Consider the following 115343-nt stretch of genomic DNA (forward strand, 5'->3'; position numbering starts at 1 on the left):
GCCGTCTCGGTGGCGGTGTGTTGCCAGCCGTCGCGCTCGTACAGCGCGACGGCCGGCGACCGGCGGTCGTCGACGACCTCCAGGATCAGCTCGATCCGGTGCTCGGTCGCCCACCGCCGCGCCTGTGCGAGCAGGGCGATGCCGACCCGGTGCCGGCGGAAGGCGGGCGCGACGAAGAGCCGGGACACCTCCGCGCGCTCCTGGTCGTCGCCGGTGGCCGGGACCTGATGCAGGGCGAGATGCCCGACCAGCCCGGCGTCGTCGGCCTCGGCGACCCACGCGTGCCGCAGCCCCGGCGGTGACAACCAGCGGTACGGCTCGACCGGCCAGTTGAGCGGGTAGCTGTCCGAGCGGTGCACCTCGGCGAGCATCTCGACACATGCCGGCAGGTCGCTGCCGTCGCGGTCGCGTACCGTCAGTTGCTCCATTGGCCCATTCTCGCGCCCGATGATCCCGGCGCAGGTGGCGCAGACGGGGTCGGGATGGCGCGGTTGGTGGCAGGCCTACCAGCCCTGTTGCCGGTCGCTCTTACTCCCAGCGGAAGAGCAGACCCGCCACCACGGCGCCCACCACGACCGTGCCGCCGAGAGCGAGCAGGTGGGCGACCTCGACGGCGGTGCCGGCCGAGGCGGCGGAGAGGGCCTCGACGGCGGCGCCGAAGGGCAGCCAGCCGCCGATCTCGGCGAGCGGCTCGGGCAGCGCGTCCCGGCCGCCGAACATCCCGCCGAGGGCGCCGACGGCGAAGAAGATGACCAGACCGATGGCGACGGCCGAGTTCGGGGTGGGCGCGACCGCGGCGACGATCATGCCGGTGGCGTACATCGCCGCCATCGTCAGGCCGAGCACGCCGAGCGCGGTCGCGGCGTGGGCGGGCGGGTTGGCGCCGAACACGACGAACGCGACGGTGAGCGCCCCCGCGATGCCGATGATCGTCTGGAGCAGACCGACGATCGCCTGCGCGGCGAGGACCATGGCCGGTGACGCGGGAGTGACCGCGAGCCGGCGCAGGATGCCGCTGCGCCGGTAGTAGGCGAGGAAACTCGGCATGTTGATGATGCCGATCATGGCGATGACCATGGTGAGCACGATCGGCAGGACGAACACGTCCAGTGCCGTACGCCCGTTCACGACGACCTGGTCGGTCGCCGAGGAGGCGCTGGTCAGCAGGATCAGCAGCGGCAGGCCCAACGGGACGATCAGCCCGGCGGTGTCCCGCATGACCATCTTCGCCTCACAGCCGACGAGGATGAGCAGGGAGCGCAGCCCGGGGCGGTGCGTCGCGACCAGGGTGCTCATGCCGTCACCTCCAGGTCCTTGCCGGTCAACGCGACGAACGCGTCGTCGAGGTTCGCCGCGCCCGTGCGCGCAACGAGACCCGCGGGGGTGTCGAGCGCGAGGACCCGGCCGGCGTCGATCACGGCGACCCGGTCACAGAGCCGTTCGACCTCCTCCATCGCGTGACTGACCAGCAGGATGGTCACCCCGTCGGCCCGCAGCCGCTCGATCGTGCCCCACATGCGCCGTCGGGCCGCCGGATCCAGGCCGGTGGTCAGCTCGTCGAGGATCACCACGCGCGGCCGACCGGCCAGCGCCAGGGCGATCGAGAGTCGCTGCTTCTGACCGCCGGAGAGCTTCTCGAAGATGGTCCGCCGCTGCTCGGCCAGGTCGACCAGGTCCAGCAGTTCGTCGGTGGGCCGGGGCGCGGGGTAGAAGCTGCGGTACAGCTCGACCAGCTCCGTGACGCGCAGGGCATGGTGCAGGTAGGCGTTCTGAAGCTGTACGCCGAGCACCTGCCGGAGCCGGGCCCGGTCGCGGCGGGGATCGAGGCCGAGCACGCGGATCCGCCCCCGGTCGGGACCGCGCAGCCCGGCGATCATCTCGACGGTGGTCGTCTTCCCGGCACCGTTGGTGCCGAGGATGCCCATCGTCTCGCCGCTGTCGACCCGCAGGCTCACATCGACGACCGCCTGGGTGCGGCCGTAACGCTTGGCGAGGTTCTCGGCGAGGATGGCCGGCTCGGAACTGGTCATACCCGAACGCTACGGCCGACGCCGGGACGAATCCTGTGCCGGAAGTAACCACCTTCGGCCATGACTTCCGGCACGGGTGACCGGGGCGGTGACCGGCCTACAGTGGGGATCATGCGACGTGTCGGCACGGAGGAGTGGTCGGGCCTCGCCATGCTCGTGGTGGCGGTCGCGGTCGCCGTGCCCGGCCTGTTCGGCGTCGCCGAGCTGGTGATTCCGCAGAGTTTGTGGATCGCCCTCTTCGTTCTCTTCCTCTGCGCCCTGCTCGCCTCGGTGGCCGCGCCCGCGTCGGGCCGGTCGCGCCACGTGGTGTTCGGCGTGGCGGTCGTCGCCGCCTGGGCGCTCGTGCTCTCCGCGCGTCACCTGGGGCTCCTGCCGGTCCTGCTGGTCTTCACCGCCGCGGTGAGCGTCTACCTGGTCCCGCTCTACGCGGGCCTGGTCGTGGTCGGCCTGAACACGGCGGTGATCACCCTCGTCGCGCTGCCGGCCACGTCCGCGCCCGTGGAGTTGGCCCTGACCGTGGGCTTCTACCTGCTCATCCAGTTGGCCTCGCTGCTCAGCTCGATCACCCTGCTGCGGGAACAGCGGATGCGCCGCGAACTCGCCGCGGCGCACGTCGAACTGACGGCGGCCGGCTTCCGGCTTGAGGAATCGGCCCGTACCGAGGAGCGGCTGCGGATCTCCCGGGAACTGCATGACCTGATCGGTCACCAGCTGACCGTGCTGACCCTCGAACTGGAGACTGCCCGGCACCTCGACGGTGCGGCGGCGCGGCGGCACGTGGAGCGCGCCGACCGGGTCGCCCGGGAACTCCTCGGCGACGTGCGCAGCACGGTGGGGCAGCTGAGAACCGAGACTCCCGATCTCGAACAGGCGCTCCGCCGGATGGCTCGTGACCTGCCGGGCCTCGACGTGTCGATCGAGGTCTCGCCCGGGGTGCGGGTGGACGAGGAACGTGGCGCGGCCTTCGTCCGCGCGACGCAGGAGATCATCACGAACACGATCCGGCACGCCGAAGCGCGTGAGCTGCGGATCTCGGTCACCGGTGACGACGGCGGCACCGTCCTCGACGCGCGTGACGATGGACGCGGCGCACGGGACCCGGTGTTCGGCAACGGGCTGCGCGGCCTCCGCGAACGATTCCAGGCCCTCGGCGGCGACCTGGCCGTCGAGGGCGAGGGCGGATTCCGGGTGACCGCCCGGGTGCCGGCGGCATGACCCGCGTGGTGGTCGTCGACGACCAGACCCTCATCCGGCAGGGCATCCGGGGGCTGCTCGAGGTCGCCGACATCGACGTGGTCGGTGAGGCCGCCGACGGCCGGGCCGCGCTCGACGTCATCGCGCGGACCGCACCGGACGTGATCCTGCTCGACCTGCGGATGCCCCGCTTCGACGGCATCTGGACGATCGAGCAACTGCGGGCCGCCGAGATCGACATCCCGGTGCTGGTGCTCACCACCTTCGACGACGACGCACTGGTGTTGGGCGCGCTCCGCGCGGGCGCCCGTGGCTACCTGCTCAAGGACGTGACGCTGGCCCAGCTCACCCGGGCCATCCACACGCTCGCCGAGGGCGGCACGCTGATCGCCCCGTCGATCACCGACCGGATGCTGCGGGCGATCCGCTCCGGACCCTCGCCGGCCGGGCCGGACGCGCCCGCCGTGCCGAGCCTCACCGAACGCGAGCAGGAGGTGCTGCGGCTGGTCGCGCACGGCTACAGCAACCGCGAGATCGCCGGAATCCTCTTCCTCGCCGAGGGCACCGTCAAGAACCACGTCTCCACGATCCTCACCAAGCTCGGTGCCCGGGACCGGACGAACGCCGTGCTCCGCGCCCTGCACGAGGGCATCCTGGAGTAGCCCACCGGCGGCGGTCTTCCGGGCTGGCCGGTCGAAGGAGCAGCCCACCGACGGCCCGCTGCTGGCCGGCCGGTCGAACCGGACGCGCTCAGCCGGCCAGGGTGGCGTAGCGGCCGTTGCGGTTCAGCAGGCTGTCGTGGTCGCCGGCCTCGACGACCCGGCCGTGGTCGAGCACCACGATCTGGTCGGCGGCCCGGACCGTGGCGAGCCGGTGGGCGATGGTGATCGTGGTACGCCCCTCGGCGAGCACCTCGAACGCCCGTTGTACGGCCCGTTCGGTCTCGGTGTCCAGCGCGCTGGTGGCCTCGTCGAGCACCAGGATGCGTGGGTCCCGCAGCAGCGTACGGGCGATGGCCAGGCGCTGTTTCTCGCCGCCGGAGAATCGGTGGCCGCGAGAGCCGACCAGGGTGTCGTACCCGTCGGGCAGACCGGCGATCAGGTCGTGGATCTGGGCGGCGCGGGCGGCCTGCTCGATCTCGACGTCCGTGGCGTCCGGGCGGGCGTAGCGCAGGTTCTCCCGAACCGTGTTGTGCAGCAGGTACGTCTCCTGGCTGACCACGCCGACGATCGCGGTCAGGTCGGCCAGGCGCAGGCCACGCAGGTCGACGCCGTCGATGGTGACCTGGCCTGCGGTCGGGTCGTACAGCCGGCTGATCAGTCCGGCGAGGGTGCTCTTGCCGGAGCCGGTCTCGCCCACCACGGCCAGGCTGGAGCCGGCGGGCACGTCGAGGGTGATGCCGGCGAGCGCGGCGGTGTCGCTGCCCGGATAGGTGAAGGTGACGTCGGTCAGCCGCAGGTGTCCGCGTACCCCGGCGGGGTCGAGGTGGACCGGTTCGGTGGGGTCGGCCACGTCCACCGGCAGGTCCAGGTACTCGAAGATCCGGGCGAACAGCGCCAGCGACGCGGCGAGCGAGACGCCGACGTTGAGCAGCCCCATCAGCGGCCGGAACAGGCCGCCCTGGAGGGTGGTGAAGGCGACCAGGGTGCCGATGCTCAGGGTGCCGGCGGTGCCGGGCAGGCCGGCGGCGAGGTAGATGACCGCCGGTACGGCGGCGAAGATGATGCTCATCGAGGCCATCCGCCAGCGACCGGCCACCTCGCTACGCAACTCCAGGTCGACAAGTCGGGCCGAGGAGGCGGTGAACCGGTCGATGAGCGCCGGCCCGGTACCGAGGGTCTTGGCCAACTGCACCCCACTTATCGACAGCCCTTCCTCGACCGTGACGTTGAGGTCGGCGAGTTCACGCTGGCGTTGCGCGGTGATCTCGCGGCGCATCCGGGCGACCCGGCGGGTCAGCCAGATCGCCGGTGGCAGCACGACCAGCGAGACCAGGGAGAGTTGCCAGGAGAGCGCCACCATGGCGACCGCGGTCGCGACCACGGTGGTGAGGTTGGCCGCGACGGCGGTGGCGGTGGAGGTGACCACCGACTGCATGCCACCGATGTCGTTGGTGATCCTTGACTGCACCTCGCCGGTGCGGGTGCGGGTGAAGAAGCCGAGTGACTGCCGCTGAAGGTGACTGAAGACGTCGGTACGCAGCCGGTGCATGACCTGCTGACCGACCCGGGTGGAGAGCCAGGTCTGCACCACGCCGAGGACGGCGGTCACGGCGGCCACCGCGACCATGCCGAGGACCAGCCAGACCAGCAGGGTCACGTCGCCTTCCGGCAGGGCCCGGTCGATCACCGTACGCAGCAGGAACGGCGTGGCCATCGCGATGACCGAGGAGACCACGATGATCGTGGTGACGGCGGCCAGCGCGGGCCGGTGGGGGCTGAAGAGGCGGCCGATACGACGCAGCGACACCTGGCGGGCCTGCGCCTTCTCCTCGGCGCTGAGGGTGCGGTGACCGCGGTCGCGGCCGGAGGGGATCGGTTCCAAGGGGAACCACCTTTCGCCGGAAACAATGTTGAGGTTACCTCATCATGAGGTAACAACCGCATTCCGTGTTACCGTATTCCGGTGACCGAGCCCACCACCGGCAGCGCTGACGACGAGAGCCTGGCGGAGACGTTCTGGGCGGTGGCGTCACGGCTGCGCCGGCAGATCCGCGAGTCCCTCGCGCCCTGGGCGGTCACCCCGAGCCAGTCCCGGGCGCTCGGCGTGCTGGTCCGGCACGGCGAGGTGCGCCCCGGCGTGCTCGCCGAGCAACTGCGCATCGCGCCCCGCTCGGCCACCGAGGTCATCGACGATCTCCAGGCCCGTGGGCTGGTCACGCGCCGACCCGATCCGGCCGACCGGCGGGCCACCCTGGTCGCGCTCACCGAGCAGGGGCACCGGGTCAGCGCCGACATCCGGGCGGCGCGCCGGGCCGAGGCGGACCGCTTCTTCGGTCACCTCGACGACGCCGACCGGGCCGAGTTGACCCGCATCCTGCGTACCCTGCGCGCCTGATCTGCGTGGGAGAACGCGGACGCCTCCCGGCCGCTGGCCACGCAGGGTTGCCGTCGATGGCAGCGCCGCCGCAACCGGCAAATCACCCGAGCCGGGAGGGCGCTGTCGGCTTATGCTGTGGCCGTGGCACGCTTCGCGGTTTCACTCCGTTCCGTCCTTCGACGTGAGCGAACCTTGGCTCGCCTGCGAGCCGTCCTCGACCGCCTGAGCTGACCACCTGCGGCGACCGGCGGATCGATCCGCCTGGTCTTCGTGGTCGTCGATCGATCCGCTCTCCGCGCATCCCCCGGAAGATCCACCGCGTGTGCGCGTGGATCGGAGCGAGATTGGCGTACCTTCATGGATCTTGAGAAGTTGCTTGCCGACCGGCTGGCGCAGGCGTTCTCGGCGGTGGCCGGCGGACCGGTCGACCCGGTCGTGCGGCGGTCGCAGCACGCGGATTACCAGTCCGACGCGGCGCTGTCCCTGGCCCGCCGGCTCGGCCGTCCACCACGGGACATCGCCACCGAGGTCGTCGATCGGGCGCAGTTGGCGGACCTGTGTTCGGCGGTGGCGGTGTCCGGTCCGGGCTTCATCAACCTGACCGTCGCCGACCCGGCGCTCGACACGCTGCTGTCGACGATGGCCGCCGACCACCGGCTCGGCGTCGCGCCAAGCGCCGCGCCGGAGACGGTGATCGTGGACTACTCGGCGCCGAACGTGGCAAAGGAGATGCATGTCGGTCACCTCCGGTCGACAGTCATCGGCGACGCCACCGTCCGGCTGCTCACCTGGCGCGGGCACCGGGTGATCAAGGCCAATCACCTGGGGGACTGGGGCACCCCGTTCGGGATGCTCATCGAGCATCTGCTCGACCTGGGCGAGTCGGCGGCGGCCCACGAGTTGTCCGTCGGTGACCTGGACTCGTTCTACAAGGCGGCTCGGGTCAAGTTCGACGCCGAGGACGAGTTCAAGGAGCGGGCCAGGCTCCGGGTGGTCGCCCTGCAAGGCGGCGACGAGTTGACGCTGCGGTTGTGGCGGCTGCTGGTCGCCGAGTCGGAGAAGTACTTCCTCACCGTCTACGACCAGCTCGGGGTGCTGCTCACCGGGGAGGACTTCTACGGCGAGAGCTACTACAACGACATGCTCGCCCCGGTGACCGACGAGTTGGACCGGCTCGGATTGCTGCGCGACAGCGGCGACGCGGCCTGCGTCTTCCCGGACGGGTTCACCGGCCGCGACGGGCAGCCGCTGCCGATCATCGTGCGCAAACGCGACGGCGGGTACGGCTACGGCGCCACCGACCTCGCCGCGATCCGCCACCGCACCCAGAATCTCGGTGCCACCCGGCTGCTCTACGTCGTCGGCCTGCCGCAACGCCAGCACTTCGAGATGGTGTACGCGGTGGCCCGGCAGGCCGGTTGGCTGCGCCCACCGGCGACGGCCGAACACGTCGGCTTCGGCTCCATCCTCGGCGCGGACGGCAAGATGCTGCGCAGCCGGGCCGGCGGCTCGATCAAACTCGTCGAACTGCTCGACGAGGCCGTGACCAGGGCCGCCGAACTGGCCCGGCAGAAGAACCCCGAGCTGCCCGACGCGGCCATCGCCGAGGTCGCCCGCGCGGTCGGCATCGGCGCCATCAAGTACGCCGACCTGTCCACCGACCGGGTCAAGGACTACGTCTTCGACTGGCAGCGGATGCTCTCCCTCGACGGCAACACCGCCCCGTACCTGCAATACGCCCACGCCCGGATCCGGTCCATCTTCCGGCGCGCCGGCATCGACGAGTTCGCCGCCGGCCCGATCGTGATCGGGCACCCGGCCGAACACGCCCTCGCCCTCGAACTGGCCAACTTCGGCACCGTCGTCACCGGCGTCGAACGCACCCTGGAGTTCCACCGCCTCGCCGGCTACCTGCACACCCTCGCCGCCACCTTCAGCGGCTTCTACGAACACTGCCCGGTGCTGCGCGCCGAGGGCGAGGTACGCGACAGCCGGCTGGCCCTGTGCGACCTCACCGCCCGGGTCCTGCGCCGGGGGCTCTACCTGCTCGGCATCGCCACCCCGGACCGGATGTAGCAGTCGAGCGTCGGGGAACCACAGCGAGGAGCGGGCCCGGCCGCCGCCACGCCGGTCGGCGTGGCGGCGGGTGGCAGACTCGTCGGGGTGAACGAGGTGGCCGCGTCGCCGGTGGACGGCGAGTTGGAGAGTGTCAGTCTGGTGGACCTCGCGGTTTCCCGGCTGACCCGGGAGATCCTCAGCGGCAAGAGTGATCCGGGTGAACGCCTGGTGGAGGAGCAGCTCACCCGACGGCTCGGGATCAGCCGGGCACCCCTGCGGGAGGCACTGCGGTTGTTGGCCCAGCAGGGGTTGGTCGAGCACATTCCCCGGCGCGGGGTCCGGGTCGCCACCCTCTCCGACCGGGACGTGCGGGAGCTGTACGAGCTGCGTGACGTGCTGGAACGGTTCGCGGTGCGGACAGCGGTCCCGGTCCGGCGGGAGAGCGACCTCGTCGGGCTGCGGGCGGCGCTGGACCAGATGCGGGAGGCGACCCGGGCCGGTGACCGGCTGGCCGTCGCCGAGTCACACCGGACGTTCCACGTCGCGCTTGTGGGGCTCGCCGGCAATCGGCAGCTCTCCGCGGTGTACGACTCGATCCTGATGAAGTTGCAGCTCTACATGGCGATAAACCTGCGGCGCGAGGCGGAGACGGCGCAGCCGCTGGACGGGGTGTACCGGCACGAGCGGCTCTTCGAGGCCGTCGCCGGGGGAGACCCGGAGGCGGTCCTGGCCGTGCTCTCCGGGCACGGGGCGCGCTCCTACCTCGGGTAGGACCGATGCCGGTCCGCGCGGCCGGGTGGTGCCCGGCCGCGCGTCATCGCGCCGTTACATTTCGCGCGTCTGCATGTAACCGCACTGTCGACAATCGACTGTATGCCAGAACGGATCGGATCGGTCTCCGAGCTGCGGTCGGCGTACCTCCATGCCGGACTGACCCCCGTCGAGCTGGTCGAACGCGTCCTGGCCGGGCTGGCCGGCCGGGACGGGGGACCGGTCTGGATCAGCACCCTGTCGGCCGAGCACCTGCGCGCCCGGGCCGAGTCGCTGACCCGCGAGGGCGATCCGGTCACGCTGCCGCTGTACGGCATCCCGTTCGCGGTCAAGGACAACATCGACGTCGCCGGGCTGGTCACCACGGCCGGCTGCCCGGAGTTCGGATACCGGGCCGTGGAGGACGCGCCAGTGGTACGCCGGCTGCTCGACGCCGGTGCGCTGCTCGTCGGCAAGACCAACCTGGACCAGTTCGCCACCGGGCTGACCGGTGCCCGTTCGCCGTACGGCAGCTGCGAGAGCGTCTTCGGCGGCGGCCTCATCTCCGGCGGTTCCAGCTCCGGCTCGGCGGTGGCGGTCGCCGCCGGCCAGGTCTGCTTCGCCCTGGGTACGGACACCGCCGGCTCCGGTCGGGTGCCGGCGGCGCTGAACGGGATCGTCGGGCTGAAACCCACCCGGGGCCTGCTCAGCACGGCCGGGGTGGTGCCGGCCTGCCGCTCGTTGGACTGCGTCTCGGTCTTCGCCACCGATGTCGCCGGTGCGCTGGCGGTGCTGCACACCGCCCGTGGCATCTCGGCGGCCGATCCCTGGGGGCGGTCGCTGCCCGCGGAGCGGGTGGTGGCCCGCATGCCGGGGACGCTACGCCTCGGCGTACCCCGGGCAGAAGACCTCGAATTCTTCGGCGATGCCGGGCAGGCGGTCCGGTTCGCCGCCGGGGTCCAGCGGCTGCGTGCGCTGGTCGCGCGGACCCGTCAGGTGCCGCTGGCCGCCTTCACCGAGGCGGGCGACCTGCTCTACCAGGGACCCTGGGTGGCCGAGCGGCTCACCGGGCTGGACGGCTTCCTCCGGGCACATCCCGAGGCGGTCCTGCCGGTCACCCGGGCCGTGCTGGAGACCGGGCGGCGCTACGACGCGATCGACGCCTTCCGGGGCTGGCACCGGCTGCGCGAGCTGCGGGCCCGGGTCGACCAGCTGTGGCAGGAGATCGATGTGCTGGTGGTGCCCACCGTCGGCACCACCTTCACGCTCGACGAGATCGCCGAGGATCCGATCGGGCGCAACGCGATGCTCGGCCGCTACACCCAGTTCGCGAACCTGCTCGACCTGGCCGCGGTGACCGTGCCGAACGGGTTCACCGCCGCCGGCCGCCCGGCGAGCCTGACCCTTGTCGGCCCGGCCTGCACCGACACCACCCTGGCCCGGCTCGCCGCCGCTTTCGGCGGCGAACCCACTGCCGTCAGCACCGAGCCCACGGTTGTCGGCGCCGGACCCACGGTTGTCGGCGCCGGACCCACGGTTGTCGGCACCGAGCCCGCTGCCGTCGGCAGCGCATTCGTCGAGGACGGGGAGCAACCGCTCGCCGCCGCACAGCTGACCCCGGGAGGAGAGCGAGGATGGGCCGGATCGGGCCGGTAACGGCCAACCCCTATTCCTGGCCGTACGACGGCGCGGCCGACACCGCGCGTACCGCCCTGCTCTGCATCGACTGGCAGACCGACTTCTGCGGGCCGGGCGGCTACGTCGACGCGATGGGCTACGACATCGGGCTGACCCGGGCCGGCCTGCCGGCCACCGCCCGGCTGCTGGACCACGCCCGATCGCTCGGCATGCTTGTCGTGCACACCCGCGAGGGGCACGATCGGGACCTGTCCGACCTGCCGGCGAACAAACGCTGGCGCTCGGCCCGCATCGGTGCCGAGATCGGCGCGGCCGGCCCGTGCGGTCGGATCCTGGTCAAGGGCGAACCCGGCTGGGAGATCGTGCCCGAGGTGGCCCCGATACCCGGCGAGGTGGTCATCGACAAGCCGGGCAAGGGTGCCTTCTACGCCACCAACCTCGACCTGGTGCTGCGTACCCGGGGCATCACCCACCTGATCCTCACCGGCATCACCACCGACGTCTGCGTCCACACCACCATGCGGGAGGCGAACGACCGGGGCTACGAGTGCCTCATCCTCTCCGACTGCACCGGCGCCACCGACAAGGGCAACCACGAGGCGGCGCTGCACATGGTGACCATGCAGGGCGGCGTCTTCGGCTGCGTCGCCACCTCCGAGGACGTCATCGCCGCCATCAGTTGAGTGAGGTGCGCATGTTGACCATCGCCGCCGCGCGGCCTTCCCCGTACACCTTCGATCCCTCGACCACGGCGCTGCTCGTCATCGACATGCAGCGCGACTTCCTGGAACCCGGTGGTTTCGGCGAGAGCCTGGGCAACGACGTGAGTCAGTTGCGGCGGACCATCGCGCCCCTGACGGCGCTGCTGGCCGGCGCCCGCGCGGCGGGTCTGACCGTCGTGCACACCCGCGAGGGGCACCTGCCCGACCTCTCCGACTGCCCGCCGGCCAAGCTCAACCGGGGCGCACCGAGCACGCGCATCGGTGATCCCGGACCCAAGGGGCGGATTCTGATCCGGGGCGAGTACGGCCACGACATCGTCGACGAACTCGCGCCGCTGCCCGGCGAGCCGGTCATCGACAAGCCGGGCAAGGGCGCCTTCCACGCCACCGGACTGGCCGGGCTGCTCGCCGAACGGAAGATTCACAGCCTGCTGATCACCGGGGTCACCACCGAGGTGTGCGTGCACACCACCGTCCGGGAGGCCAACGACCGCGGGTACGAGTGCCTCGTGCTCGCCGACTGCGTCGGCTCCTACTTTCCCGAGTTCCACCGGGTCGGGCTCGACATGATCGCCGCCCAGGGCGGGATCTTCGGATGGGTCGCCGACTCGACGGACGTGCTCGCCGTGCTGCCCACCACCCCCGTCTTGCAACCCTCCTCCTGACCGGGAGCAGCCATGGTCTCCACCAGATCCACCGCCGCCGGGCCCGCGTACTGGGTGCGCGGCGACACCAACGCGTTCTTCGGGTTCGGCGTCAACGTCCTGGTCAACGTGCTCACCCTGACCGGGCTCTGTGTCTTCGTGGTGAACCTGCCGGAGCGGGAGGTGTTCGGCACGATCCTGCCGGCGCTCGGCATCGCCCTGGTCGCCGGCAACATCTACTACACGTATCTGGCCCGACGGCTGGCCCGCCGGGAGCAGCGCAGCGACGTGACCGCCCTGCCGTACGGGCCGAGCGTGCCGCACATGTTCATCGTCATCTTCGTCATCATGCTGCCGATCTTCCTGCGTACCGGCGACCCGATCCGGGCCTGGGAGGCGGGGCTGGCGTGGGCCTTCATCATCGGCGTGATCGTGTTGATCGGCGCGTTCGTCGGCCCGTACATCCGCCGGTACACACCCCGGGCGGCGCTGCTCGGCACCCTTGCCGGCATCTCCATCACCTTCATCTCGATGAACCCGGCCGGTCAGATGTGGCGGCTCGCCTGGATCGCCCTACCGGTCTTCGCACTGCTGCTGATCGGCCTGCTCACCGACGTCAAGCTGCCGTTCAACTTCCCGATCGGGCTGGCCGCCCTGCTGCTCGGCACCGCGATCGGCTGGCTCGGCGGAGCGATGTCGGTGCCGGACGTCACGGCGGCGGCGCGGGACATCGCGTTCGCCTTCCCCAGCCTCCAACTCGACCTGCTCTGGCGCGGCCTGACCGACATGGCGCCGCTGCTGGCCACCGCCATCCCGCTGGGCGTCTACAACTTCACCGAGGCGATGACCAACGTGGAGAGCGCGGCCACCGCCGGGGACAGCTACAACCTGCGCAGCGTACTGCTCGCCGACGGCGCCGGTGCGGTGATCGGCTCGGCGCTCGGCTCACCGTTCCCGCCGGCGGTCTACGTCGGTCATCCGGGTTGGAAGGCGGCCGGCGGGCGGAGCGGCTACTCGATGGCGACCGGGATCGTCATCGCGCTGCTCTGCTTTCTCGGCATGTTCTCCCTGCTCGGCGCGATCTTCCCGACCGCGGCGATCGTGCCGATCCTGCTCTACATCGGTCTCCTGATCGGCGCGCAGGCCTTCCAGGCCACGCCCCGGGCGCACGCCGCGGCGGTGGTGGCGGCGCTGATTCCCAACATCGCGGCCTGGGCGACCGGGCAGATGAACAACGCCCTGGCAGCGGCGGGCACCACTGCGGCCCAGGTCGGCGACGAGGCCCTGGCCGGTGCCGGGGTGGTCTACGACGGCCTGCGCATCCTCGGTGAGGGCGCCATCCTCGCCGGCCTGGTGCTCGGCGCGATCGTCGCCTTCATCATCGACAAACGCTTCGTCCAGGCGGCGATCTTCGCCGCTTCCGGCGCGGTACTGGCCTTCATCGGTCTGATCCACGGCGAGGAGGTCCGGTGGAACGCCAACGGGCAGGTCGCGCTCGGCTACCTCTTCGTGGCGGTGATCTGCGCGATCTTCGCGCTCGGCAAGTATCCGCCCCGGGTCCCCGAGCCCGCGGAAATCGAGCTGGACCGCCGGCACGGCGGTACCGCGCCGGCTCCGGCTGACGACACCGAGCCGGCCGATGGCACCGGGTCGGTCCGTGCCGCCGATCGGGGGCCCGTCTCCGCATGACAAGCATGGAGATCGACCGCCCCGACGTGGTGGCCGAGGTGACGGCGGCTTTCGCCGCCTACGAACAGGCACTTGTCGACGGCGACCCGGACCGGATCTGCGGATTCTTCTGGGACTCCGGCCGGACCGTACGCTTCGGCATCGCCGACCATCAGTACGGCCTCGACGAGCAGCACAAGTGGCGCGCCGCGCAACCTCCGCTGCCACCCGGCCGCCGGCTGGTCGATCCCCTGGTCACCACCTTCGGCCCGGACGTCGCGGTGGTCACCACCCGATTCGGGTACGCCGGCACCGCCGCCACCGGCCGGCAGACCCAGACCTGGGTACGCCTTCCGGCCGGCTGGCGCATCGTCACCGCCCACGTCTCCACGCCGCTGCCACCGACTCCTCCCGTTGACCATGAGGTTGACGGCAGTCTGGAGATCAACGACTGCCGCCAACCTCATGATCAACGCTCAGGGGTGGGGCGGGCTAGAAGGTGAGGGCCGGTTTGCCGCCGACTACGGGCAGGCGTAGTTGGCTGTGGTGCGGGGCGACCCGCAGCTCGGTGCCGCCCAGCGGCAGCAGGGTGTGTGCCTGGTCGGTGGAGAAGACCACCACGCCGATCCGGTGACCGGCCGGGAAGACGTAGTCCTTCGGCTCCAAGGTCCACCGGAAGTCGTACAGCTTGCCCTGCTTGATCGGCTGGGTGCGGGCGGCGCTGGTGCGGTTCTGCGGGTCCATCCAGCCCCGGGTCACCACGGTCGGCGTGCCGGTCGGCCCGTAGTCGACGAGATATGCGGTCAGGTTTGCGCCCGGCTTGTTGTCGATCGCCATGCGCAGCCGCATCTCCGGACGCCCGGCGAAGCGGACCTCGTCGGTCAGCGCGGGGGAGCGGTAGAGGAGTCGGTGCGCACTGGCCGTGTCGGGACCAGCGACCAGGGTGGTCGGCGCGATGGTCCGACCCTCGTCGACGAAGCGCTGCTCCACCTTGGTCTTCGGTGATTTGCGCGAGGTGAGCGTACCGGGGGCGGTGGCGTCGGTGGCGGCAAAGTGCAGCGCGACCGCACGGGCGGCCGGATCGGGCCAGTTGCGGTAGGTGGTGTAGACCCGGTCCTCCCGCTGCACGACTGCGGTCGGCTCGTCCATGATGCCGTTGCGGACATTCCACAGCCAGTAGTCGAACCAGCGGTTCTCGGTCTGCTTCCAGGTCCAGGTGCGGCCGTCGGGCAGGGTCACCGACGCGGTGTTGCCGGGGCTGCTGTGCCCGCCCTGGTGCAGCCAGAGCTTGCGCGGCACGTTTCGCTTGGCCAGCGCGTCCCACCAGCCGGCGAAGTGCTCGGTGCGGACGTTCCAGTCGTTGAGGCCGTGCACCACCAGGACGCTGGCCTTGACCTTCTTGGCGTCGAGGTAGTCGCGGTCCTGCCAGAACTTGGCATAGTCGCCGGTGACCCGGTCCTGCCGTGCGGTCAGCTCGGCGATCTCGTCCGCGCAGGCACCCTCGGCGCGGGCCCGGCCGGCGGTGTACTGGGCCAGGATGTCGGCATCCTCGCCCTGGTATCCGCCCGGCGCGACGACCAGGCCGTTGGCCCGGTAGTAGTCGTACCAGCTGCTGATCGCGGCGACCGGCACGATGGTCCGCAGCCCGTCGACGCCGGTGGTGGCCACCTGGTTGGGCAGCGTGCCGTTGTAGGAGACGCCGGTCATGCCGACCGCGCCGGTGGTCCAGTCGGCGGTCACCGGAGCACCGGTCGCGTCGTATCCCTTCGCCCGGCCGTTGAGCCAGTCGATGACCGCCTTGGTGCCGAGGGTCTCGGCCTGGTCGCCGCTGGTCGGGCAGCCGTCCGAGTCGCCGGTGCCGACGGACTGGCCGAGCACCACCGCGTAGCCGCGGGGCACGTAGTAGTCGTCCAACTGGCCGGGCAGGTTGGCCTTCGCCACCGCGCGCTGGGCCTCGACCTCGCCGGCCCGGGCCCCGGACCGGCCGGTCAGGCCGTTCTGTGGCAGATCGTCCACCAGCACACTCGGGTACGGCACGTCACCCCAGGTGCCCTTGCGGTACGGGCTGTGCTCGAAGATGACCGGCACCTTGAAGCCATGGGTGGCGGTCTCCCGGGGGCGGGCGATGTCGATCGCCACCCGGTCGCGCCGGCCGTCGTGATCGGTGTCCACCGGGGTCTCCACATAGACCCGTTCCTCGATCGCGTCGGCGAGCGAGAACACCGGCTGGGTCATGCCGTCGCTGACCACGATGCCCGGTGGCGGCGTGGCCCCGGCGGGCGTGCTCCGGGCTGCCGCCGGTGCGCTACTGAGCGCCAGCGCGCCGGCCACGCCGACAGCTAGTAGGGCCAGATGGGGAGTTCGACGCACGCGCGTCTCCCTTCGCTCGGCTGGTGGCCGGAGTCGACCAGGAGTGGATGAGGATCGATGATCCACATGCTAACGCCTCACCCCGGCCACACCGCCGCGTCGAGCCCACGGATCATCCGACCACGATCCGACCCGGCCGGTCAGCCCATCGACTTGGCGCCGTCGATGGTCTCGCGGATGATGTCGGCGTGGCCGGCGTGCTGCGACGTCTCGGCGATGATGTGCAGCAGCACCCGGCGGGCGGACCAGCGGGCGCCGGGCTCGAACCAGGGTGCCTCGGGCAGCGGCTGGCTGACGTCCAGGTCCGGAAGCGTACGCACCAGGTCGTCGGTGTGCTTGGCGACCTCGTCGTACGCGGCGAACACGCTGGCCAGGGTCTCGCCCGGCAGCATCTGGAACGCGTTGGCGTACTCCTCGATGGCGGCCGGGTCGGTCCCGCTGATCCCGCTGCCGTCCAGGATGAAGCGGGTCCAGTTCCGCTCGCCCTGCGTGACGTGTTTGATCAACCCGCCGATGCACAGCTCGCTCGCGGTGCTGCGCTGGCCGGCCTGCTCGTCGGTGAGGTCACGGGCGGTGTGGCGGAGAAAATAACGATGCATCTGGAGCGTGTCCAGCAGGTCAGCGCGCTCGGGCGACAGCGTTGCCTCGGCCATGACGGCCCCCTTATCGTCGGCGTTGCCCGGACGCTATCGACTGCCACCGACATTCCACTGCGGCGAACGTGCCTGCCCGAGTGCCGCCGTCAGCCGCCGCGACAACGGTGCTGAGTGTCAGCTTCCGCTGGCCAGCGCGTCGCGCATCCGGTTGATCTCGACGTTCTGCTCCACCACGACGCTGCTGGCCATCTCGTTGATGATGGGGTCGCTGCCGAGCGTGAGCGCTTCGTTGGCCATGGTGATCGCGCCCTGGTGGTGGTCGGTCATCATGGCGACGAACATCCGGTCGAACTCGGCACCTCGTGCGGCGGTGAGCCGGTTCAGCGCCTCGGCCGACTGCATGCCGGACATGGTGTGCTTGTGGTCGCCACCGGACTCGCGGTTGAGGCCCCGCTCGGCCAGCCAGTTCTCCAGGAACTTGATCTCCGGTTCCTGGGCCGCCAGGATCCGCTCCGCGATGCTCTTGAGCTGAGGACTCCCGGCACGGTCGGCCGCCAGTCGGGCCATCACCAGGGCCTGTTCGTGGTGCGGAATCATCATCGCGACGAAGCGGACGTCCGCGTTGTTGTGCGGCTGACGCGGCAGGGCCGACATCTCGTTCGCGGCGGCGGTCTTCGCCGGCTCACCGGGGCGGCCGGGCATCAGCACCGGTGCGGTGGAGTCCGGCAGGCCGGGCAGCTCGATCGAGGCCGACGGGCTGGCCGTCGCCGCCGGCTGCGCTCCGCCGTCCGGCAGCCAGAACAGCGCTGCGGCGCCCACCGCCAGCACCGCCAGCACGGCCAGCTCGATCAGCACGATCGGCCGTGACTGACGGAGAACGTTCCGGATCGGTACACCTAGCACTACTGCCTCCCGCCCTGGTGCCGAGGTTGGCCGGGATCGTAACGCGGACCGGGGATGTGACAGCAGGGATCGGCGGCGGCGAAAAGATGTCATTGGTCGTTCCTGCGGTTATTCGTGTTCCCGGTGTTGCCTAATCGTGATCGAGGCCCTGCGGTGTGTGTGACTCAAATCACAATAGAGTTAAGGTCGCCCAGGTTAGGGTCCCGCTACCCCCGTTCCATCCACAACGAAGGGTGTTCTACATGTCCCAACCGAAGCCACGTGGGCGACGAAGGCTGGTCCTCGGCCTAGCCGCCACCGGCGCCCTTCTCCTCAGCTCCGTCGCGGCAGCACCGGCGAGTGCCGCCGCGAACGAGATCCCGGGCGTTGACGAGATCGTCAGCAGCCCCAATCTCACCCAGATCGCCAACGTCCCGAAGTCCGGCGCGTTCGCCACCGAGGCGTCCTACAACAGTGACCTGGCGTTCCAGGGCAACTACGTGTTCTCGGGCAACTACAACGGCTTCACCGTGTACGACGTCAGCTCCCCGGCGTCGCCGCAGGTGGTCAGTCAGGTCGTCTGTCCGGGTGGACAGGGTGACCCGTCGGTCTTCGGCAACCTGCTCTTCCTCGCGGTCGACGCGCCCCGTAGCGACGACTCGTGCAACAGCGCCGCTGGCTCGGTGTCGAACGCGGCGCACTGGGAGGGCGTGCGGATCTTCGACATCAGCGACAAGGCCAACCCGCAGTACATCAAGTCGGTTCGCACCGACTGCGGGTCGCACACCCTGACGCTGGCGCCGAGCAAGGACGGCAAGGACGTCTACGTCTACGTCCAGTCGTACGGCCCGCCGTCCAACGGCAGTGGGGCGTACTGCAAGCCGCCGCACGACAAGATCTCCATCATCAAGACGCCGCTGGCCAACCCGACCAGCTCCGCCGTGGTCGCCACCCCGGTTCTCTTCCCGGACGGCGGCTTCACCAACACCAGCGGTTGCCACGACATCACCGTCTACCCGGAGCTGGACCTCGCGGCCGGCGCCTGCATGGGTGACGGGGTGCTGATGGACATCTCGGACCGGGAGAACCCGGTCATCCTGAGCCAGGTCCGGGACACGAACTTCGCGTTCTGGCACTCGGCCACGTTCAACAACGCCGGCACCAAGGTGCTCTTCACCGACGAACTCGGTGGCGGCAGCGGCGCCATCTGCACCGCCAACTACCGGACCAACCAGGGCGCGAACGCGATCTACGACATCGTGGGCTCGGGTGCCAACCGGCAGCTGGTCTTCAAGAGCTACTTCAAGATTCCGCGGCTGAACAGCCCTCGGGAGAACTGCGTGGCCCACAACGGCTCGCTGATCCCGGCGATGGGCCGCGACATCATGGTGCAGGCGTGGTACCAGGGCGGCATTTCGGTGATCGACTTCACCGACTCGGCCAACCCGGTCGAGCTCGCCTACTGGGAGCGGGGCCCGCTCTCGGACACCCGGTCCATCCTCGGTGGATCCTGGTCGACGTACTGGCACAACGGGTACATCTACTCGAACGACATCCAGAAGGGGCTGGACGTCCTGAAGCTGGACGACCCGCGTACCAACAACGCGCGGGCGATCGCCTTCGAGGAGCTGAACGTCCAGACGCAGCCCAGCTACCCGGCCTGCACCACCGTCCTGCGCGGTCGGCAGAACGGTAGCCTGACCATCAAGTCCGGCATCACCTGCTTCGACGGGGTGAGCCAGAACGGCGCCATCAAGGTCAACCCGGGCGCCGGTCTGATCGTCTTCAACTCGAACCTGAACGGTTCGGTGAGCGCGGTCGGCGCCTCGGTGGTGTCGATCGTGGAGAGCACGGTGAACGGTTCGGTGAACGCTCCCGGCGCCACCATCCGGGACAGCAAGGTCAACGGATCGGTGCGGACGAGCTGATCCGTACCCCCGCCTGATCGCACCGAAAGCTCCGGCCCGGCGGCTCTCCGCCGGGCCGGAGCCCGTTGTACGGCGAACGGTCGCTCAGCCCCGGCACAGCGGTACGTCGGGCTCGACGACGGTACGGTTGACGATGTCCGCGTTGACGAAGTTCGCTTCCTTCGGGATCTTCACCCCCAGCGTGTGCTCGATGGCCTTGGTCAACGGTCCGGAGATGCTGATGCCCTCACCGGCCCGTACGGTCAGCACCAGCGTGGATCCCCGGCACTTGACCGCCGGTCCGGCCAGCGGCAGGCCCACCCGACCGGCCGCCGAACCGTTGGTCAACCCCAGCGAGGCGACCACGCCGACGAAGGGACCCGCGCCCGCCACCGGCAGCCCGAGCATCAGTCCGAAGCGGAACTCCGCAGCCACCACGATCGCCTCGACGCCGATCGACACGCCGCGCAGTGACTGCATGATGCTCTTCTGCACCGAGAACGTGGGCGTGAGCACCGAACCCTCGTAGCCGATCGGCCCGTCGAGACCCCACCGGCCGGTCGCCGAGATGTTGCCGTTCTTGGCGGTGAACGCCGTCTGGACCAGGAACTTGAACGTCTGCTTGAGGGTCGCCGGGAAGCCACCGATGATGATCGGCTGCGTCACCTCGATCGGGAACTCGATCCTCGCCTTCTTGTTGTCGCTCAAACCGCCCTGTGCACCAGCGGCGATGGTGACGGCGAGGCCGTGCACCCCGTCGACCCGGAACCGGGGCTGCGGAATCACCCCGTTGGTCACCTTCAGTTCGCCCGATACCCGGAGGTTCTTGACCAGCAACTGAATGTCGAAGTCGACCTTGAGCCCGGACGCCGCCGTCGTGTGCCCGGCCGTCAGGCCCAGCTTCGAGTGGTCCTTGTAGGCGGTGACGTCCCAGTCACCGACCTTCCGCTCGACCCGGTCGGTCGCGCCCTCGGCACCGGGGGCACGGGCCGGTCCGAGGGCGATCGGCGGTACGGCGATCCGAAGCGCGGACCGGTCGGCCCCCTCTCCATCGGCCCCCACCGGGTTGCCGAGCCTGACCGGGTTGCCGAGGCCGACCGCGCTGCCGAGGCCGATCGCGCTACCGAGCCCGATCGCGCTGCCGGGCCTGACCGCGCTGCCGGGCCTGATCGCGCTGCCGGGCCTGATCGCGCTGCCGGGCCTGACCGGGTTGCCTAGGCCGATTGCGTTGCGACCCAGGCCGATCGCGTTCCTGCCCAGCCCGGTCGCCTCCGCCGCGTCCGGCAGCACCGGTGTCGCGGGGGCGGCCTCCTCGACCACCTCACCGAGCAGGTCGGGAAGCGGCTCGAACGCCTGCGCCGTCAGGTCGAGTGGCTGGTCGAAGGTTATCTGCGCATCCCGCACCACGTCGTGCAGACGTACCGGAGCCAGGGTCACCGCTCGATCGCCGCCGGACTTCTCGACCCGCACCACCCGGCCGAGCGCCTCGCTGGTGACAAACATGATCTTGCCTGGCTGCACCTCGTCCACGCCTGCGGCATCGCCGTCGATGACGTACGTGAAGCCGTCCTCGCGCACCGAGCGGATGGCCCCGCCGCCGCCCTCGACGAGGACCACGTCCGGTTGGTAGACCACGGAGTCGTCCGGCTTCGGCGCGTACCCGTACCGGTGGTCGTCGGCCCCGGCACCAGGCGGGGCGACCTTGCTGCACCCGGCGGTCAGTACGACCAGGCAGGTCAGGGCTATGCCGCCACCGACCCAGCGGCGCACGACGGCCGCGCCGACGCGGCCAGCACCGGGCCGGGGCGGGAAGGGATCTCTGGACATGCCTCGACGCTAGATCGCATTCAGCGTCGGCGAATCCGGCGTTTCCCCACGCAAGGCCGATCCGGCGTGGGTTTCACCGTCCGCGGCCAGGGCATTTCGAACCCGGGGTGACGGTCTCGTCCCCGTCCCACGTCACCGGGAGGTAACCGATGCCGGCAGGATCCAGCCCCAAGCGGGAACGGCAGTACGAACACATCAAGGCGAGTGCCAAGAAGCGTGGCGTCAGCAACAGCCGAGCCGAGGAGATCGCCGCCCGTACGGTGAACAAGGAGCGGGCCCGTTCCGGCGAGGCACGTACCGCGAGCCGGTCCTCGCTGCGCGACGTCTCCTCCGGGCACCGGGGCGGCAAGCGGTCATCCAGCGGTGCCCAGGGGCGTACCAAGGAACAGCTGTACAACGAGGCGAAGAAGCGCAATATCAAGGGCCGATCGTCGATGTCGAAGGCCGAGTTGGAGAAGGCGCTGTCGCGCTGACCGGGCGCTCCGCACGGCGGCCCAGGCGTTCCCGGGTCGCCGGCCGGCGCGTGCCGGTGGGATGCCCGCCGGCACGGTGATGTCCCACCCGGCCACTAGCCTGACGGCATGCAACAGGCTGTGTCCCGTGGGAGCCGCGATGGCTGACGCCGACGACGTCCGTCGCCTGGCTCTGGCGCTGCCCCACGTGGTGGAGATCGACAGCGACGGCTTCGACTTCCGGGTCGCCGACAAGGGCTTCGTCTGGTCCTATCCCGAACGCCAGCCCGGCCGGCCGCGGGTCATCCGCACCGACATCGCGGTGCTGTATGTCGGCGACGAGGCCGAGAAGCAGGCGCTGCTGCTGGGCGAGCCGGACACGTTCTTCACCACGCCCGGCTACGACGGGCTGCCTCTGGTCATGCTGCGGCTCGCGCAGGTGGACGTCGACCGGCTTGAAGAGTTGGTGACGGACGCCTGGCGGATGCGGGTTCCCGAGTCCATCGTCGGCCGGTGACCGGGCTCGCACCGTTCGGTGCCCGGGAGCCGGTCCGGTAGCACATCGCGCAGGTGAGCCGGGCTGGCCGAAGATCACCCTTCGCGATCTTGCGGGCGTGGGTGTGGCATGGTGGCGGGATGGTACCGCCGGAGGACAGCAAGGCCCGACCGCTGCCCGAGCCGGTCCGGGTCGGCCTGCGGGTTCTGCGCGGCTACCGGCCGACCATAGCCCGGCTACGGACGCTGGTCCGCAGCATGGTGACGTCCTTCGTGGTGCTCAGCGCGACGTTCTGGTTGCTGCCCGGAGTCACCACCACCAGCCTGGTCGGGCTGTTGTGGCTGGTCGTCCTGGTCAGCGCGGTCGGTGCGGTGCTGCGCCCGCTGCTGTTGGCGCTGGCCACCGCGCTCGGCGGGCTCGGTGCCCTGACCATCGGGGTGGGCGTACAGGCCGTGGTCATGTACGTGGCGCTGCGGCTGGCTCCCGAGGCACAGGTGGCCGGGTTCGGCGTCGCGTTCGCCGCCGCCTGGCTCGCCGTGGCGCTGGCCGCGATCGTCAACTGGCTCGCCGATGCCGGCACCGACGACACCTTCGTCAGCGAGACCCTGCGGCTGATGAGTCGGGTCCGGCGCGCCACGGGTCGCCGCCGACGCCCGCTGCGGCGGGCCCGCCGCAGCGGCGACCCGACGACGGTCGACCCGCCGAGAGGTGACCCGGCGGCCGGGCCGACGCCCGACGGATTGCTGATCATCCAGCTCGACGGCGTTGCCACGCCGGTCGTGCAGTGGGCGGTGCGCGCCGGCAACCTGCCCACCATCGGCCGGTGGCTGCGATCCGGCACCCATCGGATGACCCGTTGGCACACCGGACTGCCGGCCACCACCCCGGCCGCCCAGGCGGGACTGCTGCACGGCGAGACCCGTCAGGTGCCGGCCTACCGCTGGTACGAGAAGGCCACCGACGGTGGTGGCGGCGGCCGGCTCGTGGTGAGCAGTCGGCCCCGCGACGCCGCCGAGGTCGAACGGCGCATCTCCACCGGAGCGGGGCTGCTGCGCGACGGCGGAGTCAGCATCAGTACGGCCTTCTCCGGTGACGCCCCCACCAACCTGCTCACGGTCAGCCGGGCCGGGCTTCCCGGGCGCTCCACGCCGGGCTACGCGGCCTTCATGACCAGCCCGTACGGCTTCGCCCGTACCGTGGTGCTCGGCGCCGGGCTGGTGCTCCGCGAACTGCACGAGGCCCGGCGTCGGCGGGTGCGCGGGGTCCAACCCCGGGCCGATCGTGGCGGTACCTACCTGGCCCTGCGCCCGCTGGCCAGCCTGCTCAACGACCTGAGCGTGTCGCTCATCGCCGAGCAGATGGCCCGTGGCGCACCGGTGATCTTCTGTGACTTCGTCGACTACGACGAGGTGGCGCACCACGCCGGGCCGGCGCGCCCGGAGGCGATGGCCGCGCTGGAAGCGCTCGACCACACCCTCGGCATCCTGCAACGGCTGGCCGCCGAGGCAACACGGCGCTACCACCTCGTGGTGCTCAGTGACCACGGGCAGAGCCAGGGCGCCACGTTCCGCCAACGGTACGGCGAGTCGCTTGCCCAACTGGTCGACCGGCTGGTCGTACCGCAGGTCGCCGTACCCGAAGGTGCTCCGGACGGCCGGGACGAGGCGTGGGGTCGGGTCGACGCGCTGCTCACCGAGGTGGCCGGTCAGCACGGGGTGACCGCCGTGGCGACCCGGGTGAGCTCCGGCCTGGTGCGCAGCCAGGCCGGTGCCCGGTCGCGGGCGGAGCGGGACCGCAAGGTTGGCGTCCGGTGGCCGGTGGAGCGGGAGCGGAAGGCTGGCGTCCAGCCACCGGCCGAGCCGGACCGGGAGGGTGGCGTGCAGTCGCCGGTGGGCCGGGACGGGGAGGTTGGCGTCCGGTCGTCGGTGGGCCGGGATGGGGAGGTTGGCGTCCGGTCGTCGGTTGAGCGGGAGCGGAAGGTTGGCGTCCGGTCACCGGCCGAGCCGGACCGGGAGGCGCCGGTGGGCCGGGCCGAACCGGAGACCGTGGTGGTGGCCTCCGGAAACCTGGCGATGATCTACTTCACCCGGCATCCGGGGCGGCTCACCCGGCAGCGGGTGGAGGCCGTTGCCCCGGGGCTGATCGACGGGCTGGCGGGGCATCCCGGCATCGGGCTGGTCGTGGTCGACTCGGACGACGGTCCGGTGGCGATCGGCTCCGGCGGCAGTCACCGGCTGCGCGATGGGCAGGTCGACGGCGTCGACCCGCTGGTGCCGTACGGGCCGCGGGCCCGGCGCGACCTGCTGTGCCACCAGGAGATGGCGCACGTCGGCGATCTGGTGCTGATCAGCGCGGTGGACCCCGGCCTGGAGGAGGTGAGTGCCTTCGAGGAACTGATCGGCAGTCACGGCGGACTTGGCGGCTGGCAGAACGACGCGCTGCTCATCCATCCCGCCGAATTGCCGCAGCAGGGCGAACTCGTCGGCCCGGAAGCCGTACACCGGCAGTTGCTCGACTGGTTGCGCCGGCTGGGCCTACGCCGGCCAGACGGTGACCCGATGGCCGGTGGCCCGGTGGCGGGTGGTGCGGTGGCGGGTGGTGCGGTGGCGGGTGGTGCGGCGGCCGGGCGGGCGGAGCCGGGTGCCGGTACCCGTGAACGTCCGGGGCCGGGCGAGCGTCCCAGCACGGTCACGCCGGTGGATGAGCCGGCACCGGCCGGCGTCGTCCCAGCCAGTTCAACCCCTGGCTGATCAACACCACCAGCAGGACGGCGGCCACCACGCTCTGCCAGGGCTCCGGGAAAACGGCCCGGCCGAGCACCCCGATCGCGGCGTAGACGGCCGACCAGAGCAGGCTGGCCGGCAGGTTGACGACGGCGAAGCGCTGCCAGGTGAGCCCGGCCACCGCCGCGGCCAACAGCACCGGCAACCGGCCGCCCGGGATGAGCCGGGACACCAGGAACACCGAGATCGGCCCCTCGCGTACCCGTGCCGAGACCCGGTCGAGCCGATGCGGCTCGCGCAGCCAGCGCAACCGTCGGGCGACCCGCTCCCCACCCCAGCCGAGCACCAGATAGACCACCAGGTCACCGAGGTACGCGCCGAGGGCCCCGGCGAGCACGACCAGGAGCACGGTGGCCGGGTCCTGGTGGGCGGCGAGGGCGGCGGCTCCGCTCACCGCCGCGCCGGTCGGCACCACCGGGGCGACCGCGCCGACCAGCACCACCAGGGCGAGCCACGCCAGCGCGCCGAGCGTCGCCGTCACGGCGCCGTCGTGCAGGACGCGCCCGGGCGCAGCACACGCACCCGGGTGCCGGGGGAGATCAGCCCGGCCTGCCGGGCGAAGTCGTCACCCGGTTGAAAGAACCGGTCCGGTCGGATGCGGTCACAACCGACCGGCCAGAACGTGCCGTAGTGGATGGGCACCGCGCAACTGGCTGCGGCGCGTCGGACCGCCTCGGCCGCCCCGGCCGGATCGAGGTGACCGGGACCAAGGGTCGGGCCCCAACCGCCAACCGGAATCAGCGCCAGGTCGACGGGCCCGAGCTTGGTCATCTCGTCGAAGAGAGCGGTGTCCCCGGCGAACCAGGTGCGGGCCGCGCCGTCGATCAGGTAACCGATGGCGGGCGCCTCGTGCCGGGACCACGGCCCGCGGCCGGCCGGGTGGGCGGCGGGCACCGCCGTGACGGTGACCGGGCCCACCGTGGTCCGGTCGCCGGGTGCCAACTCCGTGCACCGGCCCGCGACCTCGCCGAGCGCCCGACGGATCAGCCGGGCAGCGCCTGCCGGCACCACAAGCGTGGTGTCCGCGGGCAGCCGGCGCAGCGATGCGAAATCCAGGTGGTCGGCGTGCAGGTGGGAAATGAGCACCGCGTCCGGAGCGGCGGCGAGGCGTGGCGTGGGCCCGCGCCGTCGCCGGAGGTGGGCCAGCCGGTCACGCAGCAGCGGGTCGGTAAGCAGCCGGGTGCCGGAATCTTCGATCCACACGGTGCTGTGACCGTGCCAGGTCACGTCGATCACACTGCCACCCAAACTGCCGCTGCCACACCTGCCACCGTATCCGGCGGGCCCGACCATGATCCGCCGAGGTCACCTGCTGCGCCGACGCCCGAGGACGACCGCGCCGAGGCGTACGCCGAGGGCGACCGCGCTGGTGTGCGCCCCTGGCGACCGCGCCGAGGTACATGCCGATGGTGACCGCGCCGGTGTGCGCCGCTGGCGATCGCGCCGAGGGTGAGCGGTGATCAGCAGCCGGCGCGGGGTACGTCGCAGCCGACGAGCAGGCGGTGTTAAAAAGGGGCCCTTCCTCTACCGCAGGCGTTAGGAAGGGGCCCTTCCTTTCACCCGGGCGATGAGGGTTTTAGGGGCGACGGCCAGGTAGCCGTCCTGGAGGATCTCGGCGAGTTCGGTCTCGTCGATGCCGGTGTCGAGGCGTACGCCGACCCAGCCGCGATGGCCCACGTAGGGCGGGCGGAAGTAGGTCTCCGGGTTGGCGGCGATCAGTTCGACGGCCGAGCCGGGCGGTGCGGCGCACCAGAGGTGGGGAAAGTCGTCCTGGTGGTGCCCGTCGGGCCAGACGTACGCGAAGGACTTCTTGTCTCGGACGAACCAGGCCGGGGTGCCGTGACTCAGGCGCTCGCTGACCTCGGGCAGGCCCAGGCACACCCGGCGGATCGTGGCCACCGTGTCGGTCATCGCCTCACCGTACGGCATGCCGTTGTCGGTCCGACGCGCCACGCGCGGAACGGCTTGTCTTGACATGCAAATTTCTCGATGGAAGCGTGTGTTCTCCGTGGGTCGCATCGATGCGGCCCACGCGATCTACGGGTGACCTGGACGGCAGCGACGGCGATACCGGCAGCAACCGGTTTCGGCACCGAGTACCTGTGGGAGCGACGGTATGAGTCTCATCGGAATCCGCAACCGGATCATGTTGCTCGGCACGCTCCGGGACGCGGGCGGTCGTCTGGTCGGCGGGCTCGCGCTGCTCCAGGTGATCGGCAATCTCGGTCCGGCGGTGACCGCGGCGGCGGTCGCGTTGCTGGTGAGTCGGGTGTCCGCTGCGGACGGCCCGGCCGGTTTGCTGAGCGCGGTGCAAGTACCGCTGGTGATCTTCGGGCTGGCGCTGGTCGCGGCCCACGTCATGGAGGCGGTGACGGAACCGCTGACCTACCTGGCCATCTCGCGGATCAACGGGCGGCACCGGGCGCGGATCATCCGGCTCACCTCCCGTGGCTCCACCGTCGGCGGGCTGGAGAGCCCCGAGGTGCAGCGGTTGATCTACGAGGCGAAGGCCGACCCGGACAACTGGACCCAACGTACGCCGGGCGACGGGGCGGTCTCCCAGTTGAACCTGATCGCCGCCGTGATCGGACTGGCCGGCTCGTGCATCGTGCTGGCCCGCTTCGCCTGGTGGCTGATCCCGCTGGTGGCGATCCCGGCGCTGGTCTACCGGATCATGGACCGGAACCGCCTCGTCGGCTGGTACGAGAAGTGGCAGGAGAACATGGACGAGGGGCGCCGTGCCGAGAAGTGGCAGGCGGCCGTCGTCTCACCGAGCGAGGGCAAGGACACCCGGATCTTCGGCTTCGGCAACTGGGTGGTCGACCGGCTGCAACTGCACATCCGCCGGATGTACGTGCCGGTGTGGAAGGCCGGCGAGCGTTACATCCTTCAACAGTGGAGCAAGTTCCCGCTGGTCGCGGTGCCGCTGGCGATCGCGTTCGGCGCGGTCGCGTACAGCGCGGGACAGGGGCTGACCTCGATCGCGGTGGCCACCGCGGTGTTCAGCGCCGGCTGGGGGATCTACCAGGTCTTCGCGCACAACGACGCCCGCGACCCGGTGGGCGCGATCGCCTGCCTGCGGGCGTACGCGGAACTGGAACGGCTGCTCGACGCGGAGACGGAGCCGGCCGCCCCGGTGGAGAAGGCGGAACTGCCGGCCACCGGTGGGCCGCCGATGGTGCGCTTCGAGAATGTGTCGTTCACCTATCCGCGTACCGAGCGACGCATCCTCGATCAGATCGACCTGGAGATACGCCCTGGTGAACTGCTGGGTGTGGTCGGCCTGAACGGTGCCGGCAAGACCACCCTGATCAAGCTGCTGGCCGGGCTGTACCACCCGACCGGGGGTCGGATCACCGTGGACGGGATCGATCTCGCCCGGCTCGACGTCACCGCGTGGCGTACCCGGCTGTCGATCGTGTTCCAGGACTTCATCCACTACGAACTCTCCGTCGCCGACAACGTCATGCTGGGGCACGCCAGCGCGCCACGCAGCCAGGAGGCGCTGGCCAACGCGGCCACCAGCGCCGGGCTGGGCGGCGTGCTCGACGACCTGCCGGCCCGCTGGGACACGCCGCTGTCCCGGTCCCGCACCGGCGGGGTGGACCTCTCCGGCGGGCAGTGGCAGCAGGTCGCCCTGGCCCGCGCCCTTTACGGGATGCAGACCGGTGCCGACATCCTGGTCCTCGACGAGCCCACCGCCCACCTCGACGTCCGCACCGAGTTCGGGGTCTTCGACCGGCTCATCGCCGAGCGCGGCGACGCAAGCGTCATCCTCATCTCGCACCGGCTCTCCACCGTCCGGCGAGCCGACCGCATCGTGATGCTGGACGGCGGCCGGGTTGCCGAGTCCGGCACCCACGAGGAGTTGATGGCGTTCGGCGGCGCGTACGCCCGGATGTTCAAGATCCAAGCCGAGCGGTTCCAGCAGGGCTATGACGACCGGATCGAGGAAGGCGAACTGCTGTGATTCGATACATCAAGCTCTGGATCGAGCTGCTCGGCGTCTCGTGGCGGCGGTTCCCCGGCCAGACCGGGGCGATGTTCCTGGTCAAGCTGCTGGCCGCCGGTGCGGTGTCGGCGACCGCCGTCGCCCTGAAGCACGCGACCGACTCGGCGTTGCAGGGTGACGCCCAGGGTGCGCTTGTCGCCGCGGCCATCGCCGCGTTGACCTACGGGCTGGTCGGCTACCTCGAAGGGGTCGACACGTACCTGCACTTCCTGCTGGTGGAGAAGGTCGCCCTGATCGACCTCCAGATGGAGATCGACCGGAGCATCGCCACCATGGAGGGGCTCGACCATCTGGAGCGGACGGACTACCTCGACCGGGTCACGGTGGTGCGCAACGCACCGTGGGGCATCATGTTCGGGCTCTGGGTCGCGGTCGACACGGTCTTCAACATCCTGCAACTGGTCATCATGCTCGCCGTGCTCGGCTCGGTCAGCCCCTGGCTGATGCTGTTGCTGCTCTTCGCGGGGGTGCCGCTCTGGTTCGAGCGGCGCGGCCTGACGCTTGTCAACGACGCCGAGACCGAGACCGCCGAGCTGTTCCGGGTGCAGCGCCACCTTTTCGACCTGGCCACCGACGCGGCGACCAGCAAGGAGGTACGGGTCGCCGGCGCGGGCGAGGAGTGCACCCGGATCCAGTCCCGGGCCTGGGACGAGATGGTCGAGGGACGCTACCGGGCCCGGGTCCGCTCCGCGTTCTGGCAGGTCACCGGCTGGATCATCTTCACCGCCGGCTTCACCGGCGGCATCGGGCTCGTGGTCTACCAGGCCGCCAACGGCACCGGCACGATCGGCGACATCATCCTGACCATCACGGTGGCGGTGAACCTGCGCGCGGCGGTGCAGAACACGGTGGCGCGTACGGCGGAGACGGCCGGGGCCGGCATGCTGATCGACCCGTTCCTCTGGCTGCGCGACTACACGGCAGCCGACCGGGCCCGCGCCAAGGGCGTGCTGCCGCCGCCGGAGACGCTGCGCGAGGGGCTGCGGCTCGACCACGTCAGCTACACCTACCCGGGCACCACCTCGCCGGCTCTGGACGACGTGACGGTCTCCTTCCCGGCCGGTTCCGTGGTCGCCATCGTCGGCGAGTACGGGTCGGGCAAGACGACGCTTGTCAAGCTGCTCAGCAAGTTCTACCTGCCGGACCAGGGCCAGATCTCGGTCGACGGCACCCCGTTGGTGGACATCAACACCGAGGCGTGGCGGGCCCGGTCCAGCGCCGCGTTCCAGGACTTCGGCCGGTTCCAGACGGTCTTCGCCGAAACGGTGGGTCTCGGCGACCTGGACCGGATCGAGGACCGCGAGCGGATCAGTTGGGCGCTCGCCTTCGCCGACGCGCAGAGCCTGGTCGACCGCCTGCCCGACGGCCTGGACACCCAGCTCGGCCGCTCGCTGGGCGGGGTCGACCTGTCGGAAGGGCAGTGGCAGAAGACCGCCCTCGCCCGCTCCGCGATGCGCGAGGCGCCGCTGCTCTTCATTCTCGACGAACCGACCGCGTCGCTTGATGCGCCGAGCGAGAACGCGATCTTCCGCCGGTACATGCAGCGGGCCCGTGACCTGGCCGCGCGGACCGGTGCGGTCACCGTGGTGGTCTCGCACCGCTTCTCCACCGTGGCGGGTGCCGACCTGATCCTGGTGTTGGACCAGGGCCGGGTGATCGAGTCCGGTACGCACGAGGAGCTTCTCGACGCCGGTGGCCGCTACGCCGAGGTCTACAACATGCAGGCAGCCGCGTCGATGTGAGTGCACCGTTGTGGATCCTGGTCCGAGCAGGCCCTTCCGAGGGCGGTTTCGGACCAGGATCTACTCGGGTGGCGCGACCAGGTGCGCGCCCACCCGGGCCGCCTCGGCGGTGATGCGGTCCTGCCACAGCGGCCAGACGCCGCGCATCCGGGAGGAGACGACGACCAGGTCCAGGCTGTCGTCGGGGCACGGGAGGCGCAGCCCGAGGCCGTGCACCGGAAGGTCGAGCGACCCCCGGACGGCGCGGGCCGCCAGCTCCGGCGCGAAGTCGACCAGGATCGCGGGCGGCAGCTCCGGCGGCACCCGTTCACCGCACCCGATCACGCACACCCGTGGCCGGCCCGGGTCTGCCGCCGACGGGCGTGTCGAGCCGCCGGCCGCCGCTCGGAGCTGCGCCGAGCCGCCGGCCGCTGGCCCTGCCGCGTACGCCGCGTACGTCGCCGCCAGTTCGTCGGCCACGTCGGTGTCGGTGACCTGCGCCCGCCAGGCGGTGAAGGCCGCGAACTCCTCCTCGTAGCGGCGCAGCAGGTTGCGGGCCCGGATGCTCGCGTACAGCTCGACGTCGGGCCCGGGATGCCGGTCGGCGAAGACGATCAGGTTGCCGTTGACGCTGGCCGCCATGGCGCTCAGATCCGGTCGGGACGGCCACTCGATGCCCCACGCCGCGCGGCTCATCACGATGGGGCAGCCGTGCCGGAACAGTCGGTAGCCCAGCTCGATGTCCTCGTAGCCCCAGCCCCGGAACGCCTCGCTGAAGCCGCCCACCGCGCGGAAGTCGGCGGTGCGGACGGAGACGTTGAGGGTCCAGAAGAGGATCCAGGGCGCGGCCAGCCGGGACAGGTCGTAGTCGAGCGCGACGAGTTCGTCGTGGCGCATGTCGAGCCCGCGCGGGCCGTCCCCGATCTTGGCGGCCACCAGCTCCGGCGGTTCGGCGCGCAGCAGCTCCGCCAGCCCTCGGAACGGCCGGAACTTCACCGTGCCGTAGGCGTAGCCGAGCACCGCGACGCCAGGACCACCGGGCCGGACCGGGTGCGCCCGGTGCGCCGCGCGGTGGCTGGCGACCAGCTCCGGTCCGGCGACCATCCCGCAGTCCAGGAAGAGCAGCAGTTCGCTGGCGGCGCTGGCGGCACCGACATTGCGTACCCGGGAGACGCAGTAGCCGTGGGCGGCGATGTCGGCGAGGTCGCGTTCGAGGAACTCGTACCGGATCGTGAGTCGGTCGCCGAACTCGTCGACGACCGCGTCGGTGCCGTCGGTCGATCCGTCGTCGACCACGATCACCTCGAACGTTCCCGTCGGCACGGACTGCCGCGCCAGCGACGTGAGTGTCGCGCGCAACTGGTCGGCCCGGTTGTACGTGGGGATGATGACGGACACCTCGACCGCCACTGCGCCTCCTCGGCCTCGCCAGGGGGAGCCAGCCTAGCATTCGATTGACGACCGTCAGTGCGGATCATATCGTGGCGGGGTGGGAACCCGAGAGGTGCCAGCCTCGGTCGGCCAACGCCTGCTCTGGCTGATGGACCACTACCGGGGCGCCGGTGGCGGGTTGACCGAGCCGCTCGTCTGGCGGCTGCGCGGCCCGCTCGACCTCGCCGCTCTGCGCCGCGGGTTGGACCTGCTCAGCGCCCGGCACGAGGCGCTGCGCACCACGTACGCGCTGCGCCGGTCACGGCTGACCCAGCTGATCCACGAGCCCCGGCCGGTGCGCCTCGAAATCGTCGACCTGCGCGGTGCGGCGGCACCGGAACAGCGGCTCACCGCCGAGGTGGAGGCGGAACTGTCGCGCGGCGTCGACCCGACGCACTGGCCACTGCGGGCCCTGCTCTGGCAGCTCGCCGACGACGATCACCTGCTCTGCGTCAACCTGCACCATCTCGCGGTCGACTACCGGTCCAACCGGATCATCACCGAGGACCTCACCCGCCTCTACAACGCCCAGTTCGGCACCGAGCCCGAGCTGCCCCCGGTACGCCGGCAGTACGCCGACTGGTCGGCCGGGCAGGCGCGGGCGCTGCGCGGGTCCGCGCTGCGGGAACTGACCGGGTACTGGACCGCCACGCTGGACGGTGCGCGGTTCCTGCCGGTACGCCCGGCAGCCGGTGACGCCGGGGTGCGGATGGACGAGCCCCGGGAGGCGCACATCCAGGGGGCGCGGCTGGCCAACCTGCGGGCCGTCGCCCGTGAACGCGGCCTGCCGATGCTGCCGGTGGCCCTCGCCGTCTTCTTCGCCTCGGTGCACCGGCTCACCGGGATGACCGACCTGACCATCGGCACGCTCGTCGATGTGCGGGGTGCGCCCGAGTACGCCGACACCGTCGGCTTCTTCGAGAACCTCGTGCTGGTCCGCGTCCAGGCCGGCGACACGTTCGCCGAGACGGTGCAACGCTGCGGCGTGGCCGTCGCCGGGGCGCTGGCGCACGCGGCGCTGCCGTTCCACATGCTGCCCCCGGCGACCACCGGTGCCGCCCGGGAGGCAGGCGGCGGTCGCGCCGACGACGTCGTGGTCAACCTCATCGACGCCTGGGACGCCCGGCTCGGTCTGGACCGGCTGGACGCGCAGCTGATGCCGTTGGGGTTCGGCCACAGCAGCGGGCGCTTCGGCGTCCGGGTGGTGATGATGGAATATTCCGAAGGGTTGGTGATCTCGGTGACCCATGGCCTGGATGGTCCCGCTCCGTCCTGGGTGGACGGACTGCTACCGGCCATCGAGGAGCTGCTGGCCGAGCCGCTCACCGCTGCGGCGGTGCTGCCGTGACCCAGGTGGGCGAGCCGGCCGACGTACTGACCGGCGTGGTGCCGTTCCCGGCCGAGGCTGCCGCCGCGTACCGGGCGGCCGGCTACTGGACCGGCGAGCCGCTGGGCACCATCCTCGACCGGTGGGTGGCCACCGACCCGGACCGGGTCGCGGTGGTGGCCGGGCCACAACGGATCACCTACGGGCAGCTCGACCGGCGGGCCACCGAGTTCGCCGCCGGCCTCCAGACGCTGGGCCTGCGGGCCGGTGACCGGGCCGTGGTGCAGCTACCCAACCTGCCCGACCTGCTGGTCACGCTGATCGCGATGTTCCGCGTCGGCGTACTGCCGGTTCTCGCCCTGCCGGCTCACCGTCGCAACGAGATCGGCTACCTCTGCGCCCATTCCCAGGCGCGGGCGTACGTCGTGGTGGACGCGGCACCGCGCTTCGACTACCGCGAACTGGCGGCCCAGGTACGCGCGGAGCACCCCACGATCGAACACGTGATCGTCGCCGGGGACCCGGGCGGCTTCCGGTCGATCGACGAGGTGGTCGCGCTCGGTGCCGGACGGCAGGTCGTACCGCCCGAGCAGCCCGTGCCGGTCGCCTTCTTCCTGCTCTCCGGCGGCACCACCGGCCTGCCCAAGTTGATTCCCCGCACCCACGACGACTACCGCTACCAGTTGCGGGAGACCGCCGCCGCGATGGGCTTCGACCAGAGTGGCGTCTACCTGGCCGCGCTGCCGGCCGCGCACAACGCCGCACTCGGCTGTCCGGGGGTGCTCGGCGCGCTGCTGGCCGGTGGTCGGGTGGTGCTCGCGGCCAGCCCCAGCCCGGACGAGGTGGGGCCGCTGATCGCCGCCGAACGGGTCACCCTGACCACGTTGATGCCTTCGTTCCTCACTCTCTGGGCGGACCTTGCCGACCTGTTCGACACCGACCTGTCCGGCCTGACCATCGAGGTCGGCGGTGCCCGGCTCAGCCCAGAGGACGCGCTAAGTGCCGAGCGGGCGCTGGGCGCCACCGTCAGCCGCTGGTTCGGGATGGCCGAGGGCGTGTTGTCCTTCACCCGCGCCGACGACCCGGACGACGTACGGCTCGGCACCGAGGGCCGACCGATGTCGCCGGCCGACGAGATGATGATCGTCTCCGTCGACACCGACCAGCCGCTGCCGTCCGGCGAGACCGGCGCGCTGCTGGTGCGTGGCCCCTGCACGCTGCGCGGCTACTACGACGCGGCCGACTACAACGCCCGCAGCTTCACCACCGACGGCTTCCTGCGCACCGGCGACCTGGCCCGGTTCACCCCGGCCGGACACCTGGTCATCGCCGGCCGGATCAAGGACATCGTCAACCGGGCCGGCGAGAAGGTCCCGGTCGAGGAGGTCGAGGGCTTCCTCGTCCGGCACCCGGCCGTCGCCGACGTCGCCGTCGTCGCGCTGCCCGACCACGCCCTCGGCGAGCGGACCTGCGCTGTCGTCGTACCCCGTGGCCCGGCACCGACCCTGCCCGACCTGCGGACCTTCCTCGCCGCCCACGACCTGGCCGACTACAAGTTCCCCGACCAGATCGTCATCGTCGACGCGCTACCCCGCACCAGCCTCGGCAAGCCCGACAAGGTCACCCTCACCACCCAACTAGCCACCAGTCCCCGTTGATCATGAGGTTGGCGGCACTTTGAAGATCAACAACTGCCGCCAACCTCATGATCAACCAGTTGGGGTGTCGGGGGTGGCGGTGAGGGAGTCGACAAGGGTGGCGTAGCGGGTGGTGAACGCCTGGGCGGAGGCGGGGCCGAACTGGTCGGTGTGGTGGTAGAGCAGGACCCGGGTGCCGCCGTCGACCGGGGCGAGGACGAGTTCCAGCCGGAACCGGCTACCGATCTCCTCGGGCAGGACCAGCTCGAAGTCGATGCCGCCCGCGTGGGCCCGCTGGTGGGGGTCGGGCATCATCTGGAACACCAGGTCGTCCACGCGCCCGCCGGCCGGGGTGAGCGCCGCGGTCGGCAGCAGTTGCAGCGGCAACTCCTGGTGGGCGAAGGCGCCGGACACGGTGGTGTGGGTGCGGGCCACCAGGTCGGCGAAGGTGCCGCGTACCTCGGTGCGCAGCAGCGCCATGGTGGCGAGAAAGCCGACCACGCCCTGCGTCCGCCGGTCCAGCCGGTTCGCGAACAGCGTCGCGACCACCACATCATGTTTGCCGGTGTACGCCGCGAGCTGCGCGTAGTAGACCGCCAGGAAGACCACGAACGGGGTGGTACGCAGCCGCTGCGCGAGCGCGGCGACCCGGGCGGTGATCTCGGCGGAGAGGTCGGCGCTGGCCAGGCCCGGCCGGGCGGCCTCGGGCGGGTCGGCGTCGGGCGCGGCCGGCAGGGTGAGGATGCGTGCCCCGTCGAGCCGCCGCCGCCAGTAGTCGCGTTGCCGGTCGAACCGTTGCCGCTCCGGCCCGCTGCCGCTGGTCCCGGCGGTCTGCCGGTCCACGATGTCCTGGAAGGTGAGGTCGAGCTGCGGCAGCGGGCGGTCCGCGTACAGCTCGCGCAGCTCGGCGTAGAGCACCCCGCAGGACCAGGCGTCGGTGATCAGGTGGTGCAGGTTGAGGCAGAGCACGTGCTCGGTCGCCGAGACGCGCCACAGCACGGCACGCCGGGTCTGCACCGCCGGGTCGAGCGGCCGGGCCAGCTCGGCGGCGAGGGCGGCGGGCAGCGCCTCCGGGCCGGCCAGCGCCACCACCGGCAGGTCGACGCCCTCGGGTTCGCCGACCACCTGGGTCAGTCGGTGGCCGCGCCCGGTGAAGGTGGTACGCAGTGAGTCGTGCCGGGCGACAAGCGCCGCGAGTGCGGCCCGGAGCCGGTCGTGGTCGAGTGGGCCGCTGAGGCGGCAGATCAACGGGCAGCTCAGCGTGGCGCCACGGTGGTGGCCGATCATCCAGAGCAGACGTTGCCCGATCGAGGCGGGCAGCTGCCGGGCGCCAAGGGTCGCCATGGCTCAACCGGCCAGCAGTTCGGCGACGAGGAGGTCCCGATGGTGCGCGGCCGGCTCGTGGGCGTCGGCGATCCAGCGGGCCCGCCGGTAGTGCCGGTTGACCGGCCCGTCCCAGGTGAAGCCGTACGCCCCGTGGGTCTGGATGGCGGCCTCGCCGGCCCGGATCGCGGCGCGCTCGGCGGCGACGACCGCCGCCGACGCGGATGCCGGGCCGGCGTCGTCCGCGTCCAGGGCCCACGCCGCCCGGTAGACCAGCGAACGGGCCAGCTCGATCGAGGCGTACGCGTCGACCAGCCGGTGCGACACCGCCTGGAAGCTGCCGATCGGGCGACCGAACTGGACCCGCTCGCGGGCGTACCCGGCGGCGTCGGTCACCATCGTCTGGGCGATCCCGACCGCCTGGGCCGCGAGCTGCACCCAGGAGTGTTCCCGCGACCGGGCGGCGTCCGGGTAATCCAGGATCCGCTCGGCGGGCGCGTCGGTAAGCGTGTAGCGGGCGTACCCGAATTCGGTGTCGATGCTGGCGGTGACCTCGGCCGGCGTCACCTCGGTGAGTTCGTAGACCCCGGCGGCCGGCCCGTCGTCGATGCTCACCAGCAGCGACGTCATGCCCTCGACGTAGGGCACGCGGTGCGCGGTGCCGCTGACCCGGCCGTCGGTCACGGTCAGCCGGCACCGATCCGGCCGGGCGTGGGTCGTCGGCGCGGTGGGGGACCGACCGGCCCGCCGGTACGCCGGCAGCGCGTACGCCTGGGTGAGCAACACCGCCCCGAACCCGGTGGCGGCGGCGCAGCTCTCGCCGATCAGGGCGGTTTCCAGGGCCGGCAGCTCCGGATCGAACCAGCCGAGCTCGACCAGCTCGGGCCAGCCCGGCGGGGTGCCGGCGGCCACCTTCACCGCGACGTCGCGCAGCGCCTGCTGTTCGGTGGTGAGCGTGAAATCCATGCTGGCCCCGATCCTCGTCACCGGCTGCGGGGCAGGGCGAGGATCCGTTCGGCGACGATGTCGCGCAGGATCTCCGAGCTGCCGCCCTCGATGCTGTTCGCGCGGCTGCGCAGCTGTTCGCGTTCCCAGTGCGACCGCCAGCGCTCGGCGGCCGGGTGGTCGGCGGCGTCCCGGAGCACGTCCAGGGCCAGCCCGGTGAGCCGCTGGTTCGCCTCCGACCAGCGGAGCTTGAGGACTGTGGATTCCGGCCCGGGGGAGTGCCCGTCGCCGAGTGCCCGGATGCTGGTCCAGCGCAGGCCCTGCGCCTCGACGTGCAGCGTGGCGAGCCGGTCGCGGACGACCGGATCACGGTCGAGCCCGGCGTCGCGGATCGTCGCGGCGAGCAGGCGCAGCTGTCGTTCCAACCGGGCGGTCAGGGTGAACCCGAAGGTGCCCCGCTCGTGGGCGAGGGTGGTCATCGCCACCGACCAACCGTTGCCGGCACCGCCGAGCACCCGGGTCGCCGGCACCCGGACCTGGTCGAGGATGATCTCGCCGAAACCGGGCTCGCCGGTGAGTTGACGTTGCGGGCGGACCGTCACCCCCGGGGTCCGCAGGTCGAGCAGGAAGCAGGTGAGCCCCCGGTGTCGGCTGCTGTCCGGCGCGCTGCGGGCGAGCAGCAGGCACTCGTCGGCCACCGTGGCGTACGACGACCAGACCTTCTGCCCGTCGAGGACGAACTCGTCGCCGTCGGGCGTGGCCCGGGTCGCCATCGCGGCGAGATCGGAACCGGCGCCCGGCTCGGAGAAACCCTGGCACATCAGCGTCTCGCCGGTCAGGATCCGGGGCAGGTACGCGTGCTGTTGATCCGGGGTGCCGACCGCGATGAGGGTCGGCCCGACCATGCCGAGACCGATCACGTTCACGTGCTCCCCGGCGCCGGCCCGGGCCGTCTCCTCCAGGTAGATGGCCTGGTAGCCGAGGGTGAGCCCCTGCCCGCCGTGCTCGCGCGGCCAGGTCAACCCGGCGTACCCGGCCTCGTACAGGGCGTGCGCCCACCGCCGCGCGGTGTCGATGTCGGTGGTCTGCGGGACGAGCGGTTCGTTGTCCCGGGCCGGCACGGTCGAGGCCAGCCAGTCGCGCAACCGGTGCCGGAACCGGGCTTCCTCCGGCGTGTCCCGTAGCTGCATGCAGTCTCCACGGTCGTCGTCAGGCGTGATCCAGTCTCGCCAAGAGAACCATGCCAGTCAATGCCGCCGGATGGACGTCGACTTGACAACATCGTTTTACGTCGATGAGATAAGGCGTGGCCGTGCACCTGCATTGGTTTCTGCCGTCCCACAGTGACGGCCGGGCCATCGCCCGGGTCGAGGGGGAGATCGCCCAGGGCAGTGCGCTGGGTGCCCGCCGGGATCCCGACCTCGGCTACCTCACGCAGGTGGCCCAGGCCGCCGATCGGCTCGGCTTCGAGAGCGTGCTGGTGCCGTTCGGGCTGTTCTGCGAGGACCCGTGGCTGGTGACCGCCGCGCTGGCCCAGCAGACCCGGCGGCTCAAGTTCATGATCGCGCTACGGCCGGGGCTGATCTCCCCGACCCTGGTCGCGCAGCTCTGCGCCAGCACCCAACGCCTGACCGGCAACCGGCTGCTACTAAACGTCGTCACCGGCGGCGACAGCGACGAGCAGCGACGCTACGGCGACTGGGCCGATCACGGCAGCCGCTACGAGCGGACCGGCGAGCTGTTGACCATCCTGAACGGCACCTGGGACGGCTGCGCGTTCGACTTCGAGGGGGAGCACTACCGGGTGAAGGCGGCACGGGTGATGCGGCCCAGCCCTCGCCCGGCGGTCTTCGTCGGCGGCTCCTCACCGGCCGCCCAACAGGTGGCCGCCCGACACGCCGACACCTACCTGGCCTGGGGCGAGACGCCCGAGCAACTGCGTGCGCTGGTGGCCGACTTCCGGGCCCGTACGGCGGCGTACGGCCGGACGGTGCCGGTCGGTACGCGGTTCCACGTGATCAGCCGGGACACCGCGGCGGAGGCGTGGGCGGTGGCCGAGCGGATGCTCGCCGGGATGGACCCCGCGATGGTCGCCGCCGCCCAGTCCCGCTTCGCGCTCAGCGAGTCCGAGGGACAGCGCCGGATGGCGGCGTTGCACGCGGCAAACCCGGGCCGGCTGGAGGTGGCACCCAACATCTGGGTCGGCTACAGCCTGCTGCGTCCCGGCGCCGGGGCGGCACTCGTCGGCAGCCACACCGAGGTCGCCGACCGGATCGAGGAGCTGCACGGGCTCGGCATCGACCACCTCATCCTCTCCGGCCAGCCACACCTGGAGGAGGCGTACTGGTTCGGTGAGGGCGTGCTGCCGATCCTCGCCGCCCGGGGCCTGCTGCCGGATGGCTGAGCCGGGCGGTGAGCGGCCGGTGCCGGCGGGTGGTGGGCGGCCGGCGGCGGCGGGTGGTGGGCGGCCGGCGGCGGCGGGTGGTGAGCGGCCGGTGCCGCCGGGTGGTGAGCGGTCCGGAGTGGTCGCCGACATCGAGCGGGTGCAGGAGATCGCCGACTACATCGCGCCGCTGGCGCTGCGGATCGCGTGCACCTACCGGGTGGCCGATTGCCTGATCGGCGGGCCGCGTCCGGTGGCCGAGATCGCCGCCGAGGTCGGGCTGCACGCCGAGACGCTGCGTCGACTGTTGCGGGTGCTGGCGATGCGGGGTGTGTTCACCGAGCCGGCGCCGGGGGTGTTCGCGCTGACCCCGCTGGCCCAACTGCTGCGCGGCGACCATCCGCTGTCGCTGCGCGACGCGTACCCGATGGTGGCGGCCGATCTGCACGCCTGGGCCGGGTTGGAGGAGACCGCCCGCACCGGCACGGCCGCGTTCCCGCGCGAGCACGGCGAGAGCTACTACGCCTACCTGGCCGGTCAGCCGGCGGTCAGCCGGCGGGTGGACGCCTCCGTCGAGGCGCAGAACCGCCTCGTGGTCCGTACCCTGATCCGGGCGTACGACTGGGCGAGCTGCGGCACGATCGTGGACCTCGGCGGCGGCACCGGCCTGTTCCTGGCCGCGCTGCTGGCCCGCTTCTCCCGGCTGCGCGGCATCCTGGTCGACCTGCCGCACGTGGCCGCCGCCGCGCCCCGGGTGCTCGCCGCGCGCGGGGTGTCCGATCGGGTCGTGGTGGTGGCCGGCGACTACTTCGCCACCATCCCGCCTGGCGAGGACACCTACCTGCTCAAGACCGTGCTGCACGACTGGACCGACGAGCACGCAGGGCGGCTGCTGCGAGCCGTCGCCATGGCGATGCGGCCGGACAGTCGGCTGCTGGTGCTGGAGGCGATTCTGCCCGACGGGGACGCCTATCACGTCGGCAAGCTGCTGGACCTGCACTCGCTGGTGCTGACCGGCGCACCCGACCGCTCCCGCGAGCAGCTCATCGAGCTGCTCCACCAGGCCGGCCTGGAGACCGTCTCGGTGACCCAGACCGCCACCCTCGCCGTCCTCGCCGCCCGCCGCGCGGTCTAGCGGAGGAGGATGCCGGGGTCGCCACCGGCGAGGGTGGCACCGACGGCGCGCAGGAAGGAGCGGCCGGCCATCACGTGCTGGGTGGCGGCCTGGATGTCCCGCAGGCGGGCGGAGAGCGGGTGGCTGGTGTGCACCGACGAGCCACCGGCCAACTCGTACGCCCGGCTGGTCGCCTGGGCGGCCAGCGTGACCACGGTGTGTGCGCCGGCCCGCAGGGCCGCCCGGGCCAGCGGGGCCGGCTCCCGGTCTGGGTGCCAGGCGGTGGCGACCTGGTGGGCCAGCAGCGCGCCGGCCGCCTCGCGCCACAGGTAGGCCTCACCGAGCCGGTCCTGGAAGACCGGGTCGTCGGCCAGGCGTACCCGCCCGAACGCCGGTCGCTTGCCGTCGTGGGCGAGCGCGGCGACGTCGGCGAGCGCGGCGCGGGCGATGCCGAGCGCGACCGCCGCCACGAAGAGTCCACCCTGGTCGCGGGCGGGTACCCGGTCCAGCACCGGATCCGGTCCGGCCGGCAGCGCGTCGAAGGAGGTGGTCCGGCTGGTCGGGCAGTCGGTCCGGATCACCCGTACGTCGTGGCTGGCGGTGCCGCGCAGGCCGACGGTGTGCCAGGTGTCGCGTACCTGCACGTCGCCGACGGGCAGCAGGACCAGGCGCAGGCGGGGTACCCCGTCGTCGTCGACGACCGGCCGGCCCCGCTGCACCACGATGCACTGGAGGTAGACCCAGTCGGCGGTGCTGACGCCGCTGAGAAACGGCCAGTCGCCGGTCACCCGCCAGTGCTCGTCGTACGCCTCGGCGCGTCCCTTCGGGGCGACCGCGCCGGCCACCACCACGTCCGGACCGGCCTGGTAGACCTCCGCGCACGCCTGCTCCGGGAAGTAGCGCAGCACCAGGTGGGCCAGGGTGGCCTGGGCCACGAACCAGCCGACCGAGCCGTTGGCGGCGGACACCTCCTCGATCACGTCAAGCGCCTCGGGCACCGTCAGGTCCGCGCCGCCGTACCGCTTCGGGGTGAGCATGCGCAGACAGCCGGCCTCGCGCAGCGCCGTGACCAGCGGCGTCGGCACGGACCGTTCGGCGTCCACGGTGCCGGCCGCCGCGGCGATCCGCGGTGCCAGCAGCCGTACCTGGTCGAGGAGGGACGTCACGGGCACCTCCGGCGCGGCGGTGGCGGCAATTGTTTCCGGACTCTAGACCGCGGCGGCGCGGATGACCATCCATTGATACGGGACTATCGTCGTGCGGGATCGCCCCGGTAGCCTCCGGCCATGCCCACGCTGTGGACAGGTGCGCCGGTCGAGGTGCACATCAGCCCGACCTACGACATCCGGGACGGCCGGGTCGCGGCCCTGTACGAGAGCGCCAAGCTGCGGCAGTGGAACGCCTCGACGGACGTCGACTGGACCGTGCCGGTGCCCTACGGCAGCGCGCTGCCGGACGACTCGCGCTTCGCCATGGCCTCCTTCGGGGCCTCGCCGCTGGCCCGGCGCGGACGCGGCATGTGGGACACCTTCCGGTGGGAGTTGCAGACCTGGCTGGTCAGCCAGTTCCTGCACGGCGAGCAGGCGGCCCTGGTGGTGGCGGCGCGGCTGATCGAGACCGTGCCGGACATCGAGTCGAAGACCTACGCGGCGAGCCAGGCCGCCGACGAGGCCCGGCACGTCGAGGTCTTCTCGCGCTACCTGCGGGAGTACGCGCCGGAGATCTACCCGGTCACCGCGTCGCTGCGGGAGCTGCTCGACGACATCCTCACCGACTCCCGCTGGGACGTCACCGCGCTCGGCATGCAGCTCATCGTGGAGGCCCTGGCGATGGCGGCCTTCCGCCTGGCCGACGGCACGTTCCACGACGACCTGATCAAGCAGATCACCCGGCTGGTCGCCCGGGACGAGGCGCGACACGTGACCTTCGGCGTGCTCACCCTGGACGGCATCTACGCCGACATGACCTCGGCGGAGCGCGCCGACCGCGAGGACATGGTGCTGGAGGCGGCGACGTTGATGCGCCGACGGTTTCTCATCGAGGACATCTGGGAGCGCCTGGAGGTGCCCAGGGACGAGGGCGTGCGGTACGCCAGCACCGATCCGTTGATGGTCACGTACCGGCAGGCGCTGTTCGCCAAGGTCATCTCGGCGCTGCGGCAGGTCGGCCTCTTCACCCCACGGGTACGCGCCGGGTTGGACGGACTGGGACTGCTCGCCTTCGGTCCACATCGGATCAACGGTTCTGGCCATCGATGAGATCCACTGTTAGGGTGTCGAAAGCCGTCTATGCATGGCTGCGGCGCATTCAGCGGGAGGAACTGATGACTGCGGGGCGTCGAATCGTGGAGCGGACTGGATGACCGCGAGCAGCGCGAACCCCGCCGCCGATCCTGCCGACATCGACACTCTTCGCGCCGACATCGCCACCCACCTGGCGATCCCGCCGGAGCAGGTGGGTGATCACGACGACCTGCTCTACCTGGGCCTCGACTCGATCGGCGTGATGCGCCTGGCCAACCGCTGGCGCCGCTACGGCCCGGGGGCGACCTTCGCCGAGCTGATCGAGCGACGCACGCTCGCCGAATGGGCGGCTCTCGTCTTCGACAAGCCGTCCGCGCCGCCCGCGACCCAGTCGCCCGCAACCGCGCCGCCCGCAACCGCGCCGCCCACGGCCGTTCCGACCACGAGTGCGACCGCGCCCGCCCCGGCCACGACCGCGCCGAGTGGCGAGCCGTTCGCGCTCTCCACGATGCAGCACGCGTACTGGGTCGGTCGGGGCGACGGGCAGGTGCTCGGTGGCGTCGGTGCCCACTTCTACAACGAGTTCGACGGCGCCGGGGTGGACCCGGAGCGCCTCGACCGGGCCTGCCGGGCGCTGACCGCACGGCACGCCATGCTGCGGGCCCGGTTCCTCGACGACGGCCGGCAGCAGATCGACCCGGACGGTCGCTGGCCCGGGCTGACCGTGCACGACCTGCGTGCCCTCGACGGCCCGGAACTGGACCAGCGGCTGGCGGAGATCCGCGACCGCATGTCGCACGCGCGGCTGGCGGTCGAGCGCGGTGAGGTGCTGACCCTCGCCCTGTCGCTGCTGCCTGGCGGCGCGTGCCGCATCCACCTGCACATCGAGATGCTCGTCGCCGACGCGGAGAGCTTCCGGATCCTGCTGCGCGACCTCGCCCAGCTCTACCGGCAGGACCAGCCCCTGCCGCCGCTCAACTACGACTACCAGCGGTACCTCACCGACGTCGCGCCCCGGCGGGCAGCCGAACGGGACCGGGTCCGGGACTACTGGCTGGCCCGGCTCGACACGATGCCGGCCGGGCCGCAACTGCCGCTTTCGGAGCACGCCACCGACGGGCCGGCGTCCATGCGGCGCGGTCACTGGATCGACGCCGACGGCTGGCAGACCCTCGGTGGGCACGCCCGGGGGCACGGCCTCACCCTCTCCATCGTGTTCCTGACCGCGTTCGTGGAGGTCCTCGCCGCCTGGAGCGAACAGCCGAACTTCCTGGTGAACATCCCGCTCTACAACCGCGAGGAGGTGCACCCCGAGGTCGGTGACCTGGTCGGCGACTTCACCAACCTGGTGCTGCTGGAGGCGGACGCCACCGAGCCGGCGACATTCGTGCAGCGGGCCCGCGCGGTGCAGGAGCGGCTGCGCGCGGACATCCAGCACGCCGCCTTCACCGGCGTCGACGTGCTGCGCGAGCTGTCCCGGCGGGCCGGCACCCCGGTCCTCGCCCCGGTCGTCTTCACCAGCGCGCTCAGCCTCGGCGAACTCTTCGCCGACGACGTACGGCAGTGCTTCGGGCGTCCCGGCTACACCATGTCGCAGACCCCGCAGGTCTGGCTCGACGTGCAGGTCACCGAGCGTGAGGGCGGCCTCTTCGTCAACTGGGACTCGGCCGAGCGCCAGTTCGCCGACGGGGTGCTGACCGCGATGTTCGCGGCCTACACCGCCCTGCTGGCGCGGCTCACCGACCGGCCGGAGAGCTGGACCGTACCGGTCGACGGGCTGCTTCCGGCGGCCCAACGGGAGGTACGCCACCGGGTCAACGACACGGCGGCTCCGGTGCCGGCGGACCCGATCCACGCGCCGGTCTTCGCGCGGGCGGCAAACGAACCTGACGGCCCCGCGCTGCTCTGGGGCGACGACGGCCGGATGAGCCGGGGCGAACTGACGCACCGGGCCCGGTGCGTCGCGGCGCGACTGGTCGAGCACGGCGTCACCGCCGGTGACCTGGTCGCGGTCTGCCTGCCGAAGGGGCCGGACCAGGTGGTCGCGGTGCTCGGCGTGCTGGCCGCCGGAGCCACCTACGTGCCGGTCGGTCCGGACCAGCCGGCCCGGCGCCGGGACCGCATCCTCACCGACGCCGGGGTACGCGTCGCCGTGGCGGCGACCGGCAGCACGCTCCCGGTGCCGGTGGTCGATCCGGCCGCTGCGGTGGCCGCCGGCCGCCCACTCGACCGGCCGGTCGTCCCGGATCCGGCACAGCCCGCCTACGTCATCTTCACCTCCGGCTCGACCGGCACCCCGAAGGGCGTGGTGGTCAGCCACCGGGCCGCGGCCAACACCATCGAGGCGCTCAACAAGCGGTTCGGCATCGGTCCCGCCGACCGGGTGCTCGCGGTGTCGGCGCTCGACTTCGACCTGTCCGTGTACGACATCTTCGGGTTGCTCGGCGCGGGTGGGGCGGTGGTGCTTGTCGGCGAAACCGAGCGGCGGGCACCCGAGGCGTGGGCGGCACTTGTGCGGCGGCACGGCGTCACGGTCTGGCAGTCCGTGCCCGCCCTGCTGGACATGCTGCTCACCGTGCCGGCCGACCTCGGCGACTCCCCGCGCCTGGCGATCGTCGGCGGCGACTGGGTCGATCCGCGCCTGCCCGAGCGGTTCACCGGCCGCTTCCCGGGTGCCCGGTTCGCCGGTCTCGGCGGCACCACCGAGGCGGCGATCCACTCCACCGTCTGCGAGGTGGCCGTGTCGCCCGGCCACTGGCGCTCGGTGCCGTACGGGGTGCCCCTGCCGAACGTGCGCTGCACGGTGACCGATGTGCGCGGCGACGACCGGCCCGACCTGGTCACCGGTGAGCTGTGGATCGGCGGTGTCTCGCTTGCCGACGGTTACCTCGGTGACCCGGCCCGTACGGCCAGCCGGTTCGTCACCCGGGCCGGCCAGCGCTGGTACCGCACCGGCGACCTGGCCCGCTACTGGCCGGACGGCACCATCGAGGTGCTTGGCCGCACCGACCAGCAGGTGAAGATCCTCGGGCACCGGATCGACCTCGGCGAGGTGGAGGCGGCGCTGCTGGCGCACCCGGAGGTGCGTCTGGCGGTCGCGTGCGTGCTCAGCGGCACCACCACCCGGCTGGCCGCGGCCGTCGCCGCCGACGCGGTGGACCCCGGCGAGCTGCGGGACTTCGTCGCCGATCGGCTCCCGGCGGCGATGGTGCCGGTGAGAATCGAGATCCGGCCGCAGTTGCCGCTGTCGCCGAACGGCAAGCTCGACCGGGCCGCGATCCGGGACCGGATCCTTGCCGAACCGACCGGTGAGCCGGGCCGGGCATCCGGTGTGGCGGCACCGCGCGGGCCCGTCGAGGCGGCGGTCGCCACGGTCTGGTCGACCATCCTCGGCGTACCCGAGGTCGGTCGCGACGACAACTTCTTCCTGCTCGGCGGCGACTCGCTGCTGGCCACCCGGATCATCGCCCGGCTGCCGGCCGCCGGGGTCGTCGGTGCCGGTCTGAGTGACCTGCTGACCCGGCCGACGCTTGCCGAGTTCGCCGCACGGCTGCGCGTGGAGACCGCCGTCGCCGCGCCGGCCGCGCTCACCGCCGACCCGGAACACCGCTTCGACCCCTTCCCGGCGACCGACGTGCAGCGGGCCTACTGGCTGGGACGCGGCGACGAGTTCGCCCTCGGCGGCGTCGGCTCGCACTGGTACTGGGAGTTCGACGGCACCGACGTCGACATCGCGCGGCTGGAGCGGGCGTTCAACACGCTCATCGGCCGCCACGACATGCTGCGGGTGGTGTTCGAGCCGGACGGCCGGCAGCGGGTGCTGCCCACCCTGCCATGGCAGCCGATCACCGTGCATCCGGCGGACACCCCGCTCGCGGCGCTGCGCGCGGCGGCCTCCACCCGCATCCCCGACCCGGCCAGCGCACCACCGGTGCACATCTGGGCCCGCAGCGCCGACGGGCAGACCCGGATCGGCTTCAGTTTCGACTACATCGCGCTTGACGCGTTCAGCATCGTGTCGTTCTTCGGCGAACTCGCCACCCTCTACCGCGATCCGCAGGCCGCGCTGCCGCCGGTGGGCATCACCTTCCGCGACTACGTGACCGGGGTGGCGATCCCCGCCGAGGAACGCCGGGCCGCCGAGGCGTACTGGTCGCAGCGGTTGGACCAGATCCCCGGGCCACCGGAGCTGCCGTTGCGGGTCGACCCGGCGCAACTGGCGGCGCCGGTGTTCCGCCGCCGCTCGGCGCGGATCGCACCCGAGCAGTGGCGCGCGATCACGGCCCAGTGCCGGGCGTCCGGCGTGACCCCGGCCGCGGTGCTGCTCACCGCGTACGCCGAGACGCTCTCCGGGTGGAGCGGCGGCGGGGCCCTTACCGTCAACCTCACCCTGTTCGACAGGCGTGACGTGCATCCCGACATCGACCGGGTGTTCGGCGACTTCACCTCGCTGCTGCTCGTCGCCCACCACCCGGTGGCCGGCGAGGCCCTGCTGGACACCGTGCGGCGGGTGCAGCGGCAGATGTGGGCGGACATGGAGCATCGGGCCGCCTCCGGGATCTGGGTGATGCGGGAACTCGGCCGTCGGGCCGGCCGGGCCATGGCCGGCATGCCTGTGGTGTTCACCAGCGCCCTCGGGCTCTCCGGTGAGCTGACCGGCATGACCTTTCCCTTCGGGGACCTGGTCTGGGGCATCTCCCAGACGCCACAGGTCTGGCTGGACTGTCAGGTGATGGAGCAGGACGGCGGGCTGGCGGTCAACTGGGACGCGGTCGAGGACCTGTTCCCCACCGGCGTGCTGGACGCCATGTTCGCCGCGTACGTCGAACTGATCCACCGGCTCGCCGGGCCGGCCTGGTCGGTGCCGGTGCCGGCGCTGCTGCCGGCGGCGCAGCGGCAGGTGCGGACCGGGGTCAACGCGACCGACGCCGAGCGCGCCGACCGGCCGCTGCACGCCGACTTCTTCGCCACCGCCCAGGCCCACCCGGACCGCCTCGCGCTGCTCGGCCCCGGCCCGGCCGAGAGCGTGACGTACGGTGACCTTGCCGCGCGGGCGATGCGCCTCGCCGGCCGACTCGCCGCCGCCGGCCTGACCCCGGGCGACCCGGTCGCGGTGACCCTGCGTCGGGGCGTCGGCCAGGTGGTGGCCGTGCTCGGCATCCTCGCGGCCGGCGGCGTCTACGTGCCGGTCGGGCTCGCCGCGCCACCGGCCCGCCGCCACGACATCTACCGCGACGCGGGCGTGCGGCTGGTCGTCATCGACGGCGACACCGCCCCCGACGGGCCCGGCGCGGCGACACCCGAGTCCGGCGGCGCGCTGTCCGGCACCGGCGACGGTGCCGAGACGGCCGGCGGCTGGTCCGCCCTGGCGTTGCACGACGACGACACCGGCCCGGACGGGCCGCTTGCCGGTGGCCCGGTGCCGGTCGATCCGGCCGGGCTGGCCTACGTCATCTACACCTCCGGCTCCACCGGCACCCCGAAGGGCGTCGAGATCGAGCATCGGGCCGCCGTCAACACCCTCGACGACCTGGTCACCCGGATCGGCCTCGGCCCCGACGACCGGGTGCTCGCGGTCTCCGCGCTCGACTTCGACCTCTCCGTCTTCGACATCTTCGCGCTGCTCGGAGTGGGCGGCGCGGTGGTGCTGCTGGACGAGGCACGCCGCAGCGAACCCACCGCGTGGCTGCGGGCGGTCGCCGAGCACGGCGTCACGATCTGGAACTCCGTGCCGGCGCTGCTGGACATGGCCCTGGTCACCGCAGCGGCGACCCGGAAACGGCTGGCAAGCGTGCGGGTCGCGCTGGTCTCCGGCGACTGGGTCGGGCTCGACCTGCGCGAACGCTTCACCGCGGCCGGCGGCGGTCGGCTGATCGCGCTCGGCGGGGCCACCGAGGCGGCGATCTGGTCCAACGCCTACGAGGTGACCGGCGTACCGGCCGACTGGCGTTCCATCCCGTACGGCTTCCCGCTGCGTAACCAGCGGTTCCGGGTCGTCGACGAGCGCGGTCGGGACTGCCCGGACTGGGTCGGCGGCGAACTGTGGATCGGCGGCTCCGGTGTGGCCCGTGGCTACCGCAACGACGCGGAGCGGACCGCCCGGCAGTTCGTCAACGTCGACGGGCAACGGTGGTACCGCACCGGCGACCAGGGCCGCTACTGGGCCGACGGCACGTTGGAGTTTCTCGGCCGCCGCGACTCGCAGGTCAAACTCGGCGGGCACCGGCTCGAACTGGGCGAGGTCGAGGTGGCGCTGCGTACGCATCCCGGTGTCGCCGCCGCGCTCGCCGCGGTCACCGGCCAGGGCGCGGCCCGCCAACTGGTCGCCGGGATCGTCGCGGAACCCACCGCCGCCCCGGTCGACGTCGACGCGGTCGTCGTGGCCGCGGCGCGCCGACTGCCCGAGTACGCGGTCCCGGCGCGGGTCGTACTCCTCGACGCGCTGCCGCTGACCGGCAACGGCAAGGTGGACCGGGTCCGCCTCGCCGAGCTGGTCCAGCCTCCCGAGACGGCACCGGACGACGGGCCGGCCACCGCGCTGGAGAAGGAGCTGGCCGGGCTCTGGGAGCGGCTGCTGGACGTGCGCGGCGTCGGCCGGGACACGAACTTCTTCGCCATCGGCGGCGACAGCATCACCGCCACCCGTCTCGTGGCCGAGCTGCACCGCCGCTTCGGCGTGGAGATCGCGCTGCGCCGCCTGATGGACGCCGCCACGGTCGCGCGGCTCGCCGCCGTCGTCGCGGAGCAGTACGACGAGGCCGACATCGAGGACGGCGTGCTGTGACCACGGCAGGCGCCCGGCGCCGGAAGGGATGCGGATGAGCGACGCGCGGACGCTGCTGGCCGACCTCGAGGCGCTCGGCATGCACTTCTGGGAGGAGCAGGGCCAACTGCGCTTCCGTGGCCCCCGGGGGGTGCTGACCGACGAACGCCGGGCCCTGCTCACCGCCCACAAGCCGGCCATCCTGGAGTTGCTCGCCGGACCCCCGACCGGCATCGACGCGGACCCGCAGACCCGGCACGATCCCTTCCCGCTGACCGACGTGCAGAGCGCCTACCTGCTGGGACGTGGCGAGGCGTTCGCCTTCGGCGGGGTCGGCTGCCACGGGTACGGCGAGATCTGCTTCGCCGAGCTGGAGCCGGACCGGCTGGAGACCGCGGTGAACGAGCTGATCGCCCGGCACGACATGCTGCGCGCGGTCGTCGCCGACGACGGTACGCAGCGGGTGCAGGCGGCGGTGCCGCACTACCCGGTCCCGGTGACCGATCTGCGGGAGGCGACCGGCGAGCAGGCCGAGGCGGCCCTGGCCGGTATCCGGGCCACCCTCGACCACCGGGTGTACCGGCCCGGCCAGTGGCCGCTGTTCGGCCTGGCGCTGACCCGTACGCCCACCGGTGACGTGCTGCACCTCTCGATCGACTTCCTGATCTGTGACTTCGCCAGCATCCAGGTGCTGCTGTCGGACCTCTGGCAGCTCTACGTGGGCAAGCGGCTGCCCGAGCTGCCGTACACGTTCCGCGACTACCTGCGGCACGACCGGGCGCAGACCGACCCGGCCACCCGCACCCGGGACCGGGACTACTGGCTGGGGCGGATCGACGAGCTGCCGCCGGCCCCGGAGTTGCCGCGCGTGTCGGCCGGCGACGGCGTACCGCGTTTCCGCCGCTGGGACACGGTGCTCGACCGGGCCGAGACGGCCGCCTTGCGGGCCGCCGCCGGAGCTGCGGGAATCAGCGTGTCGACGGCGGTGCTTGCCGCGTACACCGAGGTCGTCGGGGCGTGGAGCCGGCAGCCACGGTTCAGCGTCACGGTGACGCTGCTCGACCGCAAGCCGTACGACCCGCAGGTCGCCCGGCTGGTCGGCGACTTCACCTCGGTCAGCCTGCTCGGGGTGGACACCGGCGACACCGAGGTCAGCTTCGCCGAGCGGGCGGTACGTCTCCAGGGGGCGCTCTGGGCGGACCTGGCCCACCGGACGTTCAGCGGCATCGAGGTGATCCGGGAACTCGGGCGTCGGCGCGGTGCGGCCGGCGCGCTGATGCCGATCGTCTTCACCAGCGCGATCGGGCTCGGCGACCAGGCCGACGCGCTCGGCGGTGAGCTGCGGGCCGGGGTGAGCCAGACGCCGCAGGTCTGGATCGACTGCCAGAACATCGAGCGCGACGGTTGTCTGGCCACCAACTGGGACGTACGGGAGGGTGTCTTCCCGGAGGGCCTGGTCGACGACATGTTCGCCGCGTACGTCGCGTTGCTGCGGGCGCTGGCGGCCGATGCCGGTGCGCAGGCGGCCGGCTCGGCGTGGTCCGCGCGTACCCCGGTCGGGCTGCCGCCGGCCCAGGCGGCGGTACGGGCCCAGGTCAACGACACCGCCGGTCGGCTACCCGAGGCTCGGCTCACCGACGGATTCGTGGCGCAGGCCCGGCGCGACCCGCAGCGTCCCGCCGTGTTCGCCGGCGGCCGGTCGTACTCGTACGGCGAACTGCTCGACCGGTCCCACCGGGTCGCCGCCGAGCTGCGCCGCCGGGGCCTGGCCACCGGCGACCTGGTGGCGGTCGTCCTGGACCGGGGGATCGACCAGCTGGCCGGGGTGCTCGGCACGCTCCTCGCCGGTGGTGCCTACCTGCCGATCGACACCGGGCAGCCGCAGCCACGTCGGGACGCCATCCTCGCCGACGCGGACGTGCGCTGGGTGCTGTCCGACGGGTCGGTGCCGGGCTCCGTGGCCGTCGGCGGGCTGCCGGCGGCCGGGCCGGTCACCGTCGCGCCGCCGGTCGCCCCGGATGACGTCGCGTACGTCATCTACACCTCCGGCTCCACCGGTTCGCCGAAGGGCGTGGTGGTCAGCCACCGGGCCGCGTGGAACACCATCGACGACATCAACGAGCGGTACGCCGTCACCGAGCACGATCGGGTGCTCGCGCTCGCCAGCCTCGGCTTCGACCTCTCCGTCTACGACATCTTCGGGCTGCTCGCGGTGGGCGGCGCGCTGGTGGTACCCGACCCGGAGCGGCACAACGACCCGTCCCACTGGGCGCAGCTCTGCGTCGAGCACCGGGTGACGGTCTGGAACTCGGTCCCGGCCCAGCTGCACATGCTCGCGCAGTACCTGCGGTTGCCCGGCGCGCTGCTGCCGGCGCTGCGTCTGGCGCTGCTCTCCGGCGACTGGATCCCGGTCAACCTGCCGGACGAGGTGCGTGACCGGATTCCCGGCCTGCGGGTGGTCGGGCTGGGCGGTGCCACCGAGGCCGCCATCTGGTCGATCGCCCACCCCGACGCCGCCGCCCCGCCGGGCTGGCCGAGCATCCCGTACGGCACTCCGCTGCGTAACCAGACCTTCCACGTGCTCGATCCGGGGTACCGGGACCGGCCGGACTGGGTGACCGGTGAGCTGTTCATCGGCGGTGCCGGGTTGGCCGAGGGCTACCTGGGCGATGCGGAGCGCACCACGGCCCGCTTCGTGCGTCGGCCGGGCACCGGCGAGCGGCTCTACCGCACCGGTGACCTCGGCCGGTACCGGCCGGGCGGGCTGATCGAGTTTCTCGGTCGCGAGGACCAGCAGGTGAAGATCCGTGGCCACCGGATCGAGCTGGCCGAGATCGAGAGCGTGCTTGCCGACCATCCGGCCGTGGGCGCGGCGGTCGTGGTGCCGGTCGGCGAACCGCCGCTGGGCCGGCGCCTGGTCGCCGTGGTCGAGCCGGCGACGACGGCGCAGGCCACCGAGGTCGACGTGGCCGCCGCGGTCGGGCCGGCCATCGAGGCGGCGGACGCGGTGCTGACCGACGTGGACCAGGCCGGCTACCTACGCTACGCCCGGGCGCTCGACGCCGCCGCGCTCGGCGCGATGCTTGACACGCTGCGCGCCGCCGGCCTGTTCCGGGTGGTCGGGCAGGCGCACGAGCTGGCCGAGGTGCTCACCGAACTGCGTGCCGTACCGCGCCACGCCCGGCTGGTCCGGCGCTGGCTTGCCGCGTTGACCGAGGGCGGCATCCTGACCGAGGCCACGCTGACCGAGGGCGGCATCCTGACCGAGACCGTGGGCAGCGCAGGCGGCGGTCCCGCCGGGCCCGCGATGAATGGCGGCGGGCTGGTGGCGGCACCCCGGGCCTGGGCACTTGCCGCACCGCAGCCCGAGGGGCTCACCGCGAGCCGCTGGGCCGAGGTGGACCGCCTGGTGCCGGCCGGCGAGGCACGGCTGGCGGCGTACTTCCGGGCCAGCAACGACCTGCTGCCGCAGCTGCTGCGCGGCGAGGCGGATCCACTGGCACTGCTCTTTCCCGGTGGCCGCGCGGACGTGGCGGCGAACCTGTACGAGGAGGCGCTGTTCAACCGCTGGGTCAACCGCGCCGCCGGCCGGATCGTGGCCGCGCTCGCCGACCAGCACCCCGACCGTCCACTGCGGATTCTGGAGGTCGGTGCGGGAGCTGGCGGCACCACCGCCGCCGTGCTCGCCGCGCTCGGCGACCGGCCGGTGGACTACCTCTACACCGACCTGTCCGGGTACTTCCTCGGGTTGGGCCGGCAGCGGTTCGCCGACCGCGCCGGCCTACGGTTCGCGGTGCTCGACCTGGACGCCGACGACCCGGCCGGCTGGCCGCCGGGCCGCTACGACGTGGTGCTCGCCGGTGACGTGCTGCACGCCAGTACCGACGCCGCCCGCGCCACCGGTCGGCTGCGGGAACTGCTCGCACCCGGTGGGCAGTTGGTCTTCCTGGAGATGACCCGGGAGCACTACCAGATCATGACGTCGTTGGAGTTCCTGGTCCGGCTGGACGAGGCGGCTGGTGACTTCACCGACGTGCGCCGGGACAGCACCGCCACCTTCCTCACCCAGCGGCAGTGGTCCGAGGTGGTCACCGCGCTCGGCGGCACCGTCCGGGCCGTGCTGCCGCAGACCGACACGCTCCTGTACGAGCTGGGCATGCACCTGTTCGTCGCGGACTTCCCGGACGGGCGTGCCCAGGTCGACCCGGCCGAGCTGACCGCGCACCTGTCCGCGCGGCTGCCCGGCTACATGGTGCCGGCCGACATCGTGCTCACCGACCGCATCCCGCTCGGTGCCACCGGCAAGGTCGACCGGGCCGCGCTGGCCCGCAGCCACGCCCGCCTCGGTCGGCCGGATCCGGCGGCCCCGCCGCAATCCGCCGGCGCTGCGGACGAGTCGACCGGGGAGGCGGATCCGATCGCCGCGCTCTGGGCCGAGGTGCTGGAGGTCGCACACGTCGGCCCGGACGACGACTTCTTCACCCTGGGCGGCGACTCGCTGCGCGCGGCGCAGCTCGTCGGCCGGATGATCGAGACCGTTCCCGAGCTGGGGTCGGCGTTCTTCGACGAGCTGTTGCAGCTGATGATGGAGTCGCGCACGATCCGCGCGTTCCGGGCCGGCCTGGACGGGACCCGGTCCGCCGATCCGCCACCACCCGGCCCGGCCGTCACGGCACCGCCGGCCGGGCCGGTCCTGATCGGCGGAGACCCGGCTGGCGCGAGCGCGTACGCCCTGGTGCCGGCCGAGGGCGGTCCGGACGAGGCGCTCGTGGCTCGGCTGGGTCGCGATGGTGCGGTGTACGCGCTGGCCCCGGCCGCCGGCCCACCCGGGTACGCGGAGCAGGCCGCCGCCATCACGGGGCGGCTGAACCTGGTGGGGGTCGGCGCGGGCGCGGTCGACGCGGTGCAGGCCGCCCGGATGGTCCTGGAGAACGCGGTCACCGCCGACCGGTTCGACCGGCTGATCCTGGTCGACCCGGAGGTGGCCGACGGTACCCCGATCGACCTCTACAGCGGTGACCTGACGGTGCTCTGCGCCGAGTCGGCGGCGCAGCGGCAGCGTACCTTCTGGGAGGGCGTCTGCCTCGGCGACGTGGACGTCCTCGACCACCCCGCGCCGGCAGCACGATGATCGGCGTGCTCGGCGCCGGTGGCGCGGTCGGCCGGGTGGTCACCGCGCGGCTCGCCACGGCCGGGCATCCGGTACGGGCCGGTGCCCGCAAACCCGCCGAGCTGCCACCGGCACCGCCGGGCGGGTCGCCGGTCGACCGGGTGCCGGTCGACATCGACGATCCGGCGACCCTGCACCGGTTCTGCGACGGCTGTGCGGTGGTGGTGAACTGCGCCGGCCCGGCGGTGCGGATCGGGGCCCGGGTGGCGGCTGCCGCGACCGCGACCGGCGCGGACTACGTCGACGCGGCCGGCGATGCCGCGCTTGCGGAGGCGGTCGGTGAGGTCTGCGGCGACCGGCGCGCGGTGCTCTCGGCCGGGCTCAGCCCGGGCCTGTCCGAGCTGCTGCCCCGGTATCTCGCCGGCTGCCTGCCGGCGCCGCCGCACCGGCTGACCGGCTGGCACGCCAGCCGGGACCGGTTCGCCCCGCCGCCGCGGTCGACTATCTCGCCGCGACCGCCGGGGACTTCGGCGTGGCCGGTGGCGCGTGGCGCGACGGCGCGGTGGTCGCCGCCGAGGCCGCTCCGGTCACCACCGCCCGGGTCCCGTTCGTCCCCGATCCGGTGACCCTCTTCGCGTACCTGCCGGCGGCGGCGCTGCGGATCGCCCGCGACCTGGAGCTGACGGCGCTGGACTGGTTCAACGGCTTCGCCGGGGAGCACGTGGTGCGGGCGCTGACGGCCGGCGGCGACCCCGACGGCGCGGTGGACCGGCTGCGCCGGGCCGCCGAGCTGGACCTGTTCGGCGGCGAGGCGTACCAGATCCTGGTGCTGCGGGCCGAGGACCGCACCGGCCGCGTACGGGGCCTGGTCACCCACGGCCGGGACGCGTCCCGGATCACCGGCGAGGTCGCCGCGTACGCGGCCGAGGTGGTGCTGCGCGGGCAGGTCCCGGCCGGCGTGCACCACGCCGGCTTCGTGCTCGACCCGGCCAGCACCGTCGACGCGCTGCTCGCGGCCGGCGCGCTGGTCTCGGCCGTGCCGATCGACGGCGACCCGTGCGCCGACGACGCCACCGAGGACGGTGCACTGTGACCACTGGCGAGACACCCGACCGGCCGCCGCTGCGGGTGGTGGTGTGCGGGTCGAAATTCGGGCAGGTCTACCTGGAGGCGTTCGCCCGGGGCCGCTCCGACCTCGTCCTGGCCGGCGTGCTCGGCCGGGGCAGCGCACGCACCCGGGCCTGCGCCGACCGGTACGGCGTACCGGTCTTCACCGACGTGGACCAGGTGCCGGCGGACGTGGACGCGGCGTGTGTGGTCATCCGGGGCGGGCTGCTCGGTGGCCCCGGCGTGCAGTTGGCCCAGCGGCTGATGGCCCGGGGCATCCACGTGCTCCAGGAGCATCCGCTGCACCACGACGAGTTGGCCGCCTGCCTGCGCCAGGCGCGCCGGGCCGGGGTGGTGTACCGGCTCAACCCCTTCTACACGCACACCGAGCCGGTGCGCCGGTTCCTCGCCGCCGCCCGGGAACTGCTGCGCCACCAGAGCGCCCAGTACGTGGACGCGGCCTGCGGTTTCCAGGTCGCGTACGCGCTGCTGGACATCATCGGCAGCGCGCTCGGTCGGGTCAGCCCGTGGGCGTTCGCGGCGGCGCCGCCGGTGCCGGAGCCGATCCGGGCGCTCGCCACCGCGACCGCGCCATTTCGGACGCTTGACGGTGTCATCGGCGGGACACCGGTCACCATCCGGGTGCAGAACCAGATGGACCCGGCCGACCCGGACAACTACGCCCACCTGCTGCACCGGGTCACCCTCGGCACCGAGGGCGGCAACCTCACCCTGGTCGGTACGCACGGCCCGGTGATCTGGTCGCCACGGCCCGACTTCCCGCACGACGTACGCTCCGAGCAGGCCGCGCCGCATTTCGCCGGCCCGGCGACCGCGCGGACCCACCTGGACCTGCCCAGCGCCGGGGTGATCGGCCCGGCCGGCACGCCCAGCTACCACCAGATCTTCCGGCAGACCTGGCCGGACGGGGTCGGGTACGCGCTGGCCGACCTGCGCTCGGCGATCGACGCGGGGGAGAACCCGCTGACCCGGGGCCAGTACCACCTGACCCTCTGCCAGCTGTGGCAGGACATCACCGCCCGGCTCGGGCCGCCGGAGCTGGTACGCGCCACCTCGTCGCAGCCGCTCGGGCCGGACGCGGTGGCGGCGCTGGCCCGGGCGGCGGAGGCGGTGCGATGAGCGCGAGCAGATGGCTGATGCGGTTCGTGCCGCGCCCGGACGCCCGGCTGCGCCTGGTCTGCCTGGCCCACGCGGGCGGCAACGCGGTGTTCTACCGGCCGTGGGCGCACGCGCTGGCACCCGCGGTGGACGTGGTGGCGGTGCAGCTGCCCGGCCGGCTGGACCGCGTCGCCGAGCGCCCCGAGACCGACCTGCTGACCGCCGTCGACGCGATCGGTGCCGCGATCCGGGCCGACGGCGGCGGACCGGTCGCCCTGTTCGGACACAGCATGGGCGCCCTGCTGGCCTACGAGCTGGCCCGTCGGCTGCCGGCCGGCGGGAACCCGGTGCACCACCTGATGGTCTCCGGTCACGGCGATCCGCGCCGGGCGGCGCGGCAGCGGTTGCACCAGGCGCCTGCGGCGCAGCTCTGGCAGCACGTGATCTCCCTCAACGGCACCGACCCGGCGGTGGTGGCGCATCCGCATCTTCGGGATCTGGTGCTGCCCATCCTGCGCGCCGATTACCAGCTGGTGGAGGAGTACGCCTGGTATCCCGCGCCGGTCCTGTCCTGCCCGGTCACCGCGTTCACCGGCACGGAGGATCCGGAGGTGACACCGGCGGAGATGGCGCAGTGGGCCGAGGAGACCAGCGGCCCGTTCCACCTGCACCGGTTTCCCGGCGACCATTTCTACCTCGTGCCGCAGCGGGCGGCGGTGCTTGCCGCCGTCACCGCCGCGATCGACGCCGGCACCCGGTCGGCCGGGATCGGCTAGGGAGGCGACGTGGCCCAGGACCAGCCGGCGATGGTGGACCTGCTGCTGCGGGTGCAGGAGTTGGCCGACTACATCGTGCCGTTCGCGATTCGGGCGGTCTGCGAGCTGCGGGTGGCCGACCTGCTGGTGGCCGGGCCGAGACCGGTCGACGAACTCGCCGCCGAGACCGGGGCGCACGCGCCGACGTTGGCCCGGGTGCTGCGGACACTGGCCAGCAAGGAGATCTTCGCCGAGCCGCGACCGAGGGTGTTCGCCCTGACCCCGGCGGCGGAGCTGTTCCGGGGCGACCATCCGCTGTCGCTGCGCGACGCGTACCCGCTGATGGCGGTGAACTTCGAGGCGTGGGCGCACTTCGAGCACACGGTCCGCACCGGCGAGCCGGCCTTCCCGCACGTGCACGGGGTCGGATACTACGAGCACCTGGCCGCCCACCCGCACGACAGCGTCCGGTTCGACCGCATCCAGCGGGCCGGTAACCGGCTGGAGCTGCGGGCGATGCTGCCCGCCTACCCGTGGCGGGAGCTGGCGAGCGTGGTCGACGTCGGCGGCAGCGACGGGGCGTTCCTGGCCGGGTTGCTGCGTCGACACCGGCGGATGACCGGCACGCTTGTGGAGCTGCCGCACGTGGCGCGCCAGGCACCCGAGGTCTTCGCTGCGGCCGGGGTGGCCGACCGGGCCACGGTGCTGGCCGCCGATTTCTTCGCCGACCTGCCGGCCGGGCAGGACGGCTACGTGCTCAAGCGCGTCGTCTACGACTGGCCGGACGCGGACGCCGCCCGGTTGCTGGCCACGGTACGGGCCGCGATGCGGCCGGACAGCCGGGCGCTGCTGCTCGAACCGGTCGTCGCCGACCGGGCCGACCTGCGGATCAGCAAGACCTACGACCTGTTGAGCCTGGCCATGCTCGGTGGTCGGGCGCGCACCGTCGACGAGCTGACCGAGCTCTGCGCCGGTGTGGGGCTGCGCGTCGTGCGCACCGTCGACACCACCATGTTCCCGATCATCGAGGCGGTCCCGTCGTGACGAACACCCCGCCGCCCGGTGCGGCCTTCGCGGTCCGGCTCTGGCTGGCCTGCCTGGCGACCCAGGAACTGCTCACCATGTATCTGGGCGTCCGGCTCGGGCTCTACGCCGAGCTGGCCGAACGCGGCCCGGCCACGGTCGACGAACTGGCCGCCCGCACCGGCTACGCCCACCGCTACCTGCGGGAGTGGCTGGAACAGCAGGCGGTCGCCGGGATTCTCGGCTGCGACGACGGCCCCGACCGGCGGTACTCCCTCGGCCCGGGCCAGCGGGAGGTGCTTATCGAGTCCGACTCGCCACTGTCGCTGGCGGCGATGGCGATCCTGCCGGTCGGCGGGGTGGCCGGGGCGTTGCCGGAGCTGCTGAAGGCGTTCCGCACCGGTGACGGGGTGCCGGACGCCGCCTTCGGCGAGGACTGGCGTACCGGCCACTCCGGGGCGAACCGGGCGCTGTTCCGGCACTCCCTCGTCGGCTGGATCGCCCGGCATCTGCCCGAGCTGCACGACCGGTTGCGCCGGGCCCCGTCCCGGGTGGCCGACCTGGGCTGCGGCGCGGGCTGGGCGGCGATCGCCCTGGCTACCGCCTATCCGCTCGCCCGGGTTCAGGGGTTCGACGTGGACGAGCCGACGCTCGCGGACGCGGCCGAGCACGCGGCCCGGGCCGGCCTGGCCGACCGGGTCACCTTCGAGGCCCGCGACTGTGCCACGCCGCCGGAGACCGGCGACTTCGATCTCGTCTGCGTCTTCGACGCCCTGCACGAACTCGCCGAGCCGGTGGCGGTGCTGGCCAGCGCCGCCGCAATGCGCGCCCCCGGCGGTCAGGTGCTGGTGATGGACGCCAAGGTCGCCGACGAGTTCACCGCCCCCGCCGACGAGGTCGAGCGGTTCCAGTACGCCACAAGCGTGCTGCACTGCCTGCCCGCCTGCCTGAGTGGACCCCGGTCGGCCGGGACCGGCACGGTGATGCGCGCGGACACCGTGCGCGCGTACGCCGCGCAGGCGGGTTTCCACCAGGTGCGGACGCTCGACGTCCCGGACCGCTTCCACCGCTTATACCTGCTTACCTGATCCGCCGCGGGCGATGCCGGCCAGGATCAGGGTTGGGCGACAGGGGAGGACCGATGCAGTACCGCCGGTTGGGCGACAGTGACCTGGTGGTGTCCGAGATCGCGCTGGGTTCCTGGCTGACCTACGGCGACAAGGTGACCGACGAGCACGCCGTCGACTGCGTGCACGCGGCGCTGGACGCCGGGATCACCCTCTTCGACACCGCGAACGTCTACGGCCGGGGCGCTGCCGAGGAACTCCTCGCCCGGGCCTTCACCGGCATCGAGCGAGATCGGTACGTGCTGGCCACGAAGGTCTACATGCCGATGGGGCGTGGCGAACTCGGGCTCTCCGCCGCGCAGGTACGCAAGCAGTGCGACGCCTCGTTGCGCCGGCTCGGCACCGACTACATCGACATCTACCAGTGTCACCGGTTCGACTCGACGACTCCGCTGGCCGAGACGATGGGGGCGCTCACCGAGCTGGTCGAGGCCGGCAAGGTGCGGGTGACCGGGTTCAGCGAGTGGACGCCGGAGAACATCGAGGCCGCGTTGGCGGTGCCGGACGTGACGCCGTTCCGGTCGAGCCAGCCGCAGTACTCGATGCTGTGGCGTCGACCGGAGACGGCGGTGTTTCCGCTCTGCGCGGCGCACGGCATCGGGCAGATCGTCTACTCGCCGCTGGCCCAGGGCGCGCTGAGCGGAAAGTACCGGGCCGGCGAACCGCCACCGGCGACCAGCCGCGCCGCGGGTCGGGGCACCGCGTCGGCCATGCGCGCGTTCAGCGCGGAGCCGGTCCGGGCCGCCGTGGACCGGCTGCGGCCGCTGGCCGGTGCGGCCGGTCTGTCCATGCCGCAGCTGGCGCTGGCCTGGGTGCTGCGCCGCAGCGAGGTCGCAGCCGCGATCGTCGGGGCGACGCGGCCGGAGCAGATCTGGCAGAACGTCACGGCCAGCGGCGTCACGCTCGCCCCGGACCTCATCGCCGAGATCGACGCCGTACTCGCGTCGGCGGTCGTCGGATGAGCACAGTGGAGGAGATCGGTTCATGTACCTCAACGTGCTGAGTCAGTGCACGCCGGTGCCGCTCTTCGACGGCATGTGGCGGGATCCGGGTGACCGCAGCGCCACCGGCTACCGGTCGCTCGACTACTGGACCTGGTTGGCCGGCCGGCTGGAGGCGGCGTGTGTGGACGCGCTCTTTCTCGCCGACATCCACGGCGTCTTCGACGTCTACCGCAACTCGTGGCGGCCGGCCGTGCGGCACGGTGTCCAGGTGCCGGTGGTCGACCCGATGCTTGTCGTCGCGGCACTTGCCGCGACGACCCGCCGGCTGGGCCTCGCGGTCACCTACTCCACCTCGTACCACGCGCCCTACCAGTGCGCCCGGCTCTTCTCCTCGCTCGACCACCTGACCGAGGGGCGGATCGGCTGGAACATCGTCATCTCCGACACTCGGCTCGGGGTACGCGCCGGCCTGTGCGAGTACCTGCCGCACGACGACCGGTACGCCCGCGCGGACGAGTACGTCGAGCTGGTCCGGCGGATGTGGGAGGAGAGCTGGTCCGACGGGGCGGTGGTGCGCGACGCCGAGCGGGACGTCTTCACCGACGACGCTCTGGTCCGGGCGGTCCGCCACCAGGGCAGCTACTTCCACATGGACACCCCGCACTCGTGTGAGCCCTCGCCGCAGCGTACGCCGGTGCTCTACCAGGCCGGGGCCTCCGCTCGGGGGATGGCCTTCGCGGCCCGCCACGCGGAGGTGGTCTTCGTGACCCTGGCCGGGCCGAAGACCGGTGCCGAGCAGGTGGAACGGCTGCGCGGCCTGGCGGTCGCGGCCGGTCGGGAGCCCGACGACCTGCGGATCCTGCACGGTACCCCGTTCATCGTGGCGGAGTCGGCCGCGGCGGCCCGGGTCAAGGCGGACGCCTACCAGGAGCTGACCAGCACCGAGGGCCAGTTGGCGAAGTGGTGCCAGTGGTCCCGGGTGGACCTGGACAGCTACCCGCAGGACGCGGACGCCTTCGAGGTGATCGGCGCGGACGGCGGTTCGATCACGGCCTTCCTCAGCCAACTCGACGGGGAGCGCAGCTGGACCGTGGCGGACGTCCGGCGGCTGGTGGCGACGCCGAAACGGCCGCACCGGTACGACCGGCACATGCTCTTCGGTACGCCGGCCCAGATCGCCGACCGGATGGAGGAGTGGATCGAGCGGACCGGGATCGACGGGTTCAACCTCTTCCCGTGCCCGCCCACCGGCGGCATCGACGACCTGTGTGACCTGCTGATTCCGGAGTTGGCCGACCGTGGCCTGGTGCGGCGGGCGTACGACCCGGCCGAGCGGACGCTGCGGGAACGGTACTTCGGGGCCGGCCGGGCACGGCTGCGGTTCGACCCGGCCGCGACGGCGCTGCGCCCGGCGTAACCAGTAATCGACAACTATCATTCGGGTTGGATCGGGACCCACGACACGAGAGGGTGACTGGCATGCCGGAGCAGACGAGAGCGTCCCGCCAGGGCGTCGTACCGATGATCAACTATGCGGACGGCCCGGCGGCGATGGACTGGCTCGCGGAGGCCTTCGGCTTCGTGGAGCAGGCCCGCTGGGTCGACGATGGCATGCTCAGCCACGGCGAGATGATCGCCGGCGACGGTGTGATCATGATGGCCACCGGGACCCGCGACTACGAGGGTCCCCGTGCGCACCGGGAACACTGCGCCGCCGCTGCCGCGTGGTCGAAGGTGCCGTACACCATCGACGGCGTGCTGGTCTACGTCCCGGACGTCGACGGGCACTGCGCCCGGGCCCGGGAGAAGGGCGCGGTGATCCTCTCCGAGCCGGGCGACAGCCCCTGGGGTCGCCAGTACCGCGCCGAGGACGTCGAGGGCCACCGCTGGATGTTCCTGGAGCGCCCCAGCTAGCCCACCTACCCTCGTTGACCATGAGGTTGACGGCAATGATCGATCTTCAAACTGCCGCTAACCTCATGATCAACGGGAGAGGTTTTGGGGGGTGGGGTGGGTGGGGTGGGGGTTAGTCGCGGGTGCGGAGTTCGGTGATTACGTGGTTGGTGATGTCGTCGAGGGTGGTGATGGCGCGTGCCCGCTGCTCGTCCAGCGGGTCGAGGTCGTACTGGTCCTCCAGGGTGAAGGCCAGTTCCATGAGCGCGAGCGAGTGATATCCGAGGCTCTCCACGAGCGTCGCGTCGCCGGGGGCGTCCTCGTCCGGCTCGGGCGCGAGCTCCATGACGATCGCGCGGACCGCCGCGCGGATCTGGTCCTCGGTCTGGCCGTCGAGCAGCGTGTCGGATGCTTCGCTCATCAAGTTGTCTCCCTGCCTAGCCGGTTGGTGATCAGGAGGTCCCACAGTTCTCGCCGCCGGGGCTTTCCGCTGCTGGTCCGGGCGATCGTGCGTGGCCGGGCGCTGATCACCGTCGACCGCGCCCCGTCGGCCAGCCGGCGCAACTCCCGCTGGGCCACCTCGACCCAGGCCCGTTCCGGCTGCTCCAGCACCACGACCGCGCTCGGTACGCCGTCCCGGGCACCGAGCAGGGCGGCCAACCGGTGCCGGGGCACGCCACCGGCGACCAGGGCCGCCTCGACGTCCTCGGCGAAGACCGTCCGGCCGCGTACCTTCAGGCTGTCGCCGAGCCGGCCCAACACGTAGAGCTGGCCCTGGTGCAGGAAGCCGGCATCGGCGGTGTGCAGCCGCCCGGCCTGGAATCGGGTGCCGCCGGTGGTGCCGGCATCGGCGGACAGCTCACCGGCAGCGGTCAGGTAGCCGGCGGCGAGACCGGGGCTCTGCACCACGATCTCGCCGACCTGGCCCACGGGCACCGGGCGGCCCTCGGCGTCGACGATGGTGACCGTCACCGCGTCGAGCGGGCCGCCGCAGCCGACCACGGGGAGCCCGTCGGCGTCGTCGGTCAGGCGGACCGCCCGACCCGGTGCGACGGAGGCGGCGTCGACCCGTACCGAGGACCAGGTGGCGGTCACCCGCGCGCCGGTGACCGCCAGGGTCGCCTCCGCCAGGCCGTACGCCGGCAGCAGCGCCCGGGGGTCGAAGCCGCACCGGCGCAGTCGCCCGGCGAAGGCGGTCAGCAGCTCCGCGTCGACGCGTTCGGCCCCGACGATCAGCGAACGCCAGCCGGTCAGGTCGAGGGCGGCCAACTGCTCGTCGCCGACCCGCCGCAGCAGGTGCGCCAGGCCGAACGCCGGCATCGCGGTGTGCGCGGCGCCGTCGCCGCTGAACAGGGCGAGGTAGCGCAACGGCCGGTGCACGAACTCGCCAGGCGTCATCAGGGTCAGGTCGCTGCCGTCCACGATCGGGGTGAGCAGGCAGCCGATCAGACCCATGTCGTGGTGCACGGGCAGCCAGGACGCGGTCGCCGTGGCACCGGACATGCCGAGCCAGGACCGGATGGCGGCGATGTTCGCGGCGAGCGCGTCGAGCGGGATCCGGACCGCCTTGCGGGTGCCGCCCGAACCGGAGGTGGTCTGCACGAGCCCGCCACCGGCGGCCGGCGGCCGGTCCCAGACCGTGGCGTGCCCGACCAGCTCCGCACTGTCGCGGCACACCGGCCGGGTACGGGCCACACCGGCCGAACCGGCGGCCACCCCGGCGCAGCCAGCAGAGGCGGGCGCGGCCTGGCCGGCGGCGACCGGATCGCCGACGGCAAGCGCGGCGGCGACCACCGTGCGGTGGGCGGGGTCGGGCACGACGACGGTGGGCGCGATGCTGTCCACTGTGGCGCACAGCCGGTCGGCGTAGCCGTCCGTGCCGGCCAGCCGCTGCGGCGGTGCCAGCGGTGCCGGGTAGGCGCCCAGGAGCAGCGCGCCGAAGAGTACGCCGACGAAATCGGGGCCACCGGCACTGACCATGGCCACGGTGTCGCCGGGGCGGACGCCGACCTCGTGCAGCGCGGCGGCGGCCCGGCGGCTGGATTCGGCCAGCTCCGGATAGCCGAGATGCCGCCAGGTGCCGTCGGGAGCCGAGAATCGGATGCCACGACCGGCGGAAGGTTCGTCCAGCCAGCGCAGCACGCCGGTGCCGGCCATCAACCCTCCGCCGGCTCGGGCAGCTCGCTCGGTGCGCGGGCCACCACCCGGTCGGCGAGGATGAGCAGGTCGATGTCCTTGGCCCGGAGGAAGGTGTCGACCGCCTCGGCGGCGGTGTTGACGATCGGCTCCCCGGCCAGGTTGAGCGAGGTGTTCACCACGGCGGGCACCCCGGTGCGCTGGCGGAAGCGGTCGATCATCGACCAGTAACCCGGATTGGTGGCCCGGTCGACGTCCTGCGGACGGGCGGAGCCGTCGACGTGCGTGACGGCCGGGATCACCTGCCGCATCGCCGGCCGGACCGCACCGGCGGCCAGCATGAAGCTGGCCGGGCTGCCGGTCGGCGTGGCGATCAGTTCGCCGATGTGCTCGTGCAGCACGCTCGGGGCGACCGGACGCCACATCTCGCGGCCCTTGATCACGTTGAGCCGCTCCAGGGTCCGGCGGTCGCGTGGATCGGCGACCAGGCTGCGTGCGCCGAGCGCCCGCTGCCCGATCTCGCCGTTGCCCCGGGCCCAGGCGATCACCCGGCCGTCGGCGACGGCGTCCCCGGCGAGCGCGGCCAGCCGCGCCTCGTCCAGCGCGAGGCTGACCAGACCGGCCTCGGTCACGGCGGCCCCGGCCTGCGCGGCGGAGATGCCCAGTGACCAGTACGCGTGGTCGATCGGCTCGGGGGTGAAGACCCCGGCGTCGCGTGCCTCCACGATCGCCGCGCCAAGCGAGACGCCCACGTCGGTGGGGACCGGCGGCACGTAGATCCGGTCGTAGAGACCGCTGCGCAGCAATCGGCCGACCATCGAGCAGTTCATGCCGACGCCACCGGCGAGCACCAGTGCCGAGGCGCCGGTGCGTTCCCGGGCGTAGGTGGCCAGGCCGAGGACGGCATCCTCCAGCGCGGACTGGACCGAGGCGGCGAAGTCGGCGTACGCGATGGCGTCCTCACCGGCCCGGGAGGCGTACGGGTAGTGGCAGCCGAAGGCGCGCCGGACCGCCTGGTCGTACGCGGCCGGGAAGCCCATCCGGGGAATGCCGGAGGAGCTGCCGGCCTCGGGTGGGGCGTCGGGAAGCAGCAGTTCGTAGCCGTCGGGCCGGCCGTGCAGCGGGATCTCGCCGCCGGCCCGGCCGTAGGCGGCCAGTCCCATCAGCTTGCCCGCGCCCCATTCGCCCAGACCGGCCCATTTGGACGCGGCGGCGTAGAAGAAGCCGAGCGACTGGCTGATCGGCCATTCGCGCAGGATCTCGATGCGCCCGTCGCGGCCGTGCGCAATCGTGGAGCACTGCGACTCGCCGGCTCCGTCGATGACGATGATGGCGGCGTCCGACTCGCCGCTGGGGTAGTAGGCACTGGCGGCGTGGGCCAGGTGGTGCGGCACCCAGGTCAGCGGCGGCAGGGTGAGATCGTCGTCGTGCGGGAAGAGCGTCTTGCGTAGCGCCTCCGGGGTGAGCCGGCGGCTGCGGCCGAGCGGGGTACGCCGCAGGTCCCAGCCGACCGCGACGGCCTCCAGCGACGCCGCCGTGATCCCCTCGGCGGCGAGCAGCTCGCGGATGGCGTCGGTCGGTGGCTGCCCGAGGGCGTGCTTGCGCCGGGAGACCTTCTCCTGCTCGACGAGGCGGACGAGCCGCCCGTCGCGGAGCAGTGCCGCCGAGGCGTCATGCAGGTTGATGTTCAGGCCAAGGGTGTAACGCCCGTCCGTACGCACCGTCAACGCACCCCTCGAACGGCTATTGATCGAATTTTGTCGCTACCGATGCTCAGTACGATATCGACAGCGATCAGATTTTTGAAGGCCGGAACGGCGGCCCCGGTCCGGTTTTACGCGGGCACGCAGGTGACCGGCACGGTCCGGAAGGCGCGGAAGTTGAACTGGGCGGCCCGTTGCGCCGGTGCCCGTGGCTCCAGGGCCGCGCACCGCCGGGACAGCGCATCGAACACGGCGACCGCCTGCGCCCGGGCCAGCGGTGCCCCGAAGCAGTAGAAGCCGCCGCCGCCGAAGCTCACGTGCGGGTTCGGGGTGCGTCCGATGTCGATCCGGTCCGGCTCGGCGAACCGCTGCGGATCGCGGTTGGCGCTGCCGAGCATGAGCACCAGGATCCGGCCGGCGCGGATGCTCCGGTCGCCGATCGTCACCGGATGGTCCGCGACCCGGGTGGTCACCTGGATCGGCGCGTCGAACCGCAGGAACTCCTCGACCGCGGGCGTGGCCAGCGCCGGTGCCGCCCGCAGTCGGGCGAACTCGTCCGGCCGCTCGGCCAGCGCGGAGATGCCGGTGGCGATCAGGTTGGCGGTGGTGTCGCTGCCCGCGTACAGCAGGGTCAGCACCTGGTCGATCGCCTGGTTGCGGATCTCCTCCGTGGTGGCCAGGGCGGCGAGCCGGGTGAGCAGGTCGTCGGCGGGGCGCCGAGCGCGCTCGGCGAGCAGGCTCGCGACGTGCTCCCGCAGCCAGCTCAACGCGGCGTCGGCCGGGGCATGGTCGGCGCGGCCGAGCATCACCGCGTCGCCGAAGACCGACAGCACCGAGACCCGCTCGCGGACCGCCGCCCGGTCCGCGGCCGGTACCCCGACCAGCGCGCAGAGCACGGCGTGCGCCAGCGGCTGGGCGAGGTCGGCGACGGCCTCCCCGCCGCCGTCCAGCAACGGTTCGAGCAACTCGTCGATCAGTCGGTCGACGGTCGGGGCGAGCCCGGCCACGGTGCTGCGGCTGACCGCCTGGGTCAGGGCGCGGCGCAACTCGGCGCTGCCCCGGGCGATGTCCATCCGGGCGAAGAAGGCGCTCGCCGTGCCGCCGCGCGCGGCCAGCCGGTAGTAATCCTCGGAGATCGCGTACTTGCGGAGTCGGGAGTCGCGCAGCAACGCGCTGACGTCCGCGTACCGGGTCACCCCGTACTGCTGGGCGCCGAAGCGGCAGACCGGCCCGATCGCGCGCAGCCGCGCGTAGCTCGGGTAGGGGTCGCGGATCACCTCCGGATCGGTGCCGTCGAAGCGGGGCGGTAGCGGCGTGAGCGGCGTCGCCATAGAGCGACTATGATCGGCGCCAGTCGATATGGCAAGGGCCGGTATCCCCAACCGTCGGCGGAGGCGAGGCGATGCCCGCAACACCCAGGTTCGTGCTGGTGACCGGTGGCTCGATGGGCGACATCCTGCCGTACCTGGGGCTGGCCAGGACCATCCAGGCGCTCGGCGGCGACGTGCTGCTCGCGGCCAGCCCGCAGGTGGCGGCGCTGGCCCTCGGCGAGCGGGTGCCGTTCGCGCCGCTCGGGGTGGCGGCCACCACGGCGGCCACCGAGGAGGTCCGGCCGAGCCGGGGACGGCGCGGCTTCCTGGAACTGACCGAACGCTGGGTGGTGGCGCCGCTGGCCGCGACCACCGCCGAACTGGACGGGATCGTCCGCGCGGGCGACGTGATCGTGGCCCACCCGATCCAGATCGCCGGTGCGCTCGTCGCCACCGCCCGCCGGTTGCCGTGGTTGACCGTGAGCCCGGCGACCTGGCTCTTTCCGAACTCCGAGCGGATGCCGCTGTACCTGCCCCGGCCGTCGCTGGGCCGGATCGCCAACCGGGCCGCGTGGCGGGCCTTCGGCCGTACCCTGGACCGGCGGTTCCTGCCCCGGGTCCGCGAGGTGGCCGAGGCGCTCGGCACCGACCTGCCGGCCGCCTCGTTCCTCGGCCTGTGCCGGTCGCCGACGCAGACCCTGGTGCTGACCTCGCCGTTGTTCTTCGACGGACGTACGCTGCCGCCGTCGGTCTCCGTCGTCGGCCTGGCCGGTTGGGACCAGACCCGGGTCTGGCGCAGCCGTGCCCCGCTCGACCGGTACCTGGACGCGGGCGAGGCACCGATCGTCTTCCGGGCCCCGCCGCACCTGCCCGCGCAGGGGTTCCGGCAGGTCGCCAAGGAGGTCTGCGCACGGCTCGGCCGGCGCGGCGTCTACATCGACTTCGCGGCGACCGAGACCGGCGTGGACGGTCCGCTCTACGTCGACCGGTACGTGCCGCTGTCGCTGGTCGCCGCGCGGGCCGCGGTAGGCGTGCACTACGGCGGCATCGGCACCGCTGCGGCGTTCGCCCACGCCGGTCGACCAGCGGTGGTGATGCCCTCCATCGTGGACCAGTTCGAGACGGCGTCGGTGCTGGCGGCGCTGCGCGTCGGGGTGCGCCTGGACTGGCACCGGGTGGACGCGGACCGGCTCACCCGGGCCGTCCGCGCGGCGCTGGGGCTGGCCGGGCCCGCCGCCGAACTCGGTACCCGGCTGCGCGCCGAACGAGGGCTGCGGGTGGCCGCCGCGACGATCCTGGCCACCGCGGCCGAGGCCGATCTGCCGGTCAGCGCCCGGCGGGTGCCGGCACGCCCAACTCCAGCGGCAGGTGGTCGAGACCGCGCAGGATGAAGGTGCTCGACCAGCGTGCCGCACCGGCCGGCGCGAGCCCGGGAAACCGGCTGATCAGGGCGGCGAGCAGCGTCTCGACCTCGATCCGGGCGAGCGCGGCGCCAATGCAGTAGTGCGCGCCGCCGCCGAAGGCCAACGGCCGCCGGGCAGTGACCCGGGCGATGTCGAGCCGGTCCGGTTCGGCGAAGGCGCGTGGGTCCCGGTGCGCGGCACCGATCAGCGCCATCAGTTGGGTGCCCTCGGGTAGCCGGATGCCACCGATCTCGACGGGCTGGTGGACGACCCGGGCGATGGACTGGATCGGGCTGTCGAAGCGCATCAGCTCCGGCACCGCGCGGGTGACCAGGCCGGGGTCGGCCCGCAACCGGGCGAGCTGGTCGGGCCGGTCGAGCAGCGCCCGCAGCGCCATGGTGATCTGGTTGACGGTGTTGTGGTACCCGTTGACGAAGAGGAAGGCGATGTTGGCGACGAGTTCGTCGAAGGCCAACCGGGCGCCGTCGACCTGGGTGCCGAGCAGGGCCGGCAGCATCCGCCCGGTCGGCGTGCGGCGTTGCCGAACCACCAGCCGGCCGATGATGGCGAGGAACTCCCGTTCGGCCTGCCGGGCGGCGGCCGACCGGTCCGGACCGACCAACTCCTGCGGGTCCCCGTTGGCGGCCAGCGCCGGCCCGAGCGCGGCGATGGCCGCGCGGTCGCGCTCCGGTACGCCGAGCAGTTCGCTGATCACGGCGAGGGGCACCGGCAGGGCCAACTCGGTGACCGCGTCGATCGGCCCCGGCGCGCGGGCGGCCAACGTCGTCATCAGGTCGTCGACGAGGGCGCGCACGCGTGGCCGCAGCGCGGCGACGAGACTGCGCGGGAACGCCGCCGACAGCGCCTGCCGGACCCGGTCGTGTTCGGGCGGATCGAGCACGCTTATCGGCCGGGCCGCCGACGCGGCGGCGGCCCGCAGGCCGGAGACGGTCCCGGCGGAACCCGGTCGGGTCACCGGCGGCCCGTTGCCCACCCGCCGGTCGCCGAGGATCCGGGCCACGTCGTCGTAGCGGGTGAGCGCGTACGTGTCGGGGCCGATCGGCCACAGTCGGTGCTCCTCGCGTACTGCGGCGAGGTGCGGGTACGGGTCGCGGTGGTAGTCCGCAGTGGCCACCAGCCGGGCGATCGGACCGGCCGGCGCCCCGCCCGACGAACTGTCGCCCGACGGCAGGTCGCCCGGCTGGGTGCCGATCGGCTGGGTGCCGCCCGACTCGATGTCGACCGGCGGCGTGCCGATCGGCTGGGCGCGGACCACTAGACGGCCTCGGCGACCAGCGGGACCCGCCGGTAGCCACGGAAGATCACCCGCTGGGCCCGTTCCGCGGGGGCGGCCGGGACCAGCCCGGTACGCGCGGTCAGCTCGGCGAAGAGGGTGCGGCAGATGAGCCGGGCCAGCGGTGCGCCCAGGCAGTAGTGCGGCCCGCCGCCGAAACCGAGGTGCTGGTTGGGGCTGCGGGTCGGGTCGACGGTGTCCGGGTCGGCGAACTGCTCGGGGTCCCGGTTGCCGGAGCCGAGCACGAGATGCACGATCCGGCCCCGGCGTACGGTCCGGCCGCCGACCTCGACGGGGGCCCGGACGTACCGGCTGGTGACCTGGATCGGCGCCTCGAAGCGGGCGAACTCCTCGACCGCGCCCGGCACCAGCGCGGGTTCGGCCCGTAGCCGGGTCAGCAGCCGGTCCCGTTCGGCGAGGATGGCGCAGCCGTTGGCGACCAGGTTGACAGTGGTCTCGAAGCCGGCGAACCAGAGGAAGACCACGTTGTCGACGACCATGTCGGTGCTGAGCCAGTCCTCGGTGGCCTGGGCGGCGACCAGCCGGGAGACGAGGTCGTCGCGCGGATCGGTGCGCCGTGCCGCGACGACCGGGCGGACCACGTCGCGCAGCGCCTCGATCGTCGCGTCGATGCCGGCGCGTTCCTCCGCCGGGATGACCGGGACGAAGGCCCGGCCGAGGTCGAGCACGCGGGCGCGCCATGGCACCGCGTCGCTCGGCGCCACCCCGAGGGCCCGGCAGAGGATCTCCACGACCAGCGGGAACGCCAGATCGTTCAGCGCGTCGAAGTGGCCCAGGGCGAGCACCCGGTCGACGGCGCCGCGTACCTCGCGGTCGATCCCGGCGATCAGCGAGCGGTCCCGGGTCGGGCTGAACGCCTGGCCCATCAGCCGGGCGAGGCGGTTGTGGACGGCCCCGTCGCGGGTCATTACGATGTGTGAGCGCAGCGTGGCGATCTGGCTGTCGCCGCAGGCGAGATCCTGGTATTCCGGCGGGAACTCGGTGCCGAGGCGATCGTCGCGGAGCAGGCGACTGATGTCGGCGTGCCGCAGCACCACCCACTGGCCGGGGCCGCCCCGGCAGATCGGCGCCGCCTCGCGGGCCTGTCGGTACGCCTGATAGGGATCGGTCAGGGTGTGCGGATCGAAGACGTCGAAGCGGGGCGGTACGCCGACCGGGGCGACATCCATGTTGGTCACTATTGCGTGTCGTTGGGAATCCGGCAAGACTAACCGGGCGGGCGCGAGCATGATCGCCTCCGCGATCGCCCGGCACGGTCGGGAAGGCGAGGCATGGCGGAGACATTGGTGATCTCGACCCACCTTGATGACGCGGTGCTCTCCATCGGCAAGCTGTTGTCCGCGCGCCCCGGAGCGGTCGTGCTTACCGTGTTCGCGGGTCGCCCGCCCCGCTTCACCACCACGAAGTACGACCTCGCCAGCGGGTTCATCGAGTCCCGCTCGGCCGTGCACCACCGCCGCGAGGAGGATCGCACCGCGTTGGACCTGCTCGACGCCCGTCCGCTGCACGCCGACCTGTTGGACCACCAGTACTCGATGCCCTCGACCGACGACGAGGTGGCCGAGGTGGTGTGCCGCGCGGTCGACGAGATCCGGCCGGAGACGGTGTTCGGGCCGGTGGGTCTCTTTCACCCCGACCATGAGCAGGTCGGCCGGGTCTGGCCGGCGGCGGTCGCCGGTGCCGGCGTGCGGCACCTGATCGCGTACGAGGACCTGCCCTACCGCAACCATCGCCCGCGCCGGGCCGCCGCCGCGGTCGAGCGGTTCGCCGCCAGGCACCGGGCCAACGCCGAGCCGGGGCACGCCGACCCGCTTGAGGACGCCCGGCACGAGGGTCGCAAGGCGATCGCGATGCTGGCGTACGCGAGCCAACTGCGCTTCGTGGCGCCGCTGTCCTGCCTGGCCGAGGAGCGGTTGTGGCGGTTGACCGCGGATCAGGCCGCCAGCCCGGCGGAGGTGCGCTGAGTGGCCACGCCGGTGATCGTCGAGGCGGTCCGCACCCCGATCGGCCGCCGGGGCGGCTGGCTCTCCGGCCTGAAGGCGGTCGAGTTGTTGCGCCTGGTGCAGGTCGAGGTGATCCGGCGGGCCGGCATCGAGCCGGCGGAGGTCGGTCAGATCATCGGCGGTTGCGTCACCCAGGCCGGTGAGCAGAGCTTGAACGTCACCCGCAACGCGTGGCTGAGCACCGGGCTGCCCTGGTCCGTGCCGGCCTCCACGGTGGACACCTCCTGCGGCAGCGCCCAGCAGGCCAACCACCTGATCTCCGCGCTGATCGCGGCGGACGTGATCGACATCGGAATCGCCTGCGGCGTCGAGTCGATGAGCCGGGTGCCGATCGGGGTGAACCTCTACCAGGGGCCGGGCCACTACAAGACCCGCGACTATCCGTGGGACGACCCGCCGAAAAGCCAGTTCGGCGGGGCCGAGCGGATTGCCCGCCGAGAGGGGTTGAGCCGGGCCGACCTGGACGGCTACGGCCTGTTGTCGCAGCGCCGGGCCGCCCGGGCGTGGGCGCAGGGGCGCTTCGCGGCCGAGGTGGTGCCGGTCGACGTGCGCGGTGGCGACCCGGTCCCGGGCGCGCCGGCCGTGGTGGACCGGGACCAGGGCGTACGCGAGACCACGCCGGAGGGGCTGGCCGCGATCGCCCCGGCCATTCCGGACGGGCTGCACACCGCCGGCACCATCTCGCAGGTCTCCGACGGGGCGGCTGCGGTGCTGTGGATGTCCCGCGACCGGGCGTTGGCGCTCGGGCTGCGGCCCCGGGCGATCCTGCGGCACCAGGCGGTGGTCGGTGCCGACCCGTACTTCCTGCTCGACGGGCCGATCGAGGCGACCCGTACGGTGCTCGGTCGGGCCAGCCTGAAGATCGGCGACATCGACCGGTACGAGATCAACGAGGCGTTCGCCGCGGTCGTGCTGGCCTGGCGCAACGCCTACGACGCCGACCTGGACCGGTTGAACGTCTCCGGTGGCGCGATCTCGCTCGGCCATCCGCTGGGCGCCAGCGGGGCTCGGCTGCTGGTGACCGCGCTGCACGAGTTGGAGCGGACCGACGGCACGTTGGCCCTGGTCGCGATGTGTTGCGGCGGTTCGCTCGGTACGGCCGCCATCCTGGAGCGGTGCTGATGGAGGCGGCGGACTTCTACCGCGACGCGCGGGCCGATCTGGCCGGGCCGCTCGACGGCGTCCGGGTGCTGGACGTGACAACCGTCTGGTCCGGCCCGATGGCCTCGTGCGTCCTGGCCGATCTCGGCGCCGACGTGATCCGGGTGGAGTTGCCGAGCAACCGGGCCGGTCAGCTCGAACCGCTCATCCCGGGCACCGGCCTGTCCTGGTTCGACCAGACGGTGAACCGCAACAAGCGCAGCGTCAGCCTGGACCTGCGTACCCCGGCCGGCCAGGAGGTCTTCCTCGCGCTGGCCGGTACGGCGGACATCGTGGTGGAGAACTTCCAGCCCGGCACGATGGCGCGGTGGGGGATCGGGTTCGACCGGTTGCACCGCGAGCACCCGGGCCTGATCCTGGTCTCGATCTCCGGTTGGGGTGGCTTCGGCCCGGGTGCCCGGCGGCGCGGATACGACCCGATCGTGCAGGCCGAGAGCGGCTGGATGGCGCTCAACGGCGCCGCGGACGGCCCGCCGGTGAAGGCACCCACCTTCCTCGCCGACGACCTGGCCGGGCTGCACGGCGCGATCGGCGCGCTGGCGGCGCTGCGGCACCGGGACGCGACCGGGGAGGGTCAGCACGTCGACGTGGCGATGACCGACGCGCTGCTGTTCCAGAGCAACGGTTACCTGACGCTCGCGGCGGCGGGCGCGCCACCGGTGCGGCGCGGCGACGAGACCGAGTTCCTGGTGCCGAGCAACTCGTACGCGTGCCGGGACGGGGCGGTCTACCTGGTGGTGGCGTTCGACCGGCAGTGGCGGGCGCTGGCTGAGCTGGTCGGGCGTCCGGAGCTCGCCCGCGCGCCGGGCTTCGCCACCAACCGGGAGCGTCGGGCCCGGCGGGAACCGGTGAACGCGCTGCTCGCGCAGTGGTGTGCCACCCGGGACGCCGCGCAGGTGCTGGCCGACCTGGACCGGATCGGCATCGCCGCCGGGCGGGTGCGGTCGCTCTCCGAGGTCGCCACGGACGAGCACGTCCGGGCGCGTGGCATGCTGGCCGCCACGGAACTCTCCGACGGCAGCGTGGCGGAACTGACCGGCCCGGTGGCGAAGTTCGGCCGGACGCCGACCGGGGTGCGGCGTGGTGCGTCCGTCCGTGGCGAGCACACCGACGAGCTTCTCGCGGCGGTCGGCTACGACGACGAGGCGCGGGCGAAGCTGCGGGCCGACGGGGTGATCTGAGCGCCGTCCGGCCCTCGGGTGGCGCGGCGAGGCGAAAGGGGTGGCGGTGGCGATGCGGGTGGTCGTCGAGGTCGACCGCTGTGAGAGCAACGGGGTCTGCGCGGCGCTCGCGCCGTCGCTGTTCGCCCTGGACGACGAGGAGCAGCTGCACGTTCTCGTGTCCCGGCCGGAGCCGTCCCAGTGGGCTGCGGCGGAGGCGGCGGCCCGGTCCTGTCCGAAGGCGGCGATCTCGCTCATCGATTGAGAAACGGCGACCTCGCCCTTGCCTGCCCGAGCCTTATCAATCAAGATATGCACATCTGTGAATCTTGGTCGCGGGGCTGATCCTGGGGGGACGAAGTGACAGACTCGCCCATCGTTCTCGTCACGGGGGTGTCCCGCGGGATCGGCCGGGCCGTCGCGCTGCGCCTCGCCGCCTCCGGCCACGCCGTGGCGGGCTGCTTCAGCGCCTGGTCGGAGGCGGCCGAGCAGACCGACGCCGCCGTGCGGGCGCTTGGCGTGCCGACCTACTTCGCGCCGTGCGACGTGGCCGACACCGCCGCCGTCGACGAGTTCGTCCGCGCGGCGGAGCAGAAGCTCGGCCCGCTCACCGGCCTGGTCAGCAACGCCGGCCTGACCCGGGACGCGCCGCTGGTGCTGACCGCACCCCAGGACTGGCACCTGGTGCAGGCGACCAACCTGACTGGCACCTGGAACGTGTGCCGGTCGGTCGCGTTCCGGTTCATGAAGCGCCGCGCCGGGGCCATCGTCACCATCTCCTCGGTCGCCGGGATCCACGGCAACGTCGGCCAGACGGCGTACGCGGCCGCAAAGGCCGGCATCATCGGGCTGAGCCGGTCGCTCGCCAAGGAGGTCGGCGGGCACGGCATCCGGGTCAACGTGGTCGCACCGGGCTTCATCGAGACCGACATGACCGACGCCCTCGACGAGTCGCTGCGTACCAAGGCGCTCGGCCAGATCACCCTGCGGCGCTTCGGTCGACCCGACGAGGTGGCGGCGATGGTGCAGTTCCTGCTCTCCGACGCCTCGGCCTACGTCACCGGTCAGGTCTTCCAGGTCGACGGGGGCATCTCACTGTGACCGTGGGAAGCGTGGCCACCTGGGTCCCGGTGCCCGCACCGGGGCATGCCGTCCCGGCCCGGGCGGTCGACCGGATCAGCGTCGACCCGCCAGTGGCAGGTGCCTCGTCACCGGTGCTGTCGATCCGTGCGGTGTTCACGGTTGCGCCCGAGGAGCCACTGCTGCGGGGCCACTTCCCCGGCCTGCCGGTCTGGCCCGGGGTGCTCATCGTCGAAGGACTGGAGCAGACCGTACGCGCCGGGCTCGCCCACGCCGGGCAGCCCGTCGCCGACCTGTGCGCCCTCACCTCGGTCCGGTTCCTGCGCGCGGCGCGTCCCGGCGACGAGATCGTCTTCGACGTCGAGCTGCGTCGGATCGCGGCCGGCTGGCGGGCCCGGGCCGAGCTGACGCTTGCCGACGAGCCCTGCGCCCGGCTGCGCGCCGACTTCGCCGAGCGGGACGGCTGACATGCTCGATCTGCCCGCCATCCGCCGGATCCTGCCCCAGCGTCACCCGCTGCTGCTGATCGACCGGGTGCTGGAGTTGGAGCCGGGCCGACGGATCACCGCGGTCAAGGCGATCAGCCTGGCCGAGACCTGCTACGCGGCGATCGCCGACGAGGCGCCACCGCAGGCGTACGCGTACCCGGTCTCGCTGGCGATCGAGTCGATCGGGCAGGCCGCCGCGCTGCTCTTCATGGCGGCGACCGACCGGGTGCTGGCGGCGGACGAGATGTTCGTGTTGGGCGGCATCCGGGACTACCGCGTCCACGGCCGGGCGTACCCCGGCGACGTGCTGCGACACGAGGTCGTGCTCGATCACGCGGTCGCCGACACCATCTTCGCGGCCGGTCAGACCTGGGTCGGCGATCGCCGGATCGCCACCGCGAAATCGCTCGTCGCGGCGGTCCGACCCCGTGTGCTGCTGCCGTCCGAACCCGTGCCATGACCGATCATCGTCCGCCCCTGGAGGAGCTGCCGTGACCGACCTTGCCTATCCGATGGACGACCTGCGTGAACTGGTCGCCGAGGTGTTGGAGCTGGAGCCGGAGGAGCTGACCGACACCGGCGACTTCATGGAGGAGTACGACGCGGACTCGTTGCGGGCGATCGAGATCCTCGCCCGGTTGGAGAAGCGGTACAAGGTGGAGATCCCGCAGTCCGAGCTGCCCAAGCTGCGGAACCTGACCCTGGTCCGGGACGCGCTGCTGCGGCACGGTCAGGGCTCATGACCCTGCGTCGGGTGCTGGTGACCGGCCTCGGCCCGGTCTCCAGCATCGGCATCGGCGTGCGGCCGTTCGCCGCCGGGCTGCGCGCCGGACGGTCCGGGATCTCCCCGATCGCCAGCTTCGACGCCGAGGGCTTCCCGCACCGGCACGCCGGCGAGGTGCCGGACTTCGACCCCGGCGCGCTGCTGCGTACCCTCGATGTCGGCCAGTGGGGCCGGTCGAGCCTCTTCGCGGCGGCTGCGGCGCGACTCGCGGTCACCGACGCGGACCTGGACCTGGCGGCGATCGACGCGGACCGGGCCGGCGCGGCCATCGGCACCACCAGCGGCGAGTCGGTGGCGATGGAGCAGTTGACCGCGCAGCGGGTGACTGGCGGGTTCGCCGCCATGGACGCCGTTGCGCTGCGCCAACTGCCGGCGGCCCGGCTGGCCCACGCGGTAAGCGCGGAACTCGGCCTGCGCGGCGAGTCCGTCACCATCGCCACCGCCTGCTCGGCGAGCAACTACGCCATCGGGTACGCCTACGACCTGATCGCCACCGGCGACGCGGACGTCATGCTGGCCGGTGGGGCCGACTCGGTGTGCCGGTGGGCCCACGCCGGCTTCTACCGGCTCGGAGCGCTCGCCGAGCGGGAGTGCCGGCCGTTCGACCGGGACCGCGGCGGCATCCTGACCGGCGAGGGCGGGGCGGTGCTGCTGCTGGAGAGCGCCGAGCACGCCCAGGCGCGCGGGGCGCGTGGCTACGCCGAGGTACGCGGCTACGGGCACAACTGCGACGCCGCCCACCCGGTCGCGCCCGAGCGGTCGAGCATCGCCGAGTGCATCCGTGCCGCGCACCGCAACGCGGCGGTCAGCGCCGACGAGGTCGACTACGTCTGCGCGCACGGGACCGGCACGCAGGCAAACGACGCTGTGGAGATCGCCGCCCTGCGGGACGTGTTCGACGGTCGGCCGCCACCGGTCAGTTCGGTCAAGTCGATGATCGGGCACACCATGGGCGCGGCCAGCGGGTTCGGCGCGATCGCCAGTGTGCTCGCCATCGAGCAGGGCTTCCTGCCGCCGACGATAAACCTCACCCACCCCGACCAGAGCCTCGGCGACATCGACTTCGTGGCGAACGAGGCCCGGCCCGCCAAGATCAGGGTGGCCCAGAACAACGGTTTCGCGTTCGGCGGCAACAACGCGATCGTCGTCTTCGGCACGGCGGCATGACCCCGCTCGCGATCATCGGCACCGGCGCGGTGCACCCGGACGGGGTCGGTGCGGCGTTGCTGCCGACCACCGCCGACCCGGCCGGTGAGCTCCCCGGCGCGTCCGTGGCGAGCTTCGCCGGTGAGCCGCTGCCGCCCGCCGCGCACCGGTTCGCGGCCGACTTCGACGTCCGCGAACTGCTCGGCCGCAAGGGCACCAGCTTCTACGACCGGGCCACCGCGATGGCGGTGGTGGCCTGCGGCGAGGCGCTGCGCTCGGCCGGGATCGTCGGCGGTCCCGACGGCGACGCGCGCACCGGTGTGGTGCTCGGCACCACGCTCGGCAGCTTCCGGTCCACAAGCGACTACAGCCGGGAGACCCTGGTCCAGGAGAAGCCCTACCTGGTCAACCCGGTGCTGTTTCCGAACACGGTGATGAACTGCGCCGCCGGTCAGGTCGCCATCCGCTACCGGCTGCGCGGGGTCAACTCCACAGTGGCGACCGGTCCGCTGGCGATGGTGTCGGCGCTGCGGTACGCCCACACCACAATCGTGCGGGGTGCCGCCGATGTCCTGCTCGCCGGGGCGGTGGAGGAGTTCAGCGCGCACCGGGCCTGGTGGGTGCACCGGCGTCACGGCGGACCGACCGGCGAGGGCGCGGCGGTGTTCGCGGTGCGCGCCGACGCGCCCGGTCTGGATCGCGACGCCGAGATCCTCGGGCTCGCCACCGGCTTCGCGCCTGATCCGGCCGACGCGCTGGCCGCCTGCGTACGGCGGGTGCTCGCGCAGGCGGCCCGGTCCCCGGCCGAGGTCACGGCGGTCATCCTCGGCGACTGCGACGCCACCGCCGAGGCCACCGCCGCCGTGCTGCTCGGCCACCACCCGGCGCGGATCTGGGCCGGGCACTGGTGGGGCGAGTGCGACGCGGCGGCGGGCGCACTCGGGCTGGCCGTCTTCCTCGCCCAGGTACGCGCCGGCATCCTGCCGGACGGCGCGCTGGGACTGCTGACCGCGACGAGTCCGGACGGCGCGGCCGGGGCGACCCTGGTGCGGGGGTGGGCGCGTGCCGCCGATCGTGCCTGACCGGGCCGCGCCGAACCTGATCGTGGCGAGTGTCGTGCGTACCTGCCTCGGCGACGGCGCGGCGACGTTCACCGCGCTGCTGGCCGGCGTCGACGGCCGGGCCCCGCTGCGCGCGGCCGACCCGACCAGGGTGAACGTCGCCTACGGGTACCACCTGCCGGCCGAACCGGTGCGCCGGTTCGCCGCGAGCGACTGGCTCGCCGGCTGCGTCAGCCAGGCGGTACGCACGGCCCGGCTGGACCTCACCCGGCAACGCGTGGTCGCCGTGGTCGGCACCGGCCTGCGGGAACTCACCGCCGTGGAGGAGTTCGCGTTGACCGGGCCGCCGGTGTCGCCGGAGCGGCTGCACTTCGGTCCGGTGCTGCGTGCCGTGCTACCCGGGCTCGCCGAGGTGATCACTTTGGTCAACGCGTGCAGCGCGGGTCTGCACGCGCTCGCGTTGGGGCAGGATCTGCTGGCCGCCGGTGACGCGGACGCCGTCGTGGTGGCCGCCGTGGACGGGATGACCCAGTCGATGCTGGCGATGATCGGCCGGGTCGCCGACGAACCCACCGACCGGGTCCGGCCCTTCGACGAGCACCGCCGTGGGGTGCTGCTCGGCGACGGCGCGGCGGCCCTGGTGCTGGTGCCCGAGGACGCCGCCACCGGCTCGGAAACCCGGGCCGCCACCGGCTCGGGGGCGTCGACCGCGAGCGTCCCGGACGGGCGGAGGGCGGCCGGGCCGGTGCCGCTGGGGCGGTTGCTCGGCACCGGCCTGTCCTGCGACGCCCGGCACGAGACCGCGCCGGACGTGGCGGGCATCAGCCGGGCGATCCGCGACGGGCAGGCCCGGGCCGGCGTGGACCCGGCCGACGTGGACCTGGTCGTGGCGCACGGCACCGGCACCGCGCTGAACGACCCGGCCGAGTGCGAGGCGCTGCGCCGGGTCAACCTCGCCGCCGGGGGAGATCCGCTGGTCACCGCCGTGAAGGGCGCGCTCGGCCACACCTCCGGGACGGCCGGTCTGGTGAACGTGGACGTGGCGCTGCGTGCGCTGCGTACCGGTGCGGTGCCGCCGATCGTCGGCCTGGACGTCCCGCTGGCCGCCGGGAAGGAGTTGCGCTTTGTCACCTCGGCGCGGACGGCACAGCCACGGCTGGCCCAGGTGCACGCCTTCGGCTTCGGCGGCGTGAACGCCGTCTCGATCATCGCGGGGTGCGGATGAGCCGGATCGTCGCGTGGAGTCTGCACCTGCCCGGCGACCGTCCGGCGACCGGCCTCGCCGACGGTCGTACGCTCGCCGTCGGCGGCGCGACCCCGCCCGAGCGGGCGCGTGACCTGCTGGGTCGCAAGGGGCTGCTCTACAAGGAACCGGCCACCCTGCTGGCGCTCTGCGCCGTGCACCGGGCCCTCGGGCTGCCGGCCGGGCACCGGCCGGCCGTCGAGGTCGACCCGGGAGTTGCCGTCGTCGCCTGCGGCAACCTCGGCAACGTGGCGACGGTCGCGGAGGTGACCCGCACGGTGGCCGCCGAGGGCGGCCGGGCGGTCAGCCCGCTGGCCGCCCCGAACGCCTCAAGCAACGTCGTGGCCAGCACGGTCGCGCTCTGGTTCGGCTTCGGTGGGCCGAACCTGATGATCTGCACCGGCGCCACCGCCGGGTTGGACGGGCTGGCGATGGCGGCGTTGCTGCTGCGTGGCCGGCGGGCCCGGCGGGTCGTGGTCGTCGGCGCGGAACCGGCGGACGAGGTGGCCAGCGCGATCCACGCCGCCGGCGAGTACGGCCATCCGCTGCGGGCCGGGGCCGCCTGCGTCATCCTCGAACCCGACCAGCCCGACCAGCCCGACCAATCCGACCAGCCCGACCGACCGGACCGACCGGACCGGCCCGACCTGGCTGTACCGTCCGACCTGACCCGCGACCGGCGCGGGGTGCGGCTCGACGTCCTGGCCACCGGCGCCGACTGGCCGCGAACACCCGAGCTGATCATCGGGCCCGACGGCTGGGATCCGGCCGCCCACTGGGGTGACGGTCACGGCGGGCAGGGCGTGGTCTCGGTGGCCCTCGCCGCCGAACTGCTGGCCGGCGCGGAATCGACCCGCCCGGACGGGATCGGAGTCGGCTGCGGCCCGGTCGGCGGTCCGGTGCGGCGGGCGCTGGTCCGGCCCGCGAGCGACGGCGGTGGCCGTGGCTGACCATCACCGTCGCGCGCCGCGCGTGCTCAACGAGGGCACGCCGGACGGTGCCCTGGTCGTGCTCGCGCACGGCCTGGAGGACAGCTGGCGCAACTGGCGACCGCTGACCCGCCGGCTCGATCCGGCCTGGCGGCTGGTCGCCCTCGACCTGCCGTGGCGGGCCGGAAACGACTACCGGTGGCGGCACGAGGCGCTGCCGCCCCGGTGGTTGCGCCAGCACCTGGACCGCCTGGACCGCGCTCCCGACCTGGTGATCGCGCACTCCTACGGCGCGACCGCCGCGCTGGACCTGGCAGCCCGGGACAAACTGGTCACCGGTGGGCTGGTGCTGATCTGCCCGCTGTTCCGGCCGGTCACCGAGCCGGTGGACTGGACGGTGGTGGAGCGGTCCCGGATCAGCTTCGACCGGCACCTGCGGGCGGCCGTCCGGGTGTCCATCGGGCCGCGTGCCGACCGGCTGGAGCCGGAACTGCTCGACGCGATGATCGACGTGGTGGCCGCCCGGATCGGGCCCGCCGGCTTCCTGGCCGCGCTGGACCAGTTCGTGGCCAGCTCCTACCTGGACCTGCCGGCCATCGCGGCACCGGCGCTGTTCCTGATCGGCGGCGCGGATCCGACGCTCGTCCGCCGGACGCCGCAGGTGCTGGCCGAGCGGATGCCCGGCGCACGGGTGCTTGTGGACGAGAGCTACGACCATTTCTGTCACGTCCGGCGGGCCGACCCGGTGGCCGGCGAAATCGGCCGGTTCGTGACCGATTTCGCGGTGCTCCCGTCGGCTCGGACCGGGGCGGCGAGGGGGAGGCCATGACCACGACCATGCCGGAGCGCACCAGCCTGTCGATGCGGCCCGGGTACGAGGGCGCGAACATCCGGACCTGGATCGGCTTCAAGCACTTCATGTACCTGGCCGAGGCGGCGGTGTTGCAGTGGTTCCGCGATCGGGACCTGGGACCGCACCGGCTGCTGCACGAGCACGGGCTCGGCTGGGAGGTGATCGACTCGTCCGTGCAGCTGCCCGCCGTGCTTGAGGTCGACGACGAGGTCCGGGCCGAGGTGACCCGGATCGGTGGGCGCAGGTTCTCGGTCGTGCTCACCACCGAACGCGACGGCGGCACCGTCACCGTGCTGCGCGGCAAGCTCACCGTGGCGCTGATCCCCGAGGCGATCGGGGTGGCCACGGCACCGGTGCCGGAGGCGTACCGGGAACTGCGGGTGGCCTCCTTCGCCGAGGCGGTCACCCCGGCACCGCAGCCCGAGCCGGGGGACTTCCGCTGGAGTTGGCGGGTGCCGTACTTCTACTGCCACTTCACCGACCGGTTACAGCACTCCGGCTACGTCCGGGCGCTTGAGGAGGTGGTGGACCGCTTCCTCGCCGACCGGGGCATCTCCGTCGGTCGGTTGCTGGCCGAGCGGTCCTGGATCCCGGTGGTGTCCCGGGCCCGGGTACGCCAGCTCGCGCCGGTGCACATGGAGGAGACGCTGCACACCACGCTCACCGTCGGCGACGTGCTGCGGGACACCATGTTCGAGGCCCGGATGGACTGCCACGTGCTGCGCGACGGGCAGCCGGTGCACACCGCCACCGCCACGATCCTGCACGGCTACGCGATCAGCGCCGGCCCGCAGGCGGGTTCGCTGGCCAACCTCGGCGAGATCGCCGACGTGCTGACCGGCCGGAGCGGGTCGTGAAGCGCCGCCCCCGGATCTACTTCTCGTTCCGCAGCCCGTACAGCTGGCTCACCGTGCACCGGCTTCGGACGGCCGCGCCGCAGGTCTGCGCCGAGCTCGAATGGATCCCGTACTTCGACCCGGACCACACCACCTCGGCCATGCTCGACGACCGGGACGCCACCTTCCACTACGTGCAGATGAGCCGGGCCAAGCACCGCTACATCCTGATGGACACCAAACGGCTCGCCGGCACCCTGGGCATCCCGATGGCCTGGCCGATCGACCGGGACCCCTGGTGGGACCTGCCGCACCTGGCCTGGCTGCTGGCCCGTCGGTTGGGGCGGGCCGACCCGTTCTATGACGAGTTGACCGCGGCCCGCTGGGGTCGGGGCGAGAACATCTGCGATCCGGAGGTGGTCCGGGCGGCAGCGGCCCGGGCCGGCGTCGATCCGGAACTCGCCGCGCACGCGCCGGACGATCCGGAGATCCGCGCGGAGGGGGTGGCCGGTCTGGTCACCGCGTACGAGGACGACATCTTCGGCGTGCCCTATCTGAAGCTGGGGCCGCACCGGTTCTGGGGATACGACCGGCTGGACGCGTTCCTGCGGGTGTGGCAGGAGAGCGCCGGCCGGGTCGACCCGGCACGAGAGGGCAAGGAGATCCGATGAGCGAGGACCCGAACGCCGCTACCGTGGCGGTCACCCCGGAGCCCACCGCCGAGGAACCGCCGGTACCGGTCGAGCTGTGGGACGAGCCCGAGTTCGGCTACGACACCGACACCGCCGGCGGATGTGGCTGATGACCGAGGGCAACCGAACCCGGCGCGGTCCCGCCGACGAGCGCCTGCACCGCAAGCGGCAACTCGCCGCCACGCTGCGCATCTTCGCGCGGCTCGGCTTCGACGAGGGCGCGGGCGGTCACGTCACCGCCCGCGACCCGGAGCAGCCCGACCATTTCTGGATCAACCCGTTCGGGCTGCACTTCGGGCTGGTCTGCGCCAGCGACCTGCTGCTCGTGGACGCGGCCGGTGCGGTGGTGCAGACGGGCCGGTCCCGGCACCGCACGATCAACCCGGCCGGGTACGCGATCCACTCGCACATCCACTCGGCCCGCCCGGACGTGGTGGCCGCCGCGCACACCCACTCGATCCACGGCCGGGCCTGGTCGACCACCGGCCGGCTGCTCGACCCGATCACCCAGGACGCCTGCGCGTTCTACCAGGACCACGCGCTCTACGACGCGTACGGTGGGGTGGCCGACGAGGAGGAGGGCAAGCGGATCGCCGCGGCGCTCGGCGCCCGGCGCGCGGTCATCCTGCGCAACCACGGGCTGCTCACCGTGGGCGCCTCGGTCGGCGAGGCGGCGTGGTGGTTCATCAGCATGGAACGCTGCTGCCAGGTGCAGCTGCTGGCCGAGGCGGTCGGCCCGCCGGTGCTCATCGGCCACGCCGAGGCGCTTGGCACGTACGCCACGATCGGCACGCCGGGCGTCGGCCGGATCAACTTCCGACCGATGTACGACGAGATCGTGCACCGGCAACCCGACCTGCTGGACTGATCGGGAGGCGGGAATGGCGCAGTACCTGACCTCCATCGTGGCCGCCCGGCCCGACGACGAGGCGATCGTGGGCCCCGGCGGTACGCGGACCTGGCGGGGCCTGGACGCGCGGGTGAACCGCTGGGTGCACCTGCTGCGCGGGCTCGGACTGGGCCGGGGCGACCCGGTGGCGATGGTCATCGGCAACCGGGTGGAGACGTTCGAGGCGATCCTGGCCTGCCTGCACGCCGGGCTGGTGATCGTACCGGTGAACTGGCACCTGACCCCGGCCGAGGCGGCGGCGATCGTCGCCGACGCCGGGTGCGCGGCGGTGCTCGCCGAGCCGGCCACGGCGGCGCTGGCGGCGGAGAGCGTGGCGGCCCTGCCCGAGCCTGCCAGGGTCCGGGTCCGGCTGGTCACCGGCGAGCGTGACCGGTCGGGGCTGTGCGCGGTGGAGCCGCTGCTGGCCGAGACCCGCGACACCGAGCCGGACGATCAGCTCTCCGGCACGATCATGATGTACACGTCGGGCAGCACCGGCCAGCCGCGCGGCGTACGCAACAACCTGTTCGTCGAGGGTGCCTCGCCGCGCCGGCTGGCCCGGCTGCTGGATTACGCGGCAAGCGTGCTGCGGGTGCCGGGCGACGGCGCGTCGGTGCTCCAGGTCGGACCCTGGTACCACTCGTCGCAGCTGTACTTCGCGCTGATGCCGCTGCTGCGCGGCTGCCGGCTGCTGCTGCACGAGCGCTTCGACGCGGCGGCGGTGCTCGCCACGCTCGCCGCCGAGCGGGTGGCCGCCTGCCATCTGGTGCCGACGCAGCTGATCCGGCTGCTCGGGCTGCCGCCGGAGGTCCGGGACACCTTCCGGGCCGACCGGCTCAACGTGGTGTGGCACGGCGGTGGGCCCTGCCCGCCGCAGGTCAAGCGGGCGATGATCGAGTGGTGGGGGCCGATCCTGCTGGAGTACTACGGTGCCACCGAGGGCGGGGTGGCCTCGCTCATCGACAGCACCGAGTGGCTCGCCCGGCCGGGCAGCGTGGGCCGGGCCGCGCCGTACACCGAACTGCTCGTGGTCGACGACGACGGCCGTCCGGTGCCGGCCGGGGTGACCGGCCGGGTGTTCCTGCGCCGGGCCGCCGGTCGCGGCTTCGAGTACCACCGGGCACCCGAGGCCACCGCCCGCGCGCACCTCGGTCCGGGCACCTTCACCTACGGCGAGCTGGGCCACCTCGACGAGGACGGCTATCTCTACCTGGTCGGGCGGGCGAAGGACCGGATCGTCTCCGGCGGGGTCAACATCTATCCGGCGGAGATCGAGGCGGTGCTGCTGCGGCACCCGTGGGTGCTGGACGCGGCGGTGATCGGGGTGCCCGACCCGGAGTTCGCCGAACGTCCACTGGCGCTGGTGGAGCCGCACCCGACCGCCGAGGCGGGCGACGACCTGGCGACCGTGCTGGAGGCGCACTGCCGGCGGCACCTCGCCGGGTTCAAGGTGCCGCGCGCGTACCGGGTGGTCTCCGCCCTGCCCCGGGACGCCAGCGGCAAGCTGCGCAAGGCCGAGCTGCGGCGGCGCTGGGGGAGCCGATGACCGGTCAGGTGGCGCTGGCGGCCCCGTCGACGTACGGGCACGCGGTGCCGTACGCGGAGTTCGCCCGGCTGCGCCGCGAGGCGCCGGTCAGTTGGGTCGAGGAGCCCGAGCGGCTGCGGCACAGCTCGGCCGGACTGGTCCGTGAGCGGGGTCCCGGCTACTGGGCGGTGACCACGCACGCGGCGGTGAACACGGTGTCCCGGGAACCGGGAATCTTCTCGTCGGGGGAGCGCGGCGCGTTCCTGGTCGACCCTCGGACCCGGGCCGACCTGGAGTTCACCCGACAACTGCTGATCAACATGGACGCGCCGCAGCACACCCGGATCCGCCGGGTCGTGTCGTCGGTGTTCACCCCACGGGCGGTGTCCCGGCTGCGCGACAGCATCGCCGCGCACGCCGCCACGGTCGTCGCCGACGTACGGGCCAGGGGCACTTTCGACGCCGTCACCGACCTGGCCGCGGAGCTTCCGCTGCTGGTCCTCGCCGACCTGCTCGGCGTGCCGCGCGAGGACCGGCACCTGTTCTACCGGTGGAGCAACAACCTGGTCGGCTTCGACGATCCCGAGTACGGCGGTGCCGACGTCGACGCGTACCGCCGGACGTTCTTCGAGGCGTTCCAGTACGCGCTGCGGATCGCCGACGACCGGCGCAACCACCCACGCGACGACCTGGCGAGCCGGCTCGCGGTCGCCGGTGGCCTCACCGACCGGCAGTTCTGCCAGTTCTGGTTGCTGCTGATCGTGGCCGGTAACGAGACCACCCGCCACCTGATCGGCGGCAGCCTCCGGGCGCTTGTCGAACATCGCGCGCAACGCGACCGGTTGATCGCCGAGCCGGGCCTGCTCGGTACGGCCGTCGACGAACTGGTCCGCTACGTCTCGCCGGTGATGCAGTTCCGGCGTACCGCCACCAAAGATGTCGAGTTGGCCGGGGCGCACATCCGGGCCGGCGACAAGGTGGTGCTCTACTACGTCTCGGCGAACCGGGACGAGACGGTCTTCGATGACCCCGATCGGCTGGACCTGGCCCGTACGCCCAACCCGCATCTGGCCTTCGGCATCGGCTCGCACTTCTGCCTCGGCGCGCACCTGGCCCGGTTGGAGCTGACCCTGCTGCTGGAGGCGCTCGGGCCGCACCTGGCCACGTTGCAGCAGACCGGTCCGGTGGTGCGGCTGGAGTCCGCCTTCGTCAACGGTGCCAAGTCGATGCCCTGCCGGATCTGAGCCGCGCCACCACCCGGGTCCGGACGGCGGGTCGCGGCCGGGTCCGGACGGCGCGCCGCGGTTGGCTTCGGGCGGCGGGTCGCGGCTGGCTTGCGGGTCAGCGGAAGCCGGCCAGGAGGAAGGCGGCGAGGCCAGCCAGGGCCAGCGGTACGGCCGTGGCCAGGGCGAGCCCTCGCTGCCGGTTGGTCCGGCCGGCCAGGGCCACGACCAGCAGGCCGAGCGCGGTCTTGAGCAGGGCGTCCCAGAGTGGATCGATCCCGTAGCTCGGCTGACCGATCCGGCGGACCTCCAGCCCCGCCTCGGCGAACAGCACCGCGCCGGGTAGCGCGGCTCCCACCACCGACCGCCAGCCCGCGTCCCGGGCCCAGGTGCCGGCGATGCCGAAGATCGTGCCGGCCAGCACGCCGAAGGACATCCAGAGCAGCGATGTGGGCGCCCACACCATGGACCAGTTGTCACCCTGGATGAGTGCCGCCGCGACGTAGTAACTGGGCACCGCCACGACGAGCCCGACCGCCGCGCCGGCCGCTGCCCGCCACCGACCCGACCGCACCCAGTAACCGAAGGCAAAGGCCGCAACCGCCCAGACCGCGCTGGAGTTGCCCAGGTTGCCGACCGGGTACGGCAGGTACTTGATCCAGACGAAGTCGAGGAAGCCGAGCAGGAAGCCGCCGACTACCGCGACGAGAGCCACCCGCCGGTGCTCAGGTTCAGAACGCATGGGGGAGGAGCATACCTAGTATGCATGAGTGATCGTCAACGGCGGACAACCGGATCGTCGCCGGCGGCAGGCACGCCGTCCGGTGACTCCGACGCCGGCCGCCGCCCACCTCCGGCGCCGCTGGTGCCGTCGGGGCTGCCGGGCAGCAGGCTGCTGCCAGCGAGGATGACGAACGCGCAGCCGGCGATCCACAAGTATCCGGCGCGGAATCCGCGAGCCGGGTCGGTTCCGCCCACGACGTCGATGAGCAGTGCGATCACGGCCACGCCGATCGACGCGCCCAACTGGTTCAGCATGTACAGCACCGAGCTGCCCTGGGGCACCTGGTGGCTGGGCAGCGTGCGGTAGAGCGAGCCCATGGTGGGGGCACCGACGAACCCGAGGCCGGCGCCGATGACAAAGGCCCACCAGGCCAACCGGGGCGCGCTCCCGTCGCCGGTCTGGGCCAGCGCCACTGCTCCGAGGAAGGCGACCAGCGCTCCCGGAAGCGCCAGGCGACGTGCGCCCACGCTGTCACTGAGCCGGCCAGCCACCGGCATGGCCAGCACGGAACCCAACCCCATCGGCGCGACGAGCAGTCCGGCGGTCAGGGCGGCACCGGCGTGACCGTACTGCTGTTGGTAGTGCAGCGGCAGGATGAACAGCGTGGAGAAGGTGGCGACACCGACGAGCCCCTGAACGGTGACGCTGGCGGCGAAGCCGCGGCTGCGGAAGAGGCGTAGATCGATAAGCGGTGGTGCCTTCCTCGCCCCCAGGGCGTGTCGGGCGTAGCCGAGCAGCGCGACGACGCCAACCGCGAGTGGCGTCAGTACCTGCCATGCCGCGAACTCGCCGGCTGCGGCGACCTGGGAGAGGGCCAGCACGATCGCGGCCACTCCGGGACCGGCCAGGGTGAGTCCCACGAGGTCCAGGCGATGGCGTGTGGTCAGGTCCGGGTTGTCGGCCGGCACCACGCGGAGGGCTAGCGCGAACGCCAGCAAGCCGATCGGGATGTTCACCAGGAACATCCAGCGCCATCCGGCGGTGTCGAGCAGCGCGCCACCGAGGACCGGCCCCAGCACTGGCCCCAGGGGCAGTACGGCGCCCATGAGACCCATCACCCGCCCGGCGCGCTGCGGGCCGGCCGCCCGGGCGAGGAGGACCAGCACCAGCGGATCGAGAATGCCTGCGCCCACACCCTGCGCCAGGCGGAAAGCGATCAAGCTCGCCATGTTCCAGGCGAGACCCGAGGCCAACGAGCCCAGCAGGAACAGCGCCAGCCCGGCCAGCCACAACCGCTTCGCACCGAAGCGGTCGACCGCCCAGGTGGTGATCGGGATGGTGCTGGTCAGCGCGAGGAGGTAGCCGGTGGATGCCCAGCCGATCGCACTGACCGAAGTGTCGAACGTCGCGGTGAGGGTGTCGATTGCGACGGCCATCATCGTGCCGTCGAGGATGCCCATCATGCCGCCGAGCAGCACGACCCCGACCAGCCTGAGCAGCGCCGGGTCCAGCCGATCGTCCGAGCGCTTCACCTGAACTCCTCAACCAAACAGAATGAACCAGCGGGTTCAAATTAGTCGGTCGGCTGGCGGCCCTCAAGGGGTGGGTACAAAGAATTGAACCTGCCGGTTCATCTTGTTGGACAGCGTAAGCTTGCCGCGTGGCGGATGTGGCAGGTCGTACGGACGGCGGCGGCTCGACCCGGCGCGGGCGGATCGACAAGCGACACGCCATCCTCGACGCAGCCTTCGTCGTCTTCGCCGAGAAGGGGTACGCGCAGGCATGCGTCAAGGAGATCGCTGCGGCGGCCGGAGTGGCCAAGCCCACGGTCTACAACCACCTCAGCGACAAGGAGAACCTCTTCCGGCACGCGATCGAGGCGGCCTCCGGTGCGCATCTTCAGCAGCAGCTGGCGGCGCTCGGCCGGCTGGCCGATCCCGAAGCGGATGTGCGTACCGCCCTGTCGCGTGTGGCCAGCGAACTCGCCCGGTCCGGCTGTGCCGAACGAGCCTGGGCCCTGCGGCGACTGCTGTACGCAGAGGCGTCGCGGTTCCCCGAACTCCTCGACACCGGAGCCGGGCCGTACGCCGATCGGCTCGCCGAGGCGCTGGCCGACCGCCTCGCCCGGCTGGCATTGGCCGGCCGGCTGCGGATCACCGACCCGACTCTGGCCGCCGAGCAGTTCCTGGCGTTGATCACCGGACCGTTGCAGCGCCGCTCGCGGTACGGCACCCGGGCCCCTTCGGCGGCGGAGCAGCAGGAGATCGCCGATGCCGCCGTGGACACCTTCCTGGCCGCGTTCGGCTGATTGTCAACGCGCTCGCCGTCGCGACAGAAGGACGCGATCGCCATCGGCCGCGCCGGGGGTGTGGGGAGTTGTCCCGGTTGGGTACGTCGTTACCCAAGCGACAGCGGTGGTTGAGGTGCACCGGCCGGTCGGCCGGTCGGCCGCCGCTGCGAGAGGAGCGCGATGATGTCGATGCGTAACTGGCTCGCCGGAGCCGGTCTGGTGGCGTTGGCCGTTTCGACGGGTGCCTGCGGCGGCACCTCCTCGGACGACGTGACCTCCGATCTGACCGCCACCCCGACCAGCGCAGCGACCTCCGCCGCCCGCACCGAAAGCGCACCGGCCACCTCGGCGCCGGCGGCGAACTCGCCGGTGCTCTCCGGCGACCGGCAGGTGACCATCACCCTGGTCGACGGCTTCGAGGGCGGCCTGTCGCTCACCGACGAGGGGCGGCTGGGCCTGGTAGACGGCGACGAGGGCCGGCAACTCTTCGTACCGACGCCGCTGAGCGGGCAGGAATTTCTGATCAGGTCGTACCGGGGCGCCGGTGGCGGGCCCGGCACCGGCGAGCCGGCCTGCTGGCAGGTGCAGAACCCGGGCAACAGCCAGCCGCTGGTCGTGCAGGGCGCCGACTGCGACGAGAACGAGGCGCACCAGCGGTTCACCATCGCCCCCGTCGAGGGCACCGAAGAGGCGTACGTGATCAGCAACAGCTCGGCGTACCTCTTCCACTCCTCGAACTCCGGGCTGATCCTGGAGGAGCTGGGCGACTCCGACCCGATGAGCAGCTTCCGCTTCAACGACAACGGACCGGCACCCGAGCAGAGCTGACCGTGGCGAGGAAGTCAGACGGTGACGGCCGCCGCCGGGAAATCCGCACCCGCACGAGCTGAGCGATCAGGTCCAGCCCGGCAGAACAATTGGGGGAAGCCGCATGGGTGAGCGATCGGAGCTGCTGGCGGAGTTGTCGCGGCTGGTGTTGTCGGTGATCCGGCCGCACCCGGTCCGGGTGGCCATCGACGGCTGCTCGGCGGCGGGCAAGACGACGCTGGCCGACGAGTTGGCGGAGGTGCTGCGGGCCCGCACCGAGCGAACCGTGATCCGGGTCGGGATCGACTACTTCAAGCGTGCCGTCGCGCTGCGCACCGCGTACCCGATGGATTCGCCGGAAAGCTACTACCTCGACTCCTGGGACAACGCGGCGATCCGCGACCGCCTGCTGTTGCCCCTCGGCCCCGGCGGGAACCGCCGCTACCGCACCGCGTTGCTGGATCCGGCCGGGGTGACGCCCGCCGACGACGTGCCGCGGGCGGCCCCCGACGACGCCGTCCTGCTCGCCGACGGGGTCTTCCTGCAACGACCTGAGCTGGACGGGTACTGGGATCTGCGGATTTACGTCGACGTCGGCCTGGATACCGTGCTGCGTCGGGGCGTCGCCCGCGACCAGACCTGGATGGGCTCGGCGGCCGAGGCGGAGCACCGATACCACACCAAGTACCTGCCGGGGGAGCGCCGATATCTCGACGAGGTGCGCCCACGCGAGCGCGCCCAACTGGTCGTGGACAACGAGGATCCGGCGAGACCGGTGCTGACCGTACGGATCTGACGGGTCCTGGTCAGCTGGGCGCCACGCCGTTCTGGTAGGCCCAGACCACCGTCTGCAACCGGTCGCGAGCGCCGATCTTCGCCATCGCGCGCCCCAGGTGCGACTTGACCGTGCTGGTCTCGATGAAGAGTTCGGTGCCGATCTCGACATTGGAGAGTCCCCGGGCGAGCAGGCCGATGATCTCGATCTCCCGCGCGGTCAACTGGTGCGCCGCCGCCGCGTCGGCGGCCCGGGGAGCGGGCCTGCGCCGCGCGAACTCCGAGATCACCCGTCGGGTCACGGCCTGGTCGACAAGGCCCTGACCACTGGCGAGCCGGCGTACCGCGTCGATCAGATCCTCGGGTTCGCAGTCCTTGAGGATGAAGCCGCTGGCACCGGATTCGAGCGCGCCGAAGACGTACTCGTCGAGGTCGAAGGTCGTCACCACCAGAACCGCCGGTGGCGGCTCGGCCGCGTCCGCGACGATCCGGCGGGTCGCGGTCAGGCCGTCGCCGCCGGGCATCCGGACGTCCATGCAGATCACCTCCGGCCGCAGCCGGCGGGCCAGGTCGACCGCCGCGGTGCCGCTGGACGCCTCCGCGACGACCTCGATGTCGCCCGCCTGCTCCAGGATGACGCGGAAGCCGGCGCGGACCACCGCCTGATCGTCGACGAGCATCACCCTGATCATTCGCCGTTCTCCTCCTTGGCCGTCGTCGCGAATCGATTGTCGTCCCGGGTCGGCAGTCGTACGCTGACCGACCATCCGCCCGCCGCCGTCGGACCGGCCGTGAACCGCGCGCCGATCAGCTGGGCCCGCTCCCGCATACCCACCAGCCCCACCCCGCTGCCGCCGGCCGACGGCCCGAAGCGTCGCGGCGCCGGGCCGTTGACCACCTCAAGCCGGATCTCGCGGGGCAGGAAGCGAAGTTCCACCCGCACCGGTGCGCCCGGTGCGTGCTGGCGGGCGTTGGAGAGCGACTCCTGCACCATCCGGTAGAGCGCGACGTCGGCGATCGGCGAAACGTCGCGCTGCTCCCCGTCCCGGATCAGTTCGACCGGGCCGGCGAGCCCGTCCGCGGTTCGTACCAGCTCGTCGAGCATGGCCAGCCCGGGCACCGGCACCGGCACCGTGCCGTCGCCACCGTCGTCCCCTGGCCGGCCACGTAGCACACCCACCACCAGCCGCAGGTTGTCGAGGGTCTCCTTGCCCTGTGTCCGGATCCAGGCCACCCCGGCCTGTGCCGCCGACGGATCACGGTCGATCAGCCGTTGCACCGCCGAGGCCTGCACGATCATCCCGGAAAGGTGGTGGGCGGCCACGTCGTGCAGTTCCCGGGCCATCCGGGATCGCTCCGCCCCGATCGCCGCCTGCACCCTGGCCTGCTGCGCCACGATCGCCTCCTCGGCGTGCTGCCGGATCAGCTCCAGGTTCCGTCGTCGGGTGGCGACGTAGCCGCCGACGAAGGTGGCGCCGAAGTAGACCAGGACGGTGGCGGTGAAGTGGCCGACGGCCGTCAAGAACAGGTTGCTGCCGGCCGGGCCGGCGACCAGCGCGCCGGAGGTGCCGGCCAGGCCGGTGGCGACCAGCGCGCCGGAGGAGCCGGCCAGGCCGGTGGCGACCAGCGCACCTGTCGTGTCCACCGCCACCGCCGCCCCGGCGGCCAGCAGCGCCGGCCGGAGTGGCAGCAGCGACCCGACGGTGTAGGCCGCGACGAAGGGCGCGAGGCCACGGATCGTCGCGTCCGGTAGAGAGCTGCCGGTGACGACCAGCTGGAGGCCGACGACGAGCGCGAGGCAGAGCAGCGGGCGGACCCGACGCAGGCAGAGCACCATCGTCTGTACGCCGGCGACGGCGCTGACCAGCCAGGCCCACGTCGGGTCGAAGATGAGCCCCTCGGCCGGGGCCACGACCCGGAACAGCAGTGCCAACATGAGGAACGTGAGGACGGTGAGGACCGTCGCGAGCAGGCAGTCGCGGGCGAACCGCCCGGTGATACCGAGTCGGCTGAGCCGTTCGTCGAGCCACCACGTCGACCGGGGCACATCGGGTTCGGCCGTGACGCCGGTGTCGTCCCTCATGTCATCAGCTTCCTTGCTCCGAATCGTTCCGGGTCAGGCGGGTCGGCCCGGTCAGTAGGAGATGCTCGGGGCCAGCAGCCGGAACTCGACGGCGAACCAGCCGACGCCGACGAGTGCGAGCAGGACCAGGCCGCTGCCGACGACCCGGGACCAGCCGACCCGACGGCGTACGTCATCGACCAGCCGGACGGCGGCGGGCAGCACGCCGAGCAGCCCGATCAGTTGCAGCACCTGCACGGTACGCAGGACGGCACCGGGTACGTCGGTCAGACTCATGATGGCGATGACGCTCAGCACCCAGCCGAGCAGCGCCAACACGGTGGCGCCGACGGCGACGCGACTCAGGATCCGGGCGGTACGCCCGGTCCGGTCCCGCCCGGGGCGGCCGAGGCGACGGCGGACGATCGCGGCGATCGGCCACACCAGGATGGTGAGCAGGAGCACGAGGGTCGATCCGGCGATCACCGGGACGGCAACCGCCGAGCTGCGCGCGGGCTCGACCGGCAGCAGCGTGATCACGGGGTCGACAGCGATCGCGTCGACGCTGTCGTCGGTCACCCGCATCGCCACCGTGCGCTGCCCGCCGACCTCGCGCCACACCCACGGCGCGACCTCCTCGTACAGGGCCGGGCTGTCGGAGAGCGGCGCGGGCTGGAACAGCAACCGGTTCCCGTCGGCAACGCTGATCTCGGTCCGGCCGACCAGGCCGATCACGGTCAGGAAGTTGCTGCGCATGCCCCGGGAACTCTCGTACGTGCCGGCGGCCAGCGCGGCGTGCTCGGCGGTGGTCGCCGGGTCGACGGTGCCGGCGGTGGGGACGCTGCGGGCGGGGAAGTAGCGGTCGGCGAAGCCGTCGAGCACCGCCTGGCGCAACTTGATGCTGTCCAGCCCACCGTTGCCATTGCTGTTCAGCGAGATGAAGATGCCGGCCCGCTCGTCGGGGTAGATCTGTAGATGGGAGTGGAAGTAGAGGGTGTCGCCGCCGTGTCCGACGATGCGCCGGCCGTTGCGGCTCTCGTCGAAGAAGCCGAGCGCCATCCGGGGGCCGTCGGCGAGCGTGCCGAGCGAGGTGGCGTCGAGCGCTGGGCGCTGCATCAGCTCGCGGGTGGCCGGCTCGAGCAGCGGTTCGGCACCCACCGGTTCGCCCAACTGGGCGAGCATGAACCGGGCCATGTCGGTGGCCGGGGCACTCAGCGCGCCGGCCGGGGGAGCGCCGACGATCTCGAAGGGGCGGGCCGGCGAGGCGGCGTTGTCGTACCCGTTCGACATTCGGTCGGCCAGTGGCGCGGGCAGCGGCTGCTCGAAGCTCGACGAGGTCATGCCGGCGCGGGCCAGGACGTTGGCGGCGACGTACTCCTCGAAGCGGACGCCGCTGACGTGCTCCACGAGATAGCCAGCCAGCGCGTTGCCGTAGTTCGAGTACGCGGGCACCGTCCCCGGCTGGTAGATCTGCTCCGGCGGGTCGGTCATCAGGGCCTTGCGCAGGTCGACGCGGGTGCCTTCGGCACCGATCAGCCCGGCGATCCGCTCCTCGAAGCCGGGGGTGTGCGTCAGCAGGTGGCGCAGGGTGATCGGCTGCTCGTAGCGGCGAGGCAGGGTGAAGTCCAGGTAATCCTCGATGTTCCGGTCGAGGTCGAGGTCGCCGCGCTGGACGAGCTGCATCGCGGCGGTGGCGGTGAAGAGCTTGGCGACCGAACCCACCCGGAACAGGTGCCGATCAGGGTCGACCGGCACCGCGCCGGTGCCGCCGTCACCGGTGTCGGCGTGACCGTACCCCCGGGCGGTGAGGATCTCACCGTCGTCCACGACGGCGACCGTGGCTCCGGCGATGCCGGTGCGTTGCAGCGCGGCCGGCAGCAGCCCGTCGAGCCAGGCGTTGACGTCGGCGGCGTTCAGGGCCGCCGGGTCGGTCGGCGTACCGGGTGCGGGTGGATTGGCGACGATCGGTGCCGGGCGCGGCTGCGCCGACATGCCGCAGCCCGCGGCGGCGAAGACGATGGCGATCGCCGTTGTCAGGGCCGCGCCGAGCCGGACGCGGCGCGACGCGGACCGGGGTGCGGGCGGTCGGCATAGGTGTTGGGGAGACATGAGCCAAGCCTGCGGGAATCGCCGCACCACGCCATCTGGCGCAGGATCGCATTCGACTTACGACCTGAGTCGCAATCTGCGGTGCCCCGGCAGGATCAGGAGGCGGGCGGTTCGAGGTCGGCCCGGAGCGTGGCGAGCAAACCGACCGCCGCGTGGGCGTACTCGCCGATCCAGCGGTCGTGGATGTGTTTGATCGGCAGCGGGTCGAGGTGGTTCCACCGCTCCCGGCCCTTGCGCTGGGCGATGACCAGCCCGGCGGCGTCCAGCACCCGTAGGTGCTGCATCACCGTGCAGCGGTCCAGCTCCGGGAAGCGGTCGCACAGGTCGCCGGTGGTGCGCGGCTGGTCCTTCAACAGGTCGAGGATCCGTCGTCGGGTGGCGGACGCCAGCGCCTTGAACACACCGTCCTCGTCGATCGGCTCGGCGTTTGTCGGGCGGTCCGGTCGGGCTGACATGTTATAAACATATAACATGTCAGCGCCACGGGAGGAGATCAACATGGACCTGCGGTTCAAGGTCGCCGGACGGATCAGCCGGCCGGTGCACGAGGTGTTCGAGGCGGTCGTCGACCCGGACCAACTCTCGAAGTACTTCACCACCGGCGGGGCCAAGGGCCGGCTCGCCACCGGCGCCACCGTCACCTGGGACTTCGCCGACTTCCCCGGCGCGTTCCCGGTCGAGGTGGTCGAGGTCGAGCCGGACCGGCGGATCGTGCTGCGCTGGGAGGCCGCCGACGGTCCCCAGTCGACCAGCGATGAGCCGATCGCCGGCGCGACCTACTTCACCACCGTCACCATCGAGTTCGAGTCGCTGGCGGACGACCGCACCCTGGTCACCATCGCCGAGGAGGGCTGGCGGCAGACCCCCGAGGGCCAGCGGGCCTCCTACGGCAACTGCGAAGGCTGGACCAACATGCTCTGCTGCATGAAGGCGTGGCTGGAGCACGGCATCACGCTGCGCACCGGCTTCTACGTCTGACCACCGAGGCGGGCCGGGGCAGTGACCATGCCGGTGACGCCCTCGGCCCGCAGCGCCACTGCGCGGTGACCACTGCGCAGCGCCACTGCGCGGTGACCACTGGCCGGATGACTTTCCTGCGATAATCCTCATCGATGGGACGCAGAGTGTGGTGGGCCGCCATCCTGGTCGCGCTGAGTGTCGGCCTGTTGGCGGGGCTGCGACTGGGCTGGCTCGACTGGGTCGTCGCGGAACAGCACCCGGTACGCAACGCCCTGGCGGTGATCGGCGGATTGGTGGGCGCGGTCGGTGCGGTCTATCCCCTGATCCAGGGGCGCCGTGATCGCCGTGACGGCCGGCGGACCGACCTGCTCGACAGCCTGGCGCTGGCGATGACCAGGCGTTGGAAGGAAGAGGCGGAACTGCGCGGACTGCGACACGGCGCACTGCCGATCCGGTGGAGGCTTGCCGAACGGAAGGTGGCGCCCGGCATTCGGGCCGCCCTCGCGATCGGTGCCCAGGCCCGCTTCGCCCCGCTACCCGGCCTGCACCGGGTCACCGGGGCTGCCCTGCGCGACGGCGGCGGGTTGCGCGACCTGTACCGGGTCTACGGCGGGCTTGCCTCGGGTCGGGTGCTGCTGACCGGTGAAGGGGCGTCCGGCAAGACAGCCACCGGGGTGCTGCTGCTCCTGACCGCCCTTCAAGCGCGAGCCAAGGCCGCCGACCACGAGCGGCCGGACATCCCGGTACCGGTGCTGCTGGAGCTGCGGGACTGGCGGGTGCCGGACGAATCAGTGGCCGACTGGGCCGCGCGAGCGCTCGCGCAGAGCGAACGTCTGGTCCGGGACCGCACCGGCCGGCAATGGGTGAAGCAGATGCTCCAGGACGGCAGAATCGCCCTGTTCCTGGACGGATTCGACGAGGTCGACGCCGCGGTACGGCACGTCATGGTGCGGGAGCTGAACAAGGCACCCTTCCGGCTGGTGGTGTTCTCGCGTCCGCAGGCTGCCGTGCAGACCGCCTCGCGGCACCCGTTGAGTGGCGCGCTCGGGCTCGCCCTGCAACCCGTCACGGCCAAGGAGGCAGCGTCCTACCTGCGGCGTCGGGACCTGCCCGACCCGCCGCCACAAGCGTGGCGGGCCGTCCTCGAGGATCTTGAGGGCGGCCCGGGTGGCCCACTGACCAAGGCGTTGCGCTATCCGCTGGCCGTGAGCCTGCTTCGGGACGCCTACACCGACCACGACCCGGTCGACGAACTGCTCGACCGGGAGCGTTTCCCGACGGTTCAGGCGGTTCACCACCACCTGCTGGACCAGGCGGTCAGGACCGCGTACGGGCCCACCCAACGCCACTGCCGCTACTCCGCCGCGACGGCCGAACGGACGTTACGTTTCCTCGCCCGCCGCCTCGTCGAGGCAAAGACCTACGACCTGGCCTGGTGGCACATCCCCAGCTGGGTCCCGCCGAACCCCGGCGACTGGACGGCGGGGCTCGTTGCCGGCGTGGTTTCCGGGACGGTGGCCACCGCGGTGCACGGGCTCCGGCTGGGACTGACTATCGGTTTCACCATCATGGCGGCGGTGGTCCTGTTCATGTCGAGGAGGCGAGCGGCGCAGCCGCTCGAAACCACCGGGTGGCGGGAAATCTTCAACCGGACGACCCTCCGGTACGGTCTCGCCGTCGGCGGCATCAACCTGGTCGGGATACTGCTCGTGCACGGCGACTCGGCGACCGGCGTCGGGTACGCCGTCTTCTGCGCGATCCTCGGCACGCTTACCACCGCGGTTTTCTTCAGCCCGGCCTCCGATATCGTCGCCGCGATCCCACACATGAGCGCGGCCCTGATGCTCGGCGTCCGGCCGGAAAGGCTGTGGCAGCCCGGCGAGCGGCCACCGCGCAGCGCCATCCGGGCGGTCGGGCCGAAGGAGATGTGGCGGCATCACGCGTACGGGCGGCTCGCCCTCGGGGTTGCCTTCGGCGGTGCCCTCGGTGTCTGGTTCACCCTGATAACCCTGGTCGGCGATGCCGCCGATCCGAAGGCCGCCCTGCTCGCTGGCCTGCCGGTGGCGGTCGCCTTCGGCCTGGTGTGCGGGCCGGCGACAAACATGGCCGTGCTCGCCGGAATGAGCATGGTGCAGCTCAGGCTCACCGAGGGCACGCCCGTCCGGCTACTGTCCTTCTTGGAGGATGCCCGGCGGCGCAACCTGATCCGGGTCGTCGGCCAGGTGTACCAGTTCCGCCATGCCGACCTGCGCGACCGGCTGGCCAGCCGGGCCGGATGACCAGGCTGCCGGAGAGCCGGGTCGGGTGACCGGCCGGCTGACCAGCCGGGCCGGATGACCAGGCTGCCGGAGAGCCCGGTCGGGTGACCGGCCGGCTGGTGAGCCGGGTCGGGTGACCAGGCTGCCGGCCATGCCTCACGGCAGCATGTGGCGGGTGGGGGAGGAGCGGATCGGCACCCCAGCCGGTGAAGCGGCGGTGCAACGTCTGCGGGCGGATCTCGCATCCGAGTTCGGCGAGTTGCTCGGCCGCCTCTTCCTGAAGCGTCGCCAGGTAGATCAGCAGGGAGATCCGGTCCTTGCTGTACTCGGCGAGCAGCCGTACCTTCGCGGGGCCGCACGGCCACGCGCTCCCGCAGACATGGCAGCGCCAGGTGGGTCGCGACGGCAGATGCGCCCGGCAGCGCCCGCTCACCGGTCACCCCGCGCGCCTTCCGGCCCCCGCGACCCCGATCCGCGCCGGCTGCGGCGTACCGGCGAAGGTGCGGCCACCGTCCGCGTCCGCGCCGGCCGGGCCGGCGGTGTCCCCCGGGACGTCGGTACGCCAAGGGCCGGTTTCCGTACGACCACAGCACGTCTCCTCCGTCGAAAAGGGACCATTCCACGATCTACCTTGCCGAGGGTGTATGGACAATCACACAGCGTTCGGTAATGTTTTTTCCCGGCCATTGCTTGGTTATAGGAGGACCGGGGATGAACCACGCTTTTGTTGCAGCGCTTGCCGACGCTGGCCACACGGCGGAGAGCCTGGCCGACCAGCTCGGTGTGCATCCCAAGACGGTGGCCCGGTGGGCGAACCCGGGGCATATCCCGCAGACCCGGCACCGCAACACCGTGGCGGAACTCCTCGGGCAGGAGTCCGAGGCGCTCTGGCCGGACGTGATTCGTCGCCGCGAGCCGGTCTGGTTCCGGCCCTGGGTGGACATCGAACGCGAGGCCATCACCCTGCGCACCTTTGAACTGGCGTGGGTGCCGGGCCTGTTACAGATCGAGGCGTACGCCCGGGCGACGCTTGCGGGCGGGCTGTTGACCGCCGACGCGACGGAGGATCTGGTCGCGGCCCGGCTCAACCGGCAGGCGATCCTGCACCGCGAGCGCGGGCCGCTGCTGGTGGTGGTGCTGGACGAGGGCGTCCTGCGGCGACGGGTGGGCGACAGCAGGGAGCTGATGGCGGCTCAGCTCACGCACCTGCTCGCCTGCGCCGAGCTGCCGAGCGTGCAGCTGCACGTCGTGCCGGCCGACGCACCCAGCTATCCCGGCCTGGACGGCCCCTTCGTCATCGCCGACCTGCCCGGCGGCACCCATGTGGCCCATGTGGACGGTCCCGCCCCGGCGCAGATCCTGGACCAACCCGCCGACCTTGCTAACCTGGAGCGGCGGTGGGAGCGGATCCGTGGCGAGGCGCTTCCCCGGGGCCGGAGCCTGGATCTCGTGAAGGAAGCGGCGGCATCATGGAGCTGACTGGCGCGCGGTGGCGCAAGAGCACGAAGAGCGGCGGCAACGGCGGTAACTGCGTCGAGGTGGCCGACAATCTGTCCGATGTGGTCGCGGTGCGCGACTCGAAGGACCCGGCCGGTCCGGTGTTGACCTTCGGCCCGGTGGCCTGGCGGGCCTTCCTCACCCGGATCGTCGACCGCCCGTGAGCCTGACTCTCCTGTGACGGGGACCAGGAAGCTTCTCGTCTGCGGCATCGTCGGCGCGCTGCTGTTCATCGTGGTGATCGCGGTCAACGGGGTGATCAAGCCCGATTATGATCCGATGAACGACTTCGTCAGCGAGGGCGCAATCGGTCCTGGCGGGTGGCTCCAGATCGCGAACTTCGTGGTCAGTGGCGGCCTGCTGACGGCCTTCTCATTCGGGCTGCGGCGTACCGTCTCGCGATGGACGGCCTGGTTGACGGGGATCTTCGCGGTGAGCCTGGTCGGGGCCGGCGTCTTCGTCTCGGACCCGGTGCCGTCCGACCGGGCGAGCGGCCACGGTGTCGCGCACGACCTCTTCTCACTCGTCGTCTTCGTGGCGCTGATCGCCGCCTGCTTCACCGCCGCCCGGTGGCGACCAACCCCGCTCTGGCGCTGGTACTGCCGGTTCACCGGCGTCGCGGTCGGCGTCCTGGTCATCGCGGCCGGCGGGGTCGACCCGGTCGACGGCGGCGCGGGGTTGCTCCAACGCGGCTCGATCCTGATCGGATGGAGCTGGTTGGCCGTGCTCGCGTGGCGGGCCCGGCCGGTGCGGGAAGTCACCGTCCCGCACCGGCCTGCCACCGTCCCGCACCGGTCCTGACGGACCGGTGCGATCAGGAGGTGAGCGCGGTGGTCAGCCGTTCGGCGTTGGTCCGGAACACCGCGAGCAGATCCAGATCCTTGCCGGGGTAGTTGACGAGCGTTACCCGGGTGGCACCGGAGATCTTCGGGTCCACCTTCGGCGAGTGGGCGTTGATGAGGACCAGCTTGGGCTGCTTGGCGGCCAGGTCCGCCCGCTCCTTCGCGGTGAGCGGCTGCGGCCCGTACACCTCCGTCACCTCGATGCCAGCGAAGGAGCCCCAGTATCCGACGAGCAACTCCGACACCGCCGTGGGCGCCGGATTGGGCAGGGCGGCCTTCGTCTCGCGGGACAACCTGGTGTACTCGGCGTTGAAGGTGCTCAGCCACGCCTTCGCCGCGTCGGAGGTGCCGAACATGGTGGCCAGTCGGGTCACCTCCGTGGTGATCGTCCTGGTGGTGGCCTCGACGGGGAGCACCGTGACGAGTTCGCTGTCGTCGCCGGCCGCCTTGATCAGCCGAGGTGCGAAGCCGTCGCTCTCGGCGTACAGGACGTAGTCGGCGTCGGCGGCGGCCTTCAGGTCGCGCGCCTTCGGTTGGTAATCCGACGGGTGCGCGACGTCGGCCGGAGCAACGAGGGTAACCTCGCTGGCCCCGGCGGCCTTGGCGAGCGCGCCGACCCAGCTGGTCGAGGCGACCACCGTGGGCCCCGGCACGGCCGGCGCGACGGAAGTGCTGTCGGCGGCCGGTGTGGCGGGTACGCCCTGGCCGGTCGGTGTCGGTTCGTCGGTGCTGCCACACCCACTGGCCAGCAGAGACAGGGTCACTACCGCGCTCAGCGCGGCGGCCCGGATCGATCGCATCGTGCTCCTCGGGAATCAGCAAAGATCGCAGCCCGAAGCGACCGAGAGGTGTCCCGGCGGTCAGCTGCGGTCCAGGAGCGTAGCAATCAGCGGCCGACAACACTGACCCGAAATTCCCGACATCAGCCTCGGTCCAGGCCCGCCCAGGAGCGCAGCAACCGTCCACCTACGGAATCGGCCGGTGCCGGATCCGGGGCCGTCGACGACCTCGGTGCGGGTGAGCCAGTGCCTCCGGCAACTCCGCGCTGGAGTAGGGGACCCAGTTCCAGTTGCCCTCGGACGAGAGGGCCGGCCGGGTGAGCACGGAACCGCCGGCCACGTAGTAGAGCCGCGCCTGGGTGCCCCGCGTCTGGTTGTTCACCCACGAGCCGCCCGTGCTGAAGTACGACGGCAGTGTGCGGTGTCCATAGCCGGTGGCGTCACGGGGTGGGTGGGGTGACCGCGATGATCAGGTGGGCCGGCTGGTCGCTGTCGTTGCGGTAGAGGTGCGCCAGGCGTGAGTCGAAGGTGACCGCCTCGCCGGCCGCGAGCAGGTACGACTCGCCGCCGATCTCGGCGACCACCTCGCCGCTACAGACGATGGCGCACTCGGTCGACGGGTGGGCCCAGGGTTCGGCCGAGCTCGCGTCGCCGGGGGCGAGGTGGGCCTGGAGCACCTCCAGGTCGCCACGGCCCGGGGTGAGCCGCTCGTAGGTGATCTGGCCCGGAGGAGCGGTGAGCAGGCTGCGTGCGCCGGCCCGGCTGATGTGCACCGCCGGGGCCTCCGGCTCGGAGAAGAGTGCGGCTATCGAGGTGTCGAAGACCTGGGCGAGCTTTCGCAGGGTGGCCAGGCTCGGGTCGGTGGCACCGTTCTCGATCTGGCTGAGCAGGGCGGGTGACACGTCGGCGGCTGTGGCGAGCTGTCGCAGCGTGAGGGAGTGCTGCTGGCGCAGTTCGCGGAGCCGGTCACCGAGCATGTGAACCTCAATCCGATAACAGTGTGGCTAAAAATGTTTGACCAAGCTACACGGTCTTGTTTAGGGTGGTCAAACAAGAGGCCGGCAGTGTTTGGTATTGCTAGACACGTCGCGTCGAGGCACGAACCGGACGAACGGTCCGGCTACATCCAACCCTGAGACGACTTCCCCTGAAAACCCGAGAGACCGTCACCGGTCACCTGGGCCCGACCGGTGGCAGTGTCCCGGGCCGTCGATGCCTCGCGGATCCGCCCGCCGGACCCGCGCCATACGAAGGTAGGAACAGCATGTCGGTGTCCCCCCGCCGGCTCCGCGCCGGAGCGCTCGCTCTGGCGACGCTGGCCGTCATCTCCACCACCGCCTGCACCGCAGGCGGCAGCGGTGGGAACGCGAACGGTGGTGGCGGTGCCACCACCCTGACCGTCAACACCTCGTTCGTGCTCAAGACCCTCGACCCCGGCCGGGTCTACGAGGCGACCGGCCTGACCGCCGTGCACGCCCTCTACGACACGCTGCTCACCTTCGAGGGCTCCGACGTCGGCACCCCGGTCCCGGCGCTGGCCGAGTCGTACGAGGCGTCCGCAGATGCGAAGACCTTCACCTTCAAGCTCCGGTCGGGCGTCACCTTCTCCGACGGCAGCCCGCTCACCGCCGACGACGTGGTCTTCTCGCTGAACCGACTGAAGAACCTCAAGTCCAGCCCGGCGGTCACGGTCAGCGAGTTGAGCGTGCGCAAGACCGACGACAGCACCGTGGTGGTCACCTCCGCCACCCCCAACCCGAACGTCCCGGTGGTGCTCTCGATGCCCTCCACCGCCGTGCTCAACGCCAAGGTGGCCCAGGAGAACGGCGCCAAGGACGGGGAGGACGCCGCCCAGGGCGACAACGCCCAGCAGTACCTGGACACCAACTCCATCGGCAGCGGCCCGTACGTGCTCAAGTCGTACGAGCCGGAGTCCCAGGTGGTGCTGGAGGCCAACCCCAACTACTGGGGTGACAAGCCGCAGTTCGAGCGGGTGGTGCTGCGCAACATGGACGTGCAGACCCAGAAGCTGACCATGCAGCGCGCCGAGAGCGCCGAGATCTCCCTGGACATCTCCGGCAAGCTGCTCGACGGCCTGCCGCAGACCCTGCTGACCTCCGGCGTGCAGGACACCGTCTACTTCCTCTTCCTCAACGCCGACCCGGCCGTGTCGCCGGTGACCTCGAACCCGAAGTTCAACCAGGCGTTGCGCGCCGCCATCGACTACCAGGGCATCGCCGGCCTCTACGGCCAGGGTGCCGCGCCCGGCGCCGGCCTGGTCGCGCCGGCCTTCCCCGGCACGCTGCCGGAGAACGAGGCGTCCGTCCGCGACGTGGCCAAGGCCAAGGCGCTGCTCGCCGAGGCGAACCTGGGCAACCCGACGGTGAAGTTCAGCTACCCGGCCATCACCTACAAGGGCGTGGACCTGGGCACCGTGGCCACCAAGGTGCAGGGCGACGTCGCCGAGGCGGGCATCACGCTGGAGCTGAACCCGCAGCCGCTTACCACCTTCCTGGACGAGATGCGCGGTGGGAAGATGCCGCTGGGCTTCACCCCGCAGAGCCTGAACTACCCGGTCGCCGACTCGCTGATCAACAACATGGCACCCGGCCAGGCCACCGCGCTGCGTTCGGGCTGGACCGTCGAGCGGGCCGATCCGGCGATCGTGGCCGCCGGTGAGCAGGTCGCCGAGACCCTGGACCTGTCCGACCGGGCCACCGCGATGCAGCAGTGGCAGCGACTGATGAACCAGTCCTCCCCGTACGTGGTGCTGGCCAGCAACTCCTCCACGGTGGTGGCGACCCCCGACCTGACCGGCGCGGACTACACCGCCGCGGGCTGGCAGGTGGACGTCGCCGCGGTCGGCCGGAAGTAGTCGGCCACCACATGACGACGCTGCACAACGGCGAGCCGGGGGCGGTCACCACGACCGCGCCCCGGCCTCGGCCGCGCCGCGTGCACCCGCTGCTGGTCTTCCTGACCAAGCGGCTGGCGATCACCGCCGGGCTGCTGCTGGGCGTCACCGTGGTGACGTTCGGGCTGGTCAACGTGGTGCCCGGCGACCCGGTCACGGCCAACCTCTCCGACCAGGCGCTCAACGACCCGGCGACGGTGGCGGCCTTCCGCGAGAAGTGGGGACTGGACCAGCCGCTCTGGCAGCAGTACCTGCACTACCTGGGCAACCTGGTCCGCGGCGATCTGGGCATCTCGCAGCAGACCGGCCGTTCGGTCCTGGACGACCTGGTGCGGTACGTCCCGGCGACCATGGAACTGGCCATCCCCACCATGCTGCTGGCGTTGCTGATCGGCACCGGCATCGGGATGCTCGCGGCGGTCCGCAACGGCCGGTTCACCGACCAGCTGGTTCGCGTCGGATCCCTGCTGGGCCTGTCCACCCCGCCGTTCTGGCTCTCGCTCGTCGTGCTCTACGTCTTCTTCTACCAGCTCGGCCTGGCCCCCAGCGGTGGACGGCTCTCCACCGCGTTCAGCCCGCCGCCCACCGTCACCGGCATGTACACGGTCGACGCGGCGCTGGCCGGGCAGTGGGACGTGGCCTGGGACGCCGCCCAGCACCTGGTCCTGCCGGTGCTGGTGCTTACCTCGCTGACCGTGGCGCTGCTGGTCCGCTTCGTCCGCTCCGCCATGCTGGAAGTGCTCCAGCAGGACTACATCCGTGCCGCGTACGCCAAGGGTCTGCCGACCCGGGTGGTGCTGCGCCGGCACCTGCTGCGCGCCGGCCTGGTCCCGGTGGTCACCGTCTCCGGCCTGGCCTTCGCCTCGCTGCTCTCCGGCACGGTGCTTGTGGAGAGCATCTTCGGCTGGCCCGGCCTCGGCCAGTACGCCTACCGCAGCGCCACCGCCCTGGACCTGCCCTCGATCCTCGGCGTCAGCCTCTTCGTGGCGCTGGTATACACGCTTGTCAACCTGACCGTGGACCTGCTGTACGGGCTCATCGACCCGAGGATCCGGCTGTCATGACGATGATCGCACCCGATCCGGTGGCCCCGGATCCGAAGGTGGACCGGGCGTTGAACCGGCGTCGCTGGCTCGGCCGGCTGCGCGGCGGCTCGACCGGGCGACCGATCTGGCGTCAGCCGATCGCCGCGGCGGCGCTTGTCATCCTCGGTGGATGGCTGCTGGTGGCGATCTGCGCGCCGCTGATCGCCCCGTACGATCCGCTCGCCCAGAGCCCGGATGCGTACGCCCCACCGTCGGCCGCGCACTGGTTCGGCACCGACTCGCTCGGCCGGGACATCCTCAGCCGGGTGATCCACGGCGCCCGGCTCTCCATCCCGCTGGCCCTGGCCATCGTTTCGCTGGCCCTGCTCGTCGGCGGCCTGCTCGGGCTGATCGCCGGCTACCTCGGCCGGCTCGTCGACGAGGCGCTGATGCGCCTGACCGACCTGGTGTTCGCCTTCCCGCAGATCATCCTGGCGATGGCGGTGACCGCCGCGTTCGGCCCGAACACCCGCAACGCGGTGCTCGCCCTGGTGATCGTCTCCTGGCCGGTGTACGCGCGGGTCATCCGCAGCGCGGTGCTCAGCATGCGCGGTGACGACTACCTCTCCGCCGCCCGGCTGCTCGGCGTCGGGCCGGTACGCGCGCTGCGCCGCGACGTGCTGCCCAACAGCACCGGCCCGGCGATCGTGCTGGCCACCCTGGAACTCGGCAACGCGGTGCTGCTGCTCGCCGCGCTCTCCTTCCTCGGCCTGGGTCCCCGCCCACCGGCCGCCGAGTGGGGCTCGATGGTCGCCCTCGGCTCCCAGGACCTGTCGATGTGGTGGGTCAGCGTCTTCCCCGGCCTGGCCATCCTCACCGTCGTGATGGCGTTCAACGTGCTCGGTGACGCGCTGCGTGACCGGCTCGACCCCCGCTACGCGAAGGGACGCTGATGGCACCGCTGCTCGACGTGGACTCCCTCGCCGTCACCCTGCCCGGCCCGCGCGGGCCGCTGCCGATCCTGCACGACGTGTCGCTCACCGTGCACGAGGGCGAACTGGTCGGCATCGCGGGGGAGAGCGGCTGCGGCAAGAGCCTCACCGCGCAGACCCTGCTCGGTCTGCTCCCGCCCGGGGCCGAGGTCACCGGATCGGCCCGGTTCGCCGGCACCGACCTGCTCGGCCTGGACAACCGGGGCTGGCAGCGGATTCGGGGCGCCGGCATCGCGATGGTCTTCCAGGACCCGACCGCCGCCCTGCACCCGATGCTCACCATCGGCCGTCAACTCACCGAGCACATGCGGGTGCACCTGCGGATGGATCGCCGGGCCGCGAACCGTCGGGCGGTGGAGCTGCTCGACCAGGTCCGCATCCCCGACCCGGAACAGGCCCTGCGCTCCTATCCGCACCAGTTCTCCGGCGGAATGCGCCAGCGCGCGGCCATCGCCATCGCGCTTGCCGCCCGGCCCCGGCTGCTGATCGCCGACGAACCCACCACCGCCCTCGACGTCACCGTGCAGGCCGGCATCCTCACCCTGCTCGACCAGTTGCGCGCCGAGACCGGGCTGGCCGTCGCGTTCATCACCCACGACCTCGGCGTGCTCAGCGCGTTGACCACCCGTGGTTACGTCTTCTACGCCGGACGGGTGGTGGAAACCGGTCCCACCGGGGCGCTGCTCACCGCACCCACCCATCCGTACACTGCCGCGCTGCTCGGTGCCCGCCCGCACGGCACCCAGGCGGTCGGCACGCTGCGGCCCATCCCCGGCGGCCCACCGGCGCCGGGGAGGCGCCGCCGGGCTGCCCGTTCCAACCCCGCTGCGGGTACGCCGAACCGTCCTGCGGCACCGCCCCGCCGCCGCTGGCCCCGGCCGGGGCCGACCGGTCGGTGGCCTGCGTGGTCCGCCCGCACCTGGAGGTGGCGACCCGATGACGGATCTGCTGCGAATCTCGGACGTCGAGGTCGAGTACCGCTCCCGGGGACGCGGCCGGGTGCGCGCGGTCGCCGGGGTCAGCCTGGCGGTCGGGGCCGGACAGATCGTCGGCCTGGTCGGCGAGTCGGGCTGCGGCAAGTCGTCGCTGGCCCGGGTCGCGGTCGGGCTGACCGCGCCGAGCGCCGGTGAGGTCCGCTACGCCGGCCGACCGGTCACCCCGCTGGGCTGGCGTCGCCGGCCGGAGCCGGAGATCGGCCTCCAGATGGTCTTTCAGAACCCGTACGCCTCGCTGAACCCCCGGCGCACCATCGGCGCGCAACTGCTCGACGGCGTACCGGCGACGGTGACCGGGTCGGCCCGCCTGGCGCGGGTAGGCGAACTGCTCGACCGGGTCGGCATGCCGGCCGCCGCCGCCGACCGGTACCCGCACCAGTTCTCCGGCGGTCAGCGGCAGCGGCTCGCCATCGCCCGCGCGCTCGCCCCGGAACCCCGCATGATCATCGCGGACGAGCCGGTGACCGCGCTGGACGCCTCCTCCCAGGCCCAGGTGGTCAACCTGCTGGTCGGGCTGGTCCGGGACCTCGACATGGGCATGCTGTTCATCTCGCACGACCTCGCCCTGGTGCACGAGATCGCCGACCGCACCGCCGTGATGTACCTCGGTCGCATCGTCGAGACCGCGCCCACCCGCGAGTTGTGGCGCGACCCGCGCCACCCGTACACCCGGGCGCTCATCGACGCGGTGCCGCAGATCGGTCCCACCCCGCAGCTGCCCGCCACCCTCGCCGGGGAGGTGCCCGACCCGGCCAACGCCCCGACCGGCTGCCGGTTCCGGCCGCGCTGCCCGCACGCCTTCGCCCCCTGCGGCGACCAGCCGCCCACCGTCGAACTCGGCGGACGCAGCGCCGCCTGCTGGCTCAACGACCCCACGGTGGCCCCGGCCGCCGTGCCCGCTCACTGAGGACGCCGCTATGCACACCGCCACCGAACAGGTTCTGGTCAACCTCGCCCTCTACGACGGCGTCGCCGACCACCTCCAACCCGACCGGGGCGTCTGGGTCGGTGCCGACGGGCTGATCCGCGCCGTCGGCCCGGTCGACGACGTACTCGCCGAGGCCGGCGACGTCCGGGTGGTCGACCTCGGCGGTGACGTGGTCATGCCGGGCCTGACCAACATGCACGTGCACCTCTCCCTCGGCCTGCCCGGCCACCTCGCCGACACGGTGCACCGGTCCAACCTGGCCGAACTGGTGCTGCTGATGGCCGACTCCGCGCGGCGCACCCTGCACGCCGGGGTCACCACCGCCCGGCTGGTCGGCGAGGGCCGCTACGCCGACTTCGCGCTGCGCAAGGGCATCGAGGCCGGCGCGGTGGACGGACCCCGGATCTTCACCGCCGGGCACGCGCTCTGCTGCACCGGCGGCCACGGCTGGGAGGCCGACGCGCTGGAGGCCGACGGCGCGGACGGGTTCCGGCAGCTCACCCGGGCGCAGATCCGGGCCGGCGCCGACCTGATCAAGGTATGCATCTCCGGCGGCATCGCCGGCCAGTACGAGGCGATCGACACCCCGCAGCTGCTCGACGACGAGATGGCCGCCGTCATCCGGGTCGCCCACGACTGGGGACGCAAGGTCACCGCGCACGCCGGCCCGGCCGACACCGTACGCCGGGCGGTGGAACTGGGCCTGGACTGCGTCGAGCACGGCTACGAGCTGACCGACGAGGTCACCCGGCTGATGGCCGCCAAGGGCGTCTGGTACGTGCCGACAATCGTGGTCAGCCGCTGCGAGCAGTTCTTCCGCGACTCCGGCGTACCGGGCTGGCTGATGGAACGGGCCCTGGGCGCCGGGCCCCGGCACTGGGAGAGCCTCCAGCACGCCATCCGCAACGGCGTACCGATCGCCCTGGGCAGCGACATGCCGCCGCACGCCGGCTACGACGAGACCACCGCCACCGTCCGCGAGCTGGAGTTCATGGTGGACGCCGGCATGCCGGTCGCGGACGCCCTGAAGGCCGCCACCATCCGGCCCGCCGAATGGCTCGACCAGGCCGACCGGCTGGGCAGCGTCGAGGTCGGCAAGCACGCCGACCTGCTGGTGCTGCGCGACGACCCGACCCGGTCGGTTTCCGCGCTGCGCACCCTGCACCTGGTGATGAAGGGCGGCGTCGTCTATCGCGACGACCACGGTCGCGTCCGGGCACCCCGATGACCGGGATCACCCAGGTCGCCGACGACTACCTCGCCGCGCTCGCCGAACTCGACCCGCAGGCCGCCGAGGCGGCCGGGCGTACCGCACAGTCGCAGCTGACGGACCTGTCACCCGAAGGCTTCGACGCCCGCGCCGAGCTGGCCCGTGGCACGGCGACCGCCGTCGCCACGGCCACCGCGCACTCGCCGGCCGAACGCGCGCTCGCCGGTGCCCTGGCCGACCGGCTGGCCAGCGAGGTCGCGCTGCACGACACCGGCTTCACCCCCCGCCTGCTGGCGCCGCTGGCCACCCCGGTCCACCTGGCCCGGCAGGTCTTCGACAACCTGCCCCGGCGCAGCGCCGACGACTGGGCGGACGTCGCCGCCCACCTGCACCGGCTACCCGCCACCCTCGCCCAGTACGCCGCCACCCTGCGCCGCGCTGCGCAGCGTGGGCAACTGGTCGCCCGCCGGCAGGTGCTTGTCGTCGCCGAACAGTGCGCGAGCTGGGTCGGCAACGACTACTACGGTCGGCTCGTCGCCGGCTACCCGGGCGGGCCGCTCGCCGACCGGTTGGCCGAGGGCGCCCGGCTGGCCACCGCCGCCACCGCCGGCTTCGCCGCCTTCCTGCGTACCGACCTGGCCCCCGCCGCGTCCGAGGTGGACGGTGTCGGTCGGGAGCTGTACCAGGTCACCGCCCGCGCGTTCCTCGGCGCCACCGTGGACCTCGACGAGCTGTACACGTACGGCTGGGCGGAGCTGGAGCGCACCGCCGCCGAGCTGCGTACGGTGGCGGCCGAGTGCGGCCACCCGGACGTGCCGGCGGCGCGGACGGCGCTGGACGCGGACCCGGCCGGCCGGGTGCCGGTCGGCCCGCCGCTTCAGCAGTGGCTCCGACGGCGCACCGCCCTGCTCACCGACATCCTCGACGGCACCCACTTCGACCTTCCGACGGCCACCCGGCACGTCGAGTGCCGGATCAGCCCGACCGCCTCCGGTGTCATGTACTACACCCCGCCGGACGCGGCGCTTACCCGGCCCGGCACGATCTGGTGGTCGGTGCCGCCGGGCGAGTCGACCGTGCCGGTATGGCGGCACGTCGGCACGCTGTGCCACGAGGGACTGCCCGGCCACCACCTGCAACACGCCATCACCCTCACCCTGGCCGAGCTGCACCCGTGGCAGCGCACCCTCTGCCACGTGCACGGGTACGCCGAGGGGTGGGCGCACTACGCCGAGCGGCTCGCCGACGAGCTCGATCTCTACTCCGGCCCCGCCGAACGGCTCGGCATGCTCGACGGCCAGATGTGGCGGGCCGCCCGCGTCGTCATCGACCTCGGCCTGCACCTCGACCTGCCGATCCCGGCCGGCAACGGGTTCACCGACGCCCCCCGCTGGACGCCCGAGGTCGCCGTGGAACTGCTCACCCGGGTCGCCGGCCTGGACGCGGCGACCGCCCGCTTCGAGGTCGACCGGTACCTCGGCTGGCCGGCCCAGGCCCTGGCCTTCAAGGTCGGGGCGCGGCTGTGGCAGCAGACCCGCCGCGACGCCGAACTGCGCGCCGGTGCCGCGTTCGACCGCAAACGGTTCCACCACACCGCGCTGGCGCTCGGGCCGATGGGCCTGGATCCGTTGCGCGCCCGCCTCGCCGAGACGTTCCGACCCACCACCCGTGACCTCGACCGGAAGTGACCCGATGAGCATCGACGAACTCACCGCCACCATCAGTGGCATGTACCGATCGCTTGGCGACCGGCCCGCCTTCGACGCCCATTTGCACCCCGACCTGACCATCTGGGAGTCCGACGCCGATCAACTGCTTTCCGGCCTGGCGGCGCTTGACGAACTGCGCGACCGGCGGGCCGCCGACGCGCCGGGCCCGGCCCCGGCCGAGGTGGCCCCGGAACAGTTCCGCGTCGACGCCTGGGGCGACACCGGCCTGGTCCGGTACGTGCTGCGTGCCCGCCACGGCGACGACCGCCCGGACGTCTGCTTCCGGGTCACCGACGTGCTGCGCCGCACGGACCACGGTTGGCGCATCGTCCACCACCACGCGGAGGCCGTCCGATGAGCGAGCACAGTGGACCCGACGCCGACCAGCCCACCACCGACGTCTACGACCTGCGGGTGGTGGTGGAGCGCATCGAGGGCCGTTCGGTGTGCGGCATGAAGGTGGGCGACCACCTCGACCTGACCGAGTCCTGCCGGCTCAGCATCCCGGCCGGCCAGCACTTCTGCATGTACGCGCTGGCCGCGTGCCTGCCGCTGCTGCCGGCCAAGCAGCGGGCGCTGGCCGAGGGGGACTGGATGGCCCGGGACAGCCACGTGGCCTGCCCCGACCCGGACGAGCGGGTGATCATGCGGATCGAACGCACCGGCCGCCGGCAGATCCCCACCGAGGAGTTGACGTGAACGGCGACCGGCTGGTCGGCATCGGCCTGCAATCGGACAAGTCCGCCGACGAGTACGCCGAGTTGGCCGAGTTGGCCGAGCGGCACGGCTTCGACGTGCTGTCGGTCTTCGGCGACCTGATGTACCAGCCGCCGATCTTCCCGCTGCTGGTGGCCGCCCGGCACACCCGCCGCATCCGGCTCGGCGCGGCCTGCCTCAACCCGTTCACCCTGCACCCGGTCGAGGTCGCCGGTCAGGTGGCCGCCCTCGACCTGGCCTCGCACGGCCGGGCGTACCTCGGGCTGGCCCGGGGCACCTGGCTGCAACAGATCGGCGTGCCGCAGGCCCGGCCGCTGCGGCGCATCGCCGAGACGGTGCAGGTCGTCCGGCGGCTGCTCGCCGGTGACAGCGGCGGATTCGAGGGCCGGGAGTTCACCGTCGCGCCCGGCACCACGCTGCGCTACACCCCGGTCCGTCCGGACGTACCGGTGCTGGTCGGCACCTGGGGGCAGCAGACGGCACGCTCCGCCGCCGCGTACGCCAGCGAGGTCAAGGTCGGCGGGTCGGCGAACCCGGGAATGGCCAAGACGATGCGCGCCTGGCTGGACGAGGCGGCCGGGCACGACACCGGGGTCGTGCTCGGTGCGGTCACTGTCGTGGACACCGACGGCGCGCTGGCCCGCCGGGTGGCCCGCACCGAGGTGGCCATGTACCTCGCGGTGGTCGCCGCCCTCGATCCCACCGTCGAGCTGGACCCGGAGCTGCTGGCCCGGATCCAGGAGCACGTCGCCCGGCGGGAGGACGACGCGGCCGGTGCGCTGATCGGTGACGACCTGCTCGACCTGTTCGCCTTCTCCGGCACGCCCGAGCAGGTCGCCGCGCAGGCCGCCGCCGTGTTCGACGCCGGAGCCAGCCGGGTGGAGTTCGGCACCCCGCACGGCCTCACCCCGTACCAGGGCATCGACCTGATCGGTCGGCGGGTGCTGCCGCTGCTGCGGGGTTGATCCACTCGACGGCCGATCGGCGGTGCCGTGCGGCCGCCAGCCCCCCCGTTCCACCTGGCGGCCGCACGGGAACCAGCTGACCGCGCTCGCGGTCGGCACTCGCGAACTCCAAACGAATCCGGATGAGACGCCGGCACCCCGATTGGCTATCGTTGCGCCCCGTGAGGGTGCCATGAAGCCGCCGAAGCCCGCCGGGGCGGCCGAGGAGCCGCCTGATCCGGGGACGGCCCGCAGTCTCCCCGAGTTGATCGAGTGCCTGCGGGCGCTCAAGATCTGGGCCGGTGACCCCTCGTTCGAGGCGATCACCCGACGGGTGAACGCGCGCTGGCGAGCCGACGGCCGTCCGGACGACGAGCTGGCGCGCCGGGGCACGGTCGTCGACTGTTTCAAGAACAGCCGCCGCCGGATCAACACCGACCTCGTGCTCGCGGTGGTCCAGGCGATGCACGACGAGACGGGCTACCTCGCGCACTGGCGGCAGGCACTTCGGGTCAGCCTCGCCGAGACGACGGCAGCAGCCCAGGTACGCGTACTGGACCACCTCCCCGACGACGTGCCCGCCTTCATCGGCCGGGATGCCGAGACGGCACACCTGCGGCGACTCGCCACGATGTCGGTAGGTGCCGAGACCGGTGGTGGTCCGGTCGTCTGTGTGCTCGCCGGCATGGCGGGCATCGGCAAGACGCAGCTCGCGGTGCACATTTGTCAGTTGCTGGTCGCCGAGGGGCGCGTCGACACGACGTTCTTCGTCGACCTGCGCGGCTTCCACGCCGATCCGGGGCAGCCCCCGGCCGAACCCGCCGCGGTGCTGGA

General features: G+C 72.3%; 101 protein-coding genes and 1 pseudogene (2 of these 102 only partly in view). 71 read left to right on the top strand and 31 right to left on the bottom strand.

All coding sequences use genetic code 11. The annotated features are described in order from the left end of the window. The 3 genes from QQG74_RS14460 to QQG74_RS14470 all read right to left on the bottom strand — a co-directional run. Positions 1-428 carry the 5' portion of a GNAT family N-acetyltransferase gene (locus QQG74_RS14460; protein ID WP_341720800.1) on the bottom strand. It extends 79 nt beyond the left edge of the window, so 428 of the gene's 507 nt are visible here — the first part of the coding sequence; its start codon is at positions 426-428; its stop codon lies beyond the left edge, outside the window. 100 nt (positions 429-528) lie between these two features. Then, positions 529-1296, bottom strand: coding sequence for an ABC transporter permease (locus tag QQG74_RS14465; RefSeq protein ID WP_341720801.1), 768 nt, complete (start codon positions 1294-1296; stop codon positions 529-531). Continuing rightward, a complete protein-coding gene (locus QQG74_RS14470) occupies positions 1293-2030 on the bottom strand; it encodes an ABC transporter ATP-binding protein (RefSeq protein WP_341720802.1) in 738 nt (245 codons plus the stop codon). The genes QQG74_RS14465 and QQG74_RS14470 overlap by 4 nt, the downstream gene beginning before the upstream one ends. A 111-nt stretch (positions 2031-2141) precedes the next feature. On the opposite strand from QQG74_RS14470, the gene QQG74_RS14475 reads away from it, so the two are divergent. Together QQG74_RS14475 and QQG74_RS14480 are read left to right on the top strand one after the other, a co-directional pair. Next, positions 2142-3245, top strand: a complete 1104-nt coding sequence (locus QQG74_RS14475) for a histidine kinase (protein ID WP_341720803.1) — start codon at positions 2142-2144, stop codon at positions 3243-3245. Beyond that, a complete protein-coding gene (locus QQG74_RS14480) occupies positions 3242-3886 on the top strand; it encodes a response regulator transcription factor (protein WP_341720804.1) in 645 nt (214 codons plus the stop codon). Before QQG74_RS14475 ends, QQG74_RS14480 begins: the two co-directional genes overlap by 4 nt. Positions 3887-3974: 88 nt before the next feature. On the opposite strand, the gene QQG74_RS14485 is transcribed toward QQG74_RS14480, so the two are convergent. After that, positions 3975-5768, bottom strand: coding sequence for an ABC transporter ATP-binding protein (locus tag QQG74_RS14485; RefSeq protein ID WP_341720805.1), 1794 nt, complete (start codon positions 5766-5768; stop codon positions 3975-3977). A gap of 81 nt (positions 5769-5849) precedes the next feature. Between QQG74_RS14485 and QQG74_RS14490 the strand changes: the two genes are divergently transcribed. From QQG74_RS14490 to hpxZ, 8 genes are all read left to right on the top strand, one after another. After that, the gene (locus QQG74_RS14490) at positions 5850-6281 is read left to right on the top strand and encodes a MarR family winged helix-turn-helix transcriptional regulator (protein ID WP_341720806.1); all 432 of its coding nucleotides are present in this window, start codon (positions 5850-5852) and stop codon (positions 6279-6281) included. Between the two features lie 339 nt (positions 6282-6620). Beyond that, the gene (gene argS / locus QQG74_RS14495; protein WP_341720807.1) at positions 6621-8339 is read left to right on the top strand and encodes an arginine--tRNA ligase; all 1719 of its coding nucleotides are present in this window, start codon (positions 6621-6623) and stop codon (positions 8337-8339) included. Between the two features lie 87 nt (positions 8340-8426). Then, on the top strand, positions 8427-9092 hold the full coding sequence (locus QQG74_RS14500; protein ID WP_341720808.1) for a GntR family transcriptional regulator: 666 nt from the start codon (positions 8427-8429) through the stop codon (positions 9090-9092). Positions 9093-9194: 102 nt separating this feature from the next. Then, the gene (atzF, locus tag QQG74_RS14505) at positions 9195-10727 is read left to right on the top strand and encodes an allophanate hydrolase (RefSeq protein WP_341720809.1); all 1533 of its coding nucleotides are present in this window, start codon (positions 9195-9197) and stop codon (positions 10725-10727) included. After that, the gene (locus QQG74_RS14510; protein WP_341720810.1) at positions 10706-11392 is read left to right on the top strand and encodes an isochorismatase family cysteine hydrolase; all 687 of its coding nucleotides are present in this window, start codon (positions 10706-10708) and stop codon (positions 11390-11392) included. The genes atzF and QQG74_RS14510 overlap by 22 nt, the downstream gene beginning before the upstream one ends. A gap of 11 nt (positions 11393-11403) precedes the next feature. Next, positions 11404-12096 (top strand): cysteine hydrolase, encoded by a 693-nt coding sequence (locus tag QQG74_RS14515; protein ID WP_341720811.1) that lies wholly within the window; start codon positions 11404-11406, stop codon positions 12094-12096. A gap of 12 nt (positions 12097-12108) precedes the next feature. Further along, positions 12109-13764 (top strand): regulator, encoded by a 1656-nt coding sequence (locus QQG74_RS14520; RefSeq protein WP_341720812.1) that lies wholly within the window; start codon positions 12109-12111, stop codon positions 13762-13764. Continuing rightward, positions 13761-14246, top strand: a complete 486-nt coding sequence (gene hpxZ, locus QQG74_RS14525; protein WP_341720813.1) for an oxalurate catabolism protein HpxZ — start codon at positions 13761-13763, stop codon at positions 14244-14246. Before QQG74_RS14520 ends, hpxZ begins: the two co-directional genes overlap by 4 nt. Here the strand turns inward: hpxZ and QQG74_RS14530 are convergent. The 3 genes from QQG74_RS14530 to QQG74_RS14540 form a co-directional block, all read right to left on the bottom strand. Further along, a complete protein-coding gene (locus QQG74_RS14530; RefSeq protein WP_341720814.1) occupies positions 14236-16113 on the bottom strand; it encodes a Xaa-Pro dipeptidyl-peptidase in 1878 nt (625 codons plus the stop codon). The two genes, hpxZ and QQG74_RS14530, sit on opposite strands and share 11 nt — an antisense overlap. A 140-nt stretch (positions 16114-16253) precedes the next feature. After that, the gene (locus QQG74_RS14535; protein WP_341720815.1) at positions 16254-16766 is read right to left on the bottom strand and encodes a DinB family protein; all 513 of its coding nucleotides are present in this window, start codon (positions 16764-16766) and stop codon (positions 16254-16256) included. A 117-nt stretch (positions 16767-16883) separates the two neighbouring features. Next, positions 16884-17564 carry a DUF305 domain-containing protein gene (locus QQG74_RS14540; protein WP_341720816.1) on the bottom strand — a complete coding sequence of 227 codons (681 nt, stop codon included), beginning with the start codon at positions 17562-17564 and terminating at the stop codon, positions 16884-16886. Between the two features lie 290 nt (positions 17565-17854). Here QQG74_RS14540 and QQG74_RS14545 point away from each other — a divergent pair. Beyond that, positions 17855-19237: pseudogene (locus QQG74_RS14545) on the top strand (hypothetical protein); the annotation flags it as partial. 366 nt (positions 19238-19603) lie between these two features. Here the strand turns inward: QQG74_RS14545 and QQG74_RS14550 are convergent. Beyond that, on the bottom strand, positions 19604-21325 hold the full coding sequence (locus tag QQG74_RS14550; RefSeq protein ID WP_341720817.1) for a hypothetical protein: 1722 nt from the start codon (positions 21323-21325) through the stop codon (positions 19604-19606). Between the two features lie 149 nt (positions 21326-21474). Between QQG74_RS14550 and QQG74_RS14555 the strand changes: the two genes are divergently transcribed. From QQG74_RS14555 to QQG74_RS14565, 3 genes are all read left to right on the top strand, one after another. Further along, complete coding sequence (locus QQG74_RS14555; protein WP_341720818.1) at positions 21475-21798, top strand: plasmid stabilization protein; 324 nt, start codon at positions 21475-21477, stop codon at positions 21796-21798. 139 nt (positions 21799-21937) lie between these two features. Next, complete coding sequence (locus QQG74_RS14560) at positions 21938-22294, top strand: MmcQ/YjbR family DNA-binding protein (protein ID WP_341720819.1); 357 nt, start codon at positions 21938-21940, stop codon at positions 22292-22294. 119 nt (positions 22295-22413) lie between these two features. Further along, positions 22414-25023, top strand: coding sequence for an alkaline phosphatase family protein (locus QQG74_RS14565; RefSeq protein WP_341720820.1), 2610 nt, complete (start codon positions 22414-22416; stop codon positions 25021-25023). Here QQG74_RS14565 and QQG74_RS14570 read toward each other — a convergent pair. From QQG74_RS14570 to QQG74_RS14580, 3 genes are all read right to left on the bottom strand, one after another. Beyond that, positions 24962-25537, bottom strand: coding sequence for a VTT domain-containing protein (locus QQG74_RS14570; protein ID WP_341720821.1), 576 nt, complete (start codon positions 25535-25537; stop codon positions 24962-24964). The two genes, QQG74_RS14565 and QQG74_RS14570, sit on opposite strands and share 62 nt — an antisense overlap. Then, positions 25534-26292 carry an MBL fold metallo-hydrolase gene (locus QQG74_RS14575; RefSeq protein ID WP_341720822.1) on the bottom strand — a complete coding sequence of 253 codons (759 nt, stop codon included), beginning with the start codon at positions 26290-26292 and terminating at the stop codon, positions 25534-25536. The genes QQG74_RS14570 and QQG74_RS14575 overlap by 4 nt, the downstream gene beginning before the upstream one ends. Before the next feature lie 300 nt (positions 26293-26592). Next, complete coding sequence (locus tag QQG74_RS14580) at positions 26593-26967, bottom strand: MmcQ/YjbR family DNA-binding protein (protein WP_341720823.1); 375 nt, start codon at positions 26965-26967, stop codon at positions 26593-26595. A gap of 205 nt (positions 26968-27172) precedes the next feature. Here QQG74_RS14580 and QQG74_RS14585 point away from each other — a divergent pair, with 205 nt between their 5' ends. Together QQG74_RS14585 and QQG74_RS14590 are read left to right on the top strand one after the other, a co-directional pair. Continuing rightward, a complete protein-coding gene (locus QQG74_RS14585) occupies positions 27173-29026 on the top strand; it encodes an ABC transporter ATP-binding protein (RefSeq protein WP_341720824.1) in 1854 nt (617 codons plus the stop codon). Next, positions 29023-30810: an ABC transporter ATP-binding protein gene (locus QQG74_RS14590; RefSeq protein ID WP_341720825.1), complete on the top strand. Its 1788-nt coding sequence runs from the start codon at positions 29023-29025 to the stop codon at positions 30808-30810. Before QQG74_RS14585 ends, QQG74_RS14590 begins: the two co-directional genes overlap by 4 nt. Positions 30811-30870: 60 nt before the next feature. Here the strand turns inward: QQG74_RS14590 and QQG74_RS14595 are convergent, their stop codons facing one another. Next, complete coding sequence (locus QQG74_RS14595; protein WP_341720826.1) at positions 30871-32199, bottom strand: glycosyltransferase; 1329 nt, start codon at positions 32197-32199, stop codon at positions 30871-30873. Positions 32200-32278: 79 nt separating this feature from the next. On the opposite strand from QQG74_RS14595, the gene QQG74_RS14600 reads away from it, so the two are divergent. Further along, positions 32279-33568 (top strand): condensation domain-containing protein, encoded by a 1290-nt coding sequence (locus QQG74_RS14600; RefSeq protein WP_341720827.1) that lies wholly within the window; start codon positions 32279-32281, stop codon positions 33566-33568. Beyond that, a complete protein-coding gene (locus tag QQG74_RS14605; protein ID WP_341720828.1) occupies positions 33565-35205 on the top strand; it encodes an AMP-binding protein in 1641 nt (546 codons plus the stop codon). The genes QQG74_RS14600 and QQG74_RS14605 overlap by 4 nt, the downstream gene beginning before the upstream one ends. Before the next feature lie 51 nt (positions 35206-35256). Here QQG74_RS14605 and QQG74_RS14610 read toward each other — a convergent pair whose 3' ends face one another. From QQG74_RS14610 to QQG74_RS14620, 3 genes are read right to left on the bottom strand one after another with little or no spacing between them, the layout of a single operon-like run. Continuing rightward, the gene (locus tag QQG74_RS14610; RefSeq protein ID WP_341720829.1) at positions 35257-36528 is read right to left on the bottom strand and encodes a condensation domain-containing protein; all 1272 of its coding nucleotides are present in this window, start codon (positions 36526-36528) and stop codon (positions 35257-35259) included. Between the two features lie 3 nt (positions 36529-36531). Next, complete coding sequence (locus QQG74_RS14615; RefSeq protein ID WP_341720830.1) at positions 36532-37473, bottom strand: acyl-CoA dehydrogenase family protein; 942 nt, start codon at positions 37471-37473, stop codon at positions 36532-36534. 17 nt (positions 37474-37490) lie between these two features. Beyond that, positions 37491-38642: an acyl-CoA dehydrogenase family protein gene (locus tag QQG74_RS14620; protein WP_341720831.1), complete on the bottom strand. Its 1152-nt coding sequence runs from the start codon at positions 38640-38642 to the stop codon at positions 37491-37493. Positions 38643-38758: 116 nt separating this feature from the next. Between QQG74_RS14620 and QQG74_RS14625 the strand changes: the two genes are divergently transcribed. Both QQG74_RS14625 and QQG74_RS14630 read left to right on the top strand, forming a co-directional pair. Beyond that, the gene (locus tag QQG74_RS14625) at positions 38759-39856 is read left to right on the top strand and encodes an LLM class flavin-dependent oxidoreductase (protein WP_341720832.1); all 1098 of its coding nucleotides are present in this window, start codon (positions 38759-38761) and stop codon (positions 39854-39856) included. After that, positions 39849-40970 carry a methyltransferase gene (locus QQG74_RS14630; RefSeq protein ID WP_341720833.1) on the top strand — a complete coding sequence of 374 codons (1122 nt, stop codon included), beginning with the start codon at positions 39849-39851 and terminating at the stop codon, positions 40968-40970. The genes QQG74_RS14625 and QQG74_RS14630 overlap by 8 nt, the downstream gene beginning before the upstream one ends. Here QQG74_RS14630 and QQG74_RS14635 read toward each other — a convergent pair. Beyond that, complete coding sequence (locus QQG74_RS14635) at positions 40967-42115, bottom strand: acyl-CoA dehydrogenase family protein (RefSeq protein ID WP_341720834.1); 1149 nt, start codon at positions 42113-42115, stop codon at positions 40967-40969. The genes QQG74_RS14630 and QQG74_RS14635 overlap by 4 nt on opposite strands. A gap of 120 nt (positions 42116-42235) precedes the next feature. Between QQG74_RS14635 and QQG74_RS14640 the strand changes: the two genes are divergently transcribed. From QQG74_RS14640 to QQG74_RS14695, 12 genes are all read left to right on the top strand, one after another. After that, a complete protein-coding gene (locus QQG74_RS14640; protein WP_341720835.1) occupies positions 42236-43207 on the top strand; it encodes a ferritin-like domain-containing protein in 972 nt (323 codons plus the stop codon). 100 nt (positions 43208-43307) lie between these two features. Further along, the gene (locus QQG74_RS14645; RefSeq protein WP_341720836.1) at positions 43308-49976 is read left to right on the top strand and encodes an amino acid adenylation domain-containing protein; all 6669 of its coding nucleotides are present in this window, start codon (positions 43308-43310) and stop codon (positions 49974-49976) included. Positions 49977-50010: 34 nt separating this feature from the next. Beyond that, on the top strand, positions 50011-55086 hold the full coding sequence (locus QQG74_RS14650) for an amino acid adenylation domain-containing protein (RefSeq protein ID WP_341720837.1): 5076 nt from the start codon (positions 50011-50013) through the stop codon (positions 55084-55086). A gap of 5 nt (positions 55087-55091) precedes the next feature. Continuing rightward, on the top strand, positions 55092-55691 hold the full coding sequence (locus QQG74_RS14655) for an NAD(P)H-binding protein (protein ID WP_341720838.1): 600 nt from the start codon (positions 55092-55094) through the stop codon (positions 55689-55691). Further along, positions 55598-56158, top strand: coding sequence for a hypothetical protein (locus QQG74_RS14660; protein WP_341720839.1), 561 nt, complete (start codon positions 55598-55600; stop codon positions 56156-56158). The genes QQG74_RS14655 and QQG74_RS14660 overlap by 94 nt, the downstream gene beginning before the upstream one ends. Beyond that, positions 56155-57312, top strand: a complete 1158-nt coding sequence (locus tag QQG74_RS14665) for a Gfo/Idh/MocA family oxidoreductase (RefSeq protein WP_341720840.1) — start codon at positions 56155-56157, stop codon at positions 57310-57312. The genes QQG74_RS14660 and QQG74_RS14665 overlap by 4 nt, the downstream gene beginning before the upstream one ends. After that, a complete protein-coding gene (locus QQG74_RS14670; RefSeq protein WP_341720841.1) occupies positions 57309-58067 on the top strand; it encodes an alpha/beta fold hydrolase in 759 nt (252 codons plus the stop codon). Before QQG74_RS14665 ends, QQG74_RS14670 begins: the two co-directional genes overlap by 4 nt. 9 nt (positions 58068-58076) lie before the next feature. Then, positions 58077-59090, top strand: a complete 1014-nt coding sequence (locus QQG74_RS14675; RefSeq protein WP_341720842.1) for a methyltransferase — start codon at positions 58077-58079, stop codon at positions 59088-59090. Continuing rightward, positions 59087-60157: a class I SAM-dependent methyltransferase gene (locus QQG74_RS14680; protein WP_341720843.1), complete on the top strand. Its 1071-nt coding sequence runs from the start codon at positions 59087-59089 to the stop codon at positions 60155-60157. Before QQG74_RS14675 ends, QQG74_RS14680 begins: the two co-directional genes overlap by 4 nt. 53 nt (positions 60158-60210) lie before the next feature. Next, complete coding sequence (locus QQG74_RS14685; protein WP_341720844.1) at positions 60211-61158, top strand: aldo/keto reductase family protein; 948 nt, start codon at positions 60211-60213, stop codon at positions 61156-61158. A gap of 22 nt (positions 61159-61180) precedes the next feature. Further along, a complete protein-coding gene (locus QQG74_RS14690; RefSeq protein WP_341720845.1) occupies positions 61181-62557 on the top strand; it encodes an NtaA/DmoA family FMN-dependent monooxygenase in 1377 nt (458 codons plus the stop codon). Positions 62558-62619: 62 nt separating this feature from the next. After that, positions 62620-63054 carry a VOC family protein gene (locus QQG74_RS14695; protein WP_341720846.1) on the top strand — a complete coding sequence of 145 codons (435 nt, stop codon included), beginning with the start codon at positions 62620-62622 and terminating at the stop codon, positions 63052-63054. Positions 63055-63166: 112 nt separating this feature from the next. Here the strand turns inward: QQG74_RS14695 and QQG74_RS14700 are convergent, their stop codons facing one another. The 4 genes from QQG74_RS14700 to QQG74_RS14715 all read right to left on the bottom strand — a co-directional run bounded on the left by QQG74_RS14700 (position 63167) and on the right by QQG74_RS14715 (position 68203). Next, positions 63167-63454: an acyl carrier protein gene (locus QQG74_RS14700; protein WP_341720847.1), complete on the bottom strand. Its 288-nt coding sequence runs from the start codon at positions 63452-63454 to the stop codon at positions 63167-63169. Beyond that, positions 63454-65190: an AMP-binding protein gene (locus QQG74_RS14705; RefSeq protein ID WP_341720848.1), complete on the bottom strand. Its 1737-nt coding sequence runs from the start codon at positions 65188-65190 to the stop codon at positions 63454-63456. The genes QQG74_RS14700 and QQG74_RS14705 overlap by 1 nt, the downstream gene beginning before the upstream one ends. Further along, on the bottom strand, positions 65190-66890 hold the full coding sequence (locus QQG74_RS14710; RefSeq protein WP_341720849.1) for a carbamoyltransferase C-terminal domain-containing protein: 1701 nt from the start codon (positions 66888-66890) through the stop codon (positions 65190-65192). Before QQG74_RS14710 ends, QQG74_RS14705 begins: the two co-directional genes overlap by 1 nt. 113 nt (positions 66891-67003) lie before the next feature. Further along, positions 67004-68203 carry a cytochrome P450 gene (locus tag QQG74_RS14715; protein ID WP_341720850.1) on the bottom strand — a complete coding sequence of 400 codons (1200 nt, stop codon included), beginning with the start codon at positions 68201-68203 and terminating at the stop codon, positions 67004-67006. Between the two features lie 71 nt (positions 68204-68274). On the opposite strand from QQG74_RS14715, the gene QQG74_RS14720 reads away from it, so the two are divergent. Continuing rightward, positions 68275-69573 (top strand): nucleotide disphospho-sugar-binding domain-containing protein, encoded by a 1299-nt coding sequence (locus QQG74_RS14720; RefSeq protein ID WP_341720851.1) that lies wholly within the window; start codon positions 68275-68277, stop codon positions 69571-69573. Here QQG74_RS14720 and QQG74_RS14725 read toward each other — a convergent pair. Together QQG74_RS14725 and QQG74_RS14730 are read right to left on the bottom strand one after the other, a co-directional pair. Beyond that, positions 69509-70861, bottom strand: coding sequence for a cytochrome P450 (locus tag QQG74_RS14725; protein WP_341720852.1), 1353 nt, complete (start codon positions 70859-70861; stop codon positions 69509-69511). The two genes, QQG74_RS14720 and QQG74_RS14725, sit on opposite strands and share 65 nt — an antisense overlap. Next, positions 70861-72069 (bottom strand): cytochrome P450, encoded by a 1209-nt coding sequence (locus tag QQG74_RS14730; protein ID WP_341720853.1) that lies wholly within the window; start codon positions 72067-72069, stop codon positions 70861-70863. Before QQG74_RS14730 ends, QQG74_RS14725 begins: the two co-directional genes overlap by 1 nt. Before the next feature lie 102 nt (positions 72070-72171). Between QQG74_RS14730 and QQG74_RS14735 the strand changes: the two genes are divergently transcribed. The 19 genes from QQG74_RS14735 (at position 72172) to QQG74_RS14825 (ending at position 87994) form a co-directional block, all read left to right on the top strand. Then, a complete protein-coding gene (locus QQG74_RS14735; RefSeq protein ID WP_341720854.1) occupies positions 72172-72864 on the top strand; it encodes a PIG-L family deacetylase in 693 nt (230 codons plus the stop codon). Further along, complete coding sequence (locus QQG74_RS14740) at positions 72865-74025, top strand: steroid 3-ketoacyl-CoA thiolase (RefSeq protein ID WP_341720855.1); 1161 nt, start codon at positions 72865-72867, stop codon at positions 74023-74025. Next, positions 74025-75245 (top strand): CoA transferase, encoded by a 1221-nt coding sequence (locus QQG74_RS14745; RefSeq protein ID WP_341721236.1) that lies wholly within the window; start codon positions 74025-74027, stop codon positions 75243-75245. The genes QQG74_RS14740 and QQG74_RS14745 overlap by 1 nt, the downstream gene beginning before the upstream one ends. Before the next feature lie 52 nt (positions 75246-75297). Then, entirely contained in the window at positions 75298-75489 is a 192-nt protein-coding gene (locus QQG74_RS14750) for a ferredoxin (RefSeq protein WP_341721237.1), read from the top strand. A 95-nt stretch (positions 75490-75584) separates the two neighbouring features. Further along, the gene (gene fabG / locus QQG74_RS14755; protein ID WP_341720856.1) at positions 75585-76325 is read left to right on the top strand and encodes a 3-oxoacyl-ACP reductase FabG; all 741 of its coding nucleotides are present in this window, start codon (positions 75585-75587) and stop codon (positions 76323-76325) included. A gap of 11 nt (positions 76326-76336) precedes the next feature. Then, complete coding sequence (locus QQG74_RS14760; RefSeq protein WP_341720857.1) at positions 76337-76771, top strand: FabA/FabZ family ACP-dehydratase; 435 nt, start codon at positions 76337-76339, stop codon at positions 76769-76771. Between the two features lies 1 nt (position 76772). Beyond that, positions 76773-77252 (top strand): beta-hydroxyacyl-ACP dehydratase, encoded by a 480-nt coding sequence (locus QQG74_RS14765; protein ID WP_341720858.1) that lies wholly within the window; start codon positions 76773-76775, stop codon positions 77250-77252. 52 nt (positions 77253-77304) lie between these two features. Continuing rightward, positions 77305-77535, top strand: coding sequence for an acyl carrier protein (locus QQG74_RS14770; RefSeq protein WP_341721238.1), 231 nt, complete (start codon positions 77305-77307; stop codon positions 77533-77535). Between the two features lie 2 nt (positions 77536-77537). Further along, positions 77538-78743: a beta-ketoacyl-[acyl-carrier-protein] synthase family protein gene (locus tag QQG74_RS14775; RefSeq protein ID WP_341721239.1), complete on the top strand. Its 1206-nt coding sequence runs from the start codon at positions 77538-77540 to the stop codon at positions 78741-78743. Continuing rightward, positions 78740-79804 (top strand): beta-ketoacyl synthase N-terminal-like domain-containing protein, encoded by a 1065-nt coding sequence (locus QQG74_RS14780; protein WP_341720859.1) that lies wholly within the window; start codon positions 78740-78742, stop codon positions 79802-79804. Before QQG74_RS14775 ends, QQG74_RS14780 begins: the two co-directional genes overlap by 4 nt. After that, entirely contained in the window at positions 79785-81008 is a 1224-nt protein-coding gene (locus tag QQG74_RS14785; RefSeq protein WP_341720860.1) for a beta-ketoacyl synthase N-terminal-like domain-containing protein, read from the top strand. The genes QQG74_RS14780 and QQG74_RS14785 overlap by 20 nt, the downstream gene beginning before the upstream one ends. Further along, a complete protein-coding gene (locus QQG74_RS14790) occupies positions 81005-81976 on the top strand; it encodes a beta-ketoacyl synthase N-terminal-like domain-containing protein (protein ID WP_341720861.1) in 972 nt (323 codons plus the stop codon). Before QQG74_RS14785 ends, QQG74_RS14790 begins: the two co-directional genes overlap by 4 nt. Continuing rightward, entirely contained in the window at positions 81969-82784 is an 816-nt protein-coding gene (locus QQG74_RS14795; protein WP_341720862.1) for an alpha/beta hydrolase, read from the top strand. Before QQG74_RS14790 ends, QQG74_RS14795 begins: the two co-directional genes overlap by 8 nt. Continuing rightward, positions 82781-83665: a thioesterase family protein gene (locus QQG74_RS14800; RefSeq protein ID WP_341720863.1), complete on the top strand. Its 885-nt coding sequence runs from the start codon at positions 82781-82783 to the stop codon at positions 83663-83665. Before QQG74_RS14795 ends, QQG74_RS14800 begins: the two co-directional genes overlap by 4 nt. Then, entirely contained in the window at positions 83662-84315 is a 654-nt protein-coding gene (locus tag QQG74_RS14805) for a DsbA family protein (RefSeq protein ID WP_341720864.1), read from the top strand. Before QQG74_RS14800 ends, QQG74_RS14805 begins: the two co-directional genes overlap by 4 nt. After that, a complete protein-coding gene (locus QQG74_RS14810; RefSeq protein WP_341720865.1) occupies positions 84312-84446 on the top strand; it encodes a hypothetical protein in 135 nt (44 codons plus the stop codon). Before QQG74_RS14805 ends, QQG74_RS14810 begins: the two co-directional genes overlap by 4 nt. After that, the gene (locus QQG74_RS14815) at positions 84446-85204 is read left to right on the top strand and encodes a class II aldolase/adducin family protein (protein WP_341720866.1); all 759 of its coding nucleotides are present in this window, start codon (positions 84446-84448) and stop codon (positions 85202-85204) included. Before QQG74_RS14810 ends, QQG74_RS14815 begins: the two co-directional genes overlap by 1 nt. 13 nt (positions 85205-85217) lie before the next feature. After that, complete coding sequence (locus tag QQG74_RS14820; RefSeq protein ID WP_341720867.1) at positions 85218-86771, top strand: AMP-binding protein; 1554 nt, start codon at positions 85218-85220, stop codon at positions 86769-86771. Further along, complete coding sequence (locus tag QQG74_RS14825; protein ID WP_341720868.1) at positions 86768-87994, top strand: cytochrome P450; 1227 nt, start codon at positions 86768-86770, stop codon at positions 87992-87994. The genes QQG74_RS14820 and QQG74_RS14825 overlap by 4 nt, the downstream gene beginning before the upstream one ends. A gap of 97 nt (positions 87995-88091) precedes the next feature. Here the strand turns inward: QQG74_RS14825 and QQG74_RS14830 are convergent, their stop codons facing one another. Together QQG74_RS14830 and QQG74_RS14835 are read right to left on the bottom strand one after the other, a co-directional pair. Continuing rightward, on the bottom strand, positions 88092-88715 hold the full coding sequence (locus QQG74_RS14830; RefSeq protein ID WP_341720869.1) for a DUF6518 family protein: 624 nt from the start codon (positions 88713-88715) through the stop codon (positions 88092-88094). 35 nt (positions 88716-88750) lie between these two features. Further along, the gene (locus QQG74_RS14835) at positions 88751-90229 is read right to left on the bottom strand and encodes a DHA2 family efflux MFS transporter permease subunit (RefSeq protein ID WP_341720870.1); all 1479 of its coding nucleotides are present in this window, start codon (positions 90227-90229) and stop codon (positions 88751-88753) included. Between the two features lie 128 nt (positions 90230-90357). On the opposite strand from QQG74_RS14835, the gene QQG74_RS14840 reads away from it, so the two are divergent. From QQG74_RS14840 to QQG74_RS14850, 3 genes are all read left to right on the top strand, one after another. Then, complete coding sequence (locus QQG74_RS14840) at positions 90358-91005, top strand: TetR/AcrR family transcriptional regulator (RefSeq protein WP_341720871.1); 648 nt, start codon at positions 90358-90360, stop codon at positions 91003-91005. 162 nt (positions 91006-91167) lie between these two features. Continuing rightward, positions 91168-91815, top strand: coding sequence for a hypothetical protein (locus QQG74_RS14845; RefSeq protein WP_341720872.1), 648 nt, complete (start codon positions 91168-91170; stop codon positions 91813-91815). A 103-nt stretch (positions 91816-91918) separates the two neighbouring features. Beyond that, entirely contained in the window at positions 91919-92590 is a 672-nt protein-coding gene (locus QQG74_RS14850) for a uridylate kinase (protein WP_341720873.1), read from the top strand. A 10-nt stretch (positions 92591-92600) separates the two neighbouring features. Here the strand turns inward: QQG74_RS14850 and QQG74_RS14855 are convergent, their stop codons facing one another. The 4 genes from QQG74_RS14855 to QQG74_RS14870 all read right to left on the bottom strand — a co-directional run bounded on the left by QQG74_RS14855 (position 92601) and on the right by QQG74_RS14870 (position 97194). Then, positions 92601-93260, bottom strand: coding sequence for a response regulator transcription factor (locus QQG74_RS14855; RefSeq protein WP_341720874.1), 660 nt, complete (start codon positions 93258-93260; stop codon positions 92601-92603). Beyond that, on the bottom strand, positions 93257-94651 hold the full coding sequence (locus tag QQG74_RS14860) for a histidine kinase (protein ID WP_341720875.1): 1395 nt from the start codon (positions 94649-94651) through the stop codon (positions 93257-93259). The genes QQG74_RS14855 and QQG74_RS14860 overlap by 4 nt, the downstream gene beginning before the upstream one ends. Before the next feature lie 51 nt (positions 94652-94702). After that, positions 94703-96739, bottom strand: coding sequence for a serine hydrolase domain-containing protein (locus tag QQG74_RS14865; protein WP_341720876.1), 2037 nt, complete (start codon positions 96737-96739; stop codon positions 94703-94705). 95 nt (positions 96740-96834) lie between these two features. Then, entirely contained in the window at positions 96835-97194 is a 360-nt protein-coding gene (locus QQG74_RS14870) for a metalloregulator ArsR/SmtB family transcription factor (RefSeq protein WP_341720877.1), read from the bottom strand. Between the two features lie 16 nt (positions 97195-97210). On the opposite strand from QQG74_RS14870, the gene QQG74_RS14875 reads away from it, so the two are divergent. From QQG74_RS14875 to QQG74_RS14895, 5 genes are all read left to right on the top strand, one after another. Next, on the top strand, positions 97211-97717 hold the full coding sequence (locus tag QQG74_RS14875; protein WP_341720878.1) for an SRPBCC family protein: 507 nt from the start codon (positions 97211-97213) through the stop codon (positions 97715-97717). 134 nt (positions 97718-97851) lie between these two features. Then, positions 97852-99978, top strand: coding sequence for a hypothetical protein (locus tag QQG74_RS14880; protein WP_341720879.1), 2127 nt, complete (start codon positions 97852-97854; stop codon positions 99976-99978). 690 nt (positions 99979-100668) lie between these two features. Then, positions 100669-101436: a Scr1 family TA system antitoxin-like transcriptional regulator gene (locus QQG74_RS14885; protein ID WP_341720880.1), complete on the top strand. Its 768-nt coding sequence runs from the start codon at positions 100669-100671 to the stop codon at positions 101434-101436. Beyond that, entirely contained in the window at positions 101427-101618 is a 192-nt protein-coding gene (locus QQG74_RS14890; RefSeq protein WP_341720881.1) for a DUF397 domain-containing protein, read from the top strand. Before QQG74_RS14885 ends, QQG74_RS14890 begins: the two co-directional genes overlap by 10 nt. A 13-nt stretch (positions 101619-101631) precedes the next feature. Then, entirely contained in the window at positions 101632-102255 is a 624-nt protein-coding gene (locus QQG74_RS14895) for a DUF998 domain-containing protein (RefSeq protein WP_341720882.1), read from the top strand. A gap of 13 nt (positions 102256-102268) precedes the next feature. Here the strand turns inward: QQG74_RS14895 and QQG74_RS14900 are convergent, their stop codons facing one another. From QQG74_RS14900 to QQG74_RS14910, 3 genes are all read right to left on the bottom strand, one after another. Further along, the gene (locus tag QQG74_RS14900) at positions 102269-103096 is read right to left on the bottom strand and encodes a zinc ABC transporter substrate-binding protein (protein WP_341720883.1); all 828 of its coding nucleotides are present in this window, start codon (positions 103094-103096) and stop codon (positions 102269-102271) included. Positions 103097-103262: 166 nt separating this feature from the next. Further along, positions 103263-103457 (bottom strand): hypothetical protein, encoded by a 195-nt coding sequence (locus tag QQG74_RS14905; protein WP_341720884.1) that lies wholly within the window; start codon positions 103455-103457, stop codon positions 103263-103265. A 58-nt stretch (positions 103458-103515) separates the two neighbouring features. Continuing rightward, a complete protein-coding gene (locus QQG74_RS14910; RefSeq protein ID WP_341720885.1) occupies positions 103516-104052 on the bottom strand; it encodes a helix-turn-helix domain-containing protein in 537 nt (178 codons plus the stop codon). Between the two features lie 287 nt (positions 104053-104339). On the opposite strand from QQG74_RS14910, the gene QQG74_RS14915 reads away from it, so the two are divergent. From QQG74_RS14915 to QQG74_RS14965, 11 genes are all read left to right on the top strand, one after another. Beyond that, positions 104340-105950, top strand: a complete 1611-nt coding sequence (locus QQG74_RS14915; protein ID WP_341720886.1) for an ABC transporter substrate-binding protein — start codon at positions 104340-104342, stop codon at positions 105948-105950. Between the two features lie 11 nt (positions 105951-105961). Next, positions 105962-107053: an ABC transporter permease gene (locus QQG74_RS14920; RefSeq protein WP_341720887.1), complete on the top strand. Its 1092-nt coding sequence runs from the start codon at positions 105962-105964 to the stop codon at positions 107051-107053. Beyond that, on the top strand, positions 107050-107967 hold the full coding sequence (locus tag QQG74_RS14925; protein ID WP_341720888.1) for an ABC transporter permease: 918 nt from the start codon (positions 107050-107052) through the stop codon (positions 107965-107967). The genes QQG74_RS14920 and QQG74_RS14925 overlap by 4 nt, the downstream gene beginning before the upstream one ends. Beyond that, entirely contained in the window at positions 107967-109136 is a 1170-nt protein-coding gene (locus QQG74_RS14930; protein WP_341720889.1) for an ABC transporter ATP-binding protein, read from the top strand. Before QQG74_RS14925 ends, QQG74_RS14930 begins: the two co-directional genes overlap by 1 nt. Beyond that, entirely contained in the window at positions 109060-109908 is an 849-nt protein-coding gene (locus QQG74_RS14935; protein WP_341721240.1) for an ABC transporter ATP-binding protein, read from the top strand. The genes QQG74_RS14930 and QQG74_RS14935 overlap by 77 nt, the downstream gene beginning before the upstream one ends. Positions 109909-109918: 10 nt before the next feature. Continuing rightward, positions 109919-111157: an amidohydrolase family protein gene (locus QQG74_RS14940; protein ID WP_341720890.1), complete on the top strand. Its 1239-nt coding sequence runs from the start codon at positions 109919-109921 to the stop codon at positions 111155-111157. Further along, entirely contained in the window at positions 111154-112827 is a 1674-nt protein-coding gene (locus tag QQG74_RS14945) for a DUF885 domain-containing protein (RefSeq protein ID WP_341720891.1), read from the top strand. Before QQG74_RS14940 ends, QQG74_RS14945 begins: the two co-directional genes overlap by 4 nt. Positions 112828-112831: 4 nt before the next feature. Continuing rightward, positions 112832-113206 (top strand): nuclear transport factor 2 family protein, encoded by a 375-nt coding sequence (locus QQG74_RS14950; protein WP_341720892.1) that lies wholly within the window; start codon positions 112832-112834, stop codon positions 113204-113206. Next, positions 113203-113547, top strand: coding sequence for a TIGR04076 family protein (locus QQG74_RS14955; protein WP_341720893.1), 345 nt, complete (start codon positions 113203-113205; stop codon positions 113545-113547). The genes QQG74_RS14950 and QQG74_RS14955 overlap by 4 nt, the downstream gene beginning before the upstream one ends. Then, positions 113544-114530 carry an LLM class flavin-dependent oxidoreductase gene (locus QQG74_RS14960; RefSeq protein WP_341720894.1) on the top strand — a complete coding sequence of 329 codons (987 nt, stop codon included), beginning with the start codon at positions 113544-113546 and terminating at the stop codon, positions 114528-114530. The genes QQG74_RS14955 and QQG74_RS14960 overlap by 4 nt, the downstream gene beginning before the upstream one ends. Before the next feature lie 172 nt (positions 114531-114702). Continuing rightward, positions 114703-115343, top strand: partial view of a tetratricopeptide repeat protein gene (locus tag QQG74_RS14965; protein ID WP_341720895.1) — the start only. 1726 nt of this gene lie beyond the right edge of the window; only the first 641 of its 2367 coding nucleotides appear in the window; it begins with the start codon at positions 114703-114705; the stop codon falls past the right edge of the window.

It is taken from the genome of Micromonospora sp. FIMYZ51 (genome assembly GCF_038246755.1).
Classification (GTDB): domain Bacteria; phylum Actinomycetota; class Actinomycetes; order Mycobacteriales; family Micromonosporaceae; genus Micromonospora.

Excerpts from the sequence above, each read along its gene's own strand:
- QQG74_RS14465 (WP_341720801.1), bottom strand. The coding sequence starts at position 1,296 with ATGAGCACCCTGGTCGCGACGCACCGCCCCGGGCTGCGCTCCCTGCTC.
- QQG74_RS14470 (WP_341720802.1), bottom strand. The coding sequence starts at position 2,030 with ATGACCAGTTCCGAGCCGGCCATCCTCGCCGAGAACCTCGCCAAGCGT.
- QQG74_RS14475 (WP_341720803.1), top strand. The coding sequence starts at position 2,142 with ATGCGACGTGTCGGCACGGAGGAGTGGTCGGGCCTCGCCATGCTCGTG.
- QQG74_RS14480 (WP_341720804.1), top strand. The coding sequence starts at position 3,242 with ATGACCCGCGTGGTGGTCGTCGACGACCAGACCCTCATCCGGCAGGGC.
- argS (WP_341720807.1), top strand. The coding sequence starts at position 6,621 with ATGGATCTTGAGAAGTTGCTTGCCGACCGGCTGGCGCAGGCGTTCTCG.
- atzF (WP_341720809.1), top strand. The coding sequence starts at position 9,195 with ATGCCAGAACGGATCGGATCGGTCTCCGAGCTGCGGTCGGCGTACCTC.
- QQG74_RS14510 (WP_341720810.1), top strand. The coding sequence starts at position 10,706 with ATGGGCCGGATCGGGCCGGTAACGGCCAACCCCTATTCCTGGCCGTAC.
- QQG74_RS14515 (WP_341720811.1), top strand. The coding sequence starts at position 11,404 with ATGTTGACCATCGCCGCCGCGCGGCCTTCCCCGTACACCTTCGATCCC.
- QQG74_RS14520 (WP_341720812.1), top strand. The coding sequence starts at position 12,109 with ATGGTCTCCACCAGATCCACCGCCGCCGGGCCCGCGTACTGGGTGCGC.
- hpxZ (WP_341720813.1), top strand. The coding sequence starts at position 13,761 with ATGACAAGCATGGAGATCGACCGCCCCGACGTGGTGGCCGAGGTGACG.
- QQG74_RS14535 (WP_341720815.1), bottom strand. The coding sequence starts at position 16,766 with ATGGCCGAGGCAACGCTGTCGCCCGAGCGCGCTGACCTGCTGGACACG.
- QQG74_RS14550 (WP_341720817.1), bottom strand. The coding sequence starts at position 21,325 with ATGTCCAGAGATCCCTTCCCGCCCCGGCCCGGTGCTGGCCGCGTCGGC.
- QQG74_RS14555 (WP_341720818.1), top strand. The coding sequence starts at position 21,475 with ATGCCGGCAGGATCCAGCCCCAAGCGGGAACGGCAGTACGAACACATC.
- QQG74_RS14560 (WP_341720819.1), top strand. The coding sequence starts at position 21,938 with ATGGCTGACGCCGACGACGTCCGTCGCCTGGCTCTGGCGCTGCCCCAC.
- QQG74_RS14565 (WP_341720820.1), top strand. The coding sequence starts at position 22,414 with ATGGTACCGCCGGAGGACAGCAAGGCCCGACCGCTGCCCGAGCCGGTC.
- QQG74_RS14580 (WP_341720823.1), bottom strand. The coding sequence starts at position 26,967 with ATGACCGACACGGTGGCCACGATCCGCCGGGTGTGCCTGGGCCTGCCC.
- QQG74_RS14585 (WP_341720824.1), top strand. The coding sequence starts at position 27,173 with ATGAGTCTCATCGGAATCCGCAACCGGATCATGTTGCTCGGCACGCTC.
- QQG74_RS14610 (WP_341720829.1), bottom strand. The coding sequence starts at position 36,528 with ATGGCGACCCTTGGCGCCCGGCAGCTGCCCGCCTCGATCGGGCAACGT.
- QQG74_RS14615 (WP_341720830.1), bottom strand. The coding sequence starts at position 37,473 with ATGGATTTCACGCTCACCACCGAACAGCAGGCGCTGCGCGACGTCGCG.
- QQG74_RS14620 (WP_341720831.1), bottom strand. The coding sequence starts at position 38,642 with ATGCAGCTACGGGACACGCCGGAGGAAGCCCGGTTCCGGCACCGGTTG.
- QQG74_RS14630 (WP_341720833.1), top strand. The coding sequence starts at position 39,849 with ATGGCTGAGCCGGGCGGTGAGCGGCCGGTGCCGGCGGGTGGTGGGCGG.
- QQG74_RS14640 (WP_341720835.1), top strand. The coding sequence starts at position 42,236 with ATGCCCACGCTGTGGACAGGTGCGCCGGTCGAGGTGCACATCAGCCCG.
- QQG74_RS14645 (WP_341720836.1), top strand. The coding sequence starts at position 43,308 with ATGACCGCGAGCAGCGCGAACCCCGCCGCCGATCCTGCCGACATCGAC.
- QQG74_RS14650 (WP_341720837.1), top strand. The coding sequence starts at position 50,011 with ATGAGCGACGCGCGGACGCTGCTGGCCGACCTCGAGGCGCTCGGCATG.
- QQG74_RS14670 (WP_341720841.1), top strand. The coding sequence starts at position 57,309 with ATGAGCGCGAGCAGATGGCTGATGCGGTTCGTGCCGCGCCCGGACGCC.
- QQG74_RS14685 (WP_341720844.1), top strand. The coding sequence starts at position 60,211 with ATGCAGTACCGCCGGTTGGGCGACAGTGACCTGGTGGTGTCCGAGATC.
- QQG74_RS14690 (WP_341720845.1), top strand. The coding sequence starts at position 61,181 with ATGTACCTCAACGTGCTGAGTCAGTGCACGCCGGTGCCGCTCTTCGAC.
- QQG74_RS14695 (WP_341720846.1), top strand. The coding sequence starts at position 62,620 with ATGCCGGAGCAGACGAGAGCGTCCCGCCAGGGCGTCGTACCGATGATC.
- QQG74_RS14700 (WP_341720847.1), bottom strand. The coding sequence starts at position 63,454 with ATGAGCGAAGCATCCGACACGCTGCTCGACGGCCAGACCGAGGACCAG.
- QQG74_RS14705 (WP_341720848.1), bottom strand. The coding sequence starts at position 65,190 with ATGGCCGGCACCGGCGTGCTGCGCTGGCTGGACGAACCTTCCGCCGGT.
- QQG74_RS14715 (WP_341720850.1), bottom strand. The coding sequence starts at position 68,203 with ATGGCGACGCCGCTCACGCCGCTACCGCCCCGCTTCGACGGCACCGAT.
- QQG74_RS14720 (WP_341720851.1), top strand. The coding sequence starts at position 68,275 with ATGCCCGCAACACCCAGGTTCGTGCTGGTGACCGGTGGCTCGATGGGC.
- QQG74_RS14730 (WP_341720853.1), bottom strand. The coding sequence starts at position 72,069 with ATGGATGTCGCCCCGGTCGGCGTACCGCCCCGCTTCGACGTCTTCGAT.
- QQG74_RS14735 (WP_341720854.1), top strand. The coding sequence starts at position 72,172 with ATGGCGGAGACATTGGTGATCTCGACCCACCTTGATGACGCGGTGCTC.
- QQG74_RS14745 (WP_341721236.1), top strand. The coding sequence starts at position 74,025 with ATGGAGGCGGCGGACTTCTACCGCGACGCGCGGGCCGATCTGGCCGGG.
- QQG74_RS14750 (WP_341721237.1), top strand. The coding sequence starts at position 75,298 with ATGCGGGTGGTCGTCGAGGTCGACCGCTGTGAGAGCAACGGGGTCTGC.
- QQG74_RS14765 (WP_341720858.1), top strand. The coding sequence starts at position 76,773 with ATGCTCGATCTGCCCGCCATCCGCCGGATCCTGCCCCAGCGTCACCCG.
- QQG74_RS14770 (WP_341721238.1), top strand. The coding sequence starts at position 77,305 with ATGGACGACCTGCGTGAACTGGTCGCCGAGGTGTTGGAGCTGGAGCCG.
- QQG74_RS14780 (WP_341720859.1), top strand. The coding sequence starts at position 78,740 with ATGACCCCGCTCGCGATCATCGGCACCGGCGCGGTGCACCCGGACGGG.
- QQG74_RS14790 (WP_341720861.1), top strand. The coding sequence starts at position 81,005 with ATGAGCCGGATCGTCGCGTGGAGTCTGCACCTGCCCGGCGACCGTCCG.
- QQG74_RS14800 (WP_341720863.1), top strand. The coding sequence starts at position 82,781 with ATGACCACGACCATGCCGGAGCGCACCAGCCTGTCGATGCGGCCCGGG.
- QQG74_RS14810 (WP_341720865.1), top strand. The coding sequence starts at position 84,312 with ATGAGCGAGGACCCGAACGCCGCTACCGTGGCGGTCACCCCGGAGCCC.
- QQG74_RS14815 (WP_341720866.1), top strand. The coding sequence starts at position 84,446 with ATGACCGAGGGCAACCGAACCCGGCGCGGTCCCGCCGACGAGCGCCTG.
- QQG74_RS14820 (WP_341720867.1), top strand. The coding sequence starts at position 85,218 with ATGGCGCAGTACCTGACCTCCATCGTGGCCGCCCGGCCCGACGACGAG.
- QQG74_RS14825 (WP_341720868.1), top strand. The coding sequence starts at position 86,768 with ATGACCGGTCAGGTGGCGCTGGCGGCCCCGTCGACGTACGGGCACGCG.
- QQG74_RS14830 (WP_341720869.1), bottom strand. The coding sequence starts at position 88,715 with ATGCGTTCTGAACCTGAGCACCGGCGGGTGGCTCTCGTCGCGGTAGTC.
- QQG74_RS14845 (WP_341720872.1), top strand. The coding sequence starts at position 91,168 with ATGATGTCGATGCGTAACTGGCTCGCCGGAGCCGGTCTGGTGGCGTTG.
- QQG74_RS14850 (WP_341720873.1), top strand. The coding sequence starts at position 91,919 with ATGGGTGAGCGATCGGAGCTGCTGGCGGAGTTGTCGCGGCTGGTGTTG.
- QQG74_RS14855 (WP_341720874.1), bottom strand. The coding sequence starts at position 93,260 with ATGATCAGGGTGATGCTCGTCGACGATCAGGCGGTGGTCCGCGCCGGC.
- QQG74_RS14860 (WP_341720875.1), bottom strand. The coding sequence starts at position 94,651 with ATGAGGGACGACACCGGCGTCACGGCCGAACCCGATGTGCCCCGGTCG.
- QQG74_RS14865 (WP_341720876.1), bottom strand. The coding sequence starts at position 96,739 with ATGTCTCCCCAACACCTATGCCGACCGCCCGCACCCCGGTCCGCGTCG.
- QQG74_RS14870 (WP_341720877.1), bottom strand. The coding sequence starts at position 97,194 with ATGTCAGCCCGACCGGACCGCCCGACAAACGCCGAGCCGATCGACGAG.
- QQG74_RS14875 (WP_341720878.1), top strand. The coding sequence starts at position 97,211 with ATGTCAGCGCCACGGGAGGAGATCAACATGGACCTGCGGTTCAAGGTC.
- QQG74_RS14880 (WP_341720879.1), top strand. The coding sequence starts at position 97,852 with ATGGGACGCAGAGTGTGGTGGGCCGCCATCCTGGTCGCGCTGAGTGTC.
- QQG74_RS14885 (WP_341720880.1), top strand. The coding sequence starts at position 100,669 with ATGAACCACGCTTTTGTTGCAGCGCTTGCCGACGCTGGCCACACGGCG.
- QQG74_RS14890 (WP_341720881.1), top strand. The coding sequence starts at position 101,427 with ATGGAGCTGACTGGCGCGCGGTGGCGCAAGAGCACGAAGAGCGGCGGC.
- QQG74_RS14900 (WP_341720883.1), bottom strand. The coding sequence starts at position 103,096 with ATGCGATCGATCCGGGCCGCCGCGCTGAGCGCGGTAGTGACCCTGTCT.
- QQG74_RS14910 (WP_341720885.1), bottom strand. The coding sequence starts at position 104,052 with ATGCTCGGTGACCGGCTCCGCGAACTGCGCCAGCAGCACTCCCTCACG.
- QQG74_RS14915 (WP_341720886.1), top strand. The coding sequence starts at position 104,340 with ATGTCGGTGTCCCCCCGCCGGCTCCGCGCCGGAGCGCTCGCTCTGGCG.
- QQG74_RS14920 (WP_341720887.1), top strand. The coding sequence starts at position 105,962 with ATGACGACGCTGCACAACGGCGAGCCGGGGGCGGTCACCACGACCGCG.
- QQG74_RS14925 (WP_341720888.1), top strand. The coding sequence starts at position 107,050 with ATGACGATGATCGCACCCGATCCGGTGGCCCCGGATCCGAAGGTGGAC.
- QQG74_RS14930 (WP_341720889.1), top strand. The coding sequence starts at position 107,967 with ATGGCACCGCTGCTCGACGTGGACTCCCTCGCCGTCACCCTGCCCGGC.
- QQG74_RS14940 (WP_341720890.1), top strand. The coding sequence starts at position 109,919 with ATGCACACCGCCACCGAACAGGTTCTGGTCAACCTCGCCCTCTACGAC.
- QQG74_RS14945 (WP_341720891.1), top strand. The coding sequence starts at position 111,154 with ATGACCGGGATCACCCAGGTCGCCGACGACTACCTCGCCGCGCTCGCC.
- QQG74_RS14950 (WP_341720892.1), top strand. The coding sequence starts at position 112,832 with ATGAGCATCGACGAACTCACCGCCACCATCAGTGGCATGTACCGATCG.
- QQG74_RS14955 (WP_341720893.1), top strand. The coding sequence starts at position 113,203 with ATGAGCGAGCACAGTGGACCCGACGCCGACCAGCCCACCACCGACGTC.